Here is a 112,844-nt window from a genome sequence, read left to right on the forward strand (position 1 = left end):
CCACCCTCACCGGTGCGGCGGTCGCCGCCGCGGGTACGCCCGCGGAGGACGAGCCGATCTCCCGTGGGGTGCCGGCTCAGCAGACGCGCTGAGGCCGTGCTCGTCACAGCCCCCTGCCGTCGCTGAGTGGCAGGGGGCTTTGAGCCGTTTTAGCGTTGCCGCATGATCGAGCTCGACGGGCTGACCAAGCGGTACGGCGAGAAGGTGGCCGTCAACAACCTCACCTTCACCGTCTCCCCCGGCATCGTCACCGGTTTCCTCGGTCCGAACGGCGCGGGGAAGTCCACCACGATGCGGATGATGCTCGGGCTCGACAACCCGTCGGCCGGCGATGTCCGCATCGACGGCCAGCACTACTCCCGGCTGCGGGACCCGCTGAAGCACATCGGTGCCCTCCTCGACGCCAAGGCCATGCACGGCGGGCGCAGCGCCTTCAACCATCTGCTGTGCCTCGCGCAGAGCAACGGCATCCCGCGCGGCCGCGTCGGCGAGGTCCTCGACACCGTCGGGCTGAGTGCCGTCGCCAGGAAGAAGGCCAAGGGCTTCTCGCTCGGCATGGGCCAGCGCCTGGGCATCGCGGGCGCACTGCTCGGCGACCCCGAGATCCTGATGTTCGACGAGCCGGTCAACGGCCTCGACCCCGAGGGCATCCACTGGATCCGCAACCTCATGAAGTCGCTGGCCGCCCAGGGGCGTACGGTCTTCGTCTCCTCGCACCTGATGAGCGAGATGGCGTTGACCGCCGACCACCTCGTCGTCATCGGCCAGGGCCGCCTCCTCGCCGACACGTCGATGTCCGACTTCATCCGGCGGAACTCCCGCTCGTACGTACGTCTGCGCTCCCCGGAGCACGAACGGCTCCTGGACGTGCTGCACCAGGCGGGTGTCACCGCCGTGGCGGCGGACGGCGGCGGCGTGGAAGTGGACGGTACGACCTCGGAGCGGCTCGGTGAACTCGCCGCGGCGCACGGGCTCGTCCTGCATGAGCTGAGTCCGCAACAGGCCTCGCTGGAAGAGGCGTTCATGCGGCTCACCGCGGAGTCGGTCGAGTACCACGCGCACTCCGGCCCCACCGGTGCGAGCCCGGCGGCCCCGCCGGCCCCGCCGGCCCCGGCGGCGCCCGGCTGGGGCGCGGGCTGGCAGCAGCGCCGGAAGGGGGCCTGAGCGATGGCCGCGACACAGGTACTGAAGTCGGAGTGGACGAAGATCCGCTCGGTGTCCTCGACCGTGTGGACGCTCGGTCTCGCCGCCGTCGTCACGATCGCGCTCGGCATGTTGATCAGCATCCTGTCCAAGAACGACTACGACAGCCTCGACGCCAAGGAGAGGCTGAGCTTCGACCCGACCTTCATCAGCTTCGCCGGGATGTCGCTCGGCCAGCTCGCGATGATCGTCTTCGGGGTGCTCGTCGTCTCCAACGAGTACAGCACCGGGATGATCCGCACCTCGCTCGCGGCCGTGCCCCAGCGCGGCACGTTCCTGTTCGGCAAGGTGCTCGTGGCCACCCTGCTCGCCCTCGTGGTGGGCCTGGCCACCAGCTTCGTCACGTTCTTCGTCGGGCAGGCGATGCTCGGCCCGTACAAGGCGCAGATCGGCGACCCCGGGGTGCTGCGGGCCGTCATCGGCGGAGGGCTCTACATGACCCTCATCGCGATGTTCTCGATGGGCGTGGCGGCGATGCTGCGCAGCCCGATGCTGTCGCTGGGCATCCTGATGCCGTTCTTCTTCATCATCTCCAACATCCTGGGCAACGTGTCGGCCACCAAGAAGATCGGCCGCTTCCTGCCCGACCAGGCCGGCAGCAAGATCATGCAGGTCAGGACCCCGTTCGACGACGACACGCCCTACGGCCCCTGGGGTGGCCTGGTGATCATGGTGGCGTGGGTGGCGGCGGCGCTCCTGGGCGGCTACGCCGCCCTGAAGAAAAGGGACGCGTAGGGGACACCGGCCAGCACCGGCGTAAGAGGGCCGCCGCCCCTTTACCCGCTCTTGGGTGGAACCGTCAGCTCCCCGTTATCCTCCTAACCCTTACGGGGGCGTGTGCCCCGACGTCCTGAACCATTCGATGGGTGCGGAGAATGATCGAGGCAGTCGGCCTGACGAAGCGCTACGGCGCCAAGACAGCCGTGTACAACCTTTCCTTCCAGGTGCGGCCCGGTACCGTCACCGGCTTCCTCGGGCCCAACGGCTCCGGCAAGTCGACGACGATGCGCATGATCCTCGGGCTCGACGCCCCCACCACGGGGCAAGTGACGATCGGCGGTTACCCGTACCGCAAGCTCCCCAACGCGCCCCGCCAGGTCGGCGCCCTGCTCGACGCCAAGGCCGTGCACGGCGGCCGGCACGCCCGCAACCACCTGCTGTGCCTCGCACAGCTCTCCGGCATCCCGGCCCGCCGGGTCGACGAGGTGCTCGGCGTCGTCGGACTCCAGGACGTGGCGAAGAAGCGCTCCAAGGGCTTCTCGCTCGGCATGGGCCAGCGCCTCGGCATCGCGGCGGCGCTCCTCGGCGACCCGCAGGTGCTGCTCTTCGACGAGCCGGTCAACGGCCTCGACCCCGAAGGCATCCTCTGGGTCCGCAACCTGATGAAGTCCCTCGCCGCCGAGGGCCGCACGGTCTTCGTGTCGTCGCACCTCATGAGCGAGATGGCCCTCACCGCCGAGCACCTGATCGTGATCGGCCGCGGCCAGCTCCTCGCCGACATGAGCGTCAAGGACTTCATCTCGCACAACTCCGCCGACTTCGCGCGGGTGCGCACACCGGACACCGACCCCCAGCAGCGCGAGAAGCTGACGGCCGCGCTGACCGAGGCCGGCGGCCAGGTCCTGCCCGAGCAGGACGGCGCGCTGCGCGTGACCGGTCTGCCGCTCCCCCGCATCAGCGACCTCGCCCACGGCGCCGACGTACGCCTGTGGGAGCTGTCCCCGCACCAGGCCTCGCTGGAGGAGGCGTACATGCGGATGACACAGGGCGCCGTCGACTACCGCTCGACGGCCGACCAGCTCGCGGGCTTCCAGCAGCAGCCGCCCCCGGGCGCCCTGCCGCCCGGCGCCCTGCCGCAGGGCCCGCTGCCGGTGCCCGGCCAGGGCCAGCCCGGCTGGTACGCCCCGCCGCCGCCCCAGCAGGGCGGCCACCCCTTCGCGACCCAGCAGCCGCAGGCCGGCCCCGGGGCACCGAACCCCTACGCCACCGCCCCGCAGCCGCCGGCCACCCCCGCCCCCGCCTCCGCGCCCGAGACGACCAAGCGCGCCACCGACAACGAGGATGCCCCCCGATGACCACGCCTGAGACTCCGCAGCAGCAGCCGCAGGCGCAGCAGGCCCCGCAGCACCAGCCGGCGTACGCCCAGGCCGGCGCTCCCCCGCAGGGCGCCCCGATGGGCGCGCCGGCGGCTCCCCCGCCCGCCGCCCCGGCGCCGCCCTCCGCCTGGCAGCAGGCCATGGCCAACGCCTACACCTCGCCGATCCCGGTGAAGAAGACGCACCTCGGCAACGCCCTCGCCTCCGAGTGGACGAAGATCAAGTCGGTCCGCTCCACGATGTGGACGCTCGGCGTCTTCGTCGCCCTGGTCGTCGGCATCGGCCTGGCCGCCGCCGCGCAGACCACCCCCGAGGACTACGCGGACGTGCCGTTCACCATCCCGGCGTTCTTCGGCCTCATGCTGGGCCAGATCTGCCTGATCACGCTCGGCGTCCTGGTGACGTCGTCGGAGTACGGCACGGGCATGATCCGTACGACGTTCACCGCCTCCCCGCAGCGCTACCGGGTGCTGGCCGCGAAGGTCGTGGTCTTCTTCGTGACGGCCTTCGTCGTCTCCGCCGGTTCCATCCTGCTGGTGGGCCTCGCGGCCTCGTCGATGAACAGCGGCCCGGGCGCCGGCGACCTGCCGTGGGCGGGCACGGTCTTCAAGGGCGGCCTGTACGTCTCGCTGCTCGGGGTCCTCGCGCTGGCCGTGGGCTCCATGCTGCGGCACTCCGCGGGCGCCATCACCGCGATGCTCGGCCTGGTCCTCGTCCCGGCGATCCTGCCCGCCTTCCTGATGATCTGGCGGAGCACGCAGTCCCTGGCCGAGAAGATGACGGACTACAACGCCATCAACTCCCTCGCGATGATCTTCGGGGCGGACGGCGCGGACGGCGCCACGGGCACCTCCCAGCTGATGGTGCTGGTCGTGGTGACGGCGATCGCACTCGGCGGCGCCTTCGCCCTTCTGGAGAAGCGCGACGTGTAGTCGGCGCGCCGCGGCCGGCTAGTACCTCGGCGCGTTACGGGACCGCTGCACCCGCGTGGTGCGGCGGTCCTTCGCGTTCCAGCACGCCTTGTGCCAGTGCCTGCGCTCGTCCACCCCGGAGTGCTCCGGCCAGGCCACCACGTGCGCCAGGGACGAGGGGATCTCCTGGTCGCACCCGGGGCAGCGGTACCGCTTGCCCGGCGAGGCGGCGCCCGCCACATGGCGTACGCTCCACTGCTCGCCCTGCCAGGTCTCGGCGTTCTGGAATCCGCCGTAGCGTCCCGAGGACTCCGCGTCCAGGGACGCCCTCGGCTCTGCGGTGCCCTTGGGGCGGTTGCGACGCGGGGACACAGGACACCTCACGGCTGTACGGCGATCAGGAGGATGACCAGCCTACGCGTCGTCCCACCGGGTACTCCTCCCGTGCCCACTCCCGCGGGCCCCACCGCGCCGCGCGGAAAATCCAACAATCTTCCTGCCAGGCCGTGCCTTTGGCACGTGTCACGCGTTGTTGCCCGTGGGGAGTGCCTGCGTCGGTGCCAAGGAGGCAGGAGTTCGATGCGTGTAGGTAGTTTTGTGCTGGCCGCCCAATTCCCCGGACAGGGGCAGGGGGAAGCGCTGCACCGAGCGGTGCGGTCCGCCGAAGTGGCCGAGGAGGCGGGGCTCGACTCGGTCTGGCTCGCCGAGCACCACTTCGTGCCGTACGGCACCTGCCCGTCGGCGGTGACCCTGGCCGCGCTGCTCCTGGGGCGCACCCGCCGGATCCGGGTCGGCACCGCCGTGAGCGTGCTGCCGACCGTCCACCCGGTCGCGCTCGGCGAGCAGAGCGCCCTGCTCCACATCACCTCCGGCGGCCGCTTCTCGCTCGGTGTCGGGCGGGGCGGGCCGTGGGTGGACCTGGAGGTGTTCGGGGCGGGCCTCGACGCGTACGAGAAGGGCTTCCCCGACTCCCTCGACCTGCTGCTCAGGTGGCTGGGCGAACCACGGGTCGGGAGCACGGGCGGGCGGTTCCCCTTCCGCGAGGTCGCCGTCGTACCCCGCCCGCAGGAGGCGCTGAACGGACAGGGCGACAGCGGCCCCGAGGTGATCCTGGCCTGCACCTCGCCGTCCAGTGTGCGGCTGGCCGCGCAGCGCGGTCTGCCGATGCTGCTCGGCATGCACGTCGGGGACGAGGAGAAGGCCGAAATGGTGGCCCTGTGGAACCGGCACGCGCGCGCCGCCGGGCATACGCCGGAGGAAATCGCCGCCGCCGCGCACATCTCCGCCGGAGTGGCGCAGATCGCGGACCGGCGCCTCGACGCGGCCGAGACCCTGCAGAAGGCCATGCCGGGCTGGCTCAGGCACGGTCTGGACGCCCATGTCACGGTCGACGGCCGCCGCCGCCCCATGCGGGACCCGGTGGCGTACACCGAGCTGCTCTGCGCACTGCACCCCGTCGGCACCCCGCGGATGTGCGCGGACCGCCTGGCCGCCACGTCGGAGCGCACGGGCATCACGCGCTTCGCCCTGCTCGTCGAGGGCTCGGGCGACCTCGCGGCCACCGAGGAGAACGTACGAAGGCTCGGGGCCGAGGTGCTGCCCCACCTCGGCTGAGCGCCGGGCATCGCGCGAAGACGGGAGCTGCCGCTCCGGACTGACACACCTCCCGCGTACGGAGCGGCAGCAACAAGCGTCAGCAGTCCCGCAGTTCGGGCGACTGGTTGAGCAGCTGGCCCCGGATCGAGGTGAAGCGGGCAAGCCTGTCGTCCACCGAGGAATCCAGCGGGAACACCGCCACACGGTGGCAGTTCTGGAATGCCAGACGCACTCCGAAGTGCCGCTGCAGAGCACCGCGAATCGCGTCACTCGCGAGCGCGCGCAGCAGCTGTCCACGTGCCTGCTCGTCCGGGGGCGGCGTCTGGTTGTCGGCGAACTGTCCGCCGTCGACCTTCAGCTGGGCCACCAGGGAGCTGATCATCTCCCATGCGTAAGGCAGGGAGGTCCGGACGCAGTCGACGAAAGCTGCTTCGTCCACCTCGCCTCGCTCGGCCTGTTCCAACAGTGCCGGTGAGACGTCGAGCGACATGGGTTCTCCTCTCGCACCCCCGTCGAGCGAGGGCTTACGGACAGGGATGGAGTCCGCATACGCAGCGTGCACGGATGGCGACCTCCCGCTTCTACGGTAGGCAACGCGAGAGGAGCGCACCAGGAGATTGGACGCATAACCGGCCAGGATCGAAGGGTTCATCGGCGGACAAGTCGTGCGGCCCGCCCCGCTCCCCCGGGCCGTGGGCGGGCGAATCGCGCGCACCGCCTCCAGTCGAGTAGCGTTGCGCCCCATGCGTCTCGTCATTGCCCGATGCTCCGTGGACTACGCGGGCCGGCTCACCGCCCATCTCCCCTCGGCGCCCCGCCTGATCCTCGTGAAGGCGGACGGCAGCGTCTCCATCCACGCGGACGACAGGGCCTACAAGCCCCTCAACTGGATGTCCCCGCCCTGCACGTTGAAGGAGGGATCAGGGGACGACGCCGGTGTGTGGACCGTCGTGAACAAGGCGGGCGAGAAGCTCATCATCACGATGGAGGAAGTGCTGCACGACTCCTCGCACGAACTGGGTGTGGACCCCGGCCTCATCAAGGACGGCGTGGAAGCGCACCTCCAGGAGCTGCTCGCCGACCGGATCGAGACACTCGGTGAGGGATATTCGCTCATCCGCCGCGAGTACATGACGGCGATCGGCCCCGTGGACATCCTGTGCCGGGACGCCGACGGGCAGACGGTCGCCGTGGAGATCAAGCGGCGCGGGGAGATCGACGGCGTCGAGCAGCTGACCCGCTATCTGGAGCTGCTCAACCGCGACCCGCACCTGGCGCCCGTCCGCGGCATCTTCGCCGCCCAGGAGATCAAGCCGCAGGCCCGCGTCCTGGCCACGGACCGCGGCATCGGCTGCACGGTCCTGGACTACAACGCCCTGCGCGGCATCGAGGACGACAAGCTGCGGCTGTTCTGAGAGCCGCCACGCACAGGTGACAGGTGACGAAGGGGCCGGGTCCTGCGGGACCCGGCCCCTTCGTCATGAGGCGCTCGCCTGCTTCGAGGTGCCGGTCGAGGCGGGCGGGGAGTCGCTGGAGGGCGTGGCCGGCGGCGGCTCGTCGGTGGTCGGCGGGTCCGTCGGGTCGGTGGGCCGGGCCGTAGTGGGCGGGTCCGTCGGCTTGTCGGTCGGCTTCTCCGTCGGCTTGTCGGTGGGCTTGTCCGAGGGCTTGCCGGTCGGTGTGCCGCTGGGTTTGCCGCTCGGCTCCTCCGACGGCTCGCCGCTCGCGCTCGGCCTGCCCGAGGGCGCGCCGCTGGCCGAGGGCTTCGGGTCGTCGGCGGTGCCGACCACGCCGTCCTCGCCGGGGCCGCCGGGGCGGGTCGGGGAGCCCTGCCACGGCTCGTCGGCGGTCGGCCCGCCGTCGTCGTCGTGGTCCTCCCGCGCCGACTGCTCCGTGCGGACGCGGTGGTCTTCGGGGTGGTCGTCGTCGGATGTGGCGCCGAGGGTGACGACGGTGCCGAGCACGGCGGCGAGCAGCGCTCCGGCTCCCGCGGCGACGAGGTTGCGGCGGGTGCCCCGCAGGAGGGAGCGGCGGCCGGGCGCGGAGCCGGCGACGGCGGGCGAGGCCGTGCTGGCGACCAGCGTGTCCGGCTCGGCGGAGGCGGGGGGCGGTGCGGGCGGCGCCGGCAGCGCGAACGGGGCGGGGACTGCGCTCGGGGGCGGCGCCGATTCCTCGTGGCGCGCGCCCGGCACATCCTCGCCCGCGGTCGTGCGCCCGCCGGGCAGCGGGCCGCCCGAGCAGTCGGTGACCAGGGCGAGCGCCCGGCGCCCGGAGATCGCGCCCCGCTTGTCGGCGAGGGCGCCGCGCAGCCCGATGGAGGCCTCCAGCTCGGCGCGGGCCCGGTCGAGCCGCCCGCCGCAGAGCGCGAGGATCCCCAACTCGTGGTGGAAGTAGGCCTCTTCGGCGACCTCCCCGGCGTTGCGCGCCGCCTCCAGGCCACAGCGCAGCGCGCGTTCCCAGGCGCCCCAGCGCAGTGCGCCGGCGAAGGCGGGCGCGGCCGTGCGGGCCAGCAGCACCGCGGTGCCGCTCTCCGCGGTGACCAGGGCGCCCAGGGCGGCCAGCACGGCGTCCGCCTCGGCGGCGACCCGCTCGGGGGTGACCGAGGGGTGGCCGGCCCACCAGGCGTAGTGCCGGGCGGCGGTCCTGGCGTACTCGGCGGCGGCGTCGCCGTAGCCGGCGTCCTCCAGCTGCGCGCGTACGCCGGCGGCGAGGCGGTGGCGTGTGCCGGCCGGGGTGACCAGGGCGCAGCCGACCAGTTCGGCGAGGGCCGCGTCGGCGTGGGTGTCGCCGACGAGGGCGGGCAGGTGGGCCTGGTGGGGCAGTTCGCCGCCGAGGGCCACGGCGAACCTCAGGGTGGCGCGGGCCGAGGGGCTGAGGCGTGCGGCGAGCAGGGCGGCGGGCGCGGCTCCCTCGGCGAGCGAGGGCAGCGGGGCCTCGGCGTCGTCGGGGGTCTCGGCGGCGCGGCCGTCCTCCTCGCCGGCGTGCGGGTCGGCGCGCGGCTGGTCGCGTCGGCGCAGCAGGGCGCCCGCCTGGGCGAAGTGCAGCGGCAGGCCCTCGGACGCGAACCACAGGTCGCCGGCCCAGTGGGCCTCCTCGTCGGCGAGGACGCGGCCGGCGGCGCGCTCCAGGAGCTCCAGGCTGCTGCCGCGGCCGAGGCCGCCGAGGAAGACCTCTTCGAGGTGGGAGTCGGCCGACGGGGCGGCGACGTCGGGCGTGGCGGCGAGGAGGAAGGCGCACTCGGGCGTCGCGTCGAGCAGTTCGTCGAGGGCGGTGCCGCCGAACTCCAGGTCGTCCAGGACGACGACGGCGCCGATGTCGCGGACGAGGTCGAGCAGCAGGGCGCGGTCGGGGCGGTGCAGGGGTGTGTCGTAGACGGTCGCGCAGAGGTCGTGGAGCAGCTCCGTGACGGTCCTGCGGTGGCCGGAGAGGCGGACGACGCCGTCGGGGGCGAGGTCCGCGCAGGCGTCGGCGACGGCGCCCAGCAGCGCCGTGCGGCCCGATCCGGCGGGTCCGGTGAGCCGCACCGAGCGACCGTGCGAGAGGAGCCGTACGAGGCGCTCACGCTCCTCCTCGCGCTCCAGGAGGGGCGGCGCGGGCAGCGCGGGGCCGGGCGGCACGGGCGGCAGTGCGGCGCGGCGCAGCTCCTCGCGGTCGGCGGCGGTGCGCCGAGTGGGCCGCCGCGGCCGCTCCCCGGGCGGGCAGGGCTCTATCTCGCTGCCGTCGACGGGGTTGACGGTGAGCAGGAAGTCGCCCGAGACGAGCCGGACGGTGCGGGCGAGCGCGGGCTGTCCGAGGTCGGGCGTCAGCGGGTCGCGCGGGTGCGCGGCGTCGTCGTGCTCGTCGCCACCGCCACCGTGGCCGTACTCTTCGGGTTCCCGGTTCATCGGGTCCATGATCCCAGCCCCCCAGATGCGTGGTGTGCAGAGCCCCTTCCGGCCTTCGTGCACACTGCGCTGTCGCTTCTGGTCCGGTGCCCCCGCGCGGGTCCGTCCATCGGCGGGCGTGGGAACCCTAGACCTCGGCCAGTATCTCCGAGTGGGCGGGGTGCCGCCCCGCCCGAGACGTCACGGTCTCGTGAGGATTGCGTGGGAGGTTCTGTTCGAGACCTGTGGTGCGGTTCAGGACTTGCGGTGCGGTTCAGGCCTGGAGGTGCGGTTCAGGCCCTGGGGAGCGGTTCGACGCCGATGCCGCCCTCGATGGCGAGGATGCGGTGCAGTCTCGTCGCGACGAGCAGGCGCTGCATCTGGGGCGGCACGTGGCGCAGGACGAGTCTGCGTCCGCACCGTCCCGCGCGCCGGTGCGCGCCCATGATCACGCCGAGCCCCGTGGCGTCCCACGAGTCGAGTTCGGACAGGTCGAGCACCAGGTCGCCGGCCCCGTCGTCGACGGCCGAGTGCAGGACCGTACGGGCGTCCGCCGCGCTACGTACGTCGAGGCGTCCCCCGACGACCAGCTGGGCCTGGTCGCCCTTGATGTGCATATGCGCTCCCCGAGAGTGCTGAGTCGGCTGTGACGTCTGAGCCGTACGTCGTCGTCTGCGTATGTCACTGCAACTGACTGCCGCGTGGGACAGGAAGTTGCCGTCTGTAAGCGAACCGATACCGAATTCACTCCGAGGGGTGACCCAGCGGGCGACGAATCGTCGGACGAGGCGTCAGCGGGCGTACACGGGTGCCGGTCAGTGCTTGTAGAAGCCCTGCCCGCTCTTGCGTCCGATGTCACCGGCGTCAACCATCCGGCGCATCAGCTCGGGCGGTGCGAACTTCTCGTCCTGGGACTCCGTGTAGATGTTGCTCGTGGCGTGCAGCAGGATGTCGACGCCGGTGAGGTCGGCGGTCGCCAGCGGGCCCATGGCGTGGCCGAAGCCGAGCTTGCAGGCGATGTCGATGTCCTCGGCGCTGGCGACGCCCGACTCGTAGAGCTTGGCGGCCTCCACGACGAGCGCGGAGATCAGACGGGTCGTCACGAAGCCGGCGACGTCGCGGTTGACGACGATGCAGGTCTTGCCGACGGACTCGGCGAAGTCCTTGGTGCGGGCGAGCGTTTCGTCGCTGGTCTTGTAGCCGCGTACCAGCTCGCACAGCTGCATCATGGGGACCGGCGAGAAGAAGTGGGCGCCCACGACGCGCTCCGGGCGCTCCGTGACGGCCGCGATCTTGGTGATCGGGATGGCGGAGGTGTTGGAGGCGAGCACCGCGTCGTCGCGCACGAGCTTGTCGAGCGCGCGGAAGATCTCGTGCTTGACCTCCAGCTTCTCGAAGACGGCCTCGACCACGATGTCCGCGTCGGCGACGGCGTCCAGGTCGGTGGTCGTGGTGATGCGCCCGAGCGCGGCCTCGGCGTCCTCGGCGGCGAGCCTGCCCTTGCCGACGAACTTGTCGTACGACGCCTTGATCCCGTCAGTGCCCCGGGTCAGCGCCTCGTCGGTGACGTCGCGCAGGACGACGTCCCAGCCCGCCTGGGCGGATACCTGAGCAATGCCCGACCCCATGAGTCCGGCTCCGATGACGGCGACCTTGCGTGCCACTCCGACTCCCCTACCGCTTGTCCCGCTTGGCTCACACGCTGTTCACGCGAGCCTCTTCAGCGGACATTAGCGGCCGTGAGGGCGCCTGTGGCGGCGAAGAGATGCGCGTCACGTCTCAACTGACGGACATCACACCGATACGCGTCACCCGGCCGCGCGCGTCGCGTAGTTGAGGACCTTCTCACCGAGGAGGTCCGCCATCTCGTCCAGCAGGGCGAGCCCCTCGCGGGAGACCTCGGCGACCTCGCGGCCCTTGGCCATCTCGTCGCCGATGCGGCTCATGAGCGTGGTGTGGAGCCAGGAGAGCTGCCCCGCGACGAGCGCGGGCAGGGGGTCGCCGTCGGCGGCGCCGGCCTCCTCGGCGAGGGTCGCGGCAAGGTTGTCGAGGGCTTCCTGCTGGATGGCCCAGAGGCGGGAGCGCAGCGGCGGCGCCTCGGTGATGACCTTCATGAAGTCGGCCCAGCCGGTGACGAGCCCGACGGCCGGCGAGGCGCTCTCGACGTCGGTGCGCAGCTCGCGCAGGACCGCGTCGGCGGCAGACTCCCCCGCGCGGCGGCCGCGCACATGGCGGGAGAGCCGGTCGACGGCGTCCGCGCCCCGGTCGAGGAAGAGGTCCTCCTTGGCCGGGAAGTAGTTGTAAACCGTGTTGACCGAGACGTCCGCGGCCTCGGCGATCTCGGCGATGGTCACCGCCATGAAGCCGTGCTCCAGGAAGAGCCCGGTCGCGATGTCCGAGATCCGCTGCTTCATCTGCCGCTTCTTGCGCTCCCTGAGCCCCTCAGCCATGCCGCCATCTTAGGCACTCTGAAAACTTGGGGGGATTGCAAAATTACAGGCACTCTGTTTTTGTGGTCTCTATGCCCATCATCAGCACCGCCGGGCTCGCCCGGACCTTCCGCACGAAGAGCGGACCCGTCGAGGCCGTGCGCGGCATCGACCTGACCGTCCAGCAGGGCGAGATCCTCGGCTTCCTCGGCCCGAACGGCGCCGGCAAGACGACGACGCTGCGCATGCTCACCACCCTGCTCGCGCCCACCGGCGGCGCCGCCACCGTCGCCGGGTGCGACCTCGCCGCCGACCCCGCCGGGGTGCGGCGCAGCATCGGCTACGTCGCGCAGTCCGGCGGCGTCGACCCGAGCGTCTCCGTGCGCGAGGAGCTGATCACCCAGGGGCGCCTGTACCGCCTGCCCAAGGCACGGGCCGAGGAGCGGGCCGAGGAGCTGGCGCGCGACCTCGGCCTGGGCGAGCTGATGGAGCGCACCTGCGGCGCGCTCTCCGGCGGCCAGCGCCGGCGCCTGGACATCGCCCTCGGCCTCACGCACCGGCCGGACGTGCTCTTCCTGGACGAGCCGACCACCGGCCTCGACCCGGGCAGCCGCGCCGACCTGTGGGCGCTGGTGCGCCGGCTGCGCGACGAGCACGGCACGACGGTCTTCCTCACCACGCACTACCTGGACGAGGCCGACGCGCTCTCCGACCGGCTCGTCGTCGTCGACAAGGGGGTGGTGGTCGCCGAGGGCACGCCGAGCGCGCTGAAACTCCGGTACGGCGGCTCGATCGACGCCTCTCTCCAGGACACCTTCCTCGCCATCACCGGGCGCGCTCCCGCGCCCAAGGACACGGCCCCCGTCGCCGTCTGACCCCCAGGACCTCCCCCATGCCCGCACTGCTCCCCGACACCGCGCTGATCTTCGGGCGGTACGCCCGGCAGACCCTGCGCTCCAAGTTCCAGATCCTCTTCGGCGTCCTGACGCCCCTGCTCTACCTGCTCTTCTTCGGGCCGCTCCTCACCGACCTGCCACTGGGCTCCGAGGGCGACTCCTGGCAGGTGCTCGTCCCCGGGCTGCTGCTCCAGCTCGGCCTCTTCGGCGCCACGTTCAGCGGTTTCGCGCTCATCATCGAAAAGCAGTTCGGCGTGGTGGAGCGGATGCGGGTCACCCCCGTCAGCCGCCTCGCGCTGCTGCTCGGCCGGATCCTGCGCGACGCCGCGCTCTTCGTCTTCCAGGCGGTGCTGCTGGTGCTCGCCGCGCTGGCGATGGGGCTCAGGGCGCCGCTCGGCGGCATCCTCATCGGGTTCGCGTTCGTGGCGCTGCTGAGCGCCTCGCTCGCCTCGCTCTCGTACGCGCTGGCCATGAAGCTCGGCAAGGCGCACGAGTTCGGACCGGCCGTGAACGCCATCAGCATGCCCTCGATGCTGCTCTCCGGCCTGATGCTGCCGATGGCGCTCGCGCCGACCTGGCTCGACGTCCTGTCGCACTTCATGCCGTTCCGCTACCTGGTCGACGCCATGCGGGCCGGCTACGTGGGCGACTACGCGAGCACCACCATGCTGTACGGCGCCCTGACGGCCCTCGCCTTCGGCCTGCTGTCCGTGACGGTGGGCACACGGGTCTACAAGAAGGCCGGCGCGTAACTACGCTGGCCGCATGGTCAATCTGACGCGCATCTACACCAGGACCGGCGACCAGGGGACGACGGCCCTCGGGGACATGAGCCGCACCGCCAAGACCGACCCGCGGATCGCGGCGTACGCCGACACCAACGAGGCCAACGCGGCCATCGGCACGGCCGTCGCGCTCGGCCGGCTCGACGAGGCGGTCGTAAAGGTTCTGGCGCGGATCCAGAACGACCTCTTCGACGTGGGCGCCGACCTGTCCACGCCGGTCGTCGCGGAACCGAAGTACCCGCCGCTGCGCGTCGAGCAGTCGTACATCGACAAGCTGGAGGCGGACTGCGACCGCTTCCTTGAGGAGCTGGAGAAGCTGCGCAGCTTCATCCTGCCGGGCGGCACGCCGGGCGCGGCGCTGCTGCACCAGGCCTGCACGGTGGTGCGGCGGGCCGAGCGCTCCACGTGGGCCGCGTTCGAGACCCACGGCGAGACGATGAACCCGCTCACGGCGACCTACCTCAACCGCCTCTCCGACCTCCTGTTCATCCTGGCCCGCACGGCCAACAAGGAGGTCGGGGACGTGCTGTGGGTGCCGGGCGGCGAGCGCTAGGGCGTCTCAGACCCCGGCCGGCCGCTCCCCGTCCCGTTCGCCCGGGGCCGGGGCCCGCTTGGGGAAGAGCGCGTAGCTGAGCGCGATCAGGCCGTGCAGGCCCGCCGTCCGCCAGGCCGTGTGCATCCACGCCTCCAGCGACGAGGTGCGGCCGGGGTCGTCCACGTACCACATGGCGAGCAGCAGCAGCCCGCTGGCGACGGCCGCCGCGACGACGGTGCCGAGCCACACCTTGGCCTCGTGGACGGCGCGGGCCCTGCCGTGGCGCGGCGGGCGCGGCACCGGCGTGCCCTCGAAGCGGTGCGCCGCGTGGCCGTCGAGCCACTTCACCGTGCGGTGGCCGTGGCCCACGGTGTAGCCGATGTACAGCGCGGCCAGGCCGTGCTTCCAGCTCGGCTCGGCGCCGTTCTTCAGGTCGACGGCGGTCACGACGAGGAGGACGACCTCCAGCAGCGGCTCGCAGAGCAGGAGCGCGATGCCGAGGCGCGGCATCCGCAGCGGGTAGCGGGCGGCGAGGCCCGCCGCGAGCAGCACCCAGAAGCCGACCTCGCAGACGACGATCAGCGTGACGATCACGGTTCGCTCCTCTCGCTCGCCTCTCCAGGCTCCCTCGGTGGCGGGCCGGGATCGTCGTCGTCAGTGACGAAGTGGGACTGCATCCTTCGATGTAGCGGGCGGTTCCTCCCCCAGGACCAGGCACGCGGTCCTGACTGCGTGTTGGATGGAGGGCATGGCCCTGTCCCCGCCCCGCCCGCAGCGCGTCGACGTGCAGATCGCCGTCGTCAGCCTGCTCAGCGGGCTCGCGCTGTGGGCGCTCGGCCTGCACATGCAGACGGACCGGCTGCTCGGCGCCGACTGGACGCTGATCCCGCTCCTCGCCCTCGCCGCGCTCGAACTGCTGCGCAGCAGCATGCCCCAGACCGCCCTGGTCCTCGCCACCTGCGCGCTGGTGTTCGACCAGTTCACGACGGGCAACCTCGCCTCGGTGATGATGTTCACCGACATCATGTACGCCGCCGTCGTCTACGGGACCCCCGCCGCCGCCCGCCGCATCCCGCTGACCACCGGAGCCATCACGGTCGCGGTGACGCTCGGCCTGCTCGCGTGGTGGCGTGAGCCCGACGCCGTGCTCGTCGGGGTGCTGACCGGCATCGTGTCGTTCGGCCCCGCCGCCACCGGCTCCCTGGTGCGCAACCACCGCGAGGCCGCCGCCGCGGCGAGGCTGCGGGCCGAGCAGACCGCGCTGCTCGCCGAGATGGACCGCGTCCAGGCGGTCACGGCCGAGCGCGCCAGGATGGCCCGCGAACTGCACGACATGGTCGCCAACCACCTCTCGGCGATCGCCATCCACTCCACGGCCGCGCTCTCCCTGGACGACCCGGCCACCAGCAAGGACGCCCTCGCCGTCATCCGGGAGAACAGCGTCGAGGGGCTGGCCGAGATGCGCCGGCTCATCGGCATCCTGCGCGACGACAGCGGCGACCTGGAACCGGCCGCGGCCCCCACCCTGGACGGCCTCACCGCCCTGATCGACGGGGCCCGCACCAACGGCCTGGACGTCGCCCTGGAGGACACGCGCCCCCCGCGGGGCCCCGAACTGCCCGCTCCGGTCGGGCTGGCCGCGTACCGCATCGTCCAGGAATCCCTGACGAACGCCCTCAAACACGCCTCGCCCGGCCGGGTCACCGTGCGCCTCACCCAGGAGCCCCGCGCCCTGAAGGTCCGCGTCACCAGCCCGTACGACGCCCCGGCCGGGCCCCGCGCCCCCGGCTCGGGAGCCGGCCTCGTCGGCATGCGCGAGCGCACCGAACTGCTCGGCGGCACCTTCGAGTCGGGCCCCGAGAACAGCCACGACGGCATGGCATGGACCGTCTCCGTGACCCTGCCCGTCGACCCCGCGGACGAAGGAGCCAAGGAATGATCCGGGTGTTGGTCGCCGAGGACCAGTCAGCCGTACGCGCGGGACTCGTCCTGATCCTGCGCAGCGCGCCCGACATCGAGGTGGTCGGCGAGGCGGCCGACGGCGAGCAGGCGGTGGCGCTCGCCCGCGAGCTGCGCCCCCACCTGATCCTGATGGACATCCAGATGCCGCGCCTGGACGGGGTGGCGGCGACCCGCCAGGTGGTCGCCGAGGGGCTCGCGGACGTCCTCGTCCTGACCACGTTCGATCTCGACGAGTACGTCTTCGGGGCGCTGCGCGCGGGCGCCTCGGGATTCCTGCTGAAGAACACCGAGGCGAAGGACCTCCTCGAAGGGGTCCGCACGGTCGCGCGCGGCGAAGGGCTGATCGCCCCGGCCGTCACCCGCCGGCTGATCGCCGAGTTCGCCGCCCCCCGCAGGCCCCCGCGCGGCCACGGCGCCGCGGACCCGGCCGTCCTGGAGAGCCTCACCCGGCGCGAGCGCGAGGTGCTGTCCTGCATCGGGGAGGGGCTGTCGAACGCGGAGATCGCGGACCGTCTCGCCATGGCGGAGGCGACGGTGAAGACCCATGTGAGCCGCATGCTCGCGAAGCTCGAGCTGCGCAGCCGGGTCCAAGCGGCCGTGCTGGCACAGGAGTTGGGCGTCTGATCGCGGCCCCGGCGAACCGGGCGATCAGCGACTGATCACTCCGGACCGGCACAATCCGGCCAATGGTTCAGACCTCTTGACCCGCTGGTCCAGACCTTTCTATTCTCGCCGCACTGCGGTGAGCACTTCCCCACGTGTCCACGTGCTCACGGGCGGCGCAGGGTCCCACCCCGAACCCCCGGATCTCACCCGAGGAGCACCTTGTGCGCTTCACACAGAGCACCACACGCCCGAGACTCAGATTCCGACACAGGACCGTGGCCGGACTGACCACGCTGCTGCTGCCGTTCGCCACCCTGGTCGCTCTCGGCGCTCCCGCCGAGGCGACCCCCGAAGCCGCCTCCCAGGCCGCTTCCGAGGCCACCGCCACGTACACCAAGACCCAGGACTGGGGCAACGGTTTCGAGGGCAAGTGGACCATCAAGAACACCGGCACCACCACGATCGACTCGTGGAACGTCCAGTGGGACTTCCCCGCCGACACCAAGGTGACCTCGGCCTGGGACGCCACGGTCACCAACTCCGGCACCCGCTGGAGTGCGAAGAACCTCGGCTGGAACGGCACGCTCGGCCCAGGCGCCTCGGTCTCCTTCGGCTTCAACGGCACGGGCCCCGGCGCCCCGGCCAAGTGCACGCTCAACGGCGGCAGTTGTGACGGCGGCAGCGTCCCCGGCGACAACCCGCCGAGCGCCCCGGGCACCCCGACCGCGTCCGGCGTCACCGACACCTCGGTGAAGCTCGACTGGAAGGCCGCCACCGACGACAAGGGCGTCAAGAACTACGACGTCCTGCGCGACGGCGCCAAGGTCGGCACGGTGACGGGCACCTCGTACAGCGACAGCGGGCTGACCGCGGGCACGGACTACTCGTACACCGTCCAGGCCCGTGACACCGCCGACCAGACCGGTCCCGCGAGCGGCGCCGTCAAGGTCCGCACCACCGGCGGCGGCGGCGACCCGGGCCCCGGCCCCGGCGACAAGGTCAAGCTCGGCTACTTCACCGAGTGGGGCGTCTACCAGCGCAACTACCACGCGAAGAACATCGCGACCTCCGGCTCCGCCGCGAAGATCACGCACATCAACTACAGCTTCGGCAACGTCCAGGGCGGCAAGTGCACCATGGGCGACTCCTACGCGGCGATCGACAAGGCCTACACCGCCGACCAGAGCGTCGACGGCGTCGCCGACACCTGGGACCAGCCTCTGCGCGGCAACTTCAACCAGCTGCGCAAACTGAAGGCCAAGTACCCGAACATCAAGATCCTGTGGTCCTTCGGCGGCTGGACCTGGTCCGGCGGCTTCACCGACGCCATGAAGAACCCGGCGGCCTTCGCCAAGTCCTGCCACGACCTGGTCGAGGACCCGCGCTGGGCCGACGTCTTCGACGGCATCGACCTGGACTGGGAGTACCCGAACGCCTGCGGCCTGTCCTGCGACACCTCGGGCCCGGCCGTCTTCAAGACGATGATGCAGGCCTTCCGCAACGAGTTCGGCGCCAAGAACCTCGTCACGGCGGCCATCACCGCGGACGCCTCCGACGGCGGCAAGATCGACTCCGCCGACTACGGCGGCGCGGCGGCCTACGCCGACTGGTACAACGTGATGACGTACGACTTCTTCGGCGCCTGGGCGGCCAAGGGACCGACGGCCCCGCACTCGCCGCTCACCTCCTACGCCGGCATCCCCCAGGAGGGCTTCAACAGCGCCGCCGCCATCGCCAAGCTGAAGGCCAAGGGCGTGCCCGCCACGAAGCTGCTGCTCGGCATCGGCTTCTACGGCCGCGGCTGGACCGGCGTCACCCAGAAGGAGCCGGGCGGTACGGCCACGGGCGCGGCGCCCGGGACCTACGAGGCGGGCATCGAGGACTACAAGGTGCTGAAGAGCTCCTGCCCCTCGAACGGGACGATCGCCGGCACGGCGTACGCCCACTGCGGCACGAACTGGTGGTCCTACGACACCCCGGAGACGGTGCGCTCCAAGATGGCCTGGGCCAAGCAGCAGGGCCTCGGCGGCGCGTTCTTCTGGGAGTTCAGCGGCGACACCGCCAACGGTGAGCTGGTGAGCGCCATCAACGACGGTCTGAAGTAGACCGCACCCCCCAGAACGAAGCCGGGGAGACGGGATCGCCCCCTGTCTCCCCGGCTTCTCCATGTCCGGACTCAGGCCACGTTCACACGCTGCCCCGGAGGCGCCGCCTCCAGCCAGGCCAGGAAACCCGTCAGGGCGTCCTCGCTCATCGCCAGCTCCAGGCGGACACCGCGGTGCGTGCAGCCGAGGACGGTGGCGTCGGAGAGCAGGGCCAGCTCCTCCTCGCCGGCCGGCGCGCGGCGGTCGACGACCTCGATGGCCGAGCGTTCGAGAACGCGGCGGGGCCGGGGGGCGTAGGAGAAGACGCGGTACCACTCGACGCGGTCGCCGTTGTAGCGGGCGACCCCGTACCCCCAGCCCTTGCCGGAGGTGTCGCCCTTCTCCGGGGCCTCCCAGCGCAACGAACAGTCGAACGTCCCGCCGGAGCGCTGGATCAGCCGGCGGCGCAGTCCGAAGACGAAGAGCCCCACCACAACCAGCGCGATCACAGCAAGTCCGCACACGAGCAGAGTGAGGATCATCGGCACCGACCTCCTCGCCTCTACTGTCGGTCAACGGACCGGCAACGGACCAAACACCTTGCACCCGCATTGCCTCAGCCGCGACCCGGTCCGGATTGTTCCCGGACCTGGCCGCGGCTGAGTCACGTCATGCCACGCGCTGGGGTCAGCGCGCGGACACCGCACGCAGTCGGACGTCGGCACGCCGCTCGGCGGAGGCGTCGGCCTCCGACTTCGCGCGCTCCAGCGCCCGCTCCGCACGCTGGACGTCGATCTCGTCGGACAGCTCCGCGATCTCGGCCAGCAGCGACAGCTTGTCGTCCGCGAAGGAGATGAATCCCCCGTGGACAGCGGCGACGACCGTGCCGCCATCGCTCGTACGAATGGTCACCGGGCCCGACTCCAGCACACCGAGCAGCGGCTGGTGACCGGGCATGACGCCGATGTCGCCGGACGTGGTGCGCGCGACGACCAGGGTGGCCTCGCCGGACCAGACGCTGCGGTCCGCGGCGACCAGCTCGACATGCAGCTCAGCAGCCAAGGGTGGCTCCTCGGGTCACCACCCGGCGGCTTCGCCGGGTGTTGGGTCAAATTCTAGTGGGCGTACGACGAGAGGCGGGACTCGGCCCCCGAAGGGGGTGGGCCCGCCCCTCGTCGCGGTGGAGCTGAGGGGCTTCAGGAGACGCCGAGCTCCTTGGCGTTCTTCTTGAGGTCCTCAAGACCACCGCACATGAAGAACGCCTGCTCCGGGAAGTGGTCGTACTCGCCGTCGCAGATCGAGTTGAACGCCGCGATCGACTCCTCGAGGGAGACGTCCGAGCCGTCCACACCGGTGAACTGCTTGGCCGCGTGGGTGTTCTGCGACAGGAAGCGCTCCACGCGACGGGCACGGGCCACGACGAGCTTGTCCTCCTCGCTGAGCTCGTCGATGCCGAGGATCGCGATGATGTCCTGGAGGTCCTTGTACTTCTGCAGGATTCCCTTGACGCGCATGGCGCAGTCGTAGTGGTCCTGCGCGATGTAGCGCGGGTCCAGGATGCGGGACGTGGAGTCCAGCGGGTCCACGGCCGGGTAGATGCCCTTCTCGGAGATCGGACGGGAGAGAACCGTCGTCGCGTCGAGGTGGGCGAACGTGGTGGCCGGGGCCGGGTCGGTCAGGTCGTCCGCGGGGACGTAGATCGCCTGCATCGAGGTGATCGAGTGACCGCGGGTCGAGGTGATGCGCTCCTGGAGGAGACCCATCTCGTCGGCCAGGTTCGGCTGGTAGCCCACCGCGGAGGGCATGCGGCCGAGCAGGGTCGAGACCTCGGAACCGGCCTGGGTGAAGCGGAAGATGTTGTCGATGAAGAACAGCACGTCCTGCTTCTGCACATCGCGGAAGTACTCCGCCATGGTCAGACCGGCCAGGGCGACGCGCAGACGCGTGCCCGGCGGCTCGTCCATCTGGCCGAAGACCAGCGCGGTCTTGTCCAGAACGCCGGCTTCCTCCATCTCGACCATGAGGTCGTTGCCCTCACGGGTGCGCTCGCCGACACCGGCGAAGACGGAGACACCGTCGTGCAGCTTGGCCACACGGACGATCATTTCCTGGATCAGCACGGTCTTGCCGACACCGGCACCACCGAACAGACCGATCTTTCCACCCTTGACGTACGGGGTGAGAAGGTCGACGACCTTCAGGCCGGTCTCGAACATCTCGGTCTTGGACTCGAGCTGGTCGAAGGCCGGGGCCTTGCGGTGGATCGTCCAGCGCTCGGCGTCGGCGACCGTGGACGGGTCGTCGTTCAGCACCTCACCGAGGGTGTTGAACACGCGGCCCTTGGTCACGTCGCCGACCGGCACCGAGATGCCCTTGCCGGTGTTCGTCACCGGGGCCTGGCGGACCAGGCCGTCGGTGGGCTGCATCGAGATGGAGCGGACCACGCCGTCACCCAGGTGCTGGGCGACCTCGAGGGTCAGCGTCTTGCGGCCGCCCTCGATCTCCGGGTCGTCGACCTCGGCGTGCAGGGCGTTGTAGATCTCCGGCATCGCGTCGACGGGGAACTCCACGTCGACGACCGGGCCGATCACCCGGGCGACGCGGCCCGTGGCAACGGCCGTCTCAACAGTGGTCGTCATTACTTGTCACTCCCCGCGGTCGCGTCGGCCAGCGCTGCTGTGCCGCCGACGATCTCGCTGATTTCCTGGGTGATTTCGGCCTGGCGGGCCGCGTTGGCAAGCCGGGAGAGGCTGTTGATCAGATCCCCGGCGTTGTCGGTCGCCGACTTCATCGCGCGGCGCGTGGCGGCGTGCTTGGAGGCGGCCGACTGGAGCATCGCGTTGTAGATACGGCTCTCGACGTACCGCGGCAGCAGGGCGTCGAGGACGTCCTCCGCCGACGGCTCGAAGTCGTACAGCGGAAGGATCTCGCCCTTGGCGGGCTTCTCCTGCGCGACCTCTTCGAGGCTGAGCGGCAGCAGGCGGCCGTCGACGGCCGTCTGCGTCATCATCGAGATGAACTCGGTGTAGACGATGTGGATCTCGTCCACGCCGCCCTCCGCCGTCTCCTTCTCGATCGCCTCGATCAGCGGCGCCCCGACCTTCTTGGCGTCCGCGTACGTGGGCTCGTCGGTGAAGCCCGACCACGACTCCACGACCTTGCGCTCGCGGAAGTTGTAGTGCGACAGGCCACGGCGGCCGACGATGTACGTGTCGACCTCCTTGCCCTCCGTCTCAAGACGCGCGGTCAGCTGCTCCGCGGCCTTGATGGCGTTCGAGTTGAAGGCGCCGGCCAGACCGCGGTCGCTCGTGAGGAGCAGCACCGCGGCACGGGTCGGCGACTCGGCCTCGGTCGTCAGCGGGTGCTTCGTGTTCGAGCCAGTGCCGACCGCCGTGACCGCGCGGGTGAGCTCGGTCGCGTACGGCGTGGAGGCCGCCACCTTGCGCTGCGCCTTGACGACACGCGAGGCGGCGATCATCTCCATCGCCTTGGTGATCTTCTTGGTCGCGGTGACGGATCGGATGCGACGCTTGTAGACCCGGAGCTGAGCTCCCATGAGTCAGGTCCCTTCCTTACGTCACTTGGCGGCGGCCGGAGCGTCCTCGCCGAGAAGCTTCCCGTCCGAGGTCTCGAACTGCTTCTTGAATTCCGCGATGGCGTCGCCGAGGGCCTGGAGGGTGTCGTCCGACATCTTCGCGCCCTCCTTGATGGAGGTCATGAGGCCCTGCTCCTTGCGGTGCAGGTACTCCAGGAGCTCCTTCTCGAAGCGGCGGATGTCGCCCACCGGCACGTCGTCCATGCGACCGGTGGTACCGGCCCACACGGACACGACCTGGTCCTCGGTCGCCATCGGCTCGTACTGCGGCTGCTTGAGCAGCTCGACCATGCGCTGGCCGCGCTCCAGCTGCGCCTTCGACGCGGCGTCCAGGTCGGAACCGAAGGCGGCGAACGCCTCCAGCTCACGGAACTGGGCGAGGTCCACGCGCAGTCGGCCGGAGACCTGCCTCATCGCCTTGTGCTGCGCGGAACCACCGACTCGGGAGACGGAGATACCGACGTTCAGCGCGGGGCGCTGACCGGCGTTGAAGAGGTCCGACTCCAGGAAGCACTGGCCGTCGGTGATGGAGATGACGTTGGTCGGGATGAACGCCGACACGTCGTTCGCCTTGGTCTCGACGATCGGCAGACCCGTCATCGAGCCCTTGCCCAGCTCGTCGGAGAGCTTCGCGCAGCGCTCCAGGAGACGCGAGTGCAGGTAGAAGACGTCACCGGGGTAGGCCTCGCGCCCCGGCGGACGGCGCAGCAGCAGGGACACGGCGCGGTAGGCGTCGGCCTGCTTCGAGAGGTCGTCGAAGACGATGAGGACGTGCTTGCCCTCGTACATCCAGTGCTGGCCGATGGCCGAACCGGTGTACGGCGCCAGGTACTTGAAGCCGGCCGGGTCGGACGCCGGGGCGGCGACGATGGTCGTGTACTCCAGCGCGCCGGCCTCTTCGAGGGCACCGCGCACGGAGGCGATGGTGGACCCCTTCTGACCGATGGCGACGTAGATGCAGCGCACCTGCTTGTTCACGTCGCCCGAGCGCCAGTTGTCGCGCTGGTTGATGATCGTGTCGACGGCCAGGGCGGTCTTGCCGGTCTGGCGGTCACCGATGATCAGCTGACGCTGACCACGGCCGATCGGGGTCATCGCGTCGACGGCCTTGTAGCCGGTCTCCATCGGCTCGTGCACCGACTTACGGGCCATGACGCCCGGGGCCTGCAGCTCGAGGGCGCGACGTCCGCTGGTCTCGATCTCGCCGAGACCGTCGATCGGGTTGCCGAGCGGGTCGACGACGCGGCCGAGGTAACCCTCGCCCACGGCGACGGAGAGCACCTCACCGGTGCGCTGCACCGGCTGGCCCTCCTCGATACCGCTGAACTCGCCGAGGACGACGGCACCGATCTCGCGCTCTTCGAGGTTCAGCGCGAGGCCGAGGGTGCCGTCCTCGAACTTCAGCAGTTCGTTCGCCATCGCCGAGGGAAGACCCTCGACCTTGGCGATACCGTCGCCGGCGACGGTGACCGTACCGACCTCCTCGCGCGAGGCCGCGTCCGGCTTGTACGCCTGGACAAAGTTCTCCAGCGCGTCCCGGATCTCCTCCGGCCGGATCGTGAGCTCCGCCATCTGGGTTCCCTGCTCTCCTTGTTGGGCCCGAAGTTTTCTTGGGGGGTCTGGGGTCAGCCCCCAGGAATCCTCTGCACGGCCCAACTAGGGCCGTATTTCGTGCTTGTTGGGTTACTGGCCGGCCACGCGGCGGCCGGCTTCCTCGATGCGGTCCGCGATGCTGCCGTTGATGACCTCGTCGCCCACCTGGACCCTGATCCCGCCGAGGATCTCGGGGTCCACGTCGAGGTTGAGGTGCATCGGACGTCCGTACACCTTGACCAGGGCGGCACCGAGACGCAGCTTCTGCTGGTCCGAGAGCGGAACAGCGGAAGTGACGACGGCGACCATGCGGTTGCGTCGGTCCGCGGCCAGCTTGGAGAGGGACTCGAGTCCCTCTTCCAGGCTACGTCCGCGGGGCGCGGTCACCAGGCGCTCGACGAGCCGCTCCGTCACGTCCTCGGCGCGACCGCCGAGCAGGCTGCGCAGCAGCTCGCTCTTGGCCGTGCCCGTGGCGGCGCGGTCGGTCAGCGCCGCCCGCAGCCCGGTGCTGGAGGAGACGATCCGGCCGAACCGGAACAGCTCGTCCTCGACGTTGTCCAGCGCGCCGGCCTGCTGCGCGCCGGTCAGATCGGCGAGGTTGGCGAGCTCCTCGAGGGCGTCCACCAGGTCCCGCGACTGCGACCAGCGCGAGCGGACCATGCCGGCCACCAGGTCGGCGGTCTCGCCGCCCACCTGGCCGCTCAGCAGGCGCCCGGCCAGCGCGGCCTTGGCCTCACCGGACTGCGCCGGGTCGGTCAGGACCCGACGCAGCGAGACCTCGCGGCCGAACAGCGCGGTGACCGCGGCCAGCTCGTCCGCGAGCCGCTTCGCGTCGACCGACGTGTTGTCGGTCAGCGCGTCCAGACGCTCGCGCGCGGCGGCCAGTGCCTCGCGGCTGGCTCCGTGCGCTGTCATCGAGCCGCCTCGGCCTTCTCCTCGAGCTCGTCGAGGAAGCGGTCGATGGTGCGGCTCTGCCGGGCGTGGTCCTCAAGGGACTCACCGACGAGCTTGCCGGCCAGGGCGGTGGCCAGGTGGCCCACGTCCTGACGCAGCGACTGCGCGGCGGCCTTGCGGTCGGCCTCGATCTGGGCGTGACCGGCGGCGACGATCTCCTCGCGCTGACGCTGGCCCTCGGCCCGCATCTCGGCGATGAGCTGAGCACCCTGCTCCTGCGCCTCCTGGCGCAGGCGCGCGGCCTCGTGCCGGGCCTCGGCGAGCTGAGCCTTGTACTGCTCGAGCACGCTCTGGGCCTCGGTCTGCGCGGCCTCGGCCTTTTCGATGCCGCCTTCGATCGCCTCGCGGCGCTCTTCCAGAACCTTGTTGATGTTCGGGAGGAACTTCTTGGCGAAGAAGCCGAAGACGATGACGAACGCGATGAGGCCGATGACGAGCTCAGGGATCTCCGGAATCAGAGGGTTTTGAGGCTCCTCCGACGCCAGCTGTACCAGAGAGATCACATCAGTGCCTTCCGTTGAAGTTTCTCGTCAACGAGACCGGATCAGGAAGGAACCGGGTAAACGAAGCCCATGACCAGACCGATGAGCGCCAGGGCCTCACAGAGCACGAAGCCGAGGATCTGGTTCTGGCGGATGAGGCCGGCGGCCTCGGGCTGACGGGCGAGGGCCTGCGTACCGTTACCGAAGATGACGCCGACGCCGATGCCGGGGCCGATCGCGGCGAGGCCGTAGCCGATCGCACCGAAGTTGCCCTGGATGTTGACCGCGGCGAGGGTCTCGAGAGCGGACATGCCGTAACTTCCTTCTTTTTACGGGCCGGTGGGGGTTGGCCACCGGATGTATCGGGGGGAGGAGAGGCGTACTCAGTGGTGCTCGGCGAGCGCGCCCTGGATGTAGCTGGACGCCAGCAGGATGAAGACGTAGGCCTGCAGCGCCTGGATGAACAGCTCGAAGATCGTCATCACGATGACCATCACGAACGAGACACTTGCGTAGGCGATGCCGATGCCGTTCAGCAGGTACCAGCTCGCGATGGTGAAGATCACCAGCAGGACGTGACCCGCGAACATGTTGGCGAAGAGCCGCACCGCGTGGGTGAAGGGCCGGATGATCATGTTCGAGAGGAACTCGAAGAACATGACCATCGGGAAGACGGGGCCGAGCGAGCGGTCGTAGCCGGTGATGTTCTTCCAGCCGCCGATGAAGCCGTGCCTCTTGAAGGTCACGCTCACCCAGAGGATGTAGACGATCGCCGCGAGACCCGCCGGAAGGGCGATGACCGAGGTCACCGGGAACTGGGCGAGCGGAACGACCGACCAGAGGTTCATGATCCAGATGAAGAAGAACAGCGAGACCATCAGAGGGACGTACTTCTCGCCCTCCTTCTTGCCGAGCGTCTCGTAGACGACGCCGCGGCGCACGAAGTCGTAGCCGATCTCACCGATCATCTGGAGCTTGCCAGGAATCAGCTTTGGCTTATTGAAAGCCGCCCAGAAGAAGCCGATGACGACGACCGAACTCACCAGGGCCAGCAGCATCGGCTTGTTGAACTCAAAGCCGCCGACGGTGAAAATCGGCTCGAAGAGGAAGGAGTGCAGGCCGGGGGTCGGGAAACCGCACCCTTCAAAAATATGGCAATCGGTCTCGAAGGCGAGCGTCTGGGCGTTACTCACCGCGAGCTCCTTCAACGTGGCGCATGGGTACGGCAACCTCGATGTGTCGGCGCGGCCTACGACCGCGGAGCGGCACTGGACTGGACTTGCGGATTTGGGGGCGGCGGCTGGGCTCCGAGCCGTAAGGCTTCACAGGCACGGCCGCCTCCCGCGCCAGCTCTGCCGCAGTTGTGGCGAGACCATAGCAAATGAGCGGAGGCCTTCTTACGCTGCCCCTACAGCTCACGATTGCGGCCGGGCGGATTCCGGCTCCACGTAGAGGACCTTGGCCTTCATATGGGAGCGCACCTGCGCGGCCATCCACACCAAAGTGGCGGCGAGCAGGGTGAACGCGAAGCACTTGTGATTGAAGGCCGACGTACCGCGCAGCGCGGTGAGAGCGACCATCAGCACCAGGATCTGGACGGTGTAGACCAGCAGACCCATCATCTGGAACAGATGAGGGAAGGAGCGCGCGCCTCGCTGCAGCGCCACAAGGCCACCGCCCATGAACAACAGGACGACCAGTGCGCCGAAGGTGGCACCGAGCGCACCCTTGCCGCCGGCTACGGCGGCGCTGACCGCGATCCCCGCCGCGCCCGCGGCAGCGGTGGGCAGGGCACAGTGCAGGAGTGTGCGGGCGTCGTTGGACTGCATGGCGGCAGCTCCTCCGGCGAAATTTGGGGACGTGGCATTGCGATCGTCGAGCGAAGGCCCTGGCCCGGACACGACGAGGCGCACCTCACCAAGGCGGCCAGTCTCTTCGGGGCCGCCCCAATATATCTCGGGTTCTCGTGAACCGTATCACAAACTATTTGATGCAGTCTTTACCTGAAAGTGTGCCGACCGTCACACGTTCGGCCCACCGCGCGCGTTGCGCGTTGGCCGCGCGCGCGTCGGGGTGGTAGCCGCCGCTAGTCGCGCTCGTGCGACCGTACACGAGGCCGCGCGGAGAGCGCCGTGCTGCCGTGCGGGCGCCCGGCGCCGCTCAGCTCGGGCACCGGGGCGGCGGCCTCGGCGGAGAGCTTCTCGGGGCCGTCCGGGGCCGGTTCGGCGGTGGCCCGCTCCTGCCTGCGGCGGCGGTAGCGCGGCGGCACGAACGCCTCCGCCCAGCGCGGGGTGCGCGGCGTGAAGCGCGGCAGCAGGAGCAGCACGAGGCCCAGCGCGCTCAACGCGACGATGACGAACAGGATCCACACGCTGGTGGAGTGCACCGAGTACGCGACGGTGCCGAAGGCGATGAGCGCCGACCAGAAGTACATGATCAGCACCGCACGGCTGTGCGAGTGGCCGATCTCCAGGAGCCGGTGGTGCAGGTGCCCGCGGTCGGCGGCGAACGGCGACTTGCCGTTCCAGGTGCGGCGCACGATCGCGAGGACCAGGTCGGCGAAGGGGATCGCGATGATCGTGAGCGGCATCAGGAGCGGGATGAAGACCGGCAGCATCGCGTGCGTGGCGTCGCGGTCGCCGCCGAAGTTCAGCTTCAGGGTGGCCGGATCGACCTGTCCCGTCACGGAGATGGCGCCGGCCGCCAGGATCAGGCCGATGAGCATCGAGCCGGAGTCGCCCATGAAGATGCGGGCGGGGTGCATGTTGTGCGGCAGGAAGCCCAGGCACATGCCCATGAGGATGGCGGCGAAGAGGGTCGCGGGGGCGGCGGCCTCGATGCCGTAGCCGTACCAGATGCGGTAGGCGTACATGAACGACGCGGCGGAGGCGATGCAGACCATGCCGGCCGCGAGGCCGTCGAGGCCGTCCACGAAGTTGACGGCGTTGATGGTGATGACCACGAGCGCGACCGTGAGCAGCGTGCCCTGGCCGGAGGTCAGGGAGACCGGGCCGACGCCGGGGATGGGGATCCACAGGATCGTCAGGCCCTGCATCACCATGACGCCCGCGGCGATCATCTGGCCGCCGAGCTTGATCAGCGCGTCGATCTCGAACTTGTCGTCGAGGACGCCGATCAGCCAGATCAGCGCCGCCCCGGAGAGCAGCGCGCGCGGTTCGTTGGAGTTCTCGAAGACCGCGTTGAGGTTCGGCAGGTGGTCGGCGACCAGCAGGCCCGCGCACAGGCCGAAGAACATCGCGATCCCGCCGAGCCGGGGCGTGGGCTCCCGGTGCACGTCCCGAGCGCGGATCTCCGGCATCGCGCCGGCCACGATCGCGAACTTCCGCACCGGTCCGGTCAGCAGATAGGTCACCGCGGCCGTGATGCAGAGCGTCAGCAGGTATTCACGCACGGGCTTCCCCACAGGTATCGCTGGCCATCTCAGCCCCACACCCTAGCTTTGCGCGCATACGGTTGGGGACTTACGGGTAGCGACGATGGTTGCACGAGTACGCGCCCGTCTCTGACGCGGCCACCCCCTCCTATCGCGGATACGGTGGAAATCCGCCCGCCAGTTCGCGCACCTCACGCCGTACGTCCGCGCCCTCGTGCACCGCGTCGGCCAGCAGGCCGGCGATCCGCTCCATCTCGGGGCCGGTCATCCCCTGGGTCGTGACGGCCGCCGTGCCCAGGCGCAGCCCGCGGGCGTCACCGTGCGCCAGGGCGCAGGTGTCCAGGACGATCCCGGCGGCGGCGAGCCTGCCGCGTGCGGTGTGCGCGTCCACCCCGAGGGGCGCGGGGTCGATCAGGAGCAGGTGGGTGTCGGTGCCGCCGGTGGCGACCGCGAACCCGGCGGCGGCCAGGCCCTCGGCCAGCGTGCGCGCGTTGGCGACCACCTGCTGGGCGTACGACCTGAAGGCCGGCGCCGACGCCTCGCCGAAGGCGACGGCCTTGGCCGCGATTGTGTGCATCTGGGCGCCTCCCTGCGTGAACGGGAAGACGGCCCGGTCGATCCTGTGCGCCAGGTCCGCCCCGCAGAGCAGGAGGCCGCCCCTGGGGCCGCGCAGGACCTTGTGGGTGGTGGCGCAGACGACGTCGGCGTGCGGCACCGGGCTCGGCGCCGCTCCCCCGGCCACCAGGCCAAGGGGGTGGGCCGCGTCGGCGATGAGGTAGGCGCCCACGTCGTCGGCGATCGCGCGGAAGGCCGCGTAGTCGATGTGCCGGGGGTAGGAGATCGAACCGCAGACGATCGCCTTCGGGCGGTGGGCACGGGCCAGGGCGTGCACCTGGTCGTGGTCGATGAGCCCGGTGTCGGCGTCGACGCCGTAGCCGACGAAGTCGAACCAGCGTCCGGAGAAGTTCGCGGGCGAGCCGTGCGTGAGGTGCCCGCCGTACGGCAGGCCCATGGCGAGGACGGTGTCGCCGGGCCGCAGCAGCGCGGCGTACGCGGCGAGGACGGCGGAGGAGCCGGAGTGCGCCTGCACGTTGGCGTGTTCGGCGCCGAAGAGGGCCTTGGCGCGCTCCACGGCGAGCCGCTCGGCGACGTCCACCAGTTCGCAGCCGCCGTGGTGGCGGGCGCCGGGGTAGCCCTCGGCGTACTTGTTGGCGAGCGGGGAGCCGAGGGCGGTCAGGACGGCCGGTGAGGTGAAGTTCTCGGCGGCGACCAGCTGGAGCCCGGCGGACTGCCGGGCGGCCTCGGCGGCGAGGACCTCGGCCAGCTCGGGGTCCTGCCGGCGCAGCGCGTCGAGGTCGGTGTACGACGCCGGGTGGGCGGCGGGGGCGGCGGTGCTGACCGTGCTGAGCGACATCGTGGGCTCCGGGGCCTGGCGGGGGGTGACCTCAGATCCAATGTAGGCCGCCGCCCGGGGGCGGGCACCCCGGTCCGGCTACATGTGTGCGGGCACCCCGGTCAGCGCCGTCACCACGGGGTCGAGCGCCTGGTTGATCTCGTCGCCCACGGACCGGAAGAACGGCAGCGGGGCGCCGTAGGGGTCGTACACCTCGTCGGCCTCGACGTTCGGCGCCAGCAGCCAGCCGCGCAGGGCGGCGGCGGCCCGCACCAGGGCGCGGGCGCGCTCCACCACGCCGTTGCCGTCGGGCTCGGGCAGGGTGGTCGGGTCTATGGCCCGCACCAGGCGCGTGAACTCCTTGAGCGTGAACGTGCGCAGGCCCGCCGAGTGGCCCATGGAGATGACCTGGGCCCGGTGGTCGCGGGTGGCGGTCAGGACCAGGTCGGCGCGGATGACGTGGTCGTCGAGGAGTTCGCGTCCCATGAAGCCGCTGGCGTCCGCGCCGAAGTCGGCGAGGACCGTCTCGGCGTTGGTCTCCATGGGGGCGCCCTCGTGGCCCCAGGTGCCCGCGCTCTCCACGATCAGGCCGCCGGTGAGCGGGTCGCCGAGCCGGTCGGCGAGGGCATGGCGGGTCAGCCGCTCGGTGATCGGCGAGCGGCACACGTTGCCGGTGCTGACGTGGAGGATGCGGAAGGTGCCCGCAGAGCCCGGGAAGCCCGTTATGCCACGCCCCGTCTCAGGGGCTGTCAATTCGCCACCTCGAGGTCGGGGACCACCTTGCGCAGCTCGTCCGCGTCGAGGGCGCCGGCCCGGAGCAGGACCGGCACCCGGCCCGTGACGTCGACGATCGAGGAGGGGACGATGCCGGGCGTCGGGCCGCCGTCCAGGTACACGGAGACGGAGTCGCCGAGCATGTCCTGGGCGGCGTCGCAGTCCTCGGGGGCGGGGTGCCCGGTGAGGTTGGCGGAGGAGACGGCCATCGGGCCGACCTCGGTGAGCAGTTCGATGGCGACGGGGTGCAGCGGCATGCGGATGGCGACCGTGCCGCGGGTGTCGCCGAGGTCCCACTGGAGGGAGGGCTGCTGCTTGGCGACCAGGGTCAGGGCGCCGGGCCAGAAGGCGTCGACCAGCTCCCAGGCCATCTCGGAGAAGTCGGTGACCAGGCCGTGCAGGGTGTTCGGGGAGCCGATGAGGACGGGCGTCGGCATGTTGCGGCCGCGGCCCTTGGCGTCGAGCAGGTCGGCGCACGCCTCGGGGCTGAAGGCGTCGGCGCCGATGCCGTAGACGGTGTCGGTGGGCAGGACGACCAGCTCGCCCCGGCGGACGGCGGACGCGGCCTCGCGCAGACCGGTCGAGCGGTCGGTCGCGTCGTTGGTGTCGTATCGCCGTGCCATCAGCGGGCCTCCTCGTACACGTACTGCTGCCTTGGGGTATCGGTCATCACGGCGTCGCCTTGCGGGCTGTCGCGAAGCGCGGCCGGTTGTTGAGGTCGGGGTGGTCGGCCGCGTCGGCCCAGCCCCGCTCCTCGGTGAAGATCCAGGGGACCTGGCCGCCCTGGGTGTCGGCGTGCTCGACGACGACGACCCCGCCCGGGCGCAGCAGCCGGTGGGCGGTGCGCTCGATGCCGCGGATCAGGTCCAGGCCGTCCTCGCCGGAGAACAGGGCGAGGTCGGGGTCGTAGTCGCGGGCCTCCGGGGCGACGTACTCCCATTCGGTGAGGGGGATGTACGGCGGGTTGGAGACCACCAGGTCGACCTGGCCGTCCAGCTCGGGGAACGCGTCGCGGGCGTCGCCCTGGACGAGCTTGACCCGGGAGCCCTCGACGTTCTTGCGGGTCCACTTCAGGGCGTCCTCGGACAGCTCCACGGCGTGCACGCGCGAGCGCGGCACCTCCTGGGCGAGGGCCAGCGCGATGGCGCCGGAGCCGGTGCACAGGTCGACGATGAGCGGTTCGACGACGTCCATCGCGCGCACCGCGTCTATGGCCCAGCCGACGACCGACTCGGTCTCGGGGCGGGGCACGAAGACGCCGGGGCCGACCTGGAGCTCCAGGTAGCGGAAGTAGGCGCGGCCGGTGATGTGCTGGAGCGGCTCGCGGGCCTCACGGCGCGCGATGGTCTCCCAGTAGCGGGCGTCGAAGTCGGTGTCCTTGACGGAGTGCAGCTCGCCCCGCTTCACGCCGTGCACGAAGGCCGCGAGCTCCTCCGCGTCGTTGCGCGGCGAGGGCACGCCGGCGACGGCCAGCCGCTGGGTGGCCTGGGCCACTTCCGCGAGCAGCAGGTTCACGCATGTCCTCCGGGGGCGTCGTACGAGGGATGGGGGCGTCAGGCCGCCGCGAGCTTGGCCGCGGAGTCCGCGTCGACGCAGGCCTGGATGACCGCGTCCAGCTCGCCGTCGAGCACCTGGTCCAAGTTGTACGCCTTGAAGCCGACGCGGTGGTCCGAGATCCGGTTTTCCGGGTAGTTGTACGTCCGGATCTTCTCGGAGCGGTCGACGGTGCGGACCTGGCTGCGGCGGGCGTCGGCGGCCTTGCTCTCCGCCTCCTCCTGGGCGGCGGCGAGCAGCCTGGAGCGCAGGATGCGCATGGCCTGCTCCTTGTTCTGGAGCTGGCTCTTCTCGTTCTGGCAGGAGGCGACGACGCCGGTCGGCAGGTGGGTGATGCGCACCGCGGAGTCGGTGGTGTTCACGGACTGGCCGCCGGGGCCCGAGGAGCGGTAGACGTCGATGCGCAGGTCGTTGGCGTGGATCTCGACGTCGATCTCCTCGGCCTCGGGCGTCACCAGGACGCCGGCGGCGGAGGTGTGGATGCGGCCCTGCGACTCGGTGGAGGGCACGCGCTGCACCCGGTGCACGCCGCCCTCGTACTTCAGCCGGGCCCACACGCCCTGGCCGGGCTCGGTGGCGCCCTGGCCGCCCTTGGTCTTCACGGCGACCTGGACGTCCTTGTAGCCGCCCAGCTCGGACTCGGTGGAGTCGATGATCTCGGTCTTCCAGCCGACGCGCTCGGCGTAGCGCAGATACATGCGCAGCAGGTCGCCGGCGAACAGGGCGGACTCGTCGCCGCCCGCGCCCGCCTTGATCTCCAGGATGACGTCCTTGTCGTCGGACGGGTCCCGGGGCACGAGCAGCAGCCGCAGCTTCTCGGTGATCTCGTCGCGCCGGCGCTCCAGGTCCTTGACCTCGGCGGCGAACTCGGGGTCGTCGGCGCCCAGCTCGCGGGCGGTCTCGATGTCGTCCCCGGTCTGCTTCCAGGTGCGGTACGTCGTGACGATCGGGGTCAGCTCGGCGTAGCGCTTGTTGAGCTTGCGCGCGTTGGCCTGGTCGGCGTGGACCGACGGGTCGGCGAGCTTCTTCTCGAGATCGGCGTGTTCGCCGATCAGTTCCTCGACCGCCTCGAACATCGGGGGCTCCTGGTTTTCTGCGCGAGGGATTTCTGCGCGAGGGTGCTTCGCGCGGGTTTCTACGCGAATTGGCTGCGGGACGGCAAAAGCGCCGGTCCCGGCCACCCCCTCCCGAGGGCGGCCGATGACCGGCGCAGTGGCTCGCTACTTCTTGGCAGCCGCGGCCTTGCCGAAGCGGGCCTCGAAGCGGGCCACGCGGCCACCGGTGTCGAGGATCTTCTGCTTGCCCGTGTAGAACGGGTGGCACTCGGAGCAGACCTCGGCGCGGACGGTGCCGCTGGAGATCGTGCTGCGGGTGGTGAACTCGGCGCCACAGGTGCAGCTGACCTGGGTCTCGACGTACTCGGGGTGGATGTCGCGCTTCAAGGTGTCTCCTAGTTTCGGGAGGGCGCCGGGTCGTACGGGCGGATTGCTCGTACGTGAACCGGGGCCGACGTACCAGTCTGCCAGGACCGGCCGTATCTCCCAAAACGAGGGGAGGCCGGGATCTATTCCGGGGCCGGTTCCGGGGCCGTGCGGGCCGGTCCTATCCGCTGCTCACCACGGAGCCCACGGCTCCCTTGTCGCCCGCGGACTTGTCGGTGGCGGACTTCGGGATGGGCCTGTCGGCCCGCAGGGCGTCCCAGACCTCCCGGTCGGCCTCTTCGAGGGGCAGGACGCGGTTGGGGTCGGCGGAGTCGTACTGGATGGGCATCGTGACCATCTTCATGTCGCCCGCGCCGATGCCCTTGAGGCCGTTCGCGAAGCCCGCGAGGCTCTTGACGTCGTTCAGGTCGGAGTCCGTGGTGACGGCGCTGGTCGCGTCGTCGGCGAGGTCGAAGAGCTTCTTCGGGCTGCTGAACACCCCGACCTCCTTGACCTGGTCCAGCAGGGCCTTGATGAACGCCTGCTGGAGCTGGATGCGGCCGAGGTCGCTGCCGTCGCCGACGCCGTGGCGGGTGCGGACCAGGCCGAGCGCCTGCTCACCGTTCAGGGTGTGTGTGCCCGCGTCCAGGTCGAGGTGGCTGTCCTTGTCGTGGATCGCCTTCTTGGTGGTGATGTCGACGCCGCCGAGGGTGTCGATGAGCTTCTTGAAGCCCGTGAAGTCCACTTCGAGGTAGTGGTCCATCCTGATGCCGGACATCTCCTCGACGGTCTTGACGGCGCAGGCGGGGCCGCCGACCTCGTACGCCGTGTTGAACATCTGGCGCTGCCCGCCGGGGTCCGTGCGGCCGTCCTCGCTCGCGCATTCGGGCCGGGATATGAGGGTGTCGCGGGGTATGGAGACCACGCTGGCCTTCTGGTGGCCCTTGTAGACGTGGACGATCATCGCGGTGTCGGAGCGGGCCGCGCCCTCGTCCTTGCCGTACTTGGCGTTCTTGCCGGAGCGGGAGTCGGAGCCGAGGACCAGGATGTCCTGGGAGCCGTTGTCGATGTCCGGGGGGCGGTTGGTGCCGAGGGCGGCGTTGATGTCGACGCCCTTGATGTTGCCGTTGAGCTTGAAGTACAGGAAGCCGGCGCCCGCGCCGCCGAGGACGACCACCGAGGCCGCGGCCCACGCCGTGCCGACGAGCACCTTCTTGCGCTTGTCGCGCGGCTTGCGGCGACGGCCGCGCTTGCCCCGCTTGCGCGCGGCGGCGGCCCTGCTCTCGTCGGTCATGCGCCCCTCAGTCCTCGTCGGCCGGTACCCCCTGATGTCAGGGTCAAGCGTGGTTTTCCGTCACTTGTCAGACGGGAAATCCGAAAGAAGGGTTGCACGGCGCCCTGTGTGCGCCCCGGGTCGCATTCGCTACGGACCGTGTGGACGGCCCAGCCCTTTTCCGCTTCTCACCTGCGCTTTCACGCCTTGTGGCGCTGCCGCCCGAAGACGTGAGAATTTCTTATGCGTGTGGCCAACGTCTCGCGTGCGACAAAAGGGCCGCCCCGTCACAGGTGTGACGGGACGGCCCTTTCGTGTGCCGGTGACGACTAGTCGTTGCCGTTGCCCGGCGTCGGGGTCGTCTTCTGGATCTGCAGCAGGAACTCGCCGTTCGACTTCGTCTGCTTCATCTTGTCCAGCAGCAGCTCGATGGCCTGCTGCTGGTCGAGCGCGTGCAGCACGCGGCGCAGCTTCCAGGTGACGGCGAGCTCGTCGCTGCCGAGCAGGATCTCTTCCTTGCGGGTGCCGGACGCGTCCACGTCCACCGCCGGGAAGATGCGCTTGTCGGCGAGCTTGCGGTCGAGCTTGAGCTCGGCGTTGCCGGTGCCCTTGAACTCCTCGAAGATGACCTCGTCCATGCGGGACCCGGTGTCGACGAGCGCGGTGGCGAGGATGGTCAGCGAGCCGCCGTCCTCGATGTTGCGCGCGGCACCGAAGAAGCGCTTCGGCGGGTACAGGGCCGTCGAGTCGACACCACCGGACAGGATGCGGCCGGAGGCCGGCGCCGCCAGGTTGTAGGCACGTCCCAGACGCGTGATCGAGTCGAGCAGCACGACGACGTCGTGGCCCAGCTCCACCAGGCGCTTGGCGCGCTCGATGGCCAGCTCGGCGACCGTGGTGTGGTCCTCGGCGGGACGGTCGAAGGTCGAGGAGATGACCTCGCCCTTCACCGACCGCTGCATGTCGGTGACCTCTTCCGGACGCTCGTCGACCAGGACGACCATCAGGTGGCACTCGGGGTTGTTGACCGTGATCGCGTTGGCGATCGCCTGCATGATCATGGTCTTGCCGGTCTTCGGCGGGGCCACGATCAGGCCGCGCTGTCCCTTGCCGATGGGCGCGACGAGGTCGATGATGCGGGTGGTGAGCACGCCCGGGTCGGTCTCCAGGCGGAGCCGGTCCTGCGGGTAAAGGGGCGTCAGCTTGCTGAACTCCGGTCGCCCGCGCCCGGATTCGGCCGCCATGCCGTTCGCCGAGTCGAGGCGTACGAGCGCGTTGAACTTCTCGCGGCGCTCGCCGTCCTTGGGCTGGCGGACGGCGCCGGTGACGTGGTCGCCCTTGCGCAGGCCGTTCTTGCGGACCTGGGCCAGCGAGACGTACACGTCGTTGGGGCCGGGGAGGTAGCCCGACGTACGGATGAACGCGTAGTTGTCGAGGATGTCCAGGATGCCCGCGACGGGGATCAGGACGTCGTCCTCGGAGACCTGCGGCTCGTTGCCGAAGCCCTGCTCGTCGCGCCCGCGGCGGCCACGGCGGTCCCGGTAGCGACCGCGGCGGCCGCGGCGGCCACCCTCGAAGTCGTCCCCGTCCTCGTCGGCCCGCGGGCCGTTGTCCCGCTGGCGGTCCTGGCGGTCCGGACGGCCGCCGCCCTGCTGCTGGCGGTCCTGCCGGTCCTGACGGTCCTGGCGGCCCCCGCTCTGCTGGCCGCCGCCCTGCTGGTCGTCGCCCTTGTTGCCGCGGCGGTCGCGGTCGCGGCCGCGGCCCTGGCGGTCCCGGCGCTCGCGGCGGCCCTCGGCGTCACCGGAGGCCTCGCCGCCCTTGGCCTCGGACGCGTCGCCCTTGGCCTCGGCCTTCGGCTCGCTCTTGGCCTCGGCGGTGACGGTCTCCGGGCTGCCCGCGTCGGCGGTGGCCCGGCGCCGGCGGCGCTCGCCGGCCGGCTGGTCGTCCGCGCCGCGCTCGGCCGGCTGGCCGGGGATCTCGATCTGCTGCTGGGCGGGGGCCTTCTCGGCCTTGGGGCTCTCGGCCTTGTCGGCGGCGGCCGCCTTGCCGGTGCTCACCGCGTCCTCACCCGTACGGGCCTTGGAGGTGGCCCGGCGCTTGGGCTTGGTCTCGGCGGTGTCGCCGGCGGGCGCGGCGCTCTTCGCCGGGGCTCCGCCCCCTGCCTGCGCCTCCTTGATGACCTCGATCAGCTGGCTCTTGCGCATACGCCCGGTTCCCTTGATCCCAAGGCCCGAGGCGACCTGCTGCAGTTCCGCCAGCACCATGCCCTCGAGGCCGGTGCCACGGCGCCGCCGGGACCCGGCCGAAGCACCGGTGGCAGGCGCCGCGGAGGCGTCCGTGGCGGGCGTGTCGGCAGTCACGCCCATCAGATCGGTGGTGTCGCTCACGAAGGGTCCTTCCCTGGAGCGGACGTCGGCCTGTCTGGCTCGGCGACCGGTTGTGCTGTCCGGCGGTCCTATGCGTATGGACCGTGCCGGGGCGGTGGTCCGCCAACGAGGCGGAAGAATTCATTGGTGATGGCGATTGCGATGCCGTGCCACTGATGTGCGGTGTCACTCGGCTCGGTCACGCCGGTTCCGGAGCGTGCTCAGGACCGCTCAGTGCGGGGCACGAAGCAGTTTGGGGGGCTCCCGGAAGAATGGTTGTCCCGGACGGGGACACAAAGCACCTCGCCATGGTGAGGTCGGGTGCAGACTTGAGATTAACACTACCGGATCCAACAAACATTCCCCCTCTCGAAATCGGGTCGCCCCGAATTCCCTGCGTTCCCTGCGTTCGCCGCGGTCACCGCGGTCACGGTGCGCACCGCGTCAGGACGCGAGCGGCAGCACGCTCGCTCCCTTGGCGTCGAGCGCCAGGCGATTGGCCGCCCAGCCCTCTCCCGCCAGGCGTGCGACCTTGTCGGCCGCACTGTCTTCGGCCAGCGCGAGGACCGTGGGGCCCGCGCCGGAGATCACCGCGGGTACGCCGTCTGCGCGCAGCCGCTCCACCAGGGCGGCGCTCTCCGGCATGGCCGGCGCGCGGTACTCCTGGTGCAGGCGGTCCTCGGTGGCGGGCAGCAGCAGCTCGGGGCGCCTGGTCAGGGCCTCGACGAGCAGGGCCGCCCGGCCCGCGTTGGCGGCCGCGTCGACGTGCGGGACGGTGCGTGGGAGCAGGCCGCGCGCCGTCTCGGTGAGGACGGGCTTGCCGGGGACGAAAACCACCGGAACGATGGAACCGGCCGGTTCCATCCTGATCGCCCGCGCGGCTCCCGCGTCCATCCAGGAGAGGGTGAAACCGCCGAGCAGACAGGCGGCGACGTTGTCGGGGTGGCCCTCGATCTCGGTGGCGAGCTCCAGGAGCGCCGCGTCGTCGAGCCTGGCCTCGCCGCCTATCGTCACGGCGCGGGCGGCGACGATGCCCGCGCAGATGGCGGCGGACGAGGAGCCGAGGCCGCGGCCGTGCGGGATGCGGTTGGCGCACACGATCTCCAGGCCGCGCGGCTGTCCGCCGAGCAGGTCGAAGGCGGTGCGCAGGGAGCGTACGAGCAGATGCGACTCGTCGCGCGGGAGGGTGTCGCCGCCCTCCCCGGCGATGTCGATGTTCAGGCCGGAGTCGGCCACCCGGACGACCACGTCGTCGTACAGACCCAGCGCCAGGCCCAGGGCGTCGAAGCCCGGACCGAGGTTGGCGCTGGTGGCGGGGACGCGCACCCGGACGGCGGCGGCGCGGAACGCTGGACCGGCCATCGCTCGATGACTCTCCTTGAGCTGCGTGTTTTTGAGGCTGCGTAGTTTCGTACGTGCCACATGTACAAAAGACCCGAAGGCCGCGCACTACGGCGGCACCGCGGCATATGCGGCGGGGCGGGTTCGGTACAGCCTATCGAAGGAAGGTTCTGTGGCGACATAGGGCGCACAGGAGGCGCACGATGCGTGTCGTAAGCCCCCTGTGCCACCTCTCGTATGCGCCCGCGGGGTTACGCCAGACCGAGGCGCTCGGCGGCGGTGGCCGCGTCGACCGGGACCGTGACCGGCTGCGGGGCGCCCGCGACGGCCCAGTCGGGGTCCTTGAGGCCGTTGCCCGTGACCGTGCAGACGATCTTCTGGCCCGGGTCGACCTTGCCCTGCTCGGCGGCCTTCAGCAGACCGGCGACCGAGGCGGCCGACGCGGGCTCCACGAAGACGCCCTCCTGGGAGGCCAACAGTTTGTAGGCGCGCAGGATCTCACGGTCCGTCACCTCGTCGATGAAGCCGCCCGACTCCTCGCGCGCGTCGAGCGCGTACTGCCACGACGCGGGGTTGCCGATGCGAATCGCGGTGGCGATCGTCGAGGGGTCCTTGACGATCTCGCCGCGCACGATGGGCGCCGATCCGGAGGCTTGGAAGCCCCACATACGGGGGGTACGGGTCGACACCGAGTCGGCGGCGTACTCCTTGTAGCCCTTCCAGTAGGCCGTGATGTTTCCGGCGTTGCCGACGGGAAGGACATGGATGTCGGGGGCGTCGCCGAGGGCGTCCACGATCTCGAACGAGGCGGTCTTCTGGCCCTCGATGCGGAACGGGTTGACGGAATTGACCAGCGCCACCGGGTAGTTCTCGGACAGGGACCGCGCGAGGTTCAGGCAGTCGTCGAAGTTGCCGTCGACCTGGAGGATCTTCGAGCCGTAGACGAGCGCCTGGCCCATCTTGCCGAGCGCGATCTTGCCCTGCGGCACGAGGACCGCGCAGACCATGCCGGCGCGTACGGCGTAGGCCGCGGCGGACGCCGACGTGTTGCCGGTGGAGGCGCAGATGACGGCCTTCGCGCCCTCCTCCTTGGCCTTGGTGATCGCCATGGTCATGCCGCGGTCCTTGAAGGACCCGGTGGGGTTGGCGCCCTCGACCTTGAGGTGGACCTCGCAGCCGGTGCGCTCGGAGAGCACCTGCGCGGGCACGAGCGGCGTACCGCCCTCGCGGAGCGTCACGACCGGCGTGGTGTCGGAGACCGGAAGCCGGTCCCGGTACTCCTCGATGATTCCGCGCCACTGGTGGGTCATTGCTGCTTACTCCCCTTCAACCCGCATGATGCTGGCGACACCACGCACGGTGTCGAGATTGCGCAGCGCCTCGACGGTGCCGGTGAGGGCGGCGTCGGGCGCGCGGTGGGTGACGACGACGAGGGAGGCCTCGCCGTCCTTGCCCGTCTGACGGACCGTATCGATCGATACGCCGTGCTCGGCGAAGACCGTCGCGACCTGGGCGAGGACGCCCGGCTTGTCGGCCACGTCGAGGCTGATGTGGTAGCGCGTGACGACCTCGCCCATGGAGCCCACGGGCAGCTGGGTGTACGCGGAGTCGCCGGGCCCGGTGGACTCGGCGAGCTTGTTGCGGCAGACGGCCACCAGGTCGCCGAGGACGGCGGACGCGGTGGGCGAGCCACCCGCGCCGGGCCCGTAGAACATCAGCTGCCCCGCGGCCTCCGCCTCGACGAAGACGGCGTTGTACGCCTCGCGGACCGACGCCAGCGGGTGGCTGAGCGGGATCATCGCGGGGTGCACGCGCGCGGTGACGGACCCGCCGTCGGCGGCCCGCTCGCAGATGGCGAGCAGTTTGATGGTGCAGCCCATGCGTTTCGCGGACGCGAAGTCGGCGGCGGTGACCTCGGTCATTCCCTCGCGGTACACGTCGTCGAGGCGTACGCGCGTGTGGAAGGCGATGCCGGCGAGGATCGCCGCCTTGGCGGCGGCGTCGAAGCCCTCGACGTCGGCGGTGGGGTCGGCCTCCGCGTACCCGAGCGCGGTGGCCTCGTCCAGGGCCTCCTGGTATCCGGCGCCGGTGGTGTCCATGGCGTCGAGGATGAAGTTGGTGGTGCCGTTCACGATGCCGAGGACGCGGTTGACCTTGTCGCCGGCGAGGGACTCGCGCAGCGGCCGGATCAGCGGGATGGCGCCGGCGACGGCGGCCTCGTAGTAGAGGTCCCGCCCGTGGTCGACGGCGGCGGCGTGCAGCGCGGCGCCGTCCTGCGCGATGAGCGCCTTGTTCGCGGAGACGACGGAGGCGCCGTGCTCGAACGCCGTGGTGATGAGGGTCCTCGCGGGCTCGATGCCGCCGATGACCTCCACGATCACGTCGATGTCGCCACGCTTGACGAGGGCGGTCGCGTCGGTGGTGATGAGTGCGGGATCGATTCCCTCGCGCACCTTCGACGGGCGGCGGACGGCGACCCCCGCGAGCTCCAGGGGGGCGCCGATCCTGGCCGTGAGGTCGTCGGCGTGCGTCGTCATGATGCGCGCCACCTCTGAGCCGACAACACCACAGCCCAGCAGCGCCACCTTCAGCGGACGCGTACGCATCATCCGACCTCACTTCTCATACAACTACAGTGGGACCAGTCTCACCCACCGGAACGGACTTTCTGTCCAATGTCCGGATCCTGAGACATCTATTTCATCTTTTTCGTCATCCGACGTCCAGCCGCAGGAGATCTTCCTCCGTCTCGCGCCGCACGATCACCCGCGCCGCACCGCTGTCGACGGCGACGACGGGCGGGCGCAGGGCGTGGTTGTAGTTGCTCGCCATCGAGCGGCAGTACGCGCCGGTCGCGGGCACGGCGATCAGATCGCCGGGCGCGAGGTCGGCGGGCAGGAAGGCGTCGCGCACGACGATGTCACCGCTCTCGCAGTGCTTGCCGACGACGCGCACCAGCATGGGCTGGGCGTCGGAGGAGCGGGAGACGAGGGCGACGGTGTACTCGGCGTCGTAGAGCGCGGTACGGATGTTGTCCGACATGCCGCCGTCCACGGAGACGTAGGTGCGCAGCCCTTCGAGGGGCTTGACGGTGCCGACCTCGTAGAGGGTGAAGGCGGTCGGACCGACGATGGCGCGCCCGGGCTCGACGGAGATGCGGGGGGTGCGCAGCCCGGCGGCCGCGCACTCGCGCGTGACGATCTCGCCCAGTGCCTTGGCGATCTCGTGCGGCTCGCGGGGGTCGTCCTCGGAGGTGTACGCGATGCCGAGGCCGCCGCCGAGGTCGATCTCCGGGAGCTCCACGCCATGCTCGTCGCGGACCTCGGCGAGCAGCTGCACCACGCGCCGGGCGGAGACCTCGAAGCCGGCCATGTCGAAGATCTGCGACCCGATGTGCGAGTGGATCCCGATCAGTTCGATGCCGTCGAGCCTGAGGGCGCGCCGCACGGCCTCCGCGGCCTGCCCGCCGGCCAGGGCGATGCCGAACTTCTGGTCCTCGTGCGCGGTGGCGATGAACTCGTGGGTGTGCGCCTCGACGCCCACGGTCACGCGGATCTGCACGCGCTGGCGGCGGCCGAGCCGCTCGGCGATGTGCGAGACGCGCACGATCTCCTGGAAGGAGTCGAGCACGATGCGCCCGACGCCGGCCTCGACCGCGCGGTGGATCTCTTCCTCGCTCTTGTTGTTGCCGTGGAAGGCGATGCGCTCGGCGGGCATGCCGGCGGCGAGGGCGGTGGCCAGTTCGCCGCCGCTGCACACGTCGAGGTTGAGCCCCTCCTCGTGCAGCCACCGCACGACGGCCCGGGAGAGGAAGGCCTTGCCGGCGTAGAAGACGTCGGCGTCGGTGCCGAAGGCGTCGCGCCAGGCCCGGCAGCGGGCGCGGAAGTCGGCCTCGTCGAGGAAGTACGCCGGGGTGCCGAACTCCTCGGCGAGCCGGGTCACGGCGATGCCGCCCACGCTGACGACGCCCTCGGCGGTCCGGGTGACGGTGCGGGACCAGACCTTGGCGTCCAGGGCGTTCAGGTCGGTCGGCGGCGCGGTGTAGTGGCCCTCGGGCAGGACGTCGCCGTGGCGGGGGCCTGCGGGGTGTGCGGAACGGCTCATGGCTCGCTTGTCTCGTCTCTCACGGGTGGCACGCGGGACTCGTGGCTCTCGGGCGTCGCGGGTGTCACGGGCGTCACAGGTGTTCGGGCGCGCTCGTGGCTCACGGGGGTCACGGATGTCACGGGCGTCACAGATGTTCGGGCGCGCTCGTGGCTCACGGGGGTCACGGATGTCACGGGCGTCACAGGTGTTCGGGTGCGCTGATGCCGAGCAGGGACAGGCCGCCGACGAGCACCGTCCCGGCGGCTTCGGCGAGCGCGAGCCGGGCGCGGTGGGCGGCCGAGGGTTTCTCGTCGCCGAGCGGCAGCACGAGGTGCTGGTAGGCGAGCAGGGCGTCGGCGGTGCCGATCAGATGCCGGGCGAGGCGGTCCGGGGCGTGGTGCCGGGCGGCGGCGGCGAGGGTTCGGGGGTGGGCGGCGAGGTGGCGGAGCAGTTGCTCGCCGGGGGCGGTTTCGGCGCCGGGGGCGGTTTCGGCGCCGGGGGCGGTTTCGGCGCCGGGGGCGGTTTGCTCGTCCGGGGCGGCTTGGGCGCCGGGGGCGGTGGCGTGGGGAGTGGGTTCGCTGCCCGGGGCGGTGGCTCGGGGGGCGGTGTCGCCAGGGGCGGAGGTGAAGCCCAGTTGGGCGGCGTTGCGGGTGAGCGCGCGGGCGCGGGAGTGGGCGTACCGGACGCGGAAGAGGGGGTTGGCCTCGCGCTGCGCGAGCTGGTCGTCGCCGCCCTGCTCGGGGGCGAGGCGGGGCCGGTCGTGGGCGGCCGGGTGGAGCAGCGCCCAGCGGGCGGCGTCACGGCCGAGGCGCAGGGGGTCCGACCCGGCCGGGGCGGGGACAGGACGCAGGGTGGGGAGCGGCCGTGGGGGACGGCCGTGGGCGTCGACGCGTACACCGAGGAGGTCGACCCAGCGCGGGTCGGGAGCCGCGTCGCAGGTGACGCGGACGAGGACGCCCTGGGAGCGCAGGATGCGGCGGACACTGTCGGCGAGGACGACGGCGCGCAGTTCGTGGGGGGTGTGGAGCTGGGCGGTCTCCCCGGTGTCGGGATGGACGTGCCCGTAGCAGGTGCCGCGCCGGAGGATCTCGCGTACGAGGGTCTCGGCGGGCGCGTCGGCGAGGGTGATGTTGAGGAACCCGGGCCCGGTGACGTCGACGCCGGCGATGCCGGGCTCGGCGGCGATCCGCGGTGACAGCAGCTCGGCCACTTGCCGGGGGGGCCGGCCTGCGGCGCGGGCGACCTGGAGGGCGACGTTGGTGGCGTAGTCCCCGTGCCCCCCTGGCCGGGGCGGCTCCACCAGCACCCTCTCCGGCACGACCACGCTGAGTTCCCCCACGTCAACGGCATGACGCAGGGCACGCAGCACGGTGCGGGAGAGCTCGACGGGGGTCACGGGGACAAGCGTATGGGAGGAGGGGGGTGGGTCGGCGACTCGGTTTCCGGGTGGTCTTGGGATGTGGACGGCCTGTCCGGTCCTGTCCCGGCTCTGCGGCTCGGTCAGCCGCCGGGCCGGGCGGCGGGCTCGGCGTCACCGGGGACGCCGGTGTCATCGCCACCGCCATCGCCATCGCCATCACCGGCGCCTGCGCCTGCGCCGCCGTGGGCGGAACAGTCACCCATCGAGCTGGGCCCGAACTCAAGCCCACACCCCCGGGGCTGGGCGTCACCACCGCCCGCATCGGCATGCGCGACGTGACGCCGGTCGACCTCCTCGGACCCCTCGGCCCCTCCGCTCCCCTCCGACTCCCCCGACAACTCGCGCCCCACCAATTGCCGTACGACGGTGACGAGTTCACTCGGCTCGAAGGGCTTGGCGAGAAAGGCGTCGACGCCGACCTCCAGCCCGCCCTCGACCTCGTACTGCGTACAGGCGCTGACGACGACGATGGGCAGCTTCCGGGTCCGCGCGTCGGCCCGCAGCAGGGCGGCGGTCCGCAGACCGTCGAGCCGGGGCATCACGACGTCGAGGGTGATGACGTCGGGCTGAACCTGATGGACGACGTCCAGGCACTCGGCACCATCGGCCGCGGTCACGACCTCGAAGCCCTCCAGCTCGAGATTGACCCTGATCAGTTGCCGAATGACCTTGTTGTCGTCCACAACAAGCACGCGGCCGGGCACGCCTGGCACAACTCGAGAGTAGGTCCGCGGCCCCGACCGCGTCCCGGTTTTCCCCACTTCCACCTCCCGGGAGCCGCCTCCCACCCGCCCCCGGCCCCGTGACCGCCGCGCTCCCCCGACGCCCGTCGAAGCGAAGAAATACCTGTTCATGGAGAGCCCCGGAGAGCTGGTAGGGTTCTACCCGTCGCCGCGCAACGCGACGATGCGCCCCCGTAGCTCAGGGGATAGAGCAACGGCCTCCGGAGCCGTGTGCGCAGGTTCGAATCCTGCCGGGGGCACTCGCCGGATCACCTACGAAAATCCGTATGTGACCAGGGCGGATGCCGACTTGAGAGAGCGGGAGTCAGTCTCACTGACTCCCGCTCTTTCTCGTTGCCTCTCAGTGTTCGCGACACACCTCCGACACAGTTTCTAGGCCGCGCTGGCGTCGCCCTCCGACCACCCCATGGTCCTCTCGATCTTCTTGTTGTCCTCCGCCTCGCTGTTGTCGATGCAGCCCGCGTAGTGCCGGTCGATGACCTCAGGGGACGTGCCCGCACGGCGAGCCACCTCCGCCACGGGGAGCCCGGAGCGCAGCCAGTCCGTGATGCAGGTGGCACGGCCGTCGTACGGCCTCCGCGCGAGCGGCGATGCCACCTTGTGCGGCGGAAAGGCGAGCGGGCGAGCCTCCTGCCAGACACGCCAGTAGCTGGACGTGCCCACCAGGCCGCCCCGCTCGTTCTGGAACAGCCGACCATCCGCCGCCGTACCGAACTCCTTCACGTGGGCCCGGAGCATCGCCACGAGTACGGGCGGGATGGGAACGGGTCGGTCGGTCTCAGGGTCCCGCATCTTCAGCCCGCGCTTGTCATGGCGCTCGCCTGAGTCGGTCCACTTCTTACCAGATACGGGGCGAGTCTCCCGAAGAGTGAGCACGCCCCATCCGGTTTCGGGTAGGTGGCAGTCATCAAGCCTCAGCGCAACGACCTCCGCCGGGCGCATGGCCGCGTACAGAATGCACCCGAAGAATGCGACCAATCTCCTCCCCCGGTTTCGGTGCACCGACCCGACATAGGAAACGGCAGTGAGGAAATCGCGCCCCTGCCGAGCATTCATGAGGACACGCGGGTCAATCGCTCCGCGCCCCGCTGTGGCGTACCGCTCCAACTCCGCAATAGGGTTCGATTCGAGGTATCCACGCTGGACCGCATAGTTCATTGCCGCGTTGAATCCTCGGCGGCGACGCTTGTACGTGTCCTTCGCTGCCAGCTTTCCGTCGAGCTTGTAGGCGAGCCTGTAGTGAACATCCTCAGCCGTGTCGGAGGTTGTGAGCGCCGAGAGCGGCAGGGCGTTTTCAGCGAGCCAGGCACATGCCTTCTCCAGGCCGGGGGGCGGCTCCTCGTCTGCATGGGACGGGACAACAGACCACCGCACAGCACGCCGCACGGTCAGAGCGTCCGGAACGTCGGCCCCCTCCCCCATCATCCCCAGAGCCGCAGACGCCAGGCTGTCCGCGAACCCTTCGCGCGTCTTGGCCGCCGCCGTACGCCACCGACGCTTCATGAACTCCCGAGCGAAAAACCACCAGTTGGGATCGTTCTTCGTCTTGGCCTTTTCCGCTTCGGCAGCTACTGCGTTCCGGACTTCGGACTCGGGCAGACCCGATTCGATCTCGAAAGCTTCGCCGCGCCTGTTCATGGCGTTCCACAACTCGTTCCGGCGACTTTCGGCGAGTGGGTACGTGGCGAAAGTCCCGCCCCATACTCGTCCCTCCACCACCCAACGAACGCGCCAGGGGCGGGATTTACGCCCGGTTTTCGAAATCTCCCACAGCTTGACGTCGAATGTGTAGCCCGGCCGGGCTGACCCACGAGGGCGCCCGGCCGTGCTGTTGTTCGCGGTGCTCACGCAGCGTCCTCCCGCTCCGAGAGCCAGCGCTCGTACTCGGATTTCCGGATTCGGATATCACCGTTCGGAAGCTTGATGGAGCGGGGGGCCTTTCCGAGTTGGCGCCACCGGTAGAAGGTCGCCGGGGCAACCTTGAGGTCGGCCAGCACTTCCTTGATGGTCAACTTCTCGTCCCTCGCGCGGACGCTCATGCCGCGGTCCTCTCTTCTGTTGTGGTCGAGGGTGCGTCGGGGGTCCGGATGCCTGGCCCCGGTCTCTCAGGTCCGCTACTTCCGCTACCGCCGCTACCTCGCAGGTCAGGGGCCTGTTGGAGGTAGCGGATGGGGTGGCGGTAGCGGGAAGGTAGCGGCGGGGTAGCGGCAACCGGGGGCGGTTGCCGCTACCGCATCACTGCTGGTCAGGCCGTGTTTTCGGTGCCGGGTAGCGGAGGTAGCGGACTTTCGGGGGGAGGGGGGCAGTAGCGGGCCCACGCGTCCCACAGATCGGCGGCGTAGTAGCCCTTCAGGACGCTGCCGGCGGCCTTGATGTTGCGGGAGGTGATGGGCTCGTTGTCCGCCGTCATGTACTCCGCGAGCATCTTGGACAGGCGCCGGTTGTCGAGCGGCTTGCCGTGGAGGTCGGCCCAGGGGGCGTCGTCCAGGGCGGTGAGCCGGTCGAGGATGGCGATGGTGGGCAGACGGTCGATCCCGACCATGACGTGGTCGCGCAGGTCCGTGAGCAGCCGCACGCCCATGCTGCCTTTGTCGTTGGCGCGGGAGGCGGTCACGAGCGTGACGCATGCGGCGCGGGCCCGCTCGGGCCAGTGGCCACCGGCCGCGTCCGCGATGGCGAGCAGGGGTTCCCACACGTCGGCGGGCCGGTCGGTGACACCGTCGGGCATCTCGGGCCACGCGCCCATGACTTTGTCGCGGGCCTGCTCCGTCCACTGCGCGAGGCGGTCGCGGAGCGCGTGTCCTTCGGCTTCGTGGAGGCGGGCGCGGAAGGCCTCCACGCGTTCGTTGCGGGCCCTGCGGCGCATCCGGATGATGACGGAGCGGGTCATGATCGTGTCCGGGAGTGCGCCGAGTCCGGCGACCGCGACCGCGCAGTAGGAGGGGAAGGCCTGCACGGTCTGGTTGCCGCCGTCACCGATGCACCGGTAGGTGACGCCGGTGCGGCGGTGGCCGGCGTTGAGGAAACCGCGCAGTTCCTCGTTGTCCCCCGCCTTGGGCCCGAAGACGGTGTCGATCTCATCGAAGAGGATCGTCGGCCGTCCGTTGGGGTTGGACACGGACCGGAACAGGGCGGCCGCGGAGGCGTTGACCGCCGTCATGGGCTGGGGCACGAGGGTTTCCACCACCTCCAGCGCCCGCGACTTCCCGGAACCGGGTTCCGGGGAGAGGAAGGCCAGGCGGGGGGTGGAGTCGAAGCAGTCGAGCAGGTGGGCGTGCGCGTCCCACAGGGCGACCGCGACGTAGGCGGCTTCGGTGGGGAAGACGTTGAAGCGGCGGTGGAAGGCCTCCACCTCGTCCAGCAGCGCGGCGCCAGCGGTGTGGTCGGTCATGCGGCGGCCCTTCCTTCCTGTGGAGCACGCAGGGGGCACACGGCGCGGTGGGCGCCGTGGTCGGCAATCAGGGCGAGCACCTTGCCGCGCCCGACCGCGCTGCGGTTTCGGCCGCACTCACACGTCGAGGTGGCGATGGGCACTGCACCGCGCGGGGCGCAGATGTGCAGCCACGCGATAGGGAAACGCCCGTCCGGGCGAGGCAGCGTGGTCGTGCGCAGGTCAGGGCGAACAGCAATGGGGACGCCTTCGGCGACGCCCTTCGGAGCGCCCACGGCCGGACGCGGTCCCCCCTGTTCGGCGGGGCGCGGGCCGGTCGGGGCCGACGGGATGCCTTCCAAGGCGGGGCGGGGCGGGGCGGTCATGCTGCCTCCCGCGCTCGCACCGTGCGGGCAGAGCCGTCCAGGGCGCTGCGGACGGTCGCGCGGCACTCGGCCGCGGTGAGTCCGCTCGCCTCCCCCGCCCCTTGGAAGGCCTCTTCCACCACGTGCCGGGGGATCTCGCCCCACGCAACGAACCGCCCCACCTTGAAGGCGCACCGGTTCAGCGTCGTGTTGCGCTGTTTCTCCGGTGCCGCGGCGACGACGGCGCACTCAGCTTCGAGCGCGGCGAGCGCCGCACGACTCCCGTCGACCGCGGGGAGCCTCAGAGGGCCCGTAGAGCGCACGGGGACCGGTTTCAGGATGGTTTGCAGCCATTCGGGCACAGGGGCCGCCAGAGAGCCACTCAAAGCTTCGTAGGTTCCGGCGGGGGTGGCGCTGCCCGCAGCGACGACGTACCCGCCCCATGCCCGCGTGTCCACCAACCCCTCAATGGTTCCCGCGGTGTTGGCGTACCGCGTGCCGTGCGGGGCGGTGAAGTACAGGTGCGTTCCGCCGCTCGCAGTCCGGACCCGGTAGGTGTCAGGGACGGCGTGCCCGGCGCGCTCGCAGAGCGCTTGAAAGGAAGTGGCGCCGTCAGGCGCTCCTTTCAGGTCTTCAGGCTTGGGCATGTCCAGGTCGATGACCAGCAGCCCAGACGGGCCGGTGGCAACGGCGACGTTGTACGGGGCGTGCGACCAAGTGGCGCGGATGCGGTCCGCGTTGGTGGTGGCCCGCTGCTCCCACTTGCGGTGCCCGCCGGCGCACGGGCCGGTACGGGGACAGGCGGCTTCGCCGTGCAGGGCGGGCCGCTTCGTGCCGGGGCGGAGCGGAAAGACGTGCCAGCCACGGTCTGCCGCATCCAGGGCAGCGGCCAACAGGCACTCTCGCGGATTGCCGGTCGGTTGAGTCATGCTGGAGACCTCCATCAGGTCTGATGACAGATGGGTAGACAAGGGCGGCCCCAGTTCTTTGGCGAGATGCGGGGGCCGCCCTTGGTTGTTAGCGGAGGATGACGACGGCGGTGGCGTCGTCGCGGTAGCCGTCGGTGTCGTCTTGCGCGGCGGCGGCCAGGGCGGCGGCGAGCGCGGCCGGATCGGCCTCGTACTCGCGTACGAGGCCGGTCAGAAGGTCGGTCGGGATCTGGTCGTGGATGCCGTCGGTGGTAAGGATGATGAGCTGGTCGCGGATGCCAGCGGTGTAGACGGTGCCGATAGTCGCGCGGGCGAGGCTGGTGCGGAGCCAGTTGTCGTGTTCGCGGGCGATTTCCAGTGCCACACCGTTGGCACGAAGCTGGGCGCCCACGGTGTGGTCGTCGGTGTACAGCTCCAGGCGGCGGCCGTTCCAGCCGTACGCGCGGGCGTCGCCGGTCCAGTTGACGACGGTAATGCCGTCGTCGGGGACGGTTCGGGCGGCGACCGCGACCGCGTCCGCCTCCTTGCCGTCGGCGCCCTTGTCGGCGATCAGTTCGGAGGCGGTGAGGAGTCCGGCGAGCGGTCCACGGCGGGCGGAGATCCGGGCGGCGACCTCGGCGAGCAGCGGGGCGGTGGTGGAGGTGTGGGGGCCGTGTCCGATGCCGTCGATGATGGCGGCTCCGACCGTGCCGTTGGCCAGCTCGTAGACCTTGGCGGCATCGGCGTTGTCGGCGGCGGTTCCCTCGCGGGTGGCAAGTCCGGTGCGGATCATGTGTGCTCCTGATTCAGCGGGGGTGTTGGTTGGTGGTCTTGGCCCACACACCGTTCGTGCGGCTGTGGACGGTGCGCTGGTCCTGGTGGACGGGGCCCTGGTAGTGGTGGTGGATCTCGGGGGCGGGCTTACCTCGACGGGCAAGGCGGGCGAGGGCGAGCAGGAGGGCGGTGGGGGCGCCGAAGACAAGGCCGCAGACGATCGGGTCGGCGAACTGCGAGACGTACATGAGCACGCCCGCCGTGCCGCCGACCATGACGGTGGTGGCGCCGCCGGTGAGCATGAGGACGCTGGCGTCGGTGGCGCTCTGGCTCATCGGGGGCCGTCCGGGCTGGGCGACGGGGGTGGTGTCGCGGTAGGCGTCAGCGATGATCCGCCGCGCTTCTGTTTCGGCCTGCGCGTCGGTCAGGCCGGCGCCCGTGGCGCCCGTCTTGGGGGTGGCTTCGGGGTACATGCGGAATCCCTTCATCGGAGCGTTCAGGGAGGCGGAGGCACCCCCTTCCGGGGGTGCTGTGGAGGGGGTTTCAGGGGTGCTGACCTGCGCACCTCCCTGCCTCCCTGACTGATCATTTGTGCAGGTCAGGGCCAGGGAGGTGGGTCAGGGAGGGGGTGAGGGAGTTCTCCCTGTCTCCCTGGCCTGGCAGGGGGCGCCTCCCTGTCGTCAGGACGCGGAAGCGGAACCCTCGCCGTCGCGGTTGGCGAGGGCGCGTGCGAGGCGGTCGCGGCTGACGACCATGACGCCGTCGGACTTGTACGGCTCCGCTCCGGTGCCATCGAGCACACGCTTGAGGTCGATGAACGACCAGCCGCCGTAGGCGTCCGCGTTGAGTGTGCCGAGGCGGGAGAGTACATCCTTCGTGCGCACGCGCTCCGCCGTGCCGAGCACGGACGCGATGTCCGCGAGCGGGTCGCGGCCCTCGCCCCGGTCGATGGCGTGCAGGGTGGTGACGCCGTCGCGCAGGGCCTTGGCCCGCTCGGTGATGGCCTTGGCGGCATCGTCATCGATGTAGTGCGTGCGCACGGTGATGGACGACTGCCCGGCCGGGATGGTGATGCCGTCGGAGGCGACGACCAGCGTTCCCCGGTCCAGGCCGGGGCGCAGAAGGTTCGGGGCGGCGCCGCCGTCGACGGCCTTGTCCCCGAGTGCCATGCGGGCCTGCTGCTCGGTGCCGAGCGCGAGGGAGGCGCGGGTGTGGGCGCCCTCGCGGACCAGCTTGGGCAGGTTTTCGTTGGTCGGGTCTTGGGTGCCCTGCCACATCAGCACGTTCACGGCGCGACCTTGGTTGTGGATCTTGCGGACGGCCATGAAGTACCGGCTGGTGGCCTTGGAGCCGCCGTAGGGCCGCTTCTCGTCGTCCTTGGCCGGGCACATGAACGCCACCTGCGCCTCGTCAACGAGGACGATCAGCGGCGGGAAGGTGGTGCCGGGCGGGGCCTGGATACGGCGGTTCATCTCCTCCACCGCGCCCTCGACCATCTCGGTGACCTGGATGACGTGCTCATCGGTGGGGCCCTGGATCAGGGTGGAGGCGAGGCCGTCGAACATGGCCCAGTCGCCCACGCCCTTCAGGTCGCCCATGAGGAACTGCACCGACCGGTCCAGCGCCAGCCACAGGGCGAGGGAGCGCAGGGCCACGGTTTTGCCCTGGTTGGACAGACCCGTGATCAGAAGGTGGCGCTGGTAGAGGGACAGGGCGGCGGCGTCCCCGCGCAGGTCTTGGCCCCAGGGGGCGCGGCCCTTGGTGTAGTCGGCGGTCATCGTCTCGTCGGTGACCAGCGGCGAGGGGCCAATCGGCTCGTCCAACGCTCCGGAGTCGGCAACCCACAGGCGGACGGTGCGGGCGGCCTGGGGGATGGTGATGAACACCTCGTGCTCATGGCGGGTCAAGTTCTCCGCGAGCTTGCGGCGCCGCTGCTGGACTTCCACCGTGGAGACCCCGGAGGGGAGGGTGACGTCGACTTCGACGCCGCATCCGGCGATGCGGATGGGGCCGAGCATGGCGGCGCCGGCGTCGCCCATCTCCTTGATGGCGTTGCGCAGGGCGGGCACCCCGAGGTCGCGCAGGGCCTTGACGACGATGGAGGGGGTGATCGGCTCGCCCTCACCGGACCGGACGTTGACGGGCAGGGCCCATCCCGGTGCGGCCTGTTGTTTGCGCCCGACGGACCACAGGGCGAGCAGGGCGAACAAGGGGCCGATGGTCAGGGCGGGCCCCCAGACGACCTGCACGATCCGGATGAGCAGGGCGATGAACTCGATCGTCGCGTTGAGCGGGGTGATGACGTCCTTGACGTCGCCGTTGTTGATGGCCATCACTACGCCGAGGGCAACCAGGGTGCCGATGCCCATCCCGGTGCCGACCGCCACGCCCTTGGCGGCGTCGACCGGGGAGCGCAGCAGGTCCATACGGCGGCGGTGGCGCGCGTCGCGGAAGCGTTGGAGGCGCTCCTCCCACTCCTGGGCGACCTCGTAGTTGCCTGCGGCTTCGGCGGCGCGGAGCATGCGTTCGTAGCGGGAGCCGGTGCGGCCGTCCCAGGTACGGCGGGCCACGATCCGGGTCCCGCCGACCACGTACATGCTGTGGCGGACCGCCGCACGGCCCGCCTCGCGGGTGCGTTCGTCGGCGGCGACACGCCGCACGGCACGTCCGGAGCGCACCCACAGCGGAACGGGCGCCGGCGGGGCGGGGTCGGGGACGACGCTCAGCGTGGTCACGCTCGCGGTGTCGGGGTCGGTGTGGGCGGGCGGGGCGGGGTTCTTGTTCAGGTGAACGACGTTGCCGCTCATGGGGGAAGGCTCCTGACTGCCCTACATGGGGCGGAAGGCATGGGGGCGTCGGGGTGGCCGGTTGGGGACCGGCCACCCCGAGCAGAGAGATGCATGAGCGCGCGTCAGGCGGCGGGCCGTGCGCCGGCGGGCGTGGTCACCACCAGCGGGACGGCTTCTTGGGCACGAGGGCGGGGCACCCGTTGACCATGTGGTCGACGCACTGCGGGCAGTCCTCGCGCGGCTTCAGGCGGCGGTGGATGCTCTTGTCGTAGGCGTGCTCCCAGCACTGCGGGCACTCACCAGGCGGCGCGGGCTTGGCGGCCACGCTCACCACCAACCCGACGACTTCTTCGCGGCCTTGGCCCTGGCGTTCTCGTTCACGATGCGCTGCCGTTCGGCCTGCAAGGCGAGGATCTCCGCGTTCAGCCGCATCTCAGCGGCCTTCCAGGCGGTGTCGGCCTTGGTCTCGTCGCGGGCGGTGCTCTTGTGCCGCACCACCTTCACCGAGCTGCTGGCAGCGGCGGAGAGGATGGCGCGGCGTTCGCGTCCGTCCAGCGGCCACATCTCGCGCTTTTGCACGGCGGCCAGCTTGCGGACAGTCGCCTGGATCTCGTGGTCCAGACGTCGGGTGTCGGGCTTACCCATGGCAAGCACTCCTTGGGGAATCGGAATGTTCGGGGTAGGCGCAGGTCACGCACATGCCGAGTGAGCGCGGGATGCAGTAGCCCGCATCGCGGCCGCACTGCGGGCACAGGCGGCGGGCGGCGTTGGCCTTGGCCAGCGCGGCCCACCGGCCCGGCGTCATCGGCCGGACCGGCTTGGCCAGCTCGATGCGGTAGAGGTAGGCGACCAGCGGGCCCCGCCGACGGCGGGGCCGTTCGAGTTGCGCGGCCACCCCCTGGCCACCGGGCCGCAGACCTCGGGCGCGGAGTTGGCGGAGGGTGGCGTAGCCGTCCGGGGCCAGGCGCCACCGGAACACCGGCAGCGTGGCCATCACGCGCCCTTGGCTGTGGCGGCACGCTCGGCGAGGATCGTGTCCCGCAGCATCCGCGCGTTCGCCGGTGAGGTGTGCACGGCGCGGCGGATGCCCTCACCGGTCACCTTCGCGTCCGGCCAACCGGCCGTGGCCGCCCGTGCTTCGGTGAGCAACTGTTCCGGGGTGCGCTTGGGTCGACTCGACTTCGCCACGTCCGGGACACGGCCGGTGGCGCGACGCGGTCGGGTCGACTCGGCCGCCACCGCGCGCCGCTCGACCGGCGCGACCGGGGCCGGATCGATCGAAGGCGGCGGCTTGAAGGGCAAAATCGACTTCAGGAACCCGACCGGCACGGGATCGGGCATCGGGGCCCGCTCCACACTCACTTGCTCGGGGGTCGATACCCCGAGGTCAGCCGTAGACCGATTGCTCACGATCCCGGTAGATTTCTCCGTATTTGCGATCGGTGTGGGCAGCGGGTCGGTCGGGCCCCACACGGGCAGCTCCCAGCGGGCCGTGACGGGTGCGGAGACGCTGGTCAGTGCCCTGCCTGTTTCCGCTCCCTTGCGGGCTGTCTCCAGCGTCGACCACGCTCCGGACAGGGTGCGGGCGGTCTTGGCCTGGACGCGTGCGACGCGTGCCCCGGCCGCCGTCACGGCCATCAACCGCGTCTCCTCCGTGGCCGCTTCCGCTCGCAGACGGGCGCGGGCCACGGCCGCCTCGTCGCGTGCTTCCTGCTGGATGCCCTGGATGGCGTCCAGCGCACGGGAGGTGAGTGCGGTGCGCTCCCACAGGCCGTGCACCAGCCACAGGGCCTTCGCGGCGAGGGGTAGCCAGGCCACGGCCAGCCACGCACCGGAGTGCTCGGCACTGACCGCGTGCGCGATGAGGACTCCGGAGGCGAGCAGGCCGAAACAGAAGCCGACGGCGGTCACGGCACGGTTGTGGTCGCCCTGCGCGGCCAGGCGGCGTTCGTAGGCGAGGGTGGCCAGCCACCCCCCGTCGATGCCGAGACCGACGATCAGGGCGACCGGCCACGGGACCGCCGTCCCGAGCCACATCACGACCACGGCCAGGGTGAGCACCATCGACACGGCCGTCATCGTGACGGCGGGCAGTACGGTCTTCGCCTTCACAGCGCACCCCCCACCGCGATCAGCACGGCGACGACGAGCAGGGCCCCGCCGGCGCGCGTCAGGTCGACCGCCCGCCGCAGGGCCGTGAACTTGGCGACGGCGAGGCGGGCCAGGCCGGCGATGTCCTGCGCGCGCCGGTCCTCGGCCAGATGGGCCGTGATCTCCTCGGCGCTCAGCGTCGCCCACAGCGGAAAACCCACCGGGCGGGCCCCGCCCAAGTTCGGGCGGACCGAGGAGAGCAGCAGGCACGCCGCCGCGAGCAGCAGGGCCACCCCGAGGCCGCCGACCACATAGGCGGGCAGCGGCAAGGACACGTCCTTGGCGATCGTCCACGTCCCCGCCAGCAGTGCGCCGACGAAGGCGAGCAGGAGGCTGACCTTGGTGTCCGTGCGGGCAATCTCGGCCTTCACCTCAGCGTGCGCGGCCGTCAGGTTCGAGTCGATGGCACTCACGCGCCCACCCCCGAAACCCCGCCGGCGGTGGCGGTGTTGGCGAGGAGGCGGCGGGCGGCGAGCGCCTTGCGGCGGGCCCGGCGGATGCGCCGCATGTCCAGCTCGGACGGGACTCGGTCAAGGGTGATGATCTGCGCGTCGAGCAGGTCGACGTCCGCCAGGATGACGGGCATCTCCCGCTCGACCGCGTCCAGCTCCGCGCTCGTCGGTTCCACGAAGTCGGTGAACGCGGTAACAGCGTCCTGGACAGTAATCTGGTTCATGAGTCGTGGTCTCCCTAGCAGGTGGTACGGCTCGACAGCGGCCCCGGAGTTGCACCTCCGGGGCCGCGCGCCGTTCGGGGTAGTGGGGTCAGACGGTGGCGATGATCAGAGCTGCGATCAGGAGCCACAGGTGGTGCAAGGACTGGTCAGGTGACTGCACTAACTCACTCGCCCGTTCATGTTGACGCCGGTCCCTACGACCGTGCCGCGCGCCTGCTTGAGAGCGGCCTTCGCGGCGGCGGCATGGGCTTCCCGCGGAGACAGGCCGACCGGGCCGTCCCAGTCGAGATAGATGGTGATCAGGTCGTCGTCGTCGCTGCCGCCCTGGGGGCGGATGTTGACGCGGGCCTCGTAGTGCTGGGTAGCCATGGTGTGTTCCTCTCCTGGTGGGCACGGCCCTACAGCGCCCCCGGAGTGTCCGCTCCGAGGGCGCGCGCCGTTGAAGTGTGGGTCAGAGGGTCTTGGCCGCTTCGCGGGTCAGCCGCTCGCATGCCGTGATGGCGGTCTCCCGCGCAGCGTTCAGAGCCTGGGGGGAGTCGGCGTCACGCAGCCGGTAGGTGGCTGTCGCTGCGTCCTGGGCCACTGCTGCCAGCGCGGGGGCGAGGATGGACAGCGTGGTCAAAGGCGCGGTGATCGCGCTCCGCGTCGAGTGGCTTTCCGTACGGGCCGCCTCAAAGGTGGAGGCGTCCGCGCCGGCAAGCCGCAGATCCTCTCGGACCCACATGGCACGGCGATGATCGGCAAGCGCCGTCGCCAAGGCGGTCACCGCCGTCAGACGGTCCCGCCGAAGTGCCGCGCGGTCCGATCCGCGCTGTTGCAGTAAGTACGTGGTGACGGACCCCAGCAAGGTCCCCACCACGGCAAGAACGGTCGCCCACATGAGCAGTCCTTTCGAGTGCGAAGCGGTGTCCTACTTGCTGTGGTGGTCCGCGAGGCGGGCCGGGCACCGGTTGAGGATGTCGGCGTGGTCGAACGCGAGCGGCGGAAGGTCGTTCAGGGGCCACCACTGGGCGCGGGTCGCGTCGTCACCGGCCTCAATGGCCGTGCCGGGCAGGACCTCCAGGTGGTAGGCGACGGTCACGTACCTGCCACGCGGGTCACGGTCGGCCCGGTCCCAGACGCCGAGCTGGACCAGGTCCTCGGGCATCGCGTACACCCCGGCCTCCTCGGCCAGCTCGCGGGCGGCGGCGGCGCGGCTCGTCTCGCCCGGGTCGACGTGACCGCCAGGCAGCGCCCACGCCCCCTTGTGGGGGTCCCAGCCGCGCTCGATCAGCAGGACGTATCCGTCGGTCGTGGTGACGACCACGTCAGCGGTGTAGCGGATGGTCTCGAAGGTCTCGGTGCAGGTCATGTCAGCTCCTGAGTGGAAGTAGCGGAGTCTTCCGGCTCCCCTCGGCGCTGCTCGTACGAGACGAGCAGCGGAGGCAACCGGCCGCAGCGAAGCGCTGCGGAAGGGTTGTGAGGTGCCTTACTCGCCGCGAGTGTTGGCGGTGTAGACGTCGCCGTTCTCTTCGATGACGGTCTGGCCGGGCTCGACGGTGAACGACTCGTCGACTTCTACGCCCTGCTCCTGCGGAGTGATCATCTGTCCGTCACGGAAGCCAAAAACGAGGCCCATCAGAACTCCTCTGTAGATCGTCTGAAGTCGGTGAATCCGGCTCCCCGCACCCCCTCCCGTACGTCCTCACGCAGAGCGCGGAACGGACGGGAAGGAGAGGCAACCGGCCGCAGCGCCCGAAGCGCCGCGAACCAGAACGGACCGAACTGCCGAGCGGCGCCGCCGGCCGGTCCGTACCGGCGGCGCTGGGTATGTCGTCGGTTCACACCAACCTCCCGTGTGAGCGGGGACAAGGGGGGCGCGGCTTCATGCCGCGCAAGGTTCTGTGCTTGTCAGATCACGCAGTGCCAGTCCCCGCCCCGAAGGGTGGTTCCCGGGCGGGTCACCCGGCCCGCCATGGTCGGTCGGGATGGTGACCCACACCCATCGACCGCACGTGTTCATGCGGCTGGGTCGGCACTCTGTTGAGTTCTCAAACAACGCCTTCGCTTCCTTCGAGGCAGTCCGCCGGTACGGACCTCTCCGGGCGTTTACGCAGGTCAAGCAGCCTCTGCACCGCCGAAGCGATGCATGTAGTACATGCCTCTCAAGGTGACAGATCGAATCCGTGCCGTCAACCCACGGCTTGCCGGTTTCGGTTCTTGCCGCCCTCGATCAGCGACATGACCAGCTTGGATGCGAAGTGCGGGACGTTGGACTCCGCGCATGTACGACTTGCGTCCTGCTCGCTAGAGTCAAAGTCGTCCCAGGACGTCCCAGACGGGGGGAGCTGCGATGGCGAACGAGAGGCTCCGCGGCGCGATCGTGGAGAGCGGCCTCAAGTTAGAGCAGGTCGCGGAACGCTTGGGGGTGTCGCCCAAGACGGTTGACCGCTGGATCTCCGAACCAAACCGCAAGCCATACAGGCGCTTTCAGTACGCACTCGCGTCCATGCTGCAACGTGAGGTTTCGTATCTATGGGCGGACGAACGGACCTCGGCTGAAGTCACCGCGTCGAGTGATTCAGAGGTGATAATGCTCTACGCCCATCGCTCTGTCGTTCCTCAAGACGCGTGGACCAAGTTGTACGCCGGTGCAACAACGCACTTCGATGTGCTGGTCTACTCGGGATTTTGGCTCACCGAGGACCCTCGCTTCCATCGCCTTGTGCGGGAGAAATCCGCTGATGGCGTCCCAGTACGCTTCATGCTGGGGAATCCCAACAGCCCTGCCGTTGCCGTGCGGGGGGACGATGAAGGGATCGGGTCAGCCATGGCGGCCAAGATCCGCAATGCCTTACTCAATTATGCCCCACTGTTCCCCCTCCCTGGAGTGGAGTTCAGGCTCCACAGCACGACGCTCTACAACTCCATTTACCGATCCGACAACGAGTTGTTGGCCAATGGCCATGTCTACGGGGTGGGGGCCTACTTGGCTCCCGTATTGCACCTTCAGCGCGTACCGGGAGGGGAGCTTTTCGACACCTACTCAGAAAGCCTAGAGCGCCTCTGGGAAAACGCTCTCCCCATCAAGACACCCACCGACTACGAAGGTGCACCATCATGAGCCGAGTTGACTACTTCCGCGACCCGAACGCTCCAAAGGCAAATTCTGTCGTGCCTTCAGTCACAGCCGTAGTGCGGAACGCGCAGGGTGACCTGCTGCTCATCCACAAGACCGACAACGACCTGTGGGCGCTGCCCGGTGGCGGTCATGACGCCGGGGAGAGCATCGCTCAGACCGTCGTTCGAGAGGTGCACGAGGAGACAGGAATTCACGTGATCGTGGACGACATAGTCGGCCTCTACACCGACCCGGAGCACGTGATGAAGTACGACGATGGTGAGGTGCGCCAACAGTTCTCAATCTGTTTCCGAGCGCGACCTGTTAACGGCGAACTCCGCACCAGCTCGGAATCGAAAGAGGTCCGCTGGGTCGCCCCGGCGGACCTCGACAAGCTAGATATTCATCCGTCGATGCGGCTTCGCATCACGCACGGCCTCGACACTTCGCGAACCGATCCCTACATCGGATAGCGTGCCACTTCCACCGCGCCGAGTCGCTGCTCTACACGCCTTACCGCTGCATGAATTTCAGGCGCAGCCCGCTGGATGAATCGTCCAACCACGGTATCAGGACCGTATCGACCCACAATTTCCGAGACCCTGGCTTCCGACGTAGTGGGATCACCGTCAGGCGTGGTAGTCATATCGCAAAAGAGGAGCGCGTCTACAAGTTCAGGCCGCTCCATCTCGAACTCAGACGCCAACTCCTCGCGCAAACCACGCTCTTCGGCCTCCAGGAGAGCGCATGAATGATGCGCGACCAGGCGGACAACATGTTCATTCAAGCCTTCCTGGTCACGTAGAAAGCGTGCACCGTCGAGTGGGTGAAAACCTGTACAGGCGATGCTCGGCGAGTACCCCACATCGTGCAGCACGGCTGCGGCTTCCAACAAGGCAGCATCGTCCCCGAGAATGGGACGTAGCGAGCGTGCCCGCTTCGCCACCCCGAGAGAGTGCCGCCAGCGGCGTGGGAGCGGTTCGGCCAGCATCGACTCGGAGAGGCTGTATGCCCGCTGCGTGAGATCCATGGCTTCCAAGGCTACGAGTCCCCCTCTTCTGCCGGGAGGGCGCGAACGCACCGCCGGCGCTTCGGACCCATCCCGATGAGCCCCTTCCCTTCCATCTGCGCAATTGCCGTCCGCACCGCCGTACGAGACACCCCGAACCGCTCGCAAAGTTCGTTCTCCGACGGGAAGTCGTCGCCCACGCTGAAGCCGTCGCCCCGTAGGAGGTCCGTCACCCTGTCTACGAGGGGGCGACGGTCGCCTGTGCCCGCCACGAACCATCCAGCGCCTTGCACGGACTCGACCACGCCTTCGGCCTTGAGTGCCTTGAGTGCTCGTCCAATGGTGGTTCGTCCCACCCCGTACGCGTTCATCAGCTCTGCCTCGGACGGCAGGGCTTCAACGATCTTGCCCTTCTCGATCTTCAGTCGTAGTGACTCCGAGATCTGCAAGTACGTACCTCGCGGACTGGCCTGCGGCACGTGCCCTTCCCTTCATCGCCTCCGTGAGCCGCACCCCGGCTCAGGCTCACGTCTTCAAGCTTCGCATGGTGGACTGCGTGCCGGGGCCCCTGCGACACACACCCGACACGCCGCGCTGCCAGCCCGCGTCCGGGTAAGGCGCCGCCGCAGGTCAGGAGGGGTGTTGAGTGATCGGCACGCTCTCTCGGGCGCGCTCTTCTTCGATAACCAGGGCCGCGTCATGCTTCTTGAGCCGACGTACAAGGACTAGCGGGACATCCCAGGGGGACACGTCGACGCGGGCGAGTCACCGCTACGGCATGCGTCCGCGAGGTGCAGGAGGAGCTCGGCATCGCGCCGGAGATCCGGCGCTCTGCCTATCGCTTCCGACCCTTACGGTGTCTGGCTGCGCCTCCGTTCTGCAACACAAGTAGCGACCCGCTCTGCAATGCCTTGGGGAGGCTCGTGTTCCCAAAAGCGCAGGACGGTCCATCCCTCAGCGGTCAGATGATCGGTCACTTCGACATCCCGCGCCATGTTCCTGGCCAGCTTGGCTTGCCACCATTCGGCGTTCGCCTTCGGCTGTGTTGCGTGCTCGGGGCAGCCGTGCCAGAAGCAGCCATCTACGATTACTGCGATCTTGGCCGTGGTGAAAGCGATGTCGATCCTGCCGCGAGGCATGCCGGGGACCGGAACGTCCACGCGGTAGCGCAGGCCCGCTGCATGTAGGAGCTGTCGGACCGCCACGTCGGCAGCTGTGCCACGGGCGCGCTGTCGGCTCATGCGAGCGGAAACGGCGGAGGAAGAGGGGACTTGGGGCACGGCAGCATTCTGCCGGCACGGGGCACACGGGCGACAGACGTCAAACCCCAGCGCGGCGTTGAGGACGTGTGTGGCGGGGCACGTTTCGATGCGAGGACTACGCCTGCCTCTGCCTCGCTGTTCAAACTGTACGCACCGATGCCCCAGAGCCATCTAGAGTTTACGCATGCCGAAGTACAGACTTGACAAGATTCTGAGCTCCGTAGCCAAGCGAATGCATGCAGATTTTGAGCAGTCGCAGAGCTTCAATCACAACGGCGAGGCTGGCGCATCACGCGAAATCCTCATCAAGAATTTCCTGTCCGTCTACCTACCCTCACACGTAGAGGCAATTCACAACGCAGAGGTTATTAGCGCCAATGGCGAAATGTCACCACAGTGCGACGTTGTGATCGTTGATCGGGATTCCCCGCCGTTCACGACGCTCGAAGGGTACCGAATCATCCCTAACGAATGCGTCTATGGAATGGTAGAGGTAAAAACAAACCTGGACGGAAATGAGATTAACGACGCCTGTGACAAGATCAGCAAGTTGCGGAAAATGCCGAAGGTTGCATACCGACCCATCCCTAACATGCTCCCACGAATCGCCAAAGCTTACGGAAAGACGTATGAGCACTTTCCCACTTCTGGGATCATTGTTTCATTCAAGGGTCTCAAGCTCAAAACTCTAGGGAATCACCTAGCGGAGTGGTGCCGGACGCGTGATCCGGCAGAATGGCCAGACAGCGTTTGGGTGGCAGGCCAGGGCTATTTCCAATGGATGAGCCCTAAAGATGGATCCCTATCTAGGTCACCCGAGCCAGGGTCAACCCTCGTACAAGTCGACGTGACTCCGGAGCAGGATATTTTCCTGCCGCTAGCACTTCACTTGAATCTCCACTTCTCTGACGCATGGATGCATCCACTCAATCTTGTTCCATACGCAGGTGACTCATCGCTAGGGAAGGTTGCAGATAGCTGGAAGATCTAGCCAGACACCCTAAAAAGCCTCCACCTGGTGCTACATAGATTGGTGTAGCACCAGCCCGAGGAGCATTGCCCTAGCAGAGGGTCGGCACCGTGTCGCCGACAAAGAGGCCGCTTTCCGACCGGTACACGAGCCCCACCCCGTACCGCGTCAGCAGGGAACGCATGTCTGGGTCTGGCGCAGCCGGCAGGAGCACAACTGGCTTCGGCTCATCCTTGCGACCCTCTACTTTGATATAGCGATTGTAATCTAGAACCTTGCTAAATGCCGTCCGCACGTCCTCGCGAGAGCTAGAGCCCTTCGCCTCATACAGGACGTGATCAGTAGCGTCATAAAGACCAGTTCGAAGTGTTGAAGTGAGACCCTCCACCTTAATTTGGAAAGCACCAGTCTTGTGGCCGGCAGACTCTAGGTAGTTCTTGTAGGACTGAGTCAAGGAGGCTTCATGGCGAATGGAAATTGTGGCTGCGGTTGCGGCACGCAGGCTCATTCTGACGCTGGGAGCCTCAGGTACGACAAACAGCCTTGAAGTCTCCTGATTCGGAGCCCTCTTGGTGGATTCGTTTTTCTTGCGACGCTTCTTTGCTGCCGTCCCCAAGGTGCCACTTGTTGCGGGCTCCGATTGAAGCATTGCCGTTGTAACTTCTTCGAAAGGCACGAGGTTCGACGTAGTCTCGCTGGAAACGGGGATTACATCCTCCTCCGAACGCTCGTATTCACCTTCAGGCCGCAGACGAAATACGATTGCGTTTCGGAGCTTCCCGTCCTCACCGTGCACTCTTCGCCAAACATACGGCTGCAAGGTGTCCAGAGTGAATGCGCCAAGATACCGATGCGTCTTTGTGCCAGTTCCGTCTACAAAGCCAACCTGCTTGAATACTCGCAGAGTGTTATTCAGCTCGGCGTGACTAAGAATCGCCCTATTTCCTACAGGGCCACCGGGTCCCTCAAAGGACTGATTTCCGACCTTCCCAGCCCCGGTGTATTCAAAGATGGGACCCTCTTCATCTTCCTCTGCCAGCCACCCGTCGTAATAGCCGAGCCTCTCGCCCACACTGGGGTCGGAGTAAATGTTGACGTTCCCCCCTTCACCCTTCGTGTGGCAGATACCGCCTTGCGGGCTGCCGCCGAACACCGCACGAATCTGTGCCCGGGTGCGGACGTCTCCCGGGGCGATCGTCTCGAGGCTCTTCGTCATGGTTCGAGCCTAGATCACGGCACTGACGGACGAGGGGCCTCGCCCGCCATCAAGAGTCCCCAAGTCGATGCTCTGGTTGTGGACTTGATGACTTGCGTGGGAAGTTCAAGGGCAGAGGCGAGGACGTGAGCGGCAAGAAGCGGGGGGACGGCATTGCCGATCTGCTGAGCCACGTCCCCGCCGGACCACGGGTAGTCACCCGGGAACGTCTGTAGTTGGCCCGCTCCACCACGGCTGAGCCGGAGCACCCGCCCGTCGGAAGCCACGACCTTGGAACGGAAGACCTTGCCAGTGACGGTAAATGCGGGCTCAGCAGAGGTGCGTTGACCACGACGTCTTGGGTCTCCGCCAGAGCCATAGTTCGAGATAACAGTGAACGGACCCGGACTGTGGAGTGCTTCTCCCATGGTCACCCATGGCAAGAGCTCCGGGTCTCCTATGTCCCGAGGCGTCTGGGAGTGGTACCTGCGATGCGTCGGTTGGGGCAGCGCAACGTCACTTCCCCTGCGGGCAATCATGACTGCCACTCGACGAGTCTGTGGCACGCCGTATTCCTCGGCGCGGAGCGTGCCGCAGACAGCCGAGTAGCCCTCTCCCCTAAGGGCAGTGGCCGTGGCTTCCCACAGAGGGAGCGCGGAGGCACTCTGGGCCAGCACGATGGCCTCGTAAGGCCGCCCTCCATCAACCGCGGTCAGAGCCCACTTCAGGGGTTGCACGGCCAGCTCCGCCCGCGGGTCCTGCAGCTTGGCTACATGAGAGTCGATGCTTTCTCGACGCCTCAAGCAGTCGACGAGGCCCAGCACATCTACCAACGCGCCTCTTCCTGCCCCCTGGCCCGCCACAGAGAACACCTGGTGTGGTGGGCCTCCCATCAGCACCAACTCGTCCGGGAAGTTGGCAGGCCCGAGTTCACGCACGTCACCCTCGACTGTTTGGAAGCCTGCCTCACTACGAGTGGCGCAGGGGTTCGGGTCGATCTCCACGCCAACGGTCTGTACCCCTAACCTCCTAGCGGCAAGGTCCAGGCCGCCTGATCCCGCAAAGAGGTTCACAGCCTTGATCGGGTGCATGCGTCTTCATTCCCCAGGGTCGGAAGGCGACGATGACACCCATCGGTGACATCGGCGAGCGGCACACCGATTATCGTCATGCCACGGGAAGCTGATTGCCCGCACAGAGCACCGCGCCAAGCTCGAGAAGTGTCGAGAGTGCTGTCGATCGTGCACTGAAGGAGGTTCGTTCCCTGATGACGCCCCGGCAATCAGAGCCTCGAGATCCGGTCCTCCTCTTCGATGAGGATGGGAGCATGTACATCATCCATGACCTTGCTGTCACCAACGAACTCATCGAGGACGCAGAAGGCTTCCACATGGCCTTTGACGGGTTAGGCCGACGAGTCCGCCCGGTTGGCCCGCCTGGCAAGGTGAGCTTCGTATTGATGCCAGAGCAAGCGGACGAGTCCACTCTCTGCGGTCTCGTGGCCCGCTACTACTCTGTCCATGCCGCTCGAACCCCCCATGGCCCCCCAGAAGTTGAGGACATTGAAAGCTTCGTCTTTGCCGTGGCCAATGACGAGGTTGTGGAGTGAAGTGGCGTACCGCAAGGTGCCTGGGAAGCACTGCGGAGGGCGGCGCCGGCAAGAATCTCGCGACACACCTCCGACACGGCCTAAGGCGCCACTCAATGCTCTTGGGCTGCGGCGCAGGTCAAAGGGGATGGCACACCTCATCGGCGCGTTCTCTCCGGAGCCGTGTGCGCAGGTTCGAATCCTGCCGGGGGCACTTCGCAGCTATCAGCGTGATCAAGTCGCTGACCTGCGCGAGTGCCACGTTAAAGAGCCGGCCCCAGTCTCACTGGGTCCGGCTCTTTGCCGTTGGTTGTCGCCTGCCCACAGGCTGTGGGTGCACTGCAAGGGGCAACTGCGCGAGGACACGGTTCCGTCCCAAGTGGGGACTGCACTTGCCGACTCGCCCGCGGCCTACGGCAGAATCGGCCCCTTGGAGAATGCGTGCCCACCATGGGGTGCACGCTGGCACACAGGGGGAGCCTTGCCCGTTGGGCCCATCCCGATCCCAGGTCACTTAAAGTTGCCATCCACGCGCACGCCCCTGGTCAGACGGCTACGGCGTACTTGGCGCTCACGGAAGGCGCTGAAAGGTGTCAGTCAGTGGGTCCTCGACGTCGGAGTCCCCATCGGCATCCTGGTGGGGGTCCTGTACGTCTTTGCCGCACGCGCTGCAAGCCCTAGCGACGTCTACCAGGCCTTCGCCCTATTGAGCGCTCCCCGTCATGTCCTCCTGTGGATCGCGTCGGTCATCGGCTGGCTCCTCGTCCCCGCCATCATTGGTGGAATCGCCGGCCACGTGATCGCGAAGCGCATTGACCGGTCAAAGGCAGTGGCGAGCAATGCCGCCTTCACTCAACGGCGCCTGGCCCAGCGACTTTCGCCCCCAGGACTCATCGAGGATCTCCGGCCGTACTTTCATGGGACGCACGCGCAACAGGGTTTCGTTGACGCCTGGGTACGCGTCGCCCATCGCAACGACTGGGACCGGGCGCAAGATCACTGGGAGCTTTTCGTCAAGTACGTCATGTCGACGGAGCAGTACGCCCTCCTGGACAGACACGAATGTCTGCGACAGGCTCAGAACACAGCAAAGATGGCGCTTCGGTTCGCGGCCCTGACTGGTCAGTGCCTCGTCTGCGAGAGGAGACGCTGACATGCGCGGAGAAGACGCGCTGGAGATCGTCCGGGCTTCGCTGGCACTGGCCATGCCCACTGCGAGCACAGACGGTCTCACCCGGGCCGCGGAGGCGGTGCTTCTATGGGGTTCGGAGGATGCCGCCGACCACCTTGACGAGAGTCTGAGTCGCCGGATGCTTGTCGACCTTTTCGATGCCGCTCACGCCGCACCCAGTGGATTTCCCGCAGCGGAACCGGAGCAGTTCATGCACGGGTGGGATCGCAACGCCGAATCCGTCGCCCAGTATCGGACGTGGGCGCATACGGACGACATGTCAGACCTCATCCGTCGGACTCGGCCGCCCGAGCCCGACGACCCCGTTGTGCCGTTCGCGTGAATAGAGCGGCGCCGGAGCCATATACGGAATGGTGCGGCACTCAAATCGGCGCAGTGCGTCAAGTGCCTCGCCGAGTTCCGCCGGAGCGTTCGCGACGCCGGCCATAGTGCCGCCGCACGCGACTTGGCAGAGGAGGCCGGCGAGCACAGGTTGTGGATCGCTGCGGGAGTGTAGGTCTTCTCGGCGGTCTCCGGCCGTACACCGCGTTGGAGGTCGTGCGGAGCAGTTCTGCCTCGGTGGAGTCGAGGTCTGCCGCCTCGCACGCCTCACGCATGACGGCTTCCATGCCCTCCGACGTTAACAACGGGCCGACGTCGTGATGATCCTGACTTGGCCCCGCCTCGGGCGCCGCCTCGCCAAGGCCGGGGGTTTTGCGTATTCGCGGCCATGCGTCGCTAGGAACGTCCATCAGCCGGCGTCCGGCCACTTTTCAGGGGGTGGGGGCTGTTCCGGATCGTGCTGTCGTCTCATTTGCCGGGCGTTCTCCCCTCGTAGGGAGGTCAGCCACGGCCATAGATCCGGCAACGGTTGCGCGGGGCACGCGAGGCGGTGCTCTACGCGGCAGCGCTGGAACTGGTCCGGCGGGCACACCCCGTACACCGTCACCCGCCCGTCGGGCAGTTCGATCCACCGATGCTCGGCCGGCACCGTGTGTGCCAGAGGCTTCATGTCCGGTTCCAGCAGTACCCAGTCCTGCTCGAGTGTCGGCACCCGGTCCTGCAACAGCCCACAGACAGAGCAGCGGGACTGCCCACCACTCAGTCGCCGCGGTTCCTTCTCTACAAGCCCCATACCGTGAGGGTCGCCAGTCCGTCAGTCCAGGCGTAGAGCGCGAACTGGACGGAACCCCTGGAGCAGCAGTCCGTCAGCGGTACGAAACGCGACGCGGCAGGTACCGCCAACAACCGACGTCCGTCGGCACACGGCCGAGATTCGGCGGCGCCCCCGGTTCAGCGGCTGCCGCAATGGCACTGGGTCGACCCGGCGATTCGCTGGCGGCGAGCGCACGGCTTGCTCCACCCCGTCGGTTGGATGGCGCTGCTCGGGAACCTCGTTGTCCGGCGCTCGGGAGAATTTGAGGTATACGCCGAGACCGCCGATCTCCACGGCTTGTCGGCGGCAGAATGGTGGGGGTGGAGGACTGGGGGGTCGCGTTGATCGCGGCGGGGGCGGCGGTGGCCGGGAGTTTGGTGACGGGGTGGTTCACGCGGAGTACCGGGGTTCGGCAGGCCGAGGCCGCTCGGCATGCCGGGGATGAGCAGGCCGCGGCCGCCCGGCACGCGGGGGAGCAACAGGCGCACGCGCTCCTGCGCTCCGTCCAGGCGACGCTCAGCGATCAGCGCGCCATGCGCCGGCTGGATCTGCGGCGGGAGGCCTACGTCGCCTTCCTCGTCGTGGCCGAGCGGCTTCTGGAGGCGCGCCGCAGTGGCGCCGGCATCAGCCGGCCGCTCATGAGCGAGGCGCGTCACGCGATGTACGTCGTCACCCTTGAGGGGCCGACCGAGGTTTCCAGCGCCGCCTCCCTCGTCGTGGAGAGCGCGCTCCGGTCCGTTGGCGGCCGTGCGGGCGGGCTTGAGGATATGCAGGCCGCCGTACGCGACTTCTTGTTCGCGGCGCAGGACGCCCTCAGGTCGCCGCCCGGGTGAGACGGTCTCCCCGACGGGCGGGGAGCCCTCTCGGGAGTGCCCGCAGTCCACGTACGCACCGTCCGGCGCGTCAGGCGCCCGTCGCCTCGTGTTCTGCCATGCGTTTGAACTCGCCCAGGTCGTAGTTGGCCAGGGTCGCGTCGAGGTTGGTGAGGGCGCCGAGGTGTTCCAGGAAGCCCTTGGGGTCGTATTCGATCTGGAGCGTCACCCGGCTCTCCGTGTCGCTGAGGTGGTGGAAGGTGACCACGCCCGCGTGGTGGACGCCCTCCGTCGTGCGCCAGGCGATGCGCTCCTGGGGGATCACCTCGGTGAGTTCCGCCACGAAGCTCTTGTCCGCGCCGGGGAGCGAGACCTGCCAGGCGAAGGTGGTGCCGTCGATCCGCTGGACGTGCTTGACGTGGCTCAGGAACGCCGGCCAGCGCTCCACGTCCGCCCAGAGTTCCCAGCTCACGGCCACGGGTGCCTTGATGTCGACGGCTTCGAGCAGCGAGGATGCCATGAGTTCATCTCTCCTTCGTACGTGGTGCGTTCGGCGGCCCGGTGACTCTCCTTTCCGTTACCCGCGCTCGGGGGATCCATCGCCGTGGATGTTCCGCCGCCGGGAATTCGCCCCGCCGTCGCCGTTCGTCCGGCATGCTGGCCGCGGCGGCGCACCGGTCGGCGGTTCGCCGCGGTACAGGAGAGGAGGGCGCCTTCGTGGGCGACTGGATACGTTGCTATCACCCGGCACCCGAGGCCGGGGTCCGTCTGCTCTGCTTCCCGCACGCCGGCGGGTCGGTCAGCGCCTATCACGCGATGTCCGCCGCCGTCACGGGTGTCGTGGAGCCGCTGATCGTGCAGTACCCGGGGCGGCAGGACCGGTTCGGCGAGCCGTTCGCCGCGGGGCCGGACGAGATCGTCGACGCCGTCTTGGACGAGCTGCCCCAGGGGCCGGGGGACGCGCCCCTCGCCCTGTTCGGGCACAGCATGGGCGCCCTGGTGGCGTTCGAGGCCGCACGGCGTCTGGAGGCCGAGGGGCGGCCCCCCGTGGCCCTGTTCCTCTCCGGCCGGGCGGCGCCCGCCGTGGCCCGGCCCGCGGCGGGGCGTGCCGTGCGGGACATGACCGACGCCGAACTCGTCGAGGAGATGCGCAAGTTGTCGGGCACCGCCGACGAGCTGCTCGACTCCCCCGAGTTGGTCTCGCTGTTCCTGCCGCCGATGCGCGCCGACTACCAGATCGTCGACGACTACGTCTACCGGCCCGGGGAGGCGCTGAGTTGTCCCGTCGTCGTCCTCACCGGCGACAGCGATCCGCGCGTCACCCCCGACGAGGCGCGTGCCTGGGAGAGCGAGACGCGGGGCGCCTTCTCCTGTCACGTCCTGGCCGGGGGCCACTTCTTCCTCGACGCCCACCTGCCGTACGTCGCGAGCGTCATCGCCTCCTCGCTGCCCGATCGGAAGGCGATGACGACCCCGTAGGTGCGGGCGGGTGTGCGGGCTACTTGGGGGGTTCCTCCGCCTCGAACTCCGCGAGGAGCGCGTCCAGCGAGTCGTCCGCCCCGTCCGGCTCCTTCGCCTCGACGATGCGTACCGCCAGTTCCTGGAGGGTCAGTTCCTCCAGGAACAGGGTGATCGGTACGTCGATGCCGAGCTCGTCCCGGAGCCGGCCGACCAGGTGGACGGCGGTCAGCGAGTCGCCGCCCGCCGCGAAGTAGGTCGTCCCCGGGGCGAAGCCCGCCGCCCCCTCAGCGGTGGCGCCGGGCGTGTCCAGGCCCAGGGCCTCCGCCAGGATGGCGTGGACCGCCGGCAGCAGCTCCGCACCCGGGGCGGGGGTCGCGGCGGACACGGCGGATTCGGATTCCGGGGTCCTGGGCGCCGTCTTCAGCGTCAGCGCGCCGTACCTCTCCCCCGCGAAGGGGTACGTCGGCAGGCTCACTCTGCGGGCGCCCTCCGCCGCCTCCGGCCACGCGACCGTGCCGCCCTTGAGCCACAGCTCCCCGAGTTCGCGCAGGCCGGCCGCGTCCGGGCCGTCCTCCTGCTCCGGCCACGGGCGGCCCTCCGCCAGCGCCAGCAGCCGCTGGGCCGCCTCCGCCGCGTCCGCCGCCAGGACGTACGCGCGTACGTCCATGGGGGCACGGGCCGTGCGCAGCGTGTGCGCCGCGTCGGCGAGGGAGGGGCCGTCGGGGGAGCGCAGGGCCGCGGCGAGCCGGGCCGCGAGCGCGGTGAGGGCGGTCTCCGTGCGGGCCGACAGGGGGAGGATCTCGGTCGTGCGGTGCGGGGGGTGCGGGGCCGGGCTGGGGCGCTCCGGGGCCTGTTCCAGGACGACGTGGACGTTCGTACCGCCGATTCCCAGTGAGCTGACTCCCGCGCGGCGCGGGCCGTCGGCGGGGCGGGGCCACGGGGTGGCGCGGTCCACGACGTGGAACGGCGCCTCGGGCAGGCCCAGTTCGGGGTGCGGGCGGGTCAGATTGACCGTGGGGGCCAGCGTCGCGTGCTCCAGCATGAGCGTCGCCTTGATGAGCGAGGCCACGCCCGCGGCCGCGTCCAGGTGGCCTATGTTCGACTTCACCGAGCCTATGCCTATGCCGATGCCGATGCCGGTGGCTACTTCTCCGGCTGTGTCGGTGCCTGTGTCTGTTCCCGTTTCCGGCACGGGGGCGAACGCCGCCTTTGCCGCCGCCAGTTCCACGCGGTCGCCCAGTCCCGTCGCCGTGCCGTGTGTCTCCACGTACTGGGCCGCCGACGGGGTGAGGCCCGCCGCTGCCCAGGCCTCGACGATCGCCGCCGTCTGCTGTTCCACGCCGGGGGCGGTGAAACCGAGCTTCGTGGCGCCGTCGTTGGTCAGGGCGCTGCCGCGCAGGACCGCGCGGATCGGGTCGCCGTCGGCGAGCGCGTCGGACAGGCGGCGCAGGACGACGACGCCCACGCCGCTGCCCGGCACCGTGCCGGCCGCCCGTTCGTCGAAGGGGCGGCAGCGGCCGTCGGGCGAGAAGATGCCGCCCTCGTAGTGGACGTACCCCTGTCTGCGGACGGTGTCGACGCTGACGCCGCCCGCGAGCGCGGTGTCGCACTCGCCGAGGAGCAGCGCCTGGGCGGCGAGGTGCACGGCGCTCAGGGAGGTCGAGCAGGCCGTCTGCACGGTCAGGCTCGGGCCTTCGAGGCCGAGGCGGTAGGAGATCCACGGGGCGAGGAACTCGCGGTCGGTCAGGATGCGGATCTGCATCGCGCCGATGGACGCGGCCAGTTCGCGGTCGGTGTGCGCGGCCAGCATGTGCTCGGTCGGGCTGCCGCCGACGTACACCCCCGTGCGGTCCGGGGCGGCGAGCGGGTCGCGCCCGGCGTCCTCCAGGGCGGCCCAGGCGGTCTCCAGGAGGAGCCGGTGCTGGGGGTCCAGGGCGGTGGCCTCGGTGCGGTTGAAGCCGAACAGCTCGGCCTCGAAGCGGTCGGCTTCGGCCAAGTACCCCTTGGTGGGCACGTGTTCCGGGCGGCGCAGTTCGGCCGGGTCCGCGCCGTCGGCCAGCAGCTCCGCCTCCGTGAAGTCGGTGAGGGAGCAGACGCCGTCGCGCAGGTTCGCCCAGTACGTGTCCAGGTCGGGGGCGCCAGGGAAGCGGCCGCTCATGCCGACGATCGCGATCGCCGAGTCGGAGACGTCGGTGACGTCGGGGGCGTCAGTGGAGTCAGTGGCGTCGGGGGCGGAATCCGTGCCGGTGGTGGTCTCGGGTGCTGCCGTCCGGTCGGCTTCGGGCACCCGGGTGGAGGCCTGGGGTGTTGGCTCGGTCATCGTGGCGTGCCCTTTCTGGAGCGGAGCCGTTGTGCGGCGGCGTTCTGGCGTGCGCGGCGGTCGCCGCCCCTGCGTTCCGCCGCCGTGACGGTGGGGGCCTCGGTCGCCCTGGTGGGTGCTTCGTCCGGGGCGCCTCGGTGGCGCCGGTCGAGGTGTGCGGCGAGCGCGGCGACGGTGGGGTGGCGGAACAGGTCGACCAGGGTGAGGTCGGTGGCGCCGTCCGATTCCCCGGCCGGCGGCAGCGCGCGCAGGGCGTCCAGCACGCTCAGGAGCCGCACCGAGTTGCCGCCGAGGTCGAAGAAGTTGTCGTGGACGCCGACGCGTTCGAGGGTCAGCACGCGGGACCACACCTGTGCCACGCGCCGCTCGGTGTCCGTGCGGGCGGCGACGTACGTACGGCTGGACTCGGGCCGCCGCGGTGTCGGATCGGGCAGCTGGGCCCGGTCGATCTTGCCGGAGCGGTTGAGCGGCAGTTCGTCGAGGTGGACGTAGACCTCGGGGAGCATGAAGCCGGGGAGGCGTTCGGCGAGGTGGGCGCGGAGGTCGTCGTCGGCGGGGGTGGCGCCCTCGCGGTGGACGACGTAGGCCACCAGCCGCTGGTCGGGGGCGGGCCCCGGGGTGGCGGGGGCGGGCTCCGGGGTGGGGGTGGCGGGCTCCGGGGTGGGGGTGGCGGTGGTGCGTACGGCGGCCGCCGCTACCGCGACGTCCGGGTGGCCCGCCAACAGGGCCTCGATCTCGCCGAGTTCGATGCGGATGCCGCGGAGTTTGACCTGGGAGTCGGAGCGGCCGAGGTAGTGGAGCCGGCCGTGCGCGTCCACGCGGGCGAGGTCCCCGGTGCGGTACATGCGGGAGCCCGGGGGGCCGTACGGGTCGGCGACGAAGCGTTCGGCGGTCGGGCCGGGGCGGCCGATGTAACCGCGGGCCAGCGAGGCGCCCGCGATGTAGACCTCGCCGCTCACGCCGGTGGGCACCGTGCGCAGGCGGGCGTCCAGGACGTGGACGCGGGCGCCCGGGACGGGGCGGCCGATCACCACGGGCTCGCCCGGTTCGAGGTCGGCGGTGGTCGCGTAGACGGTGGCCTCGCTCGGGCCGTACGCGTTGACGATCCGGCGGCCGGGTTCACTGAGCCGCTCGACCAGCTCGGCGGGGCAGGCCTCGCCGCCGACGGCGAGCGTCCGCAGGTGCGGCAGGCGCCCCTTGATGTCGGGCAGCAGCATGGCGGCGGACGGCGGCAGGAAGACGTACGTGATGCGGGAGTCCCGCAGCCTGGCGAAGAGCGCGTCGCCGAGGCGTTCGTCGTCGCGCGCGATGTGCAGCTCGGCGCCGGCGACCCAGGGGAAGAACAGGTCGGACACGGCGACGTCGAACCCGAACGACACGAACTGCAGGACGCGGTCCTCGGCGGTGACGGGGAACGCGGGGCGCACGGCTCGGGTGAGGTTGAGCAGCGCCCGGTGCTCGACGGCGACGCCCTTCGGAACCCCCGTGGAGCCGGAGGTGAACAGGACGTAGGCCAGGTCGTCGACGGTGGGGGCGGGCGCCGGCGGGAGCGCGGAGGCGGGTCCGTTGGCGGCGGGTGGGGGCGCGGGGGCGGGTCCGTTGGCAGTCGGCGGAAGCGCGGGGGCGTGCTCATCGGCGGCCCGTGGGAGCGCGGGTGCGGGCTCGTCGGCAGTCGGCGGAAGCGCGGGGGCGTGCTCGTCAGCGGGAGGCGGGGGCGCGAGTGCGGGCTCGTCAGCGGGAGGCGGGAGCGTGGGTGCGGGCTCGTCGGCGGGAGGCGGGAGCGCGGGAGCGGGCTCGTCAGCGGGAGGCGGGAGCGCGGGAGCGGGCTCGTCGGCGGGAGGCGGGAGCGCGGGAGCGGGCTCGTCGGCAGTCGGCGGGGTGTCCGTGCGCAGGTACGGGACCCCGAGCCGCTGTGCGGCGGCCTCGGTCGGGGCCGCCGTCAGGAGCAGGCCCGTGCCGGACGCCGCGACCATGTGCGCGAGGCGGGCGTGCGGGTGCGCCTGGTCGAGGGGGACGTACGCGCCGCCCGCGCGCAGCACCGCGAGCGCCGCGATGCCCATCTCGGGCGAGCGGGGCAGCAGCAGGCCGACCCGGAAGCCGGGGCGCACGCCGGCCGCGCGCAGGCGGGCGGCCAACGCGTCGGCTTCGGCGAGCAGTTCACGGTAGGTCAGCCTGGTGTCGCCGCAGACGAGAGCGGTGGCGTCGGGCCTGGCGGCCGCGACGTCCGCGATCAGGTCGGGCACCAGGCGGTCGGTGGGTGCCGCCTCGGCCGTCCGGTCGGCGGCCGCGAGGGCCGCGCGGCGCTCGTCGGCCGGGACGGCGTCGAGCGCGTGGAGCGGCAGGTCGGGGCGGGCGAGGGCGGCGTCGAGCAGCGTACGGAAGTTGCGCGCCCAGGCGCGGACGGTGGCGGCCTCGAAGAGGTCGCGGCGGTAGATGAAGTGGGCGGCGAGGGCGGGGGTGGCAGCGGCGGGGGTGGCTGTCGGGTCCTCGGGGGGTTCCGCCGCATGGTCGCCCCCCGGGGTCTCCGCAGGCTCCTGCCAGCGTTCGACGTGCAGGTGGAAGTCGAACTTGGCCGTGCGCAGGGCCAGGGGGAGGCGTTCGACCCGGGCGCCCGTCAGCGCGAGGGACAGGTCGGTGTCGTCGTCGTAGGCGAAGACCAGTTGCACGACCGGGTCGTGGCTCGTGTCGCGGGTCGGGGCGAGGGTGTCCACGACGGCCTCGAAGGGCGCGTCCTGGTAGGGGCCGCCCGCCAGGAGTTCCGCGCGGATCCGGCCGATCAGCTCGCCGTACGTGGGGTCGCCGGACAGGTCGACGCGCAGCGCCAGGGTGTTGGTCAGCATGCCGACCATCTCCTGGAGTTCGGGCCGGTCGCGCCCCGACACGGGGAAGCCGATGACCAGGTCGTCGCGGCCCGTCAGCCGCCCCAGGAACGCGGCGTACGCGGCGAACAGCGCCATGAAGGGCGTGGCGCCCCGGGCCCGGGCCACCTCCGCCAGGCGCTCGCGCACCCCGGCGCCGAGCAGGAACCGCTCGCTGCCGCCCGCCGCGGAGCGCACCGCCGGGCGGGGCCGGTCCAGGGGCGGCGAGACCACCTCGGGGGCGCCGCGCAGCCGCCCGGCCCAGTGCGCGACGGCCTCGGCGTAGGCGCCCTCGGCCTGGCGGTCGCGCTGCCAGGCGGCGAAGTCCGGGTACTGGAGCGGGAGTTCGGGGAGGGCGGGACGTACGGGGTGGGCCGGGTGCGCGCCGCGCTCGTTCTCGTACGCCGTCGACAGGTCCCGCAGGATGACGCCCAGGGACCAGCCGTCGCAGACCAGGTGGTGGGCCACGAGCAGCACGCGGTGGCTGCCGTCGTCGACGGCGTGCACCGTGCAGCGCAGCAGCGGTCCGGTCGCCGGGTCGAAGGGGCGGGCGGCCTCCGCCCGCATCCGGTCGTCCGCCTCGGCCGCCGGTACGTCCCGCACGAGCGTGACGTGCGCGCGGCCCTCGGCGGAGACGATCTGCGCCTGCGTGCCGTCGGCAGCGGTGCGGAAGACGGTGCGCAGAGCCTCGTGCCGGGCCACGACGGCGTCCAGCGCGCGGGTGAGCGCGTCGGCGTCGAAGTCGCCGTGCACGGCGAAGGCGGCGGGGACGTTGTACTGGGGGGTGCCGGGGTCCAGCCGGTCCAGGACCAGGAGGCGGGCCTGGGCGTCGGAGACGGGGAACTCGTACTCCTCCGGGGCGGCCGCCGGGGGTGTCTGGGTCGGGGGGTGCGGCTGGGTCGCCGGGTGCGGCTGGGTCGCCGGGTGCGGGGCGTCCGCCTGGTCGTGCAGGGCGTCCGCCGGGTCGTGCTGGGTGTCCGCCGGGTGCGGTGCGTCCACTGGGTTCACTCTCCCTGGAGGGGGGTCGGAAGGCCGGCGAGGATCTCTTCGAGCGCCGTGGCGATCCGCGCGGCCGGTTCCGCGTCGAGCACCTCGACGTGGGAGCAGGCCAGTTCGCGCACGTCGACCGAGGCGGCGGCACGGCGCCAGGCCGCGGCCTTCTCCTCGGTGGGGATGGCCTCGGGGTCGCGGGTGGCGGCGAAGAGGGTGACGGGGCCGTCGTACCGGGACGGGACCCAACTCCTGCCGAGCGTCACGTGGTGGGCGATGGCCTCGGTCAGCGCGGCCAGGCGGTGCTCGCCGATGCCGTCCAGCACGGCCTTGCGCTCCCGGACGATGCGCCGGGCCTCCTCGGCCACGACCGCCGGCGCGAGGGGGGTGCGGGCGATCTCGGGGGGCTTGGGCATGGCGTCCACCACGGCGAGCAGCGCGACCTCCTCGCCGTCCGCGCGCAGCCGTACGGCCATCTCGTGGGCGACGGGTCCGCCGAAGGACCTGCCGATCAGGAGGTAGGGGCCGCGCGGCCGGACGGCCCGGACGCGGTCGACGTACTCTCCGGCCAACTCGCGCACACTGGGCGGCATTTGATAGTTCGCGCCCTGGGACAGCGCCGGTGTCTGGAGCGCGTACACCGGGCGGTCCGGGGCGAGGTGGGGCAGCAGGGCCGCGTAGGCCCAGGCCACGCCGAGACCGGGATGCACGCAGAAGAGTGGGAGCCGGTCGTCGCCGCCCGCGCGGAGAGTGAGGAGCGGGGTCAGGCTCCCGGGATCGGCGGGGCCGGGATCGAGGTCGGTGCGGCTGGGGTCGGGGCGTCCGGGGGCGGTGCGGCCGGGGTCGGGGGCCCCGCCTTCGGAGCCGGCGGACGTACGGTCACCGGGTGCGCGCCCGTCGGACGTACGGTCACCGGACACGCGCCCGTCCGACTCACGGTCACCGGACGACGTACGGTCGCCGGACGACGTACGGTCACCGGAGGCCCACCCGTCGGACGTACGGTCGCCGGACGTACCGGCGCCGGACGCAAGGCCCCCCGACACACGCCCGCCAGCCGCACCCCCGTCCATCGCGCCTCCGCCCGACGCACCCCCGCCCAACCCGGCACCGTCCAACCCGGCACCGTCCAGGCGGGCCAGGAGCCGGGCGGGCGTCGGCGCCGCGAAGAGGGTCGCCACGGGGACCCGTGCCCCCCAGGCCTCCTCGATCCGTCCGGCGAGCCGCAGCGCGCTCAGCGAGTGGCCGCCGGACACGAAGAAGTCGGTGTCCGGGCCGGCCTCGCCGCCCAGCACCTCGCCGAACAGCGCGCACAGCTCCTTCTCGCGAGGCGTACGAGGCACACGAGACGTACGAGGCACACCTGCCGCCGCTCCCTCCGGGGCCCCGGGCTCGGGCAGCGCGGCACGGTCGGTCTTGCCGTGCGGGGTGAGCGGCACGGCGTCCACGCGGGCCCAGGCAGTGGGCAGCAGGTGCGCGGGGAGGACGCGGGCGGCGTGGGCCCGTACCCGCGTCAGGAGGTCGGCGCCGCCGTCGGGTGCCGGGCCGGGACGGCCGTCCTGGTCCGGCACCACCCACGCCACGAGCCGCTTGCCGCCGCCCGGCGCGGGCCGCGCGGCGACCACCGCGCGGGTCACGCCGGGGCACGTCGCCAGCGCCGCCTCCACCTCCGCCGGCTCGACGCGGAAGCCGCGGATCTTGAGCTGGTCGTCGGCGCGGCCGGCGAACATGAGGGCGCCGTCGGGGTGTCGGCGGGCCAGGTCACCGGTGCGGTACATGCGAGTGCCCGGGTCGCCGTACGGGTCGGGGACGAAGCGTTCGGCGGTGGCGGCGGGGCGGCCCAGGTATCCGTGGGCGAGACCGGCCCCGGCGATGTACACCTCCCCCACGCAGCCGCTCGGCACGGGGCGCAGAGCGGCGTCGAGGACGTGGACGCGGGTGCCGTCGAGCGGCCGGCCGATCGGGAGCGGGGCGCCCGGGGGGCGGTGGGCCGCGACGGCGGGGCCCGCCACGGGGTGGGCCGTCGCGAAGACCGTCGTCTCCGTGGGGCCGTAGGCGTTGACGACGGTCGTCTCGGGGCAGTGTTCCGCGACGCGGCGCACCGCTTCCGGGTCGACGACGTCGCCGCCGGTCCACACCTCGCGCAGCCCGCGCAGCGTGCCCGGCGCGAGCTCCGCGACCGCGCGGAAGAGTTCCGCCGTCAGGAACAGCGCGCTCACGCGCCGCTCGGGCAGCACCCTGGCCAGCAGGGCGGGTGTGACGGGCTCGTCGGGGCAGACCACGACGGTGCCGCCGTTCAGGAGGGGGACCCACACCTCGTAGGTGGCGGCGTCGAAGGTGTGCGGGCTGTGCAGCAGCACGCGGCGATGCGGTGCCGCCGGGCCGAACGAACCGACGCCCTCGCCCTCCCCCTCGACGCCGTCCCCGGCCCCATCCCCATCCCTGCTCCCGTCCCCGGGCCCGGACCCGTTCCGGAAGGACCCGTCGGCGGCCAGTTCGGTGAGGGCCCGCTGGGGGATCACGACACCCTTGGGCTCGCCGCTCGACCCGGACGTGTACATCACGCACGCGGCCGCGTCGGGGCGCGCCGCCGGGAGGCTCCCCCCGGACTCCGGTGTCTGTCCGTGTACGTCCAGGCCGCGCACCTGCGCGGGCAGCTCGACGGACGGCTCCCCCGCCGTCAGCACCAGCCCGGCCGACGCCCCGGCCAGCAGCCGCGCGAGCCTCTCGGCGGGCTGCGCCGGGTCCAGGGGCAGCCAGCACGCCCCCGCCTTGAGCACGGCGAGCTGCGCCACGATCAGGGCCGGCGAGCGGCGCAGGAGCAGGGCCACCGTGGCGCCGGGCGTCACGCCCGCCGCGACGAGGCGGCGGGCCAGGCGGTCCGATTCCGTGGCGAGGCGCCCGTACGTGAGGACGTCGTCGCCGCTCTCCACGGCGGGCGCGTCCGGCGTACGGGCCGCTTGCGCGGCGAACCGGTCCGGCACGGTCGCGGGCCCGGCCGCCACTGCCGCCCGCGCTCCGGCGGACGCGGCGAGCAGCCGGGCGCGCTCCTCGTCGGGGAGTACGTCGATCCGGTCCACCGGCGTGGCGGGGGCGCCCGCGAGCTGCTCGAAGGCGCGTGCGAGGCGGGCCGCGACGGCCGCCGCGGAGATGCCGTGCCGACAGGTCACGGCGAGGAGCATCCGCTCCCCCGCGACGACGGCGAGGGTCACGGGGTAGTGCGTGGCGTCCCGTACGTCCGTCACGCGGACCGTGTCCGGGCCCTCGTCGTCTTCGGCGGCCCCGCGCGGGAAGTTCTCAAAGGCGAGGACGGAGTCGAACAGCTCCCCCGGCCGGGCCTCATGCCCGCCGCCCCCACCCCCGTTCTCAGCCTGGGTCTGTGCTTGGGCCTGTGCCTGGGACTCGGTCGCCAGCCGTTGTACGTCCATGAGCCGCACGTGGTGGTAGGGGGCGAGGCGCCACTGCTCGTCCTGGACGCGGGTGAGCAGCTGTCCGACGGTCTCGCCGTCGCGCAGCCGCACCCTGACGGGGAGCGTGTTGATGAACAGGCCCACCATCTCCCCGGCCCCGGGAAGGTCGTGCGGGCGGCCCGAGACGACGCCGCCGAAGACCAGGTCGCGGCCGCCGGTCATCCGGGCGAGGACCAGGGCCCAGGCGGCCTGGGTCAGGGTGTTGAGGGTGACGCCCGTGTCGGCGGCGCGCCGGATGAGGGCGGCGGTCAGCTCCGCGGTGAGGTGCAGGCGCACCGCGTCGGGCTCGGCCGGTTCGCCGCCGGGGGTGACGGCGTACGTCTCCCCCTCCGGGTCCGGGGGCAGGAGCGGCGCGGGCCGTTCCAGGCCGGCCAGCGCCTCGCGCCAGGCTGCCTCGGCGCGGCCCTTGTCCTGGCGGCTCAGCCACAGCGCGTACTGCCGGTAGGGCACGGGGGGCGGCAGGGCCCGGCCGGTGACCAGGGCCGCGAGGTCGCGTTCGAGGATCGGGACCGACCAGCCGTCGAGCAGGATGTGGTGGAAGGAGAGGACGAGTTCGCTTCCGGTGTCGTGCCGCACGAGCAGGGCGCGCAGGGCGGGCGGGCGCGCCAGGTCGAAGCGGCGGGCGCGGTCCCGCGCCAGCAACTCGGCCACCTCTGCGGCCACTTCGGCTTCTGCCCGGCCCGTCAGGTCGACCTCCCGCCACGGGACCGCGACCGCGTGCGGGATCACCTGCACGGGGCGTTCGAGGCGTTCGTGGCGGAAGCAGGCGCGCAGGTTGGGGTGGCGTTCCAGGAGGGCGGTGAGCGCGTTCCGTACGGTGTCCGGGGTGATCGCGGGACCGATGCGGAAGCGGGCCTGCACCACGTAGGGGTCGGGGCCCTCGGTGTCCCGTACGGCGTGGAACAGCAGCCCTTCCTGGACCGGGGTGAGCGGCAGCACGTCCGCGATGCGCCCGCTCATCGCCGGTCCTCCGGGTCCGTCGCGGGGCCGGGGCCGGGGCCGGGGAGGTCCGTCGCCCCCGGCAGCTCGCCCGGCACGCCCGAATCACTCGGATCACCCGGATCGCCGAAGTCCTCCGAGTCGCCGAGGTCCCCTAGATCCCCCAGGTCCCCCAGGTCCCCCAGATCCCCCTCCAGCATGGACAGTTGGTCCATGGAGAGGTCCACCAGCGGGAAGTCCGACGGGGTGGCGCCGATGGGGGCGCCCTCCGCCGTCTCCCTCGCGAGCGCGGCGATGCCCTCGCGCCACAGGCGGGCCAGCTCCCGTACGTCCGCCTCCGCGAGGACCTCTTCCGCGTACGAGAAGGTCGCTTCGAGGCGCAGTCCGTCGGCGCCCTCCACGGCGAGGGCGTCGATCTCGACCGCGTGGCCGAGCGGCACGGCGTCGGGGGCGCCGTCGAGGAGTGCGCCGCCGGCCGCGTCCCCGGCGGTGAGCCGCCCGAGGTAGTTGAACCGCACGTCGGGGACCGGGAGTTCGGCCAGGACGGGGGCCGTGTCGGGGTTGAGGTGGCGCAGGAGGCCCCAGCCGATGCCGCCGTTCGGCACGGACCGCAGCCGCTCCTTGACGGCCTTGAGCGCCTCGACCGCCGTGCGCGGCCCGGTGTCCGCCCCCACGTCGAGCAGCACCGGGTACTGGGTGGTGAACCAGCCGACCGTCCGGGACACGTCGGCGGGCGCGGACAGGACCTCCCTGCCGTGCCCCTCCAGGTGGACGAGCAGGCCGCTCCCCTCGCCCCGGTGGCGTACGGCGGCCATGGCGAGGGCGGTGAGGAGCACGGCGTCGGGGCCGCAGTTGAAGGCGGCGGGCAAGGTGGTGAGCGCGGCTTCGGTGAGGTCGGCGGGCAGCTCGACGGTGAGGGTCGCGCGGCGGTTCCCGCGTCCGCGTCCCGCGCAGAGGAGGGAGTCCTCCGCCGCCGTCAACTGCTCGACCCACCAGGCCTGTTCGTCGGCGGACCCGGCGCTCACCGCTTCCTCGGCGAGCAGTCCGGCCCACCGGGTGAAGGAGGTGCCGGGGGCCGGCGTCCGGGCGGTGTCCCCGGCGAGCGCGGCGGCCAGTTCGGGGCCGATGATCCGCCACGAGACGCCGTCGACCGCCAGGTGGTGCACGGTCAGGAGCAGGACGCCCCGGTGCTCCGGTCCGGCGTCGAGCCAGACGGCGCGGAGCATCTCGCCGTCCTCGGGGGCGAGGCGGATCTTGCGGGCCAGTTCCCGGGCCTTCGCGAGGGCCTGCGCCGTGTCGGCGACGGCGACGCGTTCGGGGCGGGCCCCCGGCGGGGCCTGTTCGGCGACCTCGATCTCCCGTTCCGGCGCCAGCAGCCGCATCCGCAGCGCCGCGTGCCGCCGGGTGAGGGAGCGCACCGCGGCCTCGACGCGCGCCTGGTCCGTGCCGGGCGGCACGGGGAACGCCATCGACTGGGTGAACGCCCAGGTGTCGCCGCCCTGTTCGAGCCACCAGCGCATCACGGGCGTGAGCGGGAAGCGGCCCGTCCCGGTGTCGCCGTCGTCCGGCCCCCCGGTGGCCGAGGCCCGTACGTGGACGGCCAGTTGGGCGGGCGTACGCAGGGTGAAGACGTCGCGGGGGGCGAGGGCGAGGCCGGCCGCCGACGCCTGTCCGGCGAGCTGGATGGCCATGATGCTGTCGCCGCCGAGCCGGAAGAAGTCGTCGTCGGCACCGATGTCCGCGACGCCGAGGACGCCCGCGAAGAGGTCGCACAGCTCCTTCTCGCGGGCGGAGGCGGGTGCGCGCGTGGCGGTGGTGGCCCGGGGGGCGGGCAGGGCGGCCCGGTCGAGCTTGCCGCTGCGGGTCAGGGGCAGTTCGGGCAGCTGGACGACGTCGGCGGGCACCATGTGCGCGGGCAGCAGGCCGGCGGCGTGCGCGAGGAGTGCGTTCGGGTCCAGGGTGTGGCCGGGGGCGGGGACCGCGTAGCCGACGAGCTGCGGTCCGCCGCGGCCGTCCTCGCGTACGACCGCGACCGCGCGCGCCACCGAGGGGTGCCCGGTGAGGGCGGCGGCGACCTCGCCCGGCTCGATGCGCAGGCCGCGCAGCTTGACCTGTTCGTCGGTGCGGCCGAGGTAGTGCAGGGTGCCGTCGTCGGCGCGGAAGGCGAGGTCGCCGGTGCGGTACATGCGGGCCCCGGGGGCGCCGTAGGGGTCGGCGACGAAGCGCTCGGCGGTGGCCGCGGGCCGGTTCAGGTAGCCGCGGGCCAGGCCCGCCGAGGAGAGGTACAGCTCCCCCGCGACGCCGACGGGCACCGGCCGCAGCCGGTCGTCCAGGACGTACGCGGCGGTGCCCGCGACCGGGGTGCCGATGGGCGGGGCGGTGCCGTCGCCCGCCAGGGGGCCGGTCAGGGTGGCGGCGACGGTGGCTTCGGTGGGGCCGTACGCGTTGTGGAAGCGGCGCCCGGCGACGGCCCAGCGGGCCACGAGCGGCGGCGGGCAGGCCTCGGCGCCGACGGCGAGGGAGCGCAGCGCCGGGTAGGGGCCCTCGGGGACGGTCGCGAGGACGGACGGCGGGATCATCGCGCAGGAGATCCGCCGCTCGGCGAGGACCCGGCCGAGGCGGTCCCCGGCGAGGGGTCCCGGCGGCGGCACGACGAGGGTGGCGCCGGGCCCGAAGGCCATGCACATCTCGGCGACGGAGATGTCGAACGCCGGTGAGCCGAGCTGGAGGACGCGGGCGCCGGCGTCCAGCGCGAAGCGGTCCACGAGGCTGTGGGCGAGCGCGGCGAGACCGGCGTGCGGGACGACGACGCCCTTGGGGGTGCCGGTGGAACCGGAGGTGTGGATGACGTAGGCGGCGTGGGCCGGGTCCAGGGGCGCGGGCGGCAGGGGCGCGCCCGTGTACGCGTCGTCGTCCAGGACGATCCGGGGCAGGCCGGTGTCCGGCAGGACGCCGGCGGCGGCGGTGCGCGCGTCGGTGACCAGGAGCGCGGGCGCCGCGTCGGCGAGGGCGGCCCGGACGCGCTCGGGCGGGTAGTCGGGGTCGACCGGCAGATGGGCGGCGCCGGCCCGCTGTACGGCGAGCGCGGCGACCGGGAAGTCCGCGCCACGGCTCAGGGCAAGCGCGACGACGCGTCCCGGGGCCGCTCCGTGCCGGGCGATCAGGCCCGCCAACCGGTCGACGCGGTCGGCCAGTTCGGCGTAGGTCAGGCGCAGTCCGTCGGCTTCGAGGGCGGGCGCGTCGGGGGTGCGGGCGGCGTGCCGGGCGACGGTGTCCGGCAGCGGTTCGGGGGCGGGCGCGGCCGGGCCCCGCGCCAGGGCGAGCAGGCGGTCGCGCTCGGCGCCGGGGACCACGTCGAGGTCGCGCAGGAGCGCGGTCGGCTCGGCGGTGACCTGCTTCAGGAGGGTGAGGTAGCTGTCCGCCCAGCGGGTGACGGCCGCGGGCGAGAACAGGTCGGTGCGGACCTCGAAGCTGCCGTCCATGCCGTCGCCGCTGTCCCGCACGACGCCCACGAGGTCGTGTTCGCCGCCGGTGTGGATGCGCTCGGGCTCGGCGAACTCCCGTACGGCGGAGACGCTCGGCTGCTCCGTCAGGTGCATGAACACCCACTGGAACAGCGGGGAGCGGCCCGCGCTGCGCTCGGGGGCGGCGGCCGAGACGATGCGGCCCACCGGCAGGTCGGCGCCCGCCATGAGGGCCGGGAAGTCGGTGCCGAAGCGGGCGAGGACGTCGGCGAAGGAGTCGTCGTCGCCGATGCGCCAGCGGGTCGGCACGGCGTTCATCACGTATCCGATGACCTGCTCCAGGCCCTTGGCCGAGCGGTTGGCGACCGGGGTGCCGATGACCAGGTCGCCGGCGCCGGACACGCGGTGCGCGAGGACCGCGAAGGCCGTCATGAGGACGACGTACACGGACGCGCCGCGCTCGCGGGCCAGCGCGCGGACGGCACGCGTGGTGGGCGCGTCCACGCGGAAGCGGATCTGGACGATGCCGTCCTCGCCGGCGTCCGGTTCCCCGTGGCCCGGCACGGTCAGCGGGCCCGGCGGGTCGGCCAGGTAGCGGCGCCAGAAGTCCAGGCGCGCGTCGAAGACCCCGGCGGCCTCCAGCTCGCCCTGCCAGGAGGCGAAGTCGGCGTACTGGACGGTGGGGCGGGTCAGTTTCGGTTCGGTGCCCTCGCGCACGGCGCGGTACGCCTCGGCGAACTCGCTCTGGAGCACGTCGAAGGACCACCAGTCGGTGATGATGTGGTGCAGGCTCAGCATCAGCGTCGTACGCGTGTCGTCGACGCGCACGAAGCGGCCCCGTATGAGGCGCTCCGCCGTGAGGTCGAAGGGGCGGCGGCGGAAGGCGCGGAAGGCCTCCTCGATGGTGGTGCCCGTGCCGCGCAGGTCCTCACGCTCCAGGACGAAGGGGCCCTCGTCGGGGAAGTCGACGCGCGGGGTGTCCGCCGTGCCAAAGATCCGGGTGCGCAGGATGTCGTGGTGGGCCTGGACGAGGGTGAGCGCGGCCTCCAGGTGGGCCGGGTCCACGGGCTCGGCGCCGTCGGCCGGGTCGGTGAAGTGGTAGGCGCAGCAGAGGTTGAGGGCGGGGGTGCCGGGATACAGCGACTCGTACACCCACAGGTCCCGCTGGGCGGGGCTGAGCGGGACGGTCCCGTCGGCGTCGCGGGGCGGCACGACCGAGGGGATCTCCCGGGCGCGGCCGGCCTCGACGAGGCGGCGCATCAGCCGCACGCGCTGCTCGCCGCTGAGCGCGCTGAAGCGGTCGGCCATGGAAGGCTGGTGGGGGGTCACAGTGCGGCCTCTCTCAGCTCGGCGAGGCGGTGCAGCCCCGCGAGTACCTCGTCGCGTCCGATGCCGAAGTCGATGAAGCAGGCCACCTCGTCGCAGCCCAGGTCGCGCAGGTCGGCGAGCATCTTGGCGCAGTGGCCGGGCGAGCCGAGGAGGCTGCCCCAGGTCAGATAGCGCCGGAAGGCGAACTCCGCGAGCATGGCCCTCTGTTCGGCGGTCAGCTCCGCGTCGCCGCGCGCGTCGGCGGCGCGGTTGGCGGCGGTCTGGCGCAGGTACGAGGCGAGGTAGGCCTTGAGGGGCGCTGCGGCCAGGCGCCGCACCTCGGCGTCGTCGGCGCCGACGTAGGTGTGCGCCATCAGCGTCACCCGGCCGTGCGCGTCGGTGCCCGCCTGGTCGGGGGCGGCGGCGCAGGCCGCGCGGTAGCGGGCGATCTTCTCGGCCAGCTCCTCCCGGCTCTGCCCGACGGTCGCGCCGAGCACCCCGGCGCGCAGCCGGCCCGCGCTCTCCCACGTCTCGGGGTTGCCGGAGGTGGTGAGCCACAGCGGCAGCCGCTCCTGGACGGGCCGGGGCTGCGGGACGACGCTCACCGGCGTGCCGGTGCCGTCGGGGTAGGCGGCCGCCTCGCCCGCCCACAGCCGCCGCAGTTCCGGGATGGTGCGCAGGGCGCGCTCCCTGCGGTCGGCGTAGTGGTCCGGGGCGAGGGTGAAGTCGGTGGAGTGCCAGCCGGTGGCGACGGAGATCCCGGCGCGGCCGTGCGAGAGGTTGTCGACGACCGCCCAGTCCTCGGCGACCTTCAGCGGGTGGTGCAGGGGCAGTACGACGCTGCCCGCGCGGATGTTGATGCGCTCGGTGGCGACGGCGAGGGCCGCGCTGAGCACGGGCGGGCTGGGAAAGACCTGGCCCACCTGCTGGAAGTGGCGCTCGGGGGTCCAGATGGCGTGGAAGCCGAGGCGGTCGGCGGTGCGGGCGACGGTGAGGATGTCGTCGTACGTCCGCGAATGCGGGGTGGCGGTGGCGGCGCCGCCGGCCCGGGCCTCGGTGGCACGGCCGGACGGGGCCTCAGTGGCGCGGCCTGGTGCGGCGTCGGTGGCGCGGCCGGCGTCGGCGGCACCACCCGCTTCGGCGGCCGTGCCGCTGTCCGCGCCGAAGAACATCACGCTGAGGTCCACGGCCTCTTCTCCTGTTCCCTGCTGAGGTGGCTCTGCTGGTCCTGCTGGCGGGGCACGCGCGGGCGCCGCGGGATGGGGGCGGCGGCGGGACCCGGGGACAGGGGCGCCCGCGCCAGTTCGGCGGCGAGGGCGGCGACGGTGGGCGCGGCGAAGAGCTGCGCGGCCGTCACGGTCCGCGTGTCGGTGGTGAGGCGGGCCGCGACCCGCACGGCGCGCAGCGAGTTGCCGCCGAGGGCGAAGAAGTCGGCGTCCCGGCCGACGTCCGGCACGCCGAGGACGTCGCTCCAGACGGCGGCGACGTCCCGCTCCAACGGGGTACGGGGGCCCGTGTCGCTGGTGCCGGGGCCGGCCGTCGGGGCCGGGGTCACCGCCGTCCTGTCGCTGTCGTCGGCCCGGCGCGGCGGCGCGGCGGCGACGAGTGCCGACAGGCGGGTGTCCGGCGCGGCGGCGGCCGCCTCCAGTGCCTGGGGCAGCGCGTCCGCGAGCCAGGCCACGAAGGGCTCCTCCAGGCAGTCCGGGCGGTACTCGAAGGTGAGGGTCAGCCCCTCGGGCGCCCCGTCGGGCCCGGTGGCGTCGGTGACGTCGACGAGCAGCTCGAAGCGGGCCGCACCGGTGCGCACCACCTCGACGCCCGCGTCGGCGCCGGGCAGGGCCACCTCGGCGCGCGCGTTGTTCTGCAGGGCGAGGACGACGTCGGTGAAGGGTTGGCGGCCCGGCGGGCGCGGCGGGTTGAGCGCTCCCACGACGTGTTCGAACGGCACGTCCTGGTGGGCGAAGGCGGCCAGGTCGGCGTCCCGGACGCGGGCGAGGAGCTGCCGTGCGGTGGGGTCGCCGGACACGTCGGTGCGCAGCACGAGCATGTTCACGAAGAACCCGACGGCGTCCTCGACGCCGCCGTCCCCGGCGCGGCCCGCCACGGGCGCCCCGATCGCGAGGTCCTCGCCCGCGCCGGCCCGGGTGAGGACGGCGGCGAGCGCGGCGTGCAGCGCCATGAAGAGGGTGGCGCCCTCGGCGCGGGCGGCGGCGACGAGGCGGGCGTGGGCGGCGGCGTCGAGGCGGCGCACCACGGTCGCGGCGGCGGGCCCCGGCACGGCGGGCCGGTCCGCGCGCCGGGGAAGCAGCGGCCCCTCGACGCCGATACCGCGCAACGCCTGCCGCCAGTAGGCCAGTTGGCGGGCCGAGACGGACGCCGGGTCGGTGGTCCGGCCGAGGCGTTCGGTCCGGCGGCGGGCGTGTTCCGCGTAGGGGACGGGCAGGGGCGGCAGCGTGGTGTCGACGGCTCCCGCGGTTCTCGCGGCGTACGCGCGGGAGAGGTCGCGGAAGAGGGGCGCGAGGGACCAGCCGTCCCCGGCGATGTGGTGGACCAGGACGAGCAGCGCGTGCTCGCCGGGCCGCTCCCGGACGCCGAACAGCGTGGCGCGCACCGGCAGTTCGGCGCCGAGGTCGAAGCGGTGGCGGGCGGCCGTCTCGATCGCCCGCGTCAGCTCCGCCTCGGGGACGGTGGCGTGGCGGAACGGCGGCCGGGCCGCGACGCCGTCCAGCACGCGCCGCACGGGAGCACCGTCCACCTCGTCGAAGAGGGTGCGGAGCACGTCGTGCCGGGTGACGACGTCCCCGAGGGCAGCCGCCAGGGCGTCCGGGTCGACCGGGCCGCGCAGCCGCACCAGCATCGGCAGGTTGTACGCGACGCCCGCGCCGAGCCGGTCGAGGAACCACAGCCGGTGCTGGGCGTCGGAGACGGGCAGCGGTGCGCCGCCACCGGTCGGCGAAGGGGCTTGCGGTGGGAGGGACTTGGCGGCAGCGTCGACGTGCGGTGCCAGGGCCGCCGGGGTGGGCGAGCGGAAGAGCGTACGCAGGTCGAGTTCGGCGCCGAGCCGCGCGTGGACGCGGCCGAGCAGCCGCGCCGCCAGCAGGGAGTGGCCGCCCCGGCCGAAGAAGTCCTCGTCCGGCCCGATGGCGGCGACGCCGAGGACGCCGGCGAAGAGGCCGCACAGCGTACGTACGGTCTCGCTCGGGGCGTCACCGGCACCGCGGCCCACCCCGGGCTCCCGACCACCCGGGCCGCCGGCACCTGTCCCGATCCCGGCGTCACCGACGCCCGGTCTGCTTCCAGTGTCCTCGGGCACCTCCCCGCTAGCGCCCGTCTCCTGCGGCGCGGGGGCCGGGGTGCTCGGCGGCTCGGGCAGCGCCGCGCGGTCCAGTTTGCCGTTGGGCGTCAGCGGCAGCGCGGGCAGCGGGACGAAGAGCGCGGGCACCAGGAAGTCGGCCAGCTCACGCTCGGCGTACGCGCGCAACTCGGCCTCGGTGGGCGCCTCCTCGGTCCGGCCGCTCGCCACGACGTACGCGACGAGCTGCCGCTCGCCGTCCGCCGGCGCGGGGGCGGCGACCACGGCGGCACGGTCGACCCCGGGGTGGCGGGCCAGGGCGGCCTCGACCTCGCCGGGCTCCACCCGGAAGCCGCGGATCTTCACCTGGCCGTCGGCCCGGCCCCGGTACTCGAAGGTTCCGTCGGGCCGCCGGCACGCCAGGTCGCCGGTGCGGTACATCCGCTCGCCCCCGGCGCCGGCCGCGGGCGGCGCGGCGACGAACCGCTCCGCCGTCGGCGCCGGGTCGCAGTAGCCGCGCGCGAGCCCCGCCCCGGCGGCGTACAGCTCGCCGGTGACCCCGTCGGCGACCGGCCGCAGCCGCTCGTCGAGGACGTACAGGCGCTTGCCGGCCAGCGGCGCGCCGATCGGCACCGGGCGGCCCTCGCGCACGTCGTGCGGAGCGATGCGGTGGACGGTGAGGAAGACCATGCACTCGACGGGGCCGTAGCCGTTGCTGATCCGCAGACCGGGCGCGCGCTCCAGGGCGCGGGCGACGTGCGGGGGCGACAACGCCTCCCCGCCGACGATCAGTTCGCGCAGCCCGGCGAGCGCGCGGGGGTACTCGTCGACGATCACGTTGAACAGCGACGCGGACAGATACAGGGAGGTGACGCCGTGCTCGGCGACGAGCCGGGCGATCACCACCGGGTCGGGGCGGCGCCCCGGGTGCAGTACGCACGTCCCGCCGCCCAGCAGCGGCCCCCACAGCTCCAGCACACACGCGTCCCACGACACGGGCGCGCTCTGCAGCCAGACCGCGCCGGGGCCGAAGGACGCGAAGTCCTGGCCGGTCAGCGTGGCGGTGACGGCACGGTGCGGGGCGACGATGCCCTTGGGCCGGCCGGTCGATCCGGAGGTGAACATCACGCAGGCCACGTCGTCGGGCGCCCCCCGCACCGCCCCGCGCGCCAGGGGCGTGGCGTGCGCGGCATCCTCCAGACACAGCACGGGCACGTCCGTGAAGCCCGACACGGGCACGCCCTCGGCGCCCGGCATCGGCAGCGTGTCGGAGACCTCCGGCACCGGCACTCCCCCGGCGCCCACCCCGGGCAACACGCCCTCCACGCCCGACACGGGCACGTCACCGGTGCCCGGCACCGGCAGCACGTCGGAGACCTCCGGCACCGGCACGCCCTCGGCGCCCATGTCCGCCGCGGGCACCGGCACTCCCCCGGCGCCCGGCACGGGCGGCGTGTCGGAGATGTCCGGCGCCGGCGTGGCCCACGTCGACCCGCGGCGCGCCAGTACCGCCGTGACGGCCGCGTCCGTCGCCATGGCGCGCAGCCGCGCGGCCGGGAAGCCGGGGTCCAGCATCACGTATCCCGCGCCGGCCTTCAGCGTGCCGAGGACCGCCACGGCCATCTCGGTGGAGCGCTCCAGGTACACCCCGACGGTGTCGCCGCGCACCACTCCGCGCGCCGCGAGCAGGCCCGCCAACCGGTCGGCGCGGGCGTCGAGTTCGGCGTACGTCAGCCGCTCGTCCCCGTGCACGAGCGCGGTCGCGCCCGGCGTCCGCGCCGCCCGCTCCTCGAAGATCTCATGCACGCACCGCGTCATCCTTCTCACCGCCCTGGGCCTCGGTGCCGTCGTCGATGTCCGGCAGCAGTACGTCGATGTCCCTGATCGAGCGGCTCGCCAGCCCCCAGAGCGCGACCGCGAGCCCCGCGACGCCGGCGAGGAAGAGCATCCCGGCCATGCCGCTGCCGGGTGCGTCGCCGAACAGCGGACCGAGGAGGACGAAGACGCCGCTCCCGTCGCCGGCCTGCGGTTCGAAGAGGTGGTCGGCGAGCGGCCCGGAGACCGCCGTGGCGAGCGGGACGGAGATCTGCGACAGGAACATCACGGCGCCGAAGACCCGGCCCTGCCACTCGCGGGGCACCTTGGTCTGCACGATGGCCTGCATGGAGGCGTTGACCAGTGTCATGAGCAGCGCGCCGAGCAGGATGGCCGCGCACCAGCCGGCGACCCCGCCGGCCAGCGCCATGGCGATCTGGGCTGTCAGGCACATGCCGACGATGCCGAGCATCATGCCCCGGCCGCGGTTCTTCGGGCCGCCCCAGGCCGCCATCAGCAGTCCGCCGACGACTCCGCCGACGCCGATCGCGCTGTTCACGGCGGCCAGCGCGCCGTTGCCCGACTTGAGCAGGACCATGGGCTGGATGACGGCGAAGCCGAAGACCATGACGAGGTTGACCGTGCAGAAGTTCACGGTCATGTCGCGCAGGCTCGGCTGCCGGAAGAGGTAGCGCAGGCCCTCCACGGCCTCCGCGACGATCTTCGAGCGGGGTGCGCCGGCGCCCTCGGGGACCTTGTCGTCCCTCATCCGCACGATGCGTACGCCGATGAGGGCGAAGGCGTAGCTCGCGAGGTCGATGACGAGGACGGCGCCGATCCCGGAGACGGCCACCATGATCCCGCCGAGGGCGGGGCCGCAGATCCCGGCGGCGCTCTTGGCCCCGGCCAACAGGCCGTTGGCGCGCCCCAGTTGGTCCTTGCGCACCAGGAGGGGGACGGCGGCGGTGAGCGCGGGCAGCTGGAAGGCGGAGCTGATGCCGAGGAACACGGTGGCGGGGTAGACCTGCCAGGCCTCCAGGCCGCCGCCGAAGAAGTGCACGAGGGAGAGCAGACCGACGGTGAGGAATCCGCCCACGTCCGCGATCTGGAGGGCGGAGCGTTTGCGGATGCGGTCGATTATCGCGCCCGCGAACGGACTGAACAGGGCCTGGGGAAGCAGGGCGCACAGGGACAGCGCGGTGACGGCGGTGGCCTGCTCGCCGGTGGACCAGACCTCGATGATGAAGGCGAATCTGAGAACGGCGCTTCCGACCAGTGAGACGGCCTGTCCCGACCAGACGAGCATCAAGGGGCCGATGCCGCTGAAGCGACCCGGCCGCCGCATTTCCCCGGCTCCCGCGGCGGGCTTTACCGTCACCTTTTCCGCTGCTTTTTCGCGGTCGGACACGTCAGGAGCCGGATATCAGGCTCGCCGGACGCATGTCCGTCCAGTTCGCCTCCACGTAGGCCAGGCAATCGGCCCGTGAACTCGCCTCTTTCACGAGGGTCCAGCCGGCCGGGATTTCCGTGCCGACGGGCCAAAGAGTGTGCTGGTTCTCGTGGTTCACGAGCACCAGATATTCCGCACCCTCATCCTCAAATGGATTGGTGGCCATATACCTTAAACCCCCCGGAAATCCCAAAGAATCCCATTGTGTCCGCAGGGATCATTGCGCGGAGGATCTAATTCCATCAAGCCATTGTGACATGGATCACAGGTCACGAAAGGCCGGGAGGGTGCGGTTTGCCCGCATTCCGTTGGTGACGTGACGCGGTTCGCACACGAGGGCGGCGCGCGCGGGCCGCACCGACCGGCGGCCCAGCTTTGCAATTTGCCCTTTCGCGTCAAGTGCGCGGGCGGGCACGCGACGGGGCCGAATCGACAACCGGAATGCCGGCCGGCCCCCTTTCGCGCCGATTTCGCGCCGATTCGGCACCGAGTTCAGGCCGAGGCTCCGGGTTGAGGCCGAGGCTCCGGGTTCAGGCCGAGGCGCGGCGCTTCGCCGTGGTCTTCTTGGCCACCGCGGTCTTCTTCTGCGTGGTCTTCTGGGCCGTCTTGCGGGCCGTCGTCTTCTGGGCCGAGGTCTTGGCCGCCGCCCCGCTTCCGGCCGCCTTGCCCTGCGCCTTGCCGGCCGCCGTCTTGGCCGCGGTCGTTTTGCCCGCCGCCGACTTGCCCGCCGTCGACGTGGACTTCGTCGCCCTCTTCCTGGCGGGCGCCTCCTTCTTCTTCGCCGAGGCCGACGTCGACTTCTTGCCGCCGACCTCCTTGGGGGACGCGGCGGACGCGGCGGACGCGGCGGACGCCGACGACGAGGCCCGCGCCGCGCGGGTGGGCAGCCGGGTGACCTCCGCCTCCGTGTCCTGCTCGGCGGATTCGCCCCGCGCCGTGCGGGCCGCCCGGACGCTGTTCTCCAGGGCTGCCATCAGGTCGATGACCTTGCCGCCGCCCGCGTCGGCGGGGGACGCCTGCTCGGCGGGCACGCCGCCCTCGACCTTCGCGGCGATCAGCTCCTCCACCGCCGAGCGGTAGTCGTCGTGGAGGGTGGACATGTCGACCTCGCCGAGTGTGTCCATCAGGGCGTCCGCCAGGTCCAGTTCGGCGTCGCGGACGGTGACCTCGGCCTCGGGCGCCACTCCCTCGGGCTCGCGGATCTCGTCCGGCCACAGCAGCCCGTGCATGGCGATGACGTCGTCGACCACGCGCAGCATGCCGAGCCGCTCCCGCCCCCGCAGCGCGTACTTCGCGATGGCCACCTTCTGGCTCCGCTTGAGCGCCTCGCGCAGCAGCGTGTACGGCTTGGCGGCGGGGACGCCGTTGGCCGAGAGGTAGTACGCCGCGTCGATCTGGAGCGGGTCGATGCGGTCCTCGGGGACGAACGCGACGATCTCGATCGTCTTCGCCGTCGGAATGGGCAGCGCGGCCAGGTCCTGGTCGGTGATCGGGATGATCGAGCCGTCCGCGTCCTCGTAGCCCTTGCCGATCTCCGCCGAGGTCACCTCGCGGTCCTCCAGCTCGCACACCTTGCGGTAGCGGATGCGCCCGCCGTCCTCCGTGTGGATCTGGCGGAAGGAGATGGAGTGGTTCTCGGTGGCGTTCACGAGCTTGATCGGGATGCTGACCAGGCCGAAGGAGATCGCACCGTTCCAGATGGATCGCACGTCCGGAGCCTCCTCGTTGCCTACGACCGGCTACCACCGGCGACGATGTCACCTGCGAAATGCCTGCTTCACGGCATTTCAGGTGATTTATGGGACTCTCATCGTATGACGCCGATCACAGAGGTGGAGGGACGAAGGATCTCGCTCAGCAACCTGGACAAGGTCATCTATCCGGCGAGCGGCTTCACCAAGGGCGAGGTGCTGCACTACTACGCGGGCACCGCCGACGTTCTCCTCCCGCACCTCGCGGACCGGCCGCTGTCCTTCCTGCGCTATCCGGACGGGCCGGACGGCCAGCGCTTCTTCACCAAGAACGTGCTGCCGGGCACCCCCGAATGGGTGCGCACCGCCGAGGTGCCCCGCTCCGAGGGGCCCACCCGCCAGATCCTCGTGCAGGACCTGGCCTCGCTGATGTGGGCGGCGAACCTGGTCACGGAGTTCCACACCCCGCAGTGGCGGGCCGACGCCCCGGCCTGCGCCGACCGGATGGTGCTCGACCTGGACCCCGGCCCGCCCGCCACCGTCGTCGAGTGCTGCCGGGCCGCGCTGTGGCTGCGCGAGCGGCTGACGGCCGACGGTTTCCACGTGTACGCGAAGACGTCCGGGAGCAAGGGCCTGCATCTGCTCGTCCCGCTGGAGCCGACCCCCTCCGAACGGGTGAGCGCGTACGCGAGATCGCTGGCCGTCCGGGCCGAACAGGAGCTGCCCGGCCTCGTCGTGCACCGCATGACGCGCAGCCTGCGGCCGGGCAAGGTCTTCGTCGACTTCAGCCAGAACGCGGCCGCGAAGACCACCGCCGCCCCCTACACCCTGCGGGCCCGCGACGAACCGACCGTCTCCGCCCCCGTGACCTGGGAGGAGATCGAGGAGTGCGAGGAGCCGGGCCGGCTGGTCTTCCTGGCCGGTGACATCGCGCCCCGGCTGCGCGCGCACGGCGATCTGCTCGGGCCGCTCATGGACCCCGGCCGGGCCGCGCCCCTGCCCGGCCGGGCCGCGCGATGAACCTGCCGCAGCCCGTCCGCGTGGCCCTCGCCGAGGCCGTGACCGCGCTGCCGGAGGGCGGCGGCTGGGCGTACGAGCCGAAGTTCGACGGCCACCGCATGGTCGTCCTGCGGGAGGCCGGGGGCCGGGTGATCCTCCAGGCCCGCTCGGGCCGGAACGTCACCGGCGCCTTCCCCGACCTCGCCGAGGCGGCGCTCCGGCTGCCCGAGGGCACCGCGCTCGACGGCGAGGTCGTGGTGTGGTCCGGCGGGCGCATCGACTTCGCCGCCGTGCAGCGGCGGGCGGCGGCCACCCGCGCGCGTGCCGCCGTCCTCGCGCGCACGCTGCCCGCCTCGTACGCGGCCTTCGACGTGCTCGCGCAGGGCGGCGCGGACTGCCGCCCCCTGCCGTACGAGGAGCGGCGCGCCCGTCTCGTACGCCTGCTCGCGCCATGGGGCCCGCCGCTCCAGGCGGTGCCGTCGACGACCGACCGCGACCTCGCCCTGACCTGGTACGAGACCCTGCCCGCCACCGGTGTCGAGGGCCTGGTGGTCAAGCGGCTCGACGGGGCGTACCGGGGCGGGTCGCGCGCGTGGCTGAAGCTGCGGCACAGCGACACGCGGGACGCGGTGGTGGTCGGCTGCACCGGGCACCCGGCCCGGCCCCAGGCCCTGGTCCTCGCGCTGCCGGGGGACGGCACGCCGGTCGTGTCCTCGCCGCTGTCCCCGGCGGTGCGCTCGGCGGCGGCGCGGGCGCTGCCGGCCCCCGTGGGCGAGGGGGTGGCGACCGCGATCGGCATCGGCGACGTCACGTACGCGGCGCTGCCTGCGGAGCCGGTGGTGCTGGTCGAGGTGCGGCAGAACACCACGCGGCATGCGACGGCGGTCGTGGTCCGCTTCCGCTGAGCAGAGAGACGTAGCTAATCAAGTTTGACCAGCGCCCTCGGGTGGCATACCTTCCGTGTAGTCAAAATTGATTAATGGCGTGGGTGGCGGCCCGCCGCCCAGTCCCCGATGAGGAGACCGTGTGACCTTCCTGCCCGAGACCGGATACGCCCCGACCGACGAGGACCGCGCGAGCCTGGACGCCTGGTTCGCCGCGTACGACGCGCACAGCGCGCGGCGCGACGTGGAGCGCATGGCCGACCTGGCCGTCTTCCCGCTCAACCTGGTCAGCGACGACGCCGCGGGTGAGGGGCGGGCCGCCCAGTGGGACCGGGAGCGGTTCGTCGCGACGATGACGCGGGTGATGGGCGACGGCGGCGAGGACATCGCCTTCGAGTCCACGCGCACGCCCGTCTTCCTCTCCCCCGCGATGGCCGTCGTCTTCACCGACTCGGTGATGACGGCGGGCGGCCACACGCAGCGGCTGCGCTACGCCGACATCCTGATCAGGCGCGGCGGCTCCTGGGCCTTCCAGACCATGATCCAGGGCGGCTGGGGGGACAACCTGTGACCGCCGCCCGCCCCTGAGGCGCACGCCCCCGGCTCAGACCCGCAGCCAGGTCCGGCGGTCCCTGGCCAGGGCGTGCAGGGACTCCACGTCGGCCGGTTTCAGTACCCCGCCCGGGCGGGCCAGCGCCGGCAGGTCCGCCTCGCCCAGCACCCGCACGTCGCGCGCCGGCGCGGGGGCCGGGCCGGCCGTCCCCGTCCCGGCCAGCACCAGGACGGGGCGGACCTCGGCCGCCAGCGCGAAGGAGGCCCGCCCCGCGTCGGAGCGCAGCGTCCGCAGCACGGGGACGGGCCCGGCCCTGCCGACCGTGACCATCGGGTCCGAGATCCGCACCCGCTGTCTGCGGACCGCGAGCGTGCCCACGCAGAACAGGCCGCCGGGGCCGATCAGCAGATGGTGGGTGCGGGCGCCGCCGGGCAGCGGGAGCGAGTGCAGCACCCGCCAGCCCGCCCCTTCGAAACCGTCCAGGACGGCGCCGACCGCCTGCTCGGCGGCGAGCGCGCGCCGCCGGGGGTCGGCGCGCAGCCCGCGCCCGGCCGGCCGCTCGCGCTCCAGGGCGATGTGGAGGGCCTCGCCGGGCCGGTTCGGGGCGAGGTCGTCGTCGGGATGCAGGGCGAGGCGGGCCAGCTCGGCGCGGGTGGGGACCGGCGGTGGGCCCACCGTGACGTCGCCGGTCAGGAAGGGCGCGAGGACGCGCAGCACGTCCTCCTCGCGGTCCTCGCTGAGCAGGTTGACCCGGGACGCGTCCCGGTCGTACCAGGCCACGCTCCCCCCGTCGGCCAGGCAGACGTACAGCCGCTCCTGTCCGTGCCGCCAGGCCGGTACGACGCGCAGTGCGCTCATGCCGCATCACCCCCCGACCATGGGAACAGCCCGCCCGCCGCCGGGGCAAGGAGCCGGACGCGGCCGCAGGGCTGTAACAGCACTGCCCGGACAGCTACGGCACGCTGTTACACGGCCGCCGGGGCGCCGCAATGCCGGCCGTCTACCGTCGGAGCCGTTCAACCGCCCCGCCGTCCGTCGCGGCCGCGCCCGAAGGGGCCGGCGGCCGACCGGGCCGGCCGGGCGCCCCCGGCCGACCACCGTGAGGAACGTCCCGTGAGCACCCGCCGCCCCGCCGTCCTGCGCACCGCCGCCGCCTCCGCGCTCCTCGGCGGGGCGCTGCTCGTGCCGGCCGCCGGGGCCTTCGCGGACACGCCGGAGCCGGGGCCGGCGGCCGAGGTCCACCACATCGCCCTCGGCAACGGCACGACGGCCGAGGTGCGCGGCCGCGGCGGCTCGTACACCGCGACGGTCTCGGTCGGGGACTCGCAGCTCGCCACGCTCTCGGCCCGGCACCCCACCGTCACCCAGAGCGGCGTGCGGTACGAGCTGTACGCCTCCAACGGACACATCGGCGTCACGCGCCTGAAGGGCGGGGACGGTGCGGCCGCCGTGCCGAAGGGCGGGGTCGCGGCGGGCGCCGAGGGGGTGCGGGCCACGGGCGACCCGGCGCTCCTCGCCGCCGGCGGCGGCATGGCGGCGGCCGGCGCGGCGGGCCTCGGCTACGCGATGCTGCGCCGCGGCCGCACCACCGCATGATCCCCTCACCCCACCGCCCCGTCCGAGGAGCCCCCATGAGCACTCCCCCCGCGCGGGCACGGGAGCGGTGGCGGACCGGACGTGTCGCCGTGCTCGCGGGACTGGCCGCCGCGTCCGGTGCCGGGCTGATCGCCTGCGGGTGGGGCGGCGGTGCCCCGGCCCCCGATGTGCGGGTGCACGGCGCCGCCGCGCCGTGGGCGGGGCGGGCCCCCGCCCCGCTGACGGCGTCCCGGCCGACCGGCCTGCGGATCCCGGCGGCGGGCGTCGACGCGCGGTCGATGCTCGGCCTCGGTGTCGGCGCGGACCGCGAGCTGGACGTGCCGCCGGTGGACAAGGCGGACGAGCCCGGCTGGTGGACCGGCGGGGTCACCCCGGGCGAACAGGGTCCCGCCGTGCTCGTCGCGCACTACGACACCGCGCGCGGGCCCGCGCTGATGAGGAACGTCGGGCGGGTACGCGTCGGCGACGCGATCCAGGTGCCGCGCGCGGACGGCCGGACGGCGCGGTTCCGGGTGCGGGAGATCCAGCAGGTCGACAAGAGGGACTTCCCCACCCATAAGGTGTACGGGGCGACCGGGCGCCCCGAGCTGCGCCTGCTGACCTGCGGCGGGCCCCTCGTCGGCGGCCACCGGTCTGACAACATCATCCTCTACGCCGACCTGGTGCCCTGAACGGCAGGCCGGACCCCACGACAGGCCGCGCCCCGCGGCAGGCAGGAGCGCAGTGAACCGCAGCCGGCTCGTCCGCACCGCCGCGTTCGCCGCCCTCGCCGGGGCGCTGGCCGGCGGCTGCGGCGACCCCGGCGGGCTGCGCGGCGCCGGCGCGACACCCACCGCCCAGGGCCCCACCCGCCTCTGGCCCGACCTGCCGTCCCCGTCCGCGCCCGCCGAGGACTACGGCGCCATAGAGAGCGTGGGCGTCACCGGCGTGAAGGTGCCCGGCGGCGATCTGCGCAAGGTGAATCCGGCCGACGTGGTCCGCGCGGACTTCGAGCAGAACCCGGGGACGTACGACACCTCGGACGCCGTGTACGAGGAGACCGTCGCGCGCCTCGACGACTGCGCGGCCGAGGACTCCGGCGCCCAGGAGCGGTGCCCGGTGCTCAAGGCGTACTACCGCGATCTGACCCGCGACGGCGGGGACGACCTGATCGTCGGCGTCTCCACGCCCGACGAGAACCTCGACATCCGCGTCTACGCCGAGGAACGCGGCAGGCTGACGCAGATCATGGAGATGAGCGACGCCGTGCTCGGCGTGGAGCTGGCCGGACGCGACCTGATCATCCGGGCCGTCTCCAGCCTGCCGGGATACGAGTACCACACCGTCTGGTCCTGGGACTCCCACCAGAAGACGATGCTGCCGAAGCGGGACGAGATCGTGCGCTCCGCGAACGCGCCCCGGCCCAAGTCGCCCCGCACCACGCACGCCCGGCCCTCGCAGAGCTCCTCCCCGGGCGGCGGCCGATGAGCCCCCGGCGCCCGCGCGTGCCGCGGCTGCCCGCGTGGACGGCGACGCTCACCTGGAAGGCCGCCGTCTTCATCTCCGTCATGTGCTGCGCGCTCGCCGCGCTGCTCGGCGCGCTCGTGCACGTCTCGGTGACCGACCAGACCGTCGGCCAGGCACGGGAGCGGGCCCTGGCCCGCCTGACGGAGGCCACCGAGCACTACGAGGCCGGCGACCGCCTCGGGACCGGCGCGGCCGTCGACCCGCCCGGCCTGCCGGACCGGCTGCGCGACCTCGCGCTGGACGGGGAGCGCGGCACGATGGTCGCCGACCACGGGTCCCGGCCGACGATGTGGGCGGCGGGGCCCGCCGACGGGCGCCGCGCCATCGCCGTCCAGGTCGACTACTCCCAGGGCGCCCGCACCATCGACGGGGTCGACCGGGCGATCCTCGGCTCCTCCGTCCTGGCGATCGGCGCGACGCTGCTGGTCGGCGCGTTCGCGGTGACCCGCGTGACCCGGCGGCTCCAGCTGACGGCGCAGGTCGCCCGGAAGATCAGCGCGGGCGACCTGGACGCGCGCGTCAACGACCCGCGCACCAAGGGCCCCACCGGCCGCCGGGACGAGGTCGCCGCCGTCGCCGGGGCGCTGGACACCATGGCCTCCACGCTCCAGGGCAAGCTGCTGAGCGAGCAGCGGTTCACCGCCGACGTGGCGCACGAGCTGCGCACCCCGCTGACCGGGCTGCACGCGGCGGCCGAACTGCTCGAGCCGGGGCGCCCCACGGAGCTGGTGCGGGACCGGGTGGCCGCGCTGCGCACCCTGACCGAGGACCTGCTGGAGATCTCCCGGCTGGACGCGAAGCGCGAGCGGGTCGACCTAGACGCCCATCACCTCGCCCCGTTGGCGGAGCGCGTGGTGCGGGCCTCGGGCGGGGGCACGGAGCTGGTCGTGGTCCGCGACGTCTGCGTGGAGACCGACCGGCGGCGCCTGGAGCGGGTGCTCGGCAACCTCGTCGCCAACGCCCTCAAGCACGGCCGGGCGCCGGTGGTGGTGAGCGTCGACGGGCCGGTCGTCACCGTGCGGGACCACGGCGACGGCTACCCCGACTACCTGGTGGAGCACGGCCCGCAGCGCTTCCGCACCGAGGGCACCAGCAAGGGGCACGGCCTCGGCCTGACGATCGCGCTGGGCCAGGCGGCGGTGCTCGGGGCCCGGCTGGTCTTCGCCAACGCCCCGGACGGCGGGGCGGTGGCGACCCTGCGGCTCCCCTTCGACGAGTGCTCCCCCGAGGACCGGACGGACGCCCCCTCCGAGGGCCGGTGAATGCTGACGCCCGGTGAGCCCCGACGGCCGGTGAACTCTGACGCCCGGTGAGCCCTGAGGCCCCGGTGAATTCTGACGCCCGGCGCCCCCTGGCACCGGGTGAACTCCGGCGCCCGGTGAGCCCAGGGACACCGGCGACCTCTGACGGCCGGTGAACTCCGGCCCCCCGGCCAGCCCTGGCACCGGGTGAACTCCGGCGTCCGGTGAGCCCAGGGACGCCGGTGAGCGTTTGCGCACGCGGTATGCCGTTTTTACGGTGAGTCGCGGCCTTCGCGCACCGTCGGGGCCGCCCGCCCTTCCCCCAGGAGGCCCCATGTCCCCGCGGACCACCGCCGTCCGGCTCGGAGTGATCGCCGCCGGCGGCGCCCTCGCCGCGCTCGCCGCCACCGGCCCCGCCGCCGCGCTGGACGGCACCGACCACCACCCGCCCGTCTACAAGGGCCGGGTGACCGCCAAGTCCGGGCTGCTCGTGCGGGACGCCCCGAACCGCGGCGGCCGGGTGGTCCGCAGCGAGCCGTACGGCAAGGTCGTCACCATCTTCTGCAAGACGAAGGGCAGCCAAGTAAGCCGTACCGCCCTCTGGTACCAGCTCACCGACGGCACCTGGGCCTGGGGCTCCGCCCACTACATCGCCACCCTCGGCAAGACCCCGCGCTGGTGCTGACACCCCAGCGCCCGGCCGGGCCGACATAGACGACATAAGCGGACTTGAAGGCATGTTGCTTGCTACGTTCCGGGCATGACCGGAACGAGAGCGGGCTCCGCACCCCCCGCGGTGCCCGCCGTCCGTGTCCCCCGGCGCCGCGGCACCGAACTGGTCCTGCTCGTCGTCGCCGTACTGCTGTCCGTCTACGGCTACTGCGCCGTCGGCCTCGCCAAGAACGGCACCGTCCCGCCCGGCGCCGCCGGCTACGGCGCCGGGCTCGGCGTGCTCGCCCTCCTCGCGCACCTCGCGGTCCGCTTCCGCGCGCCGTACGCCGATCCGCTGCTGCTGCCGATCGCGGTCCTGCTCAACGGCCTCGGCCTGGTGCTCATCTACCGCCTCGACCTGGAGACGCCGCACGACGAGGCCGCGCCCGCCCAGCTGATCTGGTCGACCGTCGGTGTCGGGCTCTTCACCGCCGCCGTGCTCCTCCTGCGCGACCACCGCGTGCTCCAGCGCTACGCCTATCTCTCCGTGGCCGCCGCGCTGATCCTGATGATCGTGCCGATCTTCTTCCCGGCCGTGAACGGCGCCCGGATCTGGATCAGGGTCGGCGGGTTCTCCATCCAGCCCGGCGAGTTCGCCAAGATCCTGCTCGCCGTCTTCTTCGCCAGCCACCTCGCCGCCAACCGCAACGCGTTGGCCTACACCGGCCGCACCCTGTGGCGCTTCAAGCGCCTCCAACTGCCCACCGGACGCGTCCTCGGCCCGATCGTCGCGATCTGGCTGCTCAGCGTCGGCGTCCTGGTCCTGGAGCGCGACCTCGGCACCTCACTGCTCTTCTTCGGACTCTTCGTGATCCTGCTGTACGTCGCCACGGGCCGCACCGGCTGGATCGCGGTCGGCCTGCTGCTGGCCGCGCTCGGCGCGTTCGCCGTCGGCTCCCTCGAACCGCACGTGCACAGCCGCGTCGAGGACTGGCTGCGCCCCTTCGCCTCCATCGAAGCGGGCCAGGGACCCAACCAACTCGCCCAGTCCCTCTTCGCGTTCGCGGCCGGCGGGACGCTCGGCACCGGGCTCGGGCTCGGCCACTCCATCCTCATCGGCTTCGCCGCGAAGTCCGACTTCATCCTGGCGACGGCGGGCGAGGAGCTCGGCCTGGCCGGCCTCTGCGCCATCTTCCTGCTCTACGCCCTGCTCGTGGAGCGCGGCTACCGCGCCGGACTCGCGCTGCGCGACCCCTTCGGGCGGCTGCTCGCGGTCGGCCTCTCCTCGATCATCGCGCTCCAGGTCTTCGTGATCGCCGGGGGCGTGATGGGGCTCATCCCGCTCACCGGCATGGCGATGCCCTTCCTCGCCCAGGGCGGTTCGTCGGTCGTCACCAACTGGATCATCGTGGCCCTGCTCATCCGGCTCAGCCATTCGGCGCGCAGCCAGCCCGTCGGCGAGGTGACGCCGTGACCCGGTACATCAGGCACGCCGCCGCCTTCTGCGCGCTGCTGCTCGTCGCCCTGCTCGTCAACGCCACCCGCGTCCAGGTCGTCGACTCCGACTCCCTCGACCACAACCCCGCCAACCGGCGCCGGGCCATCGTCCGCTTCGAGCAGCCGCGCGGCGACATCCTGGTCGACGGGCGGCCCGTCACCGGCTCCAAGGACACCGGCGAGCAGCTGCGCCACGAACGCACGTACAAGAACGGGCCGTTGTACGCGCCGGTGACCGGCTTCGCCTCGCAGGTGTACGGCACGACGTTCCTGGAGAACGCACAGGACGACCTCCTCTCCGGCACCGATCCGATGCTCGCCCCGCTGCCGCTGTGGAACGACCTCACGCGGGCGCACAGCCCCGGCGGCCGGGTCGAGACGACGATCCGGGCGGCGGTGCAGCAGGCCGCGTACGCCGGGCTCGGCGGCAAGAGGGGCGCCGTCGCGGCGGTCGAGCCGGCCACCGGCCGGATCCTCGCGCTGGTCAGCACGCCGTCGTACGACCCCGAGCGGCTCTCCGGGACGGGGCGGGCGGTGACGGACGCCTGGGCCGAGCTGAACAGCAGTCGCGCCAAGCCGATGCTGAACCGGGCGATCCGCCGGACCTATCCGCCCGGTTCGACGTTCAAGGTGGTCACGGCCGCCGCCGCGCTGGAGGCGGGCGCCGTGCGGGACGTGGACGCGCCGACCAGGTCCCCGAGCCCGTACACCCTGCCCGGCACCAGCACACGGCTGACCAACGAGGTGGACGGCTGCGCCAACGCCTCCCTGCGGTACGCCTTCCAGTGGTCCTGCAACACGGTGTTCGCCAAGCTCGGGGTCGACACCGGCCTGAGCGCGATGCGGGAGACCGCGGAGAACTTCGGGTTCAACGACCCGGGGCTGCGGATCCCCTTCTCCGTCTCGCCCGGCAACTTCGACACCTCCCCGGACCGGGCCCAGCTCGCGCTCTCCTCCATCGGCCAGTACGACACCCGGGCGACGCCGCTGCAGATGGCGATGGTCTCGGCGGCCGTCGCGGGCGGCGGCTCCGTCAAGGCGCCCTACCTCGTGGAGCGGACGACCACGGAGGACGGCGACGTCATCAGCACCGCGGGCACCAGGACGCTGCGCCAGGCGATGAACCCGGCGACGGCCGCGCTGCTGCGGGAGATGATGACGGAGGTCGTGGAGAAGGGCACCGGCGCGAACGCCGCGATCCCGGGGGCGACGGTGGGCGGCAAGACGGGCACCGCCCAGCACGGCCTCGACAACGCCGGCACGCCCTATGCCTGGTTCGTCTCCTGGGCGCAGGGCGCGCAGGACCCGGAGCCCTCGGTGGCGGTCGCCGTGGTCGTGGAGGACGCGGCGGCGGACCGCGACGACATCAGCGGCGGGGGCAGCGCGGCGCCGATCGCGAGGGCGGTGATGGAGGCGGCCCTGGACACCGGCCGCGGAGCGCACGGCCCCTGAGCCGAACACCCCCTGCCACGCCCCCGAGCACCCGAGGGCCACCGGGGTCAGTCGTCCGCCCCCGAGGCGATGACGGACCGTACCTCCTGCGCCCGCTCACGCTCCTCGGCGGCGAAGCGTTCGGCGTCCAGTTGCTCGGCGATCTCCTCGTCCTGCGCCATGAGCTGGTCGAGATTGGCGTCGCCCCACTCGAAGACGCCCATGTCCACATAGGCCTGCTGGAGGCGCTTGCCCCACAGGCCGATGTCCTTGACGCACGGCACGATGCGGCTGAACAGCAGCCGCCGGAACAGGGCGAGGAACTCGGACTGCTCGCTGTACTCCTCGGCCTGCGCGGTCGGGATGCCGAAGTTCTCCAGGACCTCGACCCCGCGCAGCCGGTCGCGCATCAGGTGACAGCCCTCGATGACGAATTCCTCGCGCTCGCGCAGCTCGGCGTCGGTCAGCTGCTTGTAGTAGTCGCGCAGCGCCATCCGTCCGAACGCCACGTGCCGGGCCTCGTCCTGCATGACGTACGCGAGGATCTGCCGGGGCAGCGGCCTGTCCGTGGTGTCGCGGATCATGCCGAACGCGGCGAGGGCGAGGCCCTCGATGAGGACCTGCATGCCGAGGTAGGGCATGTCCCAGCGGGAGTCGCGCAGGGTGTCACCGAGGAGCGACTGGAGGTTGTCGTTGATCGGGTAGAGCATCCCGATCTTCTCGTGCAGGAAGCGGCCGTAGATCTCGGCGTGCCGCGCCTCGTCCATGGTCTGGGTCGCGGAGTAGAACTTGGCGTCCAGGTCGGGTGCGGACTCCACGATGCGCGCCGCGCACACCATCGCGCCCTGCTCGCCGTGCAGGAACTGGCTGAACTGCCAGGACGCGTAGCTCCGGCGCAGCTCGCCCTTGTCCTTCTCGGTCAGCTTGGCCCAGTGGGGCGTGCCGTACAGCGACATCGACTCGTCGGGGGTGCCGAGGGGGTCGAGCGGGTCGACCTCCAGGTCCCAGTCGATGCGTGTGGCGCCGTCCCACTGCTTGTCCTTGCCCTTCTGGTACAGGGCGAGGAGGCGGTCCCGTCCTTCGTCGTACTCCCAGCTGAACCGGGCCGAACCGGCCGACGGCACCTGCCAGCCGGGCTCATCAGGGGGCCTGGTGTAAAGCTCATGCGTCGACATAGGGGCAGGCTCACAGCTCCTGGACGCAGCGTCAACAAGTCGTGCGCGAGGGATTGACGCCCTTGCTGACAAGCAGTCTCATAAGAGGTGACCGCCGGTAACCACGACAAGTCAGGGACAGCCATGACGACCGTGACGGAAGACGTTTCGCCGGCCGGGCTGCGGGACGCGCTCGGCCTGCTCAAGGACCGCGAGCAGGTGGCCGTCCGGCTCCTCGAATCCTCCGCCAGGCACTCCTTCGACCCCGACCGGGAACTCGACTGGGACGCCCCCGTCGAGGAGGGCAAGTGGTTCTGGCCGCCGGAGCTGGTCTCGCTCTACGGCACACCGCTGTGGAAGCGGATGTCCGAGGAGCAGCGGATGGACCTGGCCCGGCACGAGGCCGCCTCGCTCGCCTCGCTCGGCATCTGGTTCGAGATCATCCTCATGCAGCTGCTCGTACGGCACATCTACGACAAGTCGGTGACCAGCGCGCACGTGCGGTACGCGCTGACCGAGATAGCCGACGAGTGCCGGCACTCCATGATGTTCGCTCGCATGATCGAGAAGGGCGGCGCGCCGACGTACCCCGTCACGCGCCTCAACCACAATCTCGCGCGCGTCCTGAAGACCGTCTCCACCACCCCCGGCTCCTTCGCCTGCACGCTGCTCGGCGAGGAGATCCTCGACTGGATGCAGCGGCTCACCTTCCCCGACGAGCGCGTCCAGACGATCGTGCGCGGGGTGACCCGCATCCACGTGGTGGAGGAGGCGCGCCATGTCCGGTACGCCCGCGAGGAGCTGCGACGCCAGATGGTGACCGCGCCGCGCTGGGAGCAGGAGCTGACCCGCCTCAGCTGCGGCGAGGCCGCGCGGGTCTTCTCCCTCGCGTTCGTGAACCCGAAGGTCTACGCGGACGTCGGGCTCGACCGCGCGGAGGCCGTCGCCCAGGTGCGGGCGAGCGGGCACCGCAGGGAGGTCATGCAGTCCGGGGCCAAGCGGCTCACGGACTTCCTGGACGACATAGGCGTCCTGCGGGGGGTGGGCCGACGGCTGTGGCGCAGCTCGGGGCTGCTCGCCTGAGCGCCGGGCACGTCCGGCCGGCCGTACGGCCGCCCGCACCCCCGAGCGGGGCACCGCCGGTTACGCTGCGGGGCATGACGTCGCCGGCCACACCCGCCTACCGCCGCCTCAGCGTCGAAGCGAGGCGGCGCCAGCTCCTGGAGTCCGCGCTCACCCTCTTCGCGCACCGCGCGCCCGAGGAGGTCAACCTCGACGACGTCGCGGAGGCGGCCGGCGTCTCGCGCCCGCTCGTCTACCGCTACTTCCCGGGCGGCAAGCAGCAGTTGTACGAGGCCGCGCTGCGCTCGGCGGCCCAGGAGCTGGAGCAGTGCTTCGCCGAGCCGCCCGAGGGGCCGCTGACCCGGCGGCTGTCCCGGGCGCTCGACCGGTATCTGGCCTTCGTGGACGGGCACGACACCGGGTTCAGCGCGCTGCTCCAGGGCGGCAGCGTGGTGGAGACCTCCCGGACCACCTCGATAGTGGACGGTGTGCGCCGGGCCGCCGCCGAGCACATCCTCGCCCACCTGGACGTGGCCGAGCCGGGCCCCCGGCTCCGGATGACCGTACGCATGTGGATCACCGCCGTGGAGGCGGCCTCGCTGATCTGGCTCGACGAGGGGAAGCAGCCGCCGCTGGACGACCTGCGGGACATGCTCGTCGAGCAGTTCATGGCGGTCCTCGTGGCGACGGCGGGCCGCGACCCGCAGACGGCCCGGGTCGTGCGGTGGGCGCTGGCCCTGGAGAGGGCCGAGGGCCCGGTCGGCTCCCTCGCGCGCCGCGTGCTGCCCGTGCTCGCCGACGCGGCCCACCTGCTGTGACGGCCCGTGGCGTGCGCCCCCGTGGTGTGACGGCCCGTGGTGTGACACTGGTGGCGTGAAGAGCGAAGAGACACCGTTCGTGGGTGGCCCCCTGGACGGCCGCGTCCTGCCCGTCCTGCTCGGCCCGACCGGCCACCCGCCGAAGGTCTACCGCGTCCCGGTGCCGGACGACGCGGGCGGCCCCCCGACGGTCCTGGTCTACCGCCGGGTGCCCGCCGGGACCGGCGGCCGGCTCCCGCTCACCGCGAAGTGGCGCTACGAGTACGACGCCGGGGGCGACACGGACAGCGGCCCGAAGTGGCCGTGGTCGAAGCCGCCCAAGCCCTGACCGCCGCCCCGCGCGGGCGCGAGCGGCCCCGAAGCACCCGCGGCCGTGCGATGCAACGTCCCACGCCGTCCACCCCTGGACGAGCGGCCCGGTTCCCCCGACCGCCCCCGCCGGGAGGCGGCCTCGGCGGGCGGGCCGGATGCTCGGGGTGCGCGAAGGAAGTCCCTTCCGCACACCGGAGGTGATGACGTGTCAGCACGCCTGCCGCGCTGGGTCTGCACCGGGGCCGCCCTGGGCGCCCTGTGCACCACCGCTCTCCCCGCCCACGCGGCCCCGGAGCCGCAGGATCGTTCCGTCGCGGCCCTTCTGACGGACCTTCAGCGCCTGTACCGCTCCACCGAAGAGGCGACGGAGACCTACAACGCCACCGAGGAGAAGCTGCGGAAGCAGCGCGCCAAGGCCGAGGAGCTCGGCAGGCGGCTGGCGAAGGCACGCGCCTCGGTGCACGACGGCAGGGGCGACGCGGGCCGCTTCGCCCGGCAGCAGTACCAGGGCGCCACCGGCCTCTCCCCCTACGTACGCCTGCTCCTGGCCCGCGACCCGCAGCACGCCCTCGACCAGGGCCACGTCATCGGACGGCTGGCCGCCGAGCGGGCCGCCGCCGTCGAACGCCTGGTCGGCGGCGAGAAGAAGGCCCACGAGCTGGCGGGCGCGGCGAGGAAGGCACTGGCCGCCCAGAGCGCCCTGGCCGCACGACAGAAGAAGCAGCGGGACGAGATCGGCGGGCGGCTCAAGAAGGTCGAGGAACTGCTCGCGGCCCTCACCCCGGACCAGCTCGACGCGCTGCGGGCCGCCGAGGACGCCGGGACGGCCAGGGCCCAGCGGGCGTTCATGGCGTCCGGCGCGCTCAGTGGCGGCCCGGCCACGCGGGGGCCCTCACGGCAGGGCGGGAAGGCCCTCGACTTCGCGGTGCGCCAGATCGGCAGACCCTACGCGTGGGGGGCCAGGGGCCCGAAGGCGTACGACTGCTCGGGCCTGACCTCGCGAGCCTGGGCGCACGCGGGCCGCGAGATCCCCCGGACCAGCCAGGCGCAGTGGGCCGAGCTGCCGCGTGTCCCCCTGTCGAAGCTGCGCCCGGGCGACCTCGTCGTGTACTACCCGAAGGCCACGCATGTGGCGCTGTACCTGGGCGACGGGAAGGTCGTCCAGGCGCCGCGCCCCGGCGCCCGGGTCAAGGTGTCGCCGATCGCGGCGAACCCCGTCCTCGGCGCGGTACGGCCCGACCCGGGGCGCCGGCCCGTGCGCGGCTACACCCCGCCCGAGCTGCCCGAGGGGGCGACCTCGGGCAGCGACCTGGGCCACGGCGGCGATCAGGCGCCGGCGGCGACCGACTCCAGGTAGGCGGCGGCCTTGGCCGGGTCGTAGAAGTAGTTCTCGAAGTCGGCCGGGTCGTTGAAGCCGTTCGCGAACCGGTCGGCGACCGGCTGGAGCTGCCCCGCCGCGCCGAGGATGTTCAGGACGTGCTCCGGCGGGGCGCCCAGCATGGCGTTGGTCCACTTGGTCACCCACTGCGCGGTGTCCCAGTAGCGGTCGAAGGCCGACTGCATCCACTCCTCGTCGAACGGCCTGTCGCCGTGCTCGACGATGGAGGAGAGGTAGGAGGCGGCGCACTTGGACGCCGAGTTGGAGCCCTGCCCGGTGATCGGGTCGTTGGCGACGACCACATCCGCGACGCCGAGGACCGCGCCGCCGCCGGGCAGCCGCCCGATCGGCTTGCGCACGGTCGGGGCGTAGCGCCCGGCCAGCGTGCCGCCCGCGTCGGTCAGCTCGACCTTGGTGGCGCGCGCGTACTCCCAGGGCAGGTACTTCTCCAGGAGTTCCAGGGTGAGCGCCAGGTGCTCGCTGGGGTCCTTGACGCCCTGGAAGACGTCGAGGGGGCCGCCCGGGACGCCCTCCCAGAACAGGATGTCCGCGCGGCCGGACGTGGTGAGGGTCGGCATCACGAACAGCTCGCCGACACCGGGCACGAGGTTGCAGCGCACCGCGTCGAACTCGGGGTGCTCGGGGCGCGGGCCGAGACCGTGGACGTAGGCGACCGCAAGGGCGCGCTGCGGCTCGGTGAAGGGGGAACGGGAGGCGTCGCGCTCGAACATCGACACCAGCTCGCCCTTGCCCGCCGAGACGAGCACCAGGTCGTAGGCGCGGGAGAAGTAGTCGAGGTCGGAGACCGCCGCGCCGTGGATGACCAGCTGGCCGCCGCGCTGCGCGAACGTCTCCATCCAGCCCGCCATCTTCACGCGCTGGTCGACGGACTGGGCGTACCCGTCCAGCTTGCCGACCCAGTCGATGACGCGGGAGCCGTCGGGGCCGGCGACCGAGACGCCGACGCCCTCTATCCTCGGCGCCTGCGACTCCCAGAAGTTCGCCTGGATGTCGCGCTCGTGCTGGAGCGCCGTGTCGAACATGCACTGGGTGGACATGACCCGCCCGGAGCGGATCTCGTCCGCCGTGCGGTTGGACATCAGGGTGACCTCGTACCCCCGCGCCTGGAGCCCGAGGGCGATCTGGAGCCCGGACTGACCGGCTCCCACGACAAGTATCTTCCGCATGTGGGTCCTTCTCTTGAACTCAGGGTGACGCTACTCGGGGGTGACGTCCAGCGCGCGGCCGACCAGGGCGAGCAGTGACTCGATCACCGAGATCCGCTGCCGGGCGTCCATGATCAGCACGGGTATGTGCGGCGGCACCGTCAGCGCCTCGCGCACATCGGCCGGCTCGAACCGCTCGCTGCCGTCGAAGTGGTTGACGGCCACGATGTACGGCAGGCCGCAGCTCTCGAAGTAGTCGAGCGCCGGGAAGCAGTCCGACAGGCGGCGGGTGTCGGCGAGCACGACGGCGCCGATCGCGCCGCGCACCAGGTCGTCCCACATGAACCAGAAGCGCTGCTGACCGGGCGTGCCGAAGAGGTAGAGCACCAGGTCGTCGTCGAGCGTGATGCGGCCGAAGTCCATGGCGACCGTGGTGGTCGTCTTGTCGGGGGTGCCGCTCAGGTCGTCGGTGTCGGCGCTCGCCTGGGTCATCAGCGCCTCCGTCTGGAGGGGCGTGATCTCGGAGACGGCGGTCACGAGCGTCGTCTTGCCGACGCCGAAGCCGCCCGCCACCACGATCTTCGTGGCGATCGGGGCGCGCGACCGGTCGGTCTGCCAGGCCTGCAACTGACCCTCTTCGGCGAGGAGTTCAGAGACGGCGGAGTCCACTCAGCACCCTTTCCAGCAGTGCGCGGTCGGGCTGTCCTGGGCCGTGGCCCGTTCCGTACACGCGGATCTTTCCTTGGTCGGCGAGGTCGCTGATCAGTACGCGGACCACGCCGAGCGGCATCTTCAGCAGGGCGGCGATCTCCGCCACGGTGCGCATGCGGCGGCAGATCTCGACGATCGCCCGCATCTCGGGCATCACCCTGGCGAGCGTGCCCTTGGGCAGTTCGCGGCGCTCCTCGGCGGCCTCCAGCTCCGGGTGGCTCGCCACGAACGTCTCGACGAGCAGGACGTGACCGAACCTGGTCCGTCCGCCGGTCAGCGAGTAGGGGCGGACGCGGGCGGGTTTGCGGTCGCCGCCGCGCTGGGGGAGCTTCGGCGCCCTGCGGCCGGTGCCGCCGCCGGCGCTCATCGGGCGCTCTCCATCGACTGGCGCAGTTCGCTGCGGACCTCGGGGGTCAGGACGTGGCCGGCGCGGCCGACGAAGAGCGCCATGTGGTACGCGACGACGCTCATGTCGCAGTCCGGGGTGGCGTGCACGCCGAGCAGCGAGCCGTCGCTGATCGACATGACGAAGAGGCTGCCCTCCTCCATCGCGACCACGGTCTGCTTGACTCCCCCGCCGTCCATCAGCTTGGCGGCGCCGATGGTCAACGAGCAGAGCCCGGAGACGATGGTGGCGAGGTCGGCGCTGGAGCCCTTGGGGCCCTTGGGGTGCGCGGCGGGCCGCTCGGCGCCCTGCCCGGGGTCGGAGGAGAGCAGCAGCAGCCCGTCGGAGGAGACCACCGCGACGGACAGGATGCCGGGCACCTCCTCCACGAGGTTCGTCAGCAGCCAGTGCAGGTTGCGGGCCTCACTGCTCAGACCCGTTGCCGCGGCTCCGGCTGTGGTGGGTCCGGCTGTGGTGGCTCCGGCTGTGGTGGGTCCGGCGGAAGAACTGGGCGTGCGCATGGGCGCAGTCAACTGCTTGCCTCCTCGACTGAGTCCCCCATTACGTCTGCGGCTTTCGCGTTCTTGTCGTTACGTTCCGACCGGGCCGACGGCTCCGGTGCCTGCGCGGGGTCCTCCCCGGCGGCCAGTTCGGCCTCCACGTCCCGCCGGCCGCTCTGCGCGCCCTGGTGGAACCCCCCGAGGCGGCGGCGGAGCGCTTCGGCGTCCACGGAGCCGCTGCGCTGCCTGGGCGCGGCGGTCGTGGGCGAGGTGATCTTCGGGGTGCGCTTGGGCAGCCCCTTGTCGGTGACGCGCTCCCACTTGGGCGACGCGGCCCCGGGCCCCGTCTCGGGCGAGGTACGGGTCTCGGGCTCGGGCTCCGCCTCCGGGGCCGGCGGGGCGAACAGCTCCATGGTGGTCTCGGCGGAGGGCGAGGCAGCGGCGGCCGACGCGCTCGTCTCCTCGGCGTCCGACGAGGGCGCGGGGTCGGTCTCGGGGTCGGGGTCGGGCGCGGGGTCCTGCGTCCGCTTCGGGAGGGCCGTCTCCAGCGTCCGTTCGGCCGCCGCGATCAGCGGGTCCTCGCCGGGGGTCCCGGTGGCCCGCCCCGGCAGGACGTTGGAGTTGGCCTCCGCCTCCGAGCCCGGCAGGTGCGTGACGGGCTCGCCGCCCCGCGGCGGGGTGACCACCGCGGCCGAGGAGGGCGCCTCGGCCAGGATCGACTTGGGGAGCACCACGACCGCCGCGACGCCGCCCTGCTTCTGTTCCCGCAGCCGCACCCGCGCACCGTGCCGGGCGGCGAGGCGCGCCACGACGTAGAGCCCGAGGCCGAGGCCCTCACCGCTCTCCTGGTCGTACGCGTCGTCGGGGTCGAAGTCGCTCAGGCGCGCGTTGAGTTCGCGCATGCGGTCCTGGGGGACGCCGATGCCCTCGTCCTGCACGGAGAGCATGACCTCGCCGCTCTCCAGGAGCCAGCCGGACACCTCGACGGCCGCGTCCGGCGGCGAGAACGAGGTGGCGTTCTCCAGGAGTTCGGCGGTCAGGTGGCTGATGTCGTCCGCGGCGAACCCCGCGATGTGCGCGTGCGGCGGCAGCGTGGCGATGCGCACCCGCTCGTACCGCTCGATCTCGGAGACGGCGGCGCGCATGACGTCGACCAGCGGGACCGGGCCGGGGTGCTGGTGGCCGTGCTCGGCGCCCGCGAGGACCAGGAGGTTCTCGCTGTGCCGGCGCATGACCGTGGCGAAGTGGTCGAGCTTGAAGAGCGTGGCGAGCCGGTCGGGGTCCTGCTCGCGGT

Annotated in this window: 106 protein-coding genes, 1 tRNA gene and 1 pseudogene (2 of these 108 running past the window's edge); 36 read left to right on the forward strand and 72 right to left on the reverse strand. The window is 71.5% G+C overall.

All coding sequences use genetic code 11. From position 1 onward, the window contains the following. The 5 genes from ACZ516_RS22185 to ACZ516_RS22205 all read left to right on the forward strand — a co-directional run. A protein-coding gene (locus ACZ516_RS22185) for a coiled-coil domain-containing protein (protein WP_358589423.1) crosses the window boundary here: on the forward strand, window positions 1-92 show its final stretch. Its footprint begins 844 nt before the window's first position; the window shows 92 of its 936 coding nt (coding positions 845-936); its start codon lies off the left edge, out of view; the stop codon is at window positions 90-92. Between the two features lie 70 nt (window positions 93-162). Further along, window positions 163-1,164 carry an ABC transporter ATP-binding protein gene (locus tag ACZ516_RS22190; protein ID WP_469011451.1) on the forward strand — a complete coding sequence of 334 codons (1,002 nt, stop codon included), beginning with the start codon at window positions 163-165 and terminating at the stop codon, window positions 1,162-1,164. A gap of 3 nt (window positions 1,165-1,167) precedes the next feature. Then, on the forward strand, window positions 1,168-1,938 hold the full coding sequence (locus ACZ516_RS22195; RefSeq protein ID WP_358589429.1) for an ABC transporter permease: 771 nt from the start codon (window positions 1,168-1,170) through the stop codon (window positions 1,936-1,938). A 140-nt stretch (window positions 1,939-2,078) separates the two neighbouring features. Continuing rightward, window positions 2,079-3,278 (forward strand): ABC transporter ATP-binding protein, encoded by a 1,200-nt coding sequence (locus tag ACZ516_RS22200; protein ID WP_469011452.1) that lies wholly within the window; start codon window positions 2,079-2,081, stop codon window positions 3,276-3,278. Between the two features lie 98 nt (window positions 3,279-3,376). Next, the gene (locus ACZ516_RS22205) at window positions 3,377-4,231 is read left to right on the forward strand and encodes an ABC transporter permease (RefSeq protein ID WP_469011608.1); all 855 of its coding nucleotides are present in this window, start codon (window positions 3,377-3,379) and stop codon (window positions 4,229-4,231) included. An 18-nt stretch (window positions 4,232-4,249) separates the two neighbouring features. On the opposite strand, the gene ACZ516_RS22210 is transcribed toward ACZ516_RS22205, so the two are convergent. Then, window positions 4,250-4,582: an ATP/GTP-binding protein gene (locus ACZ516_RS22210; RefSeq protein WP_358589434.1), complete on the reverse strand. Its 333-nt coding sequence runs from the start codon at window positions 4,580-4,582 to the stop codon at window positions 4,250-4,252. Window positions 4,583-4,789: 207 nt separating this feature from the next. Between ACZ516_RS22210 and ACZ516_RS22215 the strand changes: the two genes are divergently transcribed. After that, window positions 4,790-5,824, forward strand: a complete 1,035-nt coding sequence (locus ACZ516_RS22215) for an LLM class flavin-dependent oxidoreductase (RefSeq protein WP_469011453.1) — start codon at window positions 4,790-4,792, stop codon at window positions 5,822-5,824. Between the two features lie 79 nt (window positions 5,825-5,903). On the opposite strand, the gene ACZ516_RS22220 is transcribed toward ACZ516_RS22215, so the two are convergent. Next, complete coding sequence (locus ACZ516_RS22220; protein WP_358589439.1) at window positions 5,904-6,296, reverse strand: SCO5389 family protein; 393 nt, start codon at window positions 6,294-6,296, stop codon at window positions 5,904-5,906. A 253-nt stretch (window positions 6,297-6,549) separates the two neighbouring features. Here ACZ516_RS22220 and nucS point away from each other — a divergent pair, with 253 nt between their 5' ends. Then, on the forward strand, window positions 6,550-7,221 hold the full coding sequence (nucS, locus tag ACZ516_RS22225) for an endonuclease NucS (protein WP_125515138.1): 672 nt from the start codon (window positions 6,550-6,552) through the stop codon (window positions 7,219-7,221). A gap of 63 nt (window positions 7,222-7,284) precedes the next feature. Here nucS and ACZ516_RS22230 read toward each other — a convergent pair whose 3' ends face one another. From ACZ516_RS22230 to ACZ516_RS22245, 4 genes are all read right to left on the reverse strand, one after another. Further along, the gene (locus tag ACZ516_RS22230) at window positions 7,285-9,696 is read right to left on the reverse strand and encodes an ATP-binding protein (RefSeq protein WP_469011454.1); all 2,412 of its coding nucleotides are present in this window, start codon (window positions 9,694-9,696) and stop codon (window positions 7,285-7,287) included. Between the two features lie 263 nt (window positions 9,697-9,959). Continuing rightward, complete coding sequence (locus ACZ516_RS22235; RefSeq protein WP_358585142.1) at window positions 9,960-10,283, reverse strand: STAS domain-containing protein; 324 nt, start codon at window positions 10,281-10,283, stop codon at window positions 9,960-9,962. A 198-nt stretch (window positions 10,284-10,481) separates the two neighbouring features. Next, window positions 10,482-11,330, reverse strand: a complete 849-nt coding sequence (locus tag ACZ516_RS22240; protein WP_469011455.1) for a 3-hydroxyacyl-CoA dehydrogenase family protein — start codon at window positions 11,328-11,330, stop codon at window positions 10,482-10,484. Window positions 11,331-11,474: 144 nt separating this feature from the next. After that, the gene (locus tag ACZ516_RS22245; RefSeq protein WP_361079363.1) at window positions 11,475-12,116 is read right to left on the reverse strand and encodes a TetR/AcrR family transcriptional regulator; all 642 of its coding nucleotides are present in this window, start codon (window positions 12,114-12,116) and stop codon (window positions 11,475-11,477) included. A 71-nt stretch (window positions 12,117-12,187) separates the two neighbouring features. Here ACZ516_RS22245 and ACZ516_RS22250 point away from each other — a divergent pair, with 71 nt between their 5' ends. Genes ACZ516_RS22250 through ACZ516_RS22260 form a run of 3 tightly spaced genes read left to right on the forward strand, consistent with a single transcriptional unit; the run spans window position 12,188 to window position 14,329 of the window. Continuing rightward, a complete protein-coding gene (locus ACZ516_RS22250) occupies window positions 12,188-12,970 on the forward strand; it encodes an ABC transporter ATP-binding protein (protein ID WP_469011456.1) in 783 nt (260 codons plus the stop codon). A 17-nt stretch (window positions 12,971-12,987) separates the two neighbouring features. Next, window positions 12,988-13,743 (forward strand): ABC transporter permease, encoded by a 756-nt coding sequence (locus tag ACZ516_RS22255; RefSeq protein ID WP_361079367.1) that lies wholly within the window; start codon window positions 12,988-12,990, stop codon window positions 13,741-13,743. A 13-nt stretch (window positions 13,744-13,756) separates the two neighbouring features. Beyond that, complete coding sequence (locus ACZ516_RS22260) at window positions 13,757-14,329, forward strand: cob(I)yrinic acid a,c-diamide adenosyltransferase (RefSeq protein ID WP_469011457.1); 573 nt, start codon at window positions 13,757-13,759, stop codon at window positions 14,327-14,329. 6 nt (window positions 14,330-14,335) lie between these two features. Here ACZ516_RS22260 and ACZ516_RS22265 read toward each other — a convergent pair whose 3' ends face one another. Further along, entirely contained in the window at window positions 14,336-14,905 is a 570-nt protein-coding gene (locus ACZ516_RS22265; protein ID WP_469011458.1) for a hypothetical protein, read from the reverse strand. Window positions 14,906-15,059: 154 nt separating this feature from the next. On the opposite strand from ACZ516_RS22265, the gene ACZ516_RS22270 reads away from it, so the two are divergent. From ACZ516_RS22270 to ACZ516_RS22280, 3 genes are all read left to right on the forward strand, one after another. Beyond that, entirely contained in the window at window positions 15,060-16,250 is a 1,191-nt protein-coding gene (locus ACZ516_RS22270; RefSeq protein WP_469011459.1) for a sensor histidine kinase, read from the forward strand. Then, entirely contained in the window at window positions 16,247-16,897 is a 651-nt protein-coding gene (locus ACZ516_RS22275; RefSeq protein ID WP_358911696.1) for a response regulator transcription factor, read from the forward strand. The genes ACZ516_RS22270 and ACZ516_RS22275 overlap by 4 nt, the downstream gene beginning before the upstream one ends. Window positions 16,898-17,154: 257 nt before the next feature. Further along, on the forward strand, window positions 17,155-18,984 hold the full coding sequence (locus ACZ516_RS22280; RefSeq protein ID WP_358585125.1) for a glycoside hydrolase family 18 chitinase: 1,830 nt from the start codon (window positions 17,155-17,157) through the stop codon (window positions 18,982-18,984). Window positions 18,985-19,055: 71 nt separating this feature from the next. Here the strand turns inward: ACZ516_RS22280 and ACZ516_RS22285 are convergent, their stop codons facing one another. The 25 genes and pseudogenes from ACZ516_RS22285 to ACZ516_RS22405 all read right to left on the reverse strand — a co-directional run. Beyond that, window positions 19,056-19,505, reverse strand: coding sequence for a DUF2550 domain-containing protein (locus ACZ516_RS22285; RefSeq protein WP_358585123.1), 450 nt, complete (start codon window positions 19,503-19,505; stop codon window positions 19,056-19,058). Window positions 19,506-19,650: 145 nt separating this feature from the next. Next, window positions 19,651-20,025, reverse strand: coding sequence for a F0F1 ATP synthase subunit epsilon (locus ACZ516_RS22290; protein WP_358585121.1), 375 nt, complete (start codon window positions 20,023-20,025; stop codon window positions 19,651-19,653). A gap of 134 nt (window positions 20,026-20,159) precedes the next feature. Continuing rightward, the gene (atpD, locus tag ACZ516_RS22295; protein ID WP_361079374.1) at window positions 20,160-21,602 is read right to left on the reverse strand and encodes a F0F1 ATP synthase subunit beta; all 1,443 of its coding nucleotides are present in this window, start codon (window positions 21,600-21,602) and stop codon (window positions 20,160-20,162) included. Continuing rightward, window positions 21,602-22,519: a F0F1 ATP synthase subunit gamma gene (locus tag ACZ516_RS22300; RefSeq protein WP_361079376.1), complete on the reverse strand. Its 918-nt coding sequence runs from the start codon at window positions 22,517-22,519 to the stop codon at window positions 21,602-21,604. Before ACZ516_RS22300 ends, atpD begins: the two co-directional genes overlap by 1 nt. 21 nt (window positions 22,520-22,540) lie before the next feature. Further along, window positions 22,541-24,130, reverse strand: coding sequence for a F0F1 ATP synthase subunit alpha (gene atpA / locus ACZ516_RS22305; RefSeq protein WP_358585115.1), 1,590 nt, complete (start codon window positions 24,128-24,130; stop codon window positions 22,541-22,543). 111 nt (window positions 24,131-24,241) lie between these two features. After that, on the reverse strand, window positions 24,242-25,066 hold the full coding sequence (locus tag ACZ516_RS22310; RefSeq protein ID WP_358585113.1) for a F0F1 ATP synthase subunit delta: 825 nt from the start codon (window positions 25,064-25,066) through the stop codon (window positions 24,242-24,244). Next, a complete protein-coding gene (locus tag ACZ516_RS22315; RefSeq protein WP_125515121.1) occupies window positions 25,063-25,608 on the reverse strand; it encodes a F0F1 ATP synthase subunit B in 546 nt (181 codons plus the stop codon). Before ACZ516_RS22315 ends, ACZ516_RS22310 begins: the two co-directional genes overlap by 4 nt. Before the next feature lie 41 nt (window positions 25,609-25,649). After that, window positions 25,650-25,898, reverse strand: a complete 249-nt coding sequence (locus ACZ516_RS22320; protein ID WP_030792134.1) for an ATP synthase subunit c family protein — start codon at window positions 25,896-25,898, stop codon at window positions 25,650-25,652. Between the two features lie 72 nt (window positions 25,899-25,970). After that, window positions 25,971-26,780 carry a F0F1 ATP synthase subunit A gene (gene atpB, locus ACZ516_RS22325; protein ID WP_361079379.1) on the reverse strand — a complete coding sequence of 270 codons (810 nt, stop codon included), beginning with the start codon at window positions 26,778-26,780 and terminating at the stop codon, window positions 25,971-25,973. 222 nt (window positions 26,781-27,002) lie between these two features. Next, window positions 27,003-27,416 (reverse strand): hypothetical protein, encoded by a 414-nt coding sequence (locus ACZ516_RS22330; protein WP_358585109.1) that lies wholly within the window; start codon window positions 27,414-27,416, stop codon window positions 27,003-27,005. Between the two features lie 257 nt (window positions 27,417-27,673). Next, window positions 27,674-28,999 carry an MraY family glycosyltransferase gene (locus ACZ516_RS22335; RefSeq protein WP_358585107.1) on the reverse strand — a complete coding sequence of 442 codons (1,326 nt, stop codon included), beginning with the start codon at window positions 28,997-28,999 and terminating at the stop codon, window positions 27,674-27,676. A 130-nt stretch (window positions 29,000-29,129) separates the two neighbouring features. After that, entirely contained in the window at window positions 29,130-30,395 is a 1,266-nt protein-coding gene (locus ACZ516_RS22340; protein ID WP_469011460.1) for a serine hydroxymethyltransferase, read from the reverse strand. A gap of 78 nt (window positions 30,396-30,473) precedes the next feature. After that, window positions 30,474-31,127, reverse strand: coding sequence for an arsenate reductase/protein-tyrosine-phosphatase family protein (locus ACZ516_RS22345; RefSeq protein WP_125515116.1), 654 nt, complete (start codon window positions 31,125-31,127; stop codon window positions 30,474-30,476). Next, window positions 31,124-31,771 (reverse strand): L-threonylcarbamoyladenylate synthase, encoded by a 648-nt coding sequence (locus ACZ516_RS22350; RefSeq protein WP_030792118.1) that lies wholly within the window; start codon window positions 31,769-31,771, stop codon window positions 31,124-31,126. Before ACZ516_RS22350 ends, ACZ516_RS22345 begins: the two co-directional genes overlap by 4 nt. 46 nt (window positions 31,772-31,817) lie before the next feature. Continuing rightward, entirely contained in the window at window positions 31,818-32,663 is an 846-nt protein-coding gene (gene prmC / locus ACZ516_RS22355; RefSeq protein WP_358585103.1) for a peptide chain release factor N(5)-glutamine methyltransferase, read from the reverse strand. 38 nt (window positions 32,664-32,701) lie between these two features. Next, a complete protein-coding gene (gene prfA / locus ACZ516_RS22360) occupies window positions 32,702-33,778 on the reverse strand; it encodes a peptide chain release factor 1 (protein WP_358585101.1) in 1,077 nt (358 codons plus the stop codon). Between the two features lie 144 nt (window positions 33,779-33,922). After that, entirely contained in the window at window positions 33,923-34,144 is a 222-nt protein-coding gene (rpmE, locus tag ACZ516_RS22365) for a 50S ribosomal protein L31 (protein WP_030792109.1), read from the reverse strand. Between the two features lie 160 nt (window positions 34,145-34,304). After that, window positions 34,305-35,417, reverse strand: coding sequence for an LCP family protein (locus ACZ516_RS22370; RefSeq protein WP_469011461.1), 1,113 nt, complete (start codon window positions 35,415-35,417; stop codon window positions 34,305-34,307). A gap of 308 nt (window positions 35,418-35,725) precedes the next feature. Continuing rightward, entirely contained in the window at window positions 35,726-37,783 is a 2,058-nt protein-coding gene (gene rho, locus ACZ516_RS22375) for a transcription termination factor Rho (protein ID WP_469011462.1), read from the reverse strand. Between the two features lie 423 nt (window positions 37,784-38,206). After that, window positions 38,207-39,124: a homoserine kinase gene (gene thrB / locus ACZ516_RS22380; RefSeq protein ID WP_361079388.1), complete on the reverse strand. Its 918-nt coding sequence runs from the start codon at window positions 39,122-39,124 to the stop codon at window positions 38,207-38,209. 230 nt (window positions 39,125-39,354) lie between these two features. Next, window positions 39,355-40,413: a threonine synthase gene (gene thrC / locus ACZ516_RS22385; protein WP_358586015.1), complete on the reverse strand. Its 1,059-nt coding sequence runs from the start codon at window positions 40,411-40,413 to the stop codon at window positions 39,355-39,357. Window positions 40,414-40,419: 6 nt separating this feature from the next. After that, a complete protein-coding gene (locus ACZ516_RS22390; protein ID WP_358586039.1) occupies window positions 40,420-41,709 on the reverse strand; it encodes a homoserine dehydrogenase in 1,290 nt (429 codons plus the stop codon). 106 nt (window positions 41,710-41,815) lie between these two features. Continuing rightward, complete coding sequence (lysA, locus tag ACZ516_RS22395) at window positions 41,816-43,207, reverse strand: diaminopimelate decarboxylase (RefSeq protein WP_361079390.1); 1,392 nt, start codon at window positions 43,205-43,207, stop codon at window positions 41,816-41,818. Window positions 43,208-43,388: 181 nt separating this feature from the next. Next, entirely contained in the window at window positions 43,389-44,585 is a 1,197-nt protein-coding gene (nrtL, locus tag ACZ516_RS22400; RefSeq protein WP_469011463.1) for an ArgS-related anticodon-binding protein NrtL, read from the reverse strand. 272 nt (window positions 44,586-44,857) lie between these two features. Next, window positions 44,858-45,292, reverse strand: a pseudogene (locus ACZ516_RS22405) (response regulator); the annotation flags it as partial. A gap of 227 nt (window positions 45,293-45,519) precedes the next feature. Here ACZ516_RS22405 and ACZ516_RS22410 point away from each other — a divergent pair. Continuing rightward, window positions 45,520-45,591 (forward strand) — tRNA-Arg (locus ACZ516_RS22410). 133 nt (window positions 45,592-45,724) lie between these two features. Here the strand turns inward: ACZ516_RS22410 and ACZ516_RS22415 are convergent. The 17 genes from ACZ516_RS22415 to ACZ516_RS22495 all read right to left on the reverse strand — a co-directional run bounded on the left by ACZ516_RS22415 (window position 45,725) and on the right by ACZ516_RS22495 (window position 58,003). Next, a complete protein-coding gene (locus ACZ516_RS22415) occupies window positions 45,725-47,200 on the reverse strand; it encodes a tyrosine-type recombinase/integrase (RefSeq protein WP_469011464.1) in 1,476 nt (491 codons plus the stop codon). Beyond that, entirely contained in the window at window positions 47,197-47,391 is a 195-nt protein-coding gene (locus ACZ516_RS22420) for a helix-turn-helix transcriptional regulator (protein ID WP_150186221.1), read from the reverse strand. The genes ACZ516_RS22415 and ACZ516_RS22420 overlap by 4 nt, the downstream gene beginning before the upstream one ends. 206 nt (window positions 47,392-47,597) lie before the next feature. Beyond that, window positions 47,598-48,743: a DUF3631 domain-containing protein gene (locus tag ACZ516_RS22425; protein WP_469011465.1), complete on the reverse strand. Its 1,146-nt coding sequence runs from the start codon at window positions 48,741-48,743 to the stop codon at window positions 47,598-47,600. A gap of 361 nt (window positions 48,744-49,104) precedes the next feature. Next, a complete protein-coding gene (locus ACZ516_RS22430; RefSeq protein ID WP_469011466.1) occupies window positions 49,105-50,016 on the reverse strand; it encodes a bifunctional DNA primase/polymerase in 912 nt (303 codons plus the stop codon). 88 nt (window positions 50,017-50,104) lie between these two features. Further along, window positions 50,105-50,788: a PP2C family serine/threonine-protein phosphatase gene (locus tag ACZ516_RS22435; RefSeq protein WP_469011467.1), complete on the reverse strand. Its 684-nt coding sequence runs from the start codon at window positions 50,786-50,788 to the stop codon at window positions 50,105-50,107. Between the two features lie 13 nt (window positions 50,789-50,801). Next, on the reverse strand, window positions 50,802-51,242 hold the full coding sequence (locus tag ACZ516_RS22440) for a hypothetical protein (protein WP_469011468.1): 441 nt from the start codon (window positions 51,240-51,242) through the stop codon (window positions 50,802-50,804). Window positions 51,243-51,449: 207 nt separating this feature from the next. Then, entirely contained in the window at window positions 51,450-53,576 is a 2,127-nt protein-coding gene (locus tag ACZ516_RS22445) for an FtsK/SpoIIIE domain-containing protein (protein WP_469011469.1), read from the reverse strand. A 136-nt stretch (window positions 53,577-53,712) separates the two neighbouring features. Continuing rightward, entirely contained in the window at window positions 53,713-53,889 is a 177-nt protein-coding gene (locus ACZ516_RS22450) for a pRL2-8 (protein WP_469011470.1), read from the reverse strand. Continuing rightward, entirely contained in the window at window positions 53,886-54,203 is a 318-nt protein-coding gene (locus ACZ516_RS22455; protein ID WP_469011471.1) for a hypothetical protein, read from the reverse strand. Before ACZ516_RS22455 ends, ACZ516_RS22450 begins: the two co-directional genes overlap by 4 nt. Then, on the reverse strand, window positions 54,196-54,552 hold the full coding sequence (locus ACZ516_RS22460) for an RRQRL motif-containing zinc-binding protein (RefSeq protein WP_469011472.1): 357 nt from the start codon (window positions 54,550-54,552) through the stop codon (window positions 54,196-54,198). Before ACZ516_RS22460 ends, ACZ516_RS22455 begins: the two co-directional genes overlap by 8 nt. Further along, window positions 54,552-55,670 (reverse strand): hypothetical protein, encoded by a 1,119-nt coding sequence (locus ACZ516_RS22465; RefSeq protein ID WP_469011473.1) that lies wholly within the window; start codon window positions 55,668-55,670, stop codon window positions 54,552-54,554. The genes ACZ516_RS22460 and ACZ516_RS22465 overlap by 1 nt, the downstream gene beginning before the upstream one ends. Continuing rightward, on the reverse strand, window positions 55,667-56,122 hold the full coding sequence (locus tag ACZ516_RS22470) for a Pycsar system effector family protein (RefSeq protein ID WP_469011474.1): 456 nt from the start codon (window positions 56,120-56,122) through the stop codon (window positions 55,667-55,669). The genes ACZ516_RS22465 and ACZ516_RS22470 overlap by 4 nt, the downstream gene beginning before the upstream one ends. After that, entirely contained in the window at window positions 56,119-56,385 is a 267-nt protein-coding gene (locus ACZ516_RS22475) for a DUF6284 family protein (protein WP_469011475.1), read from the reverse strand. The genes ACZ516_RS22470 and ACZ516_RS22475 overlap by 4 nt, the downstream gene beginning before the upstream one ends. Window positions 56,386-56,544: 159 nt before the next feature. After that, window positions 56,545-56,754 carry a hypothetical protein gene (locus ACZ516_RS22480; protein ID WP_469011476.1) on the reverse strand — a complete coding sequence of 70 codons (210 nt, stop codon included), beginning with the start codon at window positions 56,752-56,754 and terminating at the stop codon, window positions 56,545-56,547. An 82-nt stretch (window positions 56,755-56,836) separates the two neighbouring features. Further along, entirely contained in the window at window positions 56,837-57,265 is a 429-nt protein-coding gene (locus ACZ516_RS22485) for a protein kilB (protein ID WP_469011477.1), read from the reverse strand. A gap of 30 nt (window positions 57,266-57,295) precedes the next feature. Beyond that, window positions 57,296-57,736, reverse strand: coding sequence for an NUDIX domain-containing protein (locus ACZ516_RS22490; RefSeq protein WP_469011478.1), 441 nt, complete (start codon window positions 57,734-57,736; stop codon window positions 57,296-57,298). A gap of 117 nt (window positions 57,737-57,853) precedes the next feature. Then, window positions 57,854-58,003 (reverse strand): hypothetical protein, encoded by a 150-nt coding sequence (locus tag ACZ516_RS22495; RefSeq protein ID WP_469011479.1) that lies wholly within the window; start codon window positions 58,001-58,003, stop codon window positions 57,854-57,856. A 714-nt stretch (window positions 58,004-58,717) separates the two neighbouring features. Here ACZ516_RS22495 and ACZ516_RS22500 point away from each other — a divergent pair. Continuing rightward, window positions 58,718-59,488: a helix-turn-helix domain-containing protein gene (locus ACZ516_RS22500; RefSeq protein ID WP_469011480.1), complete on the forward strand. Its 771-nt coding sequence runs from the start codon at window positions 58,718-58,720 to the stop codon at window positions 59,486-59,488. Beyond that, a complete protein-coding gene (locus tag ACZ516_RS22505; RefSeq protein WP_469011481.1) occupies window positions 59,485-59,958 on the forward strand; it encodes an NUDIX hydrolase in 474 nt (157 codons plus the stop codon). Before ACZ516_RS22500 ends, ACZ516_RS22505 begins: the two co-directional genes overlap by 4 nt. Here the strand turns inward: ACZ516_RS22505 and ACZ516_RS22510 are convergent. The 3 genes from ACZ516_RS22510 to ACZ516_RS22520 all read right to left on the reverse strand — a co-directional run bounded on the left by ACZ516_RS22510 (window position 59,946) and on the right by ACZ516_RS22520 (window position 61,735). Further along, the gene (locus ACZ516_RS22510; RefSeq protein ID WP_469011482.1) at window positions 59,946-60,515 is read right to left on the reverse strand and encodes an HD domain-containing protein; all 570 of its coding nucleotides are present in this window, start codon (window positions 60,513-60,515) and stop codon (window positions 59,946-59,948) included. The genes ACZ516_RS22505 and ACZ516_RS22510 overlap by 13 nt on opposite strands. 11 nt (window positions 60,516-60,526) lie before the next feature. After that, window positions 60,527-60,973: a GntR family transcriptional regulator gene (locus ACZ516_RS22515; protein ID WP_469011483.1), complete on the reverse strand. Its 447-nt coding sequence runs from the start codon at window positions 60,971-60,973 to the stop codon at window positions 60,527-60,529. Between the two features lie 372 nt (window positions 60,974-61,345). Next, entirely contained in the window at window positions 61,346-61,735 is a 390-nt protein-coding gene (locus tag ACZ516_RS22520; protein ID WP_469011484.1) for a very short patch repair endonuclease, read from the reverse strand. A 205-nt stretch (window positions 61,736-61,940) separates the two neighbouring features. Between ACZ516_RS22520 and ACZ516_RS22525 the strand changes: the two genes are divergently transcribed. Continuing rightward, window positions 61,941-62,747 (forward strand): DUF6602 domain-containing protein, encoded by an 807-nt coding sequence (locus ACZ516_RS22525; RefSeq protein WP_469011485.1) that lies wholly within the window; start codon window positions 61,941-61,943, stop codon window positions 62,745-62,747. Window positions 62,748-62,817: 70 nt separating this feature from the next. Here the strand turns inward: ACZ516_RS22525 and ACZ516_RS22530 are convergent, their stop codons facing one another. Further along, a complete protein-coding gene (locus ACZ516_RS22530; protein WP_469011486.1) occupies window positions 62,818-63,942 on the reverse strand; it encodes an SRA domain-containing endonuclease in 1,125 nt (374 codons plus the stop codon). A gap of 14 nt (window positions 63,943-63,956) precedes the next feature. After that, window positions 63,957-65,012 carry a DNA cytosine methyltransferase gene (locus ACZ516_RS22535; RefSeq protein ID WP_469011487.1) on the reverse strand — a complete coding sequence of 352 codons (1,056 nt, stop codon included), beginning with the start codon at window positions 65,010-65,012 and terminating at the stop codon, window positions 63,957-63,959. Between the two features lie 236 nt (window positions 65,013-65,248). On the opposite strand from ACZ516_RS22535, the gene ACZ516_RS22540 reads away from it, so the two are divergent. From ACZ516_RS22540 to ACZ516_RS22550, 3 genes are all read left to right on the forward strand, one after another. Further along, complete coding sequence (locus ACZ516_RS22540; RefSeq protein WP_469011488.1) at window positions 65,249-65,530, forward strand: hypothetical protein; 282 nt, start codon at window positions 65,249-65,251, stop codon at window positions 65,528-65,530. A gap of 499 nt (window positions 65,531-66,029) precedes the next feature. Then, on the forward strand, window positions 66,030-66,662 hold the full coding sequence (locus ACZ516_RS22545; RefSeq protein ID WP_361079394.1) for a DUF6313 family protein: 633 nt from the start codon (window positions 66,030-66,032) through the stop codon (window positions 66,660-66,662). A 1-nt stretch (window position 66,663) separates the two neighbouring features. Further along, window positions 66,664-67,023 (forward strand): hypothetical protein, encoded by a 360-nt coding sequence (locus ACZ516_RS22550; protein WP_361079396.1) that lies wholly within the window; start codon window positions 66,664-66,666, stop codon window positions 67,021-67,023. A 408-nt stretch (window positions 67,024-67,431) separates the two neighbouring features. Here the strand turns inward: ACZ516_RS22550 and ACZ516_RS22555 are convergent, their stop codons facing one another. After that, a complete protein-coding gene (locus ACZ516_RS22555; RefSeq protein ID WP_469011489.1) occupies window positions 67,432-67,815 on the reverse strand; it encodes a DUF6083 domain-containing protein in 384 nt (127 codons plus the stop codon). A gap of 341 nt (window positions 67,816-68,156) precedes the next feature. Here ACZ516_RS22555 and ACZ516_RS22560 point away from each other — a divergent pair, with 341 nt between their 5' ends. Next, complete coding sequence (locus tag ACZ516_RS22560; protein WP_469011490.1) at window positions 68,157-68,669, forward strand: hypothetical protein; 513 nt, start codon at window positions 68,157-68,159, stop codon at window positions 68,667-68,669. A 70-nt stretch (window positions 68,670-68,739) separates the two neighbouring features. Here ACZ516_RS22560 and ACZ516_RS22565 read toward each other — a convergent pair whose 3' ends face one another. Next, on the reverse strand, window positions 68,740-69,168 hold the full coding sequence (locus ACZ516_RS22565; RefSeq protein WP_358586027.1) for an SRPBCC family protein: 429 nt from the start codon (window positions 69,166-69,168) through the stop codon (window positions 68,740-68,742). Between the two features lie 197 nt (window positions 69,169-69,365). On the opposite strand from ACZ516_RS22565, the gene ACZ516_RS22570 reads away from it, so the two are divergent. After that, on the forward strand, window positions 69,366-70,127 hold the full coding sequence (locus ACZ516_RS22570; protein ID WP_469011491.1) for a thioesterase II family protein: 762 nt from the start codon (window positions 69,366-69,368) through the stop codon (window positions 70,125-70,127). Between the two features lie 19 nt (window positions 70,128-70,146). On the opposite strand, the gene ACZ516_RS22575 is transcribed toward ACZ516_RS22570, so the two are convergent. The 9 genes from ACZ516_RS22575 to ku form a co-directional block, all read right to left on the reverse strand. Next, window positions 70,147-72,429, reverse strand: a complete 2,283-nt coding sequence (locus tag ACZ516_RS22575) for a beta-ketoacyl synthase N-terminal-like domain-containing protein (RefSeq protein WP_469011492.1) — start codon at window positions 72,427-72,429, stop codon at window positions 70,147-70,149. Further along, complete coding sequence (locus ACZ516_RS22580; RefSeq protein WP_469011493.1) at window positions 72,426-76,286, reverse strand: non-ribosomal peptide synthetase; 3,861 nt, start codon at window positions 76,284-76,286, stop codon at window positions 72,426-72,428. Before ACZ516_RS22580 ends, ACZ516_RS22575 begins: the two co-directional genes overlap by 4 nt. A gap of 5 nt (window positions 76,287-76,291) precedes the next feature. Further along, on the reverse strand, window positions 76,292-80,707 hold the full coding sequence (locus tag ACZ516_RS22585; RefSeq protein ID WP_469011494.1) for a non-ribosomal peptide synthetase: 4,416 nt from the start codon (window positions 80,705-80,707) through the stop codon (window positions 76,292-76,294). Then, complete coding sequence (locus ACZ516_RS22590) at window positions 80,704-85,458, reverse strand: amino acid adenylation domain-containing protein (RefSeq protein WP_469011495.1); 4,755 nt, start codon at window positions 85,456-85,458, stop codon at window positions 80,704-80,706. The genes ACZ516_RS22585 and ACZ516_RS22590 overlap by 4 nt, the downstream gene beginning before the upstream one ends. A gap of 17 nt (window positions 85,459-85,475) precedes the next feature. Continuing rightward, window positions 85,476-86,645, reverse strand: coding sequence for a MupA/Atu3671 family FMN-dependent luciferase-like monooxygenase (locus ACZ516_RS22595; protein ID WP_469011496.1), 1,170 nt, complete (start codon window positions 86,643-86,645; stop codon window positions 85,476-85,478). Then, a complete protein-coding gene (locus tag ACZ516_RS22600) occupies window positions 86,630-90,556 on the reverse strand; it encodes an AMP-binding protein (RefSeq protein ID WP_469011497.1) in 3,927 nt (1,308 codons plus the stop codon). Before ACZ516_RS22600 ends, ACZ516_RS22595 begins: the two co-directional genes overlap by 16 nt. Continuing rightward, complete coding sequence (locus tag ACZ516_RS22605) at window positions 90,549-91,910, reverse strand: MFS transporter (protein WP_467493780.1); 1,362 nt, start codon at window positions 91,908-91,910, stop codon at window positions 90,549-90,551. Before ACZ516_RS22605 ends, ACZ516_RS22600 begins: the two co-directional genes overlap by 8 nt. A 64-nt stretch (window positions 91,911-91,974) precedes the next feature. Next, window positions 91,975-92,181 (reverse strand): MbtH family protein, encoded by a 207-nt coding sequence (locus ACZ516_RS22610; protein WP_358590007.1) that lies wholly within the window; start codon window positions 92,179-92,181, stop codon window positions 91,975-91,977. A 364-nt stretch (window positions 92,182-92,545) separates the two neighbouring features. After that, complete coding sequence (gene ku / locus ACZ516_RS22615) at window positions 92,546-93,724, reverse strand: non-homologous end joining protein Ku (protein ID WP_469011498.1); 1,179 nt, start codon at window positions 93,722-93,724, stop codon at window positions 92,546-92,548. A gap of 105 nt (window positions 93,725-93,829) precedes the next feature. Between ku and ligD the strand changes: the two genes are divergently transcribed. The 3 genes from ligD (at window position 93,830) to ACZ516_RS22630 (ending at window position 96,160) form a co-directional block, all read left to right on the forward strand. Next, window positions 93,830-94,726: a non-homologous end-joining DNA ligase gene (gene ligD, locus ACZ516_RS22620; protein WP_469011499.1), complete on the forward strand. Its 897-nt coding sequence runs from the start codon at window positions 93,830-93,832 to the stop codon at window positions 94,724-94,726. Beyond that, window positions 94,723-95,610 carry an ATP-dependent DNA ligase gene (locus ACZ516_RS22625; protein ID WP_469011500.1) on the forward strand — a complete coding sequence of 296 codons (888 nt, stop codon included), beginning with the start codon at window positions 94,723-94,725 and terminating at the stop codon, window positions 95,608-95,610. The genes ligD and ACZ516_RS22625 overlap by 4 nt, the downstream gene beginning before the upstream one ends. A gap of 121 nt (window positions 95,611-95,731) precedes the next feature. Continuing rightward, window positions 95,732-96,160, forward strand: coding sequence for a nuclear transport factor 2 family protein (locus tag ACZ516_RS22630; RefSeq protein WP_358701450.1), 429 nt, complete (start codon window positions 95,732-95,734; stop codon window positions 96,158-96,160). A 33-nt stretch (window positions 96,161-96,193) separates the two neighbouring features. On the opposite strand, the gene ACZ516_RS22635 is transcribed toward ACZ516_RS22630, so the two are convergent. Next, window positions 96,194-97,000, reverse strand: a complete 807-nt coding sequence (locus tag ACZ516_RS22635; RefSeq protein ID WP_469011501.1) for a nuclease-related domain-containing protein — start codon at window positions 96,998-97,000, stop codon at window positions 96,194-96,196. Between the two features lie 255 nt (window positions 97,001-97,255). Between ACZ516_RS22635 and ACZ516_RS22640 the strand changes: the two genes are divergently transcribed. The 7 genes from ACZ516_RS22640 (at window position 97,256) to ACZ516_RS22670 (ending at window position 104,085) form a co-directional block, all read left to right on the forward strand. Next, complete coding sequence (locus ACZ516_RS22640; RefSeq protein WP_469011502.1) at window positions 97,256-97,738, forward strand: hypothetical protein; 483 nt, start codon at window positions 97,256-97,258, stop codon at window positions 97,736-97,738. Between the two features lie 35 nt (window positions 97,739-97,773). Continuing rightward, window positions 97,774-98,409: a class F sortase gene (locus tag ACZ516_RS22645; RefSeq protein WP_469011503.1), complete on the forward strand. Its 636-nt coding sequence runs from the start codon at window positions 97,774-97,776 to the stop codon at window positions 98,407-98,409. 52 nt (window positions 98,410-98,461) lie between these two features. Beyond that, window positions 98,462-99,205 carry a hypothetical protein gene (locus ACZ516_RS22650; RefSeq protein WP_469011504.1) on the forward strand — a complete coding sequence of 248 codons (744 nt, stop codon included), beginning with the start codon at window positions 98,462-98,464 and terminating at the stop codon, window positions 99,203-99,205. Further along, window positions 99,202-100,506 carry a HAMP domain-containing sensor histidine kinase gene (locus ACZ516_RS22655; RefSeq protein ID WP_361079432.1) on the forward strand — a complete coding sequence of 435 codons (1,305 nt, stop codon included), beginning with the start codon at window positions 99,202-99,204 and terminating at the stop codon, window positions 100,504-100,506. Before ACZ516_RS22650 ends, ACZ516_RS22655 begins: the two co-directional genes overlap by 4 nt. 313 nt (window positions 100,507-100,819) lie before the next feature. Further along, the gene (locus ACZ516_RS22660) at window positions 100,820-101,170 is read left to right on the forward strand and encodes an SH3 domain-containing protein (protein WP_469011505.1); all 351 of its coding nucleotides are present in this window, start codon (window positions 100,820-100,822) and stop codon (window positions 101,168-101,170) included. Between the two features lie 75 nt (window positions 101,171-101,245). Beyond that, entirely contained in the window at window positions 101,246-102,610 is a 1,365-nt protein-coding gene (locus ACZ516_RS22665) for an FtsW/RodA/SpoVE family cell cycle protein (protein WP_469011506.1), read from the forward strand. Continuing rightward, window positions 102,607-104,085 (forward strand): penicillin-binding transpeptidase domain-containing protein, encoded by a 1,479-nt coding sequence (locus tag ACZ516_RS22670; protein ID WP_361079436.1) that lies wholly within the window; start codon window positions 102,607-102,609, stop codon window positions 104,083-104,085. Before ACZ516_RS22665 ends, ACZ516_RS22670 begins: the two co-directional genes overlap by 4 nt. Before the next feature lie 47 nt (window positions 104,086-104,132). Here the strand turns inward: ACZ516_RS22670 and ACZ516_RS22675 are convergent, their stop codons facing one another. Next, the gene (locus ACZ516_RS22675) at window positions 104,133-105,239 is read right to left on the reverse strand and encodes a ferritin-like domain-containing protein (RefSeq protein WP_469011507.1); all 1,107 of its coding nucleotides are present in this window, start codon (window positions 105,237-105,239) and stop codon (window positions 104,133-104,135) included. Window positions 105,240-105,362: 123 nt separating this feature from the next. On the opposite strand from ACZ516_RS22675, the gene ACZ516_RS22680 reads away from it, so the two are divergent. The 4 genes from ACZ516_RS22680 to ACZ516_RS22695 all read left to right on the forward strand — a co-directional run bounded on the left by ACZ516_RS22680 (window position 105,363) and on the right by ACZ516_RS22695 (window position 108,767). Further along, entirely contained in the window at window positions 105,363-106,301 is a 939-nt protein-coding gene (locus ACZ516_RS22680) for an AurF N-oxygenase family protein (RefSeq protein WP_469011508.1), read from the forward strand. Window positions 106,302-106,375: 74 nt separating this feature from the next. After that, on the forward strand, window positions 106,376-107,098 hold the full coding sequence (locus ACZ516_RS22685) for a TetR/AcrR family transcriptional regulator (RefSeq protein WP_469011509.1): 723 nt from the start codon (window positions 106,376-106,378) through the stop codon (window positions 107,096-107,098). 55 nt (window positions 107,099-107,153) lie between these two features. Beyond that, window positions 107,154-107,426, forward strand: a complete 273-nt coding sequence (locus ACZ516_RS22690) for a hypothetical protein (protein ID WP_358698008.1) — start codon at window positions 107,154-107,156, stop codon at window positions 107,424-107,426. Window positions 107,427-107,615: 189 nt separating this feature from the next. Beyond that, window positions 107,616-108,767: a C40 family peptidase gene (locus tag ACZ516_RS22695; protein ID WP_469011510.1), complete on the forward strand. Its 1,152-nt coding sequence runs from the start codon at window positions 107,616-107,618 to the stop codon at window positions 108,765-108,767. Here ACZ516_RS22695 and ACZ516_RS22700 read toward each other — a convergent pair. The 5 genes in view from ACZ516_RS22700 to ACZ516_RS22720 are tightly spaced (at most 30 nt apart) and all read right to left on the reverse strand, a layout consistent with a single transcriptional unit that may run on beyond the window. Then, window positions 108,737-109,975, reverse strand: coding sequence for a styrene monooxygenase/indole monooxygenase family protein (locus tag ACZ516_RS22700; RefSeq protein WP_358588281.1), 1,239 nt, complete (start codon window positions 109,973-109,975; stop codon window positions 108,737-108,739). The two genes, ACZ516_RS22695 and ACZ516_RS22700, sit on opposite strands and share 31 nt — an antisense overlap. Before the next feature lie 30 nt (window positions 109,976-110,005). Then, the gene (locus ACZ516_RS22705) at window positions 110,006-110,623 is read right to left on the reverse strand and encodes a GTP-binding protein (protein WP_469011511.1); all 618 of its coding nucleotides are present in this window, start codon (window positions 110,621-110,623) and stop codon (window positions 110,006-110,008) included. Continuing rightward, window positions 110,604-111,032 carry a DUF742 domain-containing protein gene (locus tag ACZ516_RS22710; RefSeq protein ID WP_358698005.1) on the reverse strand — a complete coding sequence of 143 codons (429 nt, stop codon included), beginning with the start codon at window positions 111,030-111,032 and terminating at the stop codon, window positions 110,604-110,606. Before ACZ516_RS22710 ends, ACZ516_RS22705 begins: the two co-directional genes overlap by 20 nt. Beyond that, window positions 111,029-111,571, reverse strand: coding sequence for a roadblock/LC7 domain-containing protein (locus ACZ516_RS22715; RefSeq protein WP_469011512.1), 543 nt, complete (start codon window positions 111,569-111,571; stop codon window positions 111,029-111,031). Before ACZ516_RS22715 ends, ACZ516_RS22710 begins: the two co-directional genes overlap by 4 nt. Before the next feature lie 8 nt (window positions 111,572-111,579). Continuing rightward, window positions 111,580-112,844, reverse strand: the final stretch of a protein-coding gene (locus tag ACZ516_RS22720) for a sensor histidine kinase (protein WP_469011513.1). Its footprint extends 1,603 nt past the window's final position; the window shows 1,265 of its 2,868 coding nt (coding positions 1,604-2,868); its start codon lies off the right edge, out of view — the gene reads right to left on this strand; it ends in the stop codon at window positions 111,580-111,582.

It is taken from the genome of Streptomyces sp. NPDC034037 (assembly GCF_055575715.1).

Excerpts from the sequence above, each read along its gene's own strand:
- ACZ516_RS22490 (WP_469011478.1), bottom strand. The coding sequence starts at position 57,736 with ATGACCTGCACCGAGACCTTCGAGACCATCCGCTACACCGCTGACGTG.
- ACZ516_RS22530 (WP_469011486.1), bottom strand. The coding sequence starts at position 63,942 with ATGACGAAGAGCCTCGAGACGATCGCCCCGGGAGACGTCCGCACCCGG.
- ACZ516_RS22275 (WP_358911696.1), top strand. The coding sequence starts at position 16,247 with ATGATCCGGGTGTTGGTCGCCGAGGACCAGTCAGCCGTACGCGCGGGA.
- ACZ516_RS22665 (WP_469011506.1), top strand. The coding sequence starts at position 101,246 with ATGACCGGAACGAGAGCGGGCTCCGCACCCCCCGCGGTGCCCGCCGTC.
- ACZ516_RS22455 (WP_469011471.1), bottom strand. The coding sequence starts at position 54,203 with ATGGGTAAGCCCGACACCCGACGTCTGGACCACGAGATCCAGGCGACT.
- ACZ516_RS22505 (WP_469011481.1), top strand. The coding sequence starts at position 59,485 with ATGAGCCGAGTTGACTACTTCCGCGACCCGAACGCTCCAAAGGCAAAT.
- thrC (WP_358586015.1), bottom strand. The coding sequence starts at position 40,413 with ATGACCCACCAGTGGCGCGGAATCATCGAGGAGTACCGGGACCGGCTT.
- ACZ516_RS22215 (WP_469011453.1), top strand. The coding sequence starts at position 4,790 with ATGCGTGTAGGTAGTTTTGTGCTGGCCGCCCAATTCCCCGGACAGGGG.
- ACZ516_RS22480 (WP_469011476.1), bottom strand. The coding sequence starts at position 56,754 with ATGGCTACCCAGCACTACGAGGCCCGCGTCAACATCCGCCCCCAGGGC.
- ACZ516_RS22590 (WP_469011495.1), bottom strand. The coding sequence starts at position 85,458 with ATGGCCGACCGCTTCAGCGCGCTCAGCGGCGAGCAGCGCGTGCGGCTG.
- ligD (WP_469011499.1), top strand. The coding sequence starts at position 93,830 with ATGACGCCGATCACAGAGGTGGAGGGACGAAGGATCTCGCTCAGCAAC.
- ACZ516_RS22675 (WP_469011507.1), bottom strand. The coding sequence starts at position 105,239 with ATGTCGACGCATGAGCTTTACACCAGGCCCCCTGATGAGCCCGGCTGG.
- thrB (WP_361079388.1), bottom strand. The coding sequence starts at position 39,124 with ATGGCCGGTCCAGCGTTCCGCGCCGCCGCCGTCCGGGTGCGCGTCCCC.
- ACZ516_RS22500 (WP_469011480.1), top strand. The coding sequence starts at position 58,718 with ATGGCGAACGAGAGGCTCCGCGGCGCGATCGTGGAGAGCGGCCTCAAG.
- ACZ516_RS22635 (WP_469011501.1), bottom strand. The coding sequence starts at position 97,000 with ATGAGCGCACTGCGCGTCGTACCGGCCTGGCGGCACGGACAGGAGCGG.
- ACZ516_RS22435 (WP_469011467.1), bottom strand. The coding sequence starts at position 50,788 with ATGATCCGCACCGGACTTGCCACCCGCGAGGGAACCGCCGCCGACAAC.
- ACZ516_RS22230 (WP_469011454.1), bottom strand. The coding sequence starts at position 9,696 with ATGGACCCGATGAACCGGGAACCCGAAGAGTACGGCCACGGTGGCGGT.
- ACZ516_RS22655 (WP_361079432.1), top strand. The coding sequence starts at position 99,202 with ATGAGCCCCCGGCGCCCGCGCGTGCCGCGGCTGCCCGCGTGGACGGCG.
- ACZ516_RS22440 (WP_469011468.1), bottom strand. The coding sequence starts at position 51,242 with ATGTACCCCGAAGCCACCCCCAAGACGGGCGCCACGGGCGCCGGCCTG.
- ACZ516_RS22300 (WP_361079376.1), bottom strand. The coding sequence starts at position 22,519 with ATGGGAGCTCAGCTCCGGGTCTACAAGCGTCGCATCCGATCCGTCACC.
- ACZ516_RS22200 (WP_469011452.1), top strand. The coding sequence starts at position 2,079 with ATGATCGAGGCAGTCGGCCTGACGAAGCGCTACGGCGCCAAGACAGCC.
- ACZ516_RS22260 (WP_469011457.1), top strand. The coding sequence starts at position 13,757 with ATGGTCAATCTGACGCGCATCTACACCAGGACCGGCGACCAGGGGACG.
- ACZ516_RS22390 (WP_358586039.1), bottom strand. The coding sequence starts at position 41,709 with ATGCGTACGCGTCCGCTGAAGGTGGCGCTGCTGGGCTGTGGTGTTGTC.
- nucS (WP_125515138.1), top strand. The coding sequence starts at position 6,550 with ATGCGTCTCGTCATTGCCCGATGCTCCGTGGACTACGCGGGCCGGCTC.
- ACZ516_RS22205 (WP_469011608.1), top strand. The coding sequence starts at position 3,377 with ATGGGCGCGCCGGCGGCTCCCCCGCCCGCCGCCCCGGCGCCGCCCTCC.
- ACZ516_RS22420 (WP_150186221.1), bottom strand. The coding sequence starts at position 47,391 with ATGAGCGTCCGCGCGAGGGACGAGAAGTTGACCATCAAGGAAGTGCTG.
- ACZ516_RS22310 (WP_358585113.1), bottom strand. The coding sequence starts at position 25,066 with ATGACAGCGCACGGAGCCAGCCGCGAGGCACTGGCCGCCGCGCGCGAG.
- ACZ516_RS22700 (WP_358588281.1), bottom strand. The coding sequence starts at position 109,975 with ATGCGGAAGATACTTGTCGTGGGAGCCGGTCAGTCCGGGCTCCAGATC.
- atpD (WP_361079374.1), bottom strand. The coding sequence starts at position 21,602 with ATGACGACCACTGTTGAGACGGCCGTTGCCACGGGCCGCGTCGCCCGG.
- ACZ516_RS22715 (WP_469011512.1), bottom strand. The coding sequence starts at position 111,571 with ATGCGCACGCCCAGTTCTTCCGCCGGACCCACCACAGCCGGAGCCACC.
- ACZ516_RS22475 (WP_469011475.1), bottom strand. The coding sequence starts at position 56,385 with ATGAACCAGATTACTGTCCAGGACGCTGTTACCGCGTTCACCGACTTC.
- ACZ516_RS22270 (WP_469011459.1), top strand. The coding sequence starts at position 15,060 with ATGGCCCTGTCCCCGCCCCGCCCGCAGCGCGTCGACGTGCAGATCGCC.
- ACZ516_RS22340 (WP_469011460.1), bottom strand. The coding sequence starts at position 30,395 with ATGTCGCTCAGCACGGTCAGCACCGCCGCCCCCGCCGCCCACCCGGCG.
- ACZ516_RS22660 (WP_469011505.1), top strand. The coding sequence starts at position 100,820 with ATGTCCCCGCGGACCACCGCCGTCCGGCTCGGAGTGATCGCCGCCGGC.
- ACZ516_RS22680 (WP_469011508.1), top strand. The coding sequence starts at position 105,363 with ATGACGACCGTGACGGAAGACGTTTCGCCGGCCGGGCTGCGGGACGCG.
- ACZ516_RS22255 (WP_361079367.1), top strand. The coding sequence starts at position 12,988 with ATGCCCGCACTGCTCCCCGACACCGCGCTGATCTTCGGGCGGTACGCC.
- ACZ516_RS22535 (WP_469011487.1), bottom strand. The coding sequence starts at position 65,012 with ATGCACCCGATCAAGGCTGTGAACCTCTTTGCGGGATCAGGCGGCCTG.
- ACZ516_RS22645 (WP_469011503.1), top strand. The coding sequence starts at position 97,774 with ATGAGCACTCCCCCCGCGCGGGCACGGGAGCGGTGGCGGACCGGACGT.
- ACZ516_RS22425 (WP_469011465.1), bottom strand. The coding sequence starts at position 48,743 with ATGACCGACCACACCGCTGGCGCCGCGCTGCTGGACGAGGTGGAGGCC.
- ACZ516_RS22235 (WP_358585142.1), bottom strand. The coding sequence starts at position 10,283 with ATGCACATCAAGGGCGACCAGGCCCAGCTGGTCGTCGGGGGACGCCTC.
- ACZ516_RS22685 (WP_469011509.1), top strand. The coding sequence starts at position 106,376 with ATGACGTCGCCGGCCACACCCGCCTACCGCCGCCTCAGCGTCGAAGCG.
- ACZ516_RS22285 (WP_358585123.1), bottom strand. The coding sequence starts at position 19,505 with ATGATCCTCACTCTGCTCGTGTGCGGACTTGCTGTGATCGCGCTGGTT.
- ACZ516_RS22445 (WP_469011469.1), bottom strand. The coding sequence starts at position 53,576 with ATGAGCGGCAACGTCGTTCACCTGAACAAGAACCCCGCCCCGCCCGCC.
- ACZ516_RS22565 (WP_358586027.1), bottom strand. The coding sequence starts at position 69,168 with ATGGCATCCTCGCTGCTCGAAGCCGTCGACATCAAGGCACCCGTGGCC.
- ACZ516_RS22520 (WP_469011484.1), bottom strand. The coding sequence starts at position 61,735 with ATGAGCCGACAGCGCGCCCGTGGCACAGCTGCCGACGTGGCGGTCCGA.
- ACZ516_RS22525 (WP_469011485.1), top strand. The coding sequence starts at position 61,941 with ATGCCGAAGTACAGACTTGACAAGATTCTGAGCTCCGTAGCCAAGCGA.
- ACZ516_RS22585 (WP_469011494.1), bottom strand. The coding sequence starts at position 80,707 with ATGAGCGGGCGCATCGCGGACGTGCTGCCGCTCACCCCGGTCCAGGAA.
- ACZ516_RS22710 (WP_358698005.1), bottom strand. The coding sequence starts at position 111,032 with ATGAGCGCCGGCGGCGGCACCGGCCGCAGGGCGCCGAAGCTCCCCCAG.
- ACZ516_RS22485 (WP_469011477.1), bottom strand. The coding sequence starts at position 57,265 with ATGTGGGCGACCGTTCTTGCCGTGGTGGGGACCTTGCTGGGGTCCGTC.
- ACZ516_RS22320 (WP_030792134.1), bottom strand. The coding sequence starts at position 25,898 with ATGTCCGCTCTCGAGACCCTCGCCGCGGTCAACATCCAGGGCAACTTC.
- ACZ516_RS22370 (WP_469011461.1), bottom strand. The coding sequence starts at position 35,417 with ATGACCGACGAGAGCAGGGCCGCCGCCGCGCGCAAGCGGGGCAAGCGC.
- ACZ516_RS22195 (WP_358589429.1), top strand. The coding sequence starts at position 1,168 with ATGGCCGCGACACAGGTACTGAAGTCGGAGTGGACGAAGATCCGCTCG.
- ACZ516_RS22555 (WP_469011489.1), bottom strand. The coding sequence starts at position 67,815 with ATGGGGCTTGTAGAGAAGGAACCGCGGCGACTGAGTGGTGGGCAGTCC.
- ACZ516_RS22550 (WP_361079396.1), top strand. The coding sequence starts at position 66,664 with ATGCGCGGAGAAGACGCGCTGGAGATCGTCCGGGCTTCGCTGGCACTG.
- ACZ516_RS22460 (WP_469011472.1), bottom strand. The coding sequence starts at position 54,552 with ATGGCCACGCTGCCGGTGTTCCGGTGGCGCCTGGCCCCGGACGGCTAC.
- ACZ516_RS22575 (WP_469011492.1), bottom strand. The coding sequence starts at position 72,429 with ATGACCGAGCCAACACCCCAGGCCTCCACCCGGGTGCCCGAAGCCGAC.
- ACZ516_RS22190 (WP_469011451.1), top strand. The coding sequence starts at position 163 with ATGATCGAGCTCGACGGGCTGACCAAGCGGTACGGCGAGAAGGTGGCC.
- ACZ516_RS22495 (WP_469011479.1), bottom strand. The coding sequence starts at position 58,003 with ATGGGCCTCGTTTTTGGCTTCCGTGACGGACAGATGATCACTCCGCAG.
- ACZ516_RS22330 (WP_358585109.1), bottom strand. The coding sequence starts at position 27,416 with ATGCAGTCCAACGACGCCCGCACACTCCTGCACTGTGCCCTGCCCACC.
- ACZ516_RS22430 (WP_469011466.1), bottom strand. The coding sequence starts at position 50,016 with ATGACTCAACCGACCGGCAATCCGCGAGAGTGCCTGTTGGCCGCTGCC.
- atpA (WP_358585115.1), bottom strand. The coding sequence starts at position 24,130 with ATGGCGGAGCTCACGATCCGGCCGGAGGAGATCCGGGACGCGCTGGAG.
- ACZ516_RS22350 (WP_030792118.1), bottom strand. The coding sequence starts at position 31,771 with ATGGCACGGCGATACGACACCAACGACGCGACCGACCGCTCGACCGGT.
- ACZ516_RS22625 (WP_469011500.1), top strand. The coding sequence starts at position 94,723 with ATGAACCTGCCGCAGCCCGTCCGCGTGGCCCTCGCCGAGGCCGTGACC.
- ACZ516_RS22540 (WP_469011488.1), top strand. The coding sequence starts at position 65,249 with ATGTACATCATCCATGACCTTGCTGTCACCAACGAACTCATCGAGGAC.
- ACZ516_RS22610 (WP_358590007.1), bottom strand. The coding sequence starts at position 92,181 with ATGGCCACCAATCCATTTGAGGATGAGGGTGCGGAATATCTGGTGCTC.
- prfA (WP_358585101.1), bottom strand. The coding sequence starts at position 33,778 with ATGTTCGAGGCGGTCGAGGAACTGATCGGCGAACACGCCGATCTCGAG.
- ACZ516_RS22605 (WP_467493780.1), bottom strand. The coding sequence starts at position 91,910 with ATGCGGCGGCCGGGTCGCTTCAGCGGCATCGGCCCCTTGATGCTCGTC.
- ACZ516_RS22250 (WP_469011456.1), top strand. The coding sequence starts at position 12,188 with ATGCCCATCATCAGCACCGCCGGGCTCGCCCGGACCTTCCGCACGAAG.
- lysA (WP_361079390.1), bottom strand. The coding sequence starts at position 43,207 with ATGAGCCGTTCCGCACACCCCGCAGGCCCCCGCCACGGCGACGTCCTG.
- ACZ516_RS22510 (WP_469011482.1), bottom strand. The coding sequence starts at position 60,515 with ATGGATCTCACGCAGCGGGCATACAGCCTCTCCGAGTCGATGCTGGCC.
- ACZ516_RS22245 (WP_361079363.1), bottom strand. The coding sequence starts at position 12,116 with ATGGCTGAGGGGCTCAGGGAGCGCAAGAAGCGGCAGATGAAGCAGCGG.
- ACZ516_RS22220 (WP_358589439.1), bottom strand. The coding sequence starts at position 6,296 with ATGTCGCTCGACGTCTCACCGGCACTGTTGGAACAGGCCGAGCGAGGC.